Raw genomic sequence first — 113,199 nt, forward strand, 5'->3', positions numbered from 1 at the left:
AAGGCCAACGGGTCTACCGAACGGTTTTACCAATTTGCGGGTTCGGATAGTCGAACAAAAGCATTCGCAGGCGGTTAGGAACGGTGCTGGGAGTTCAGGGTCCCCAGTCAGCTTCCTCCACTCGATCGCCTCTTGTCCTCCAGACTTGTGCGGTTCCGTCCGCGCGCGGACCATGGGCTCGATACGTCGATCCTGTGCGTCCTCAAGCGCTTGAAACCATGGATTGCGTGCGCAGCCGAAACTTCGCGCCCGCTCTTGCCCTGCCGGCTCGTGCCGCACACAAGGGAAGAATGCAGACGGCCATTCCGACTCAGCCATGATCCCCTCCTCGCTCGTCCGGCGCGTCGACCTCGTCACCCTCCAGCTCTTCGTAACGGTTTGCGAGGAGGAACATCTCACGCGGGCGGCGGAGCGCGCCGGGATCGCGCCGTCCGCCCTGTCCAAACGCCTTGCTGAACTCGAGGCGACGCTCGGCACCGAGCTGTTCCTGCGCCATGCCCGCGGGATGACCCCCACGGCGTCCGGCGACACGCTGCTGCATCATGCGCGCTCGATCCTGCGCTCGGTCGACAAAATGGGCGCGGAGCTGGCCGATCATGCCCAAGGGCTGCTCGGGCACGTACGGATCCTCGCCAATATTTCATCGATCGTCGAATTCCTGCCCGACGACCTGTCGGACTTCTACCGGGCCAACGGGCGCGTGCGCATCGAACTGGAGGAGCGGACGAGCTACGCCGTGGTCAAGGGGATCGAGGAGGGCGTCGGCGACATCGGGCTTTGCGTTTCCAGCGTCGACAGCCGCGATCTGACGGCCGCTTCCTACCGCCGGGACCGACTGGTGCTCGCCGTGCGGCGCGATCATCCGTTGGCCGGTCACGAGCGCCTCGGCTTCCTCGATACGCTGGACTACGAGCATATCGGACTGCATCAGGACAGCGCCATCTATCGCCGGTCGGCGGTGGAGGCCGCGCACGCTGCGCGCGACGTGAAGCTGCGCATCCACGTGCCGGGCTTCGACGCCGTGCTGCGCATGGTCGAAAGCGGGCTCGGCGTCGGCCTGATCCCGGACCGGGCCTTCGCGGTCGTCGCAAGAGGCATGGACCTCGTCGCGATCCCGTTGACGGATCGATGGGCGCATCGCGAGTTGAAGCTCGTATCGCGCGACCCCGCCGCCCTGCCACAGGCGACTCGCCTCCTGCGCGAGCATCTCCTTCGCCCCGAAGGTTCGCCGACGACGAACGAAGGTTGACCGGAGACGACTGGACCCCTGGCCACGCCTCGCCCTTCAATCGCCGCCGACGACGATTGCACGGCGGGAGGCGGGCATGGACACCTGGAATGAAGCGGCGACGGCAGCCAGGCCCGCCGAGGGCCCGCTCGCGGGCTTGCGCATCCTCGAGCTCGGACACTTCGTGGCGGCCCCGTTTGCCACGCGCCTCCTCGCCGATCTCGGCGCCGACGTCGTGAAGATCGAGCCGCCCGGCGGCGATCCGGTGCGGCAATGGGGCGAGCAGGCCAACGGCCAGTCGCCCTGGTGGTCCATGCATGCGCGCAACAAGCGCTGCATCGCGCTGGATCTCAAGCATCCCGGCGCGCGCGCCGTGGTTCTGCGGCTGGCGAGCGGTGCCGACGCTCTGGTCGAGAACTTCCGGCCGGGCCAGCTCGACAAGCTCGGACTATCGGAAGCTGCGCTGCGCGAAGCGCGCCCCGGCCTCGTGATCTCGCGCATCTCGGGCTTCGGGCAGGACGGGCCCTATCGCGACCGCGCCTCCTTCGGCGTGATCGGCGAGGCGATGGGGGGGCTGCGCTACCTCACCAATCATCCGCCGGAGGACACCGACCTGCCGCCCTCGCGCGTCGGCATCTCAATCGGCGACTCGATCGCGGGGCTCTATGCCGCGTTCGGCGTGATGGCGGCGCTCTGGCAGCGCGATCGCACCGGTGGCACCTCGGGACCGTTCACGCTCGACGTCGCGCTGACCGAGGCCATGCTGTCGATGATGGAGGGCACCCTGCCCGAATACGGCGTGTTCGGCACCATCCGAGAGCCACAGGGCTCGCGCATCAAGACGGCCGCGCCGACCAACGCCTATCCGACGCGTGACGGCAAGTGGCTCCTGATCGCAGCGAACTCCGACCCGCTGTTCCGCCGTCTCGCGCGCGTGATCGGGCGTCCGGAACTTGCCGACGATCCGGACTTCTCCGCCAATCCCGGCCGGCTGCGCAATGTGGCGAAGCTCGACGCCATCATCGCGGACTGGTCGCGCGGCTTCGATGCGGCGGAGGCCGACCGCATTCTGACGGAAGCCGACATCCCCTCGACCCTCTGCTTCAACGCCGCCGATATCGCTGCCGATCCGCAGTATCGCGCGCGCGGCATGGTGCAGGAGCTCGACGATCCGCAGATCGGCCGCGTGCTCCACGCCGGCATCGTGCCACACGTGCCGGAAGCGCCGGGCTCGATCCGCTGGACCGGTCCTGCGATCGGCGCCCATACCGACGAGATCCTCGGCGAAGCGGGCTTCGCCGAGGCCGAGATCCGGTCGCTGCGCGAGGAAGGTGTCGTGCGATGAGCCCCCTCGATCGCCGTACCGATGTCGAGATCGTCGAGGTCGCCCCGCGCGACGGCTTCCAGCCGATCGGGCCGTTCATCGAGACCGCCACCAAGATCGACTTCGTGCGCCGCCTCCATGCGGCGGGCCTGCGGCGGATCGAGATCGGCTCCTTCGTCAGCGCGTCGGCGGTGCCGCAGATGGCCGACACGCCTGCGGTGCTGGATGGGGTGCGCGGCGAGGCCACCCTGCTGCCGCAGCTCCTGGTTCCGACGGAACGGCGAGGCGCCGACGCGCTGGCAACCGGTGCGCCGATGGTGGCTTACGTCCTGTCGGTGTCGGAGGCGCACAACCGCAACAACGTACGCCGCACGCCGGCCGAATCGGCCGCCGACTACGAGCGCTTCGCGTCGAGCGTGCCGGCGGGGACGCCCTTGCGCCTCAGCCTCGCCACCACGTTCGACTGCCCGTTCGACGGCCGCATCGAGCCGACGGATGTGATGGCCCTGTTGGAGCGCCTCGTTCCCACGCGCCCCGACGCCGAGATCTGCCTCTGCGACACGACGGGCCGGGCCGTGCCCGATCAGGTGCGCCGCGTGTTCGGCGAGGCGATGGCCCGGTTTCCGGACGTGCGGCATTGGGCGATGCACGGACATGACACCTACGGGCTCGGCCTCGCCAACGTCTTCGCCGCCTACGAGGAGGGCGTGCGGGTGTTCGACGCGGCGGCGGGCGGTCTCGGCGGCTGCCCCTTCGCGCCGGGCGCGACCGGCAACACGGCGAGCGAGGACGTCGCCTGGATGTTCGAGCGGATGGGCGTCTCCACCGGCATCGACATCGAAGCGTTGCGGACGGTCGCGGAAGACGCCGCGCGCCTGCCGGGCGCGCAGGCCGGCGGCCGGGTCCGGGACGCCCTTCGTTCGCGGCCGGAACTCTGCGGGCTTTGAGCGTTCGCGAATGGGAAACACCCGTTGCGGCCTAACGCATGTTACGCAGCCCCGGGCATCATCTAGTCTTGTGGACCAACGACGTCGGGGAGGACGCCGATGACAACGAACGAAGCGCCTGGCGCTGGACGGGGGCGGATGCCGTCTTCGCGCCGAGGCAGACCGTCATGCTGACCGCGGTGCAGCCGGCACAGGCCGCGCCGGCGCAGGTCGCGACCGCAGCCGCGCAGGCGATCGGCCTGTCGGGTGTCGAGATCGCCTTCCGCCTCGCCAATGGCGGCCGCTTCGAAGCCGTGGCCCCGACCGACCTCGTGGTGCGCGAAGGCGAGTTCGTCGCCGTGGTCGGTCCGACGGGCTGCGGCAAGTCCACGCTTCTGAACGCGGCGGCCGGCCTTCTCAAGCCCTCGGCCGGCAGCGTGCGCATCTTCGGCGATGAGCTGTCCGGCCTCAACGACAAGGCCGGATACCTCTTCCAGCAGGACTCGCTGATGCCGTGGAAGACGGTGCTCGACAACGTGTCGATCCCCTTGACCATCGCCGGCACGCCCAGACGCGAGGCCGAGGAGCGGGCGCGCGAATGGCTGGCGCGCGTCGGCCTCTCGGCCTTCGGCGACCGCTACCCGCACATGCTTTCGGGCGGCCAGCGCAAGCGCGTCGGCCTGGCGCAGGTGCTGATCCGAAACCCACGCATCCTCCTGATGGACGAGCCCTTCGGGCCGCTGGATGCGCAGACGCGCGTCATCATGGGCGGCCTCCTGCTCGACCTGTGGTCGGCGCAGCGCAAGGCGGTGATGTTCGTCACCCACGATCTCGAAGAGGCGATCGCCCTGTCCGACCGGGTGGTGATCATGTCGGCCGGTCCGCGCGCGCGCATCATCGGCGACTACGTCATTCCGATCGCGCGCCCGCGCGAGATCGCCGACGTACGGCTCGACCCGCTCTTCCACGACATCCATCGCGAGATCTGGAACGCCCTCAAGGAAGAGGTCGTGAAGGGCTATCGCCAGACCAACGGGCTGCCCGCATGACGAGGCCGGTTCTCATCCTTCTCCAGGTTTCCGTCGCGGTCGTCGTGCTGGTGGTCTGGCACCTGTTCACGGCGACGAGCCTGTTCGGCAATCCGGCGAACGCGAAGTTCTTCTTCGCCACCCCGATCGACGTCGGCGGGCGGATCGTCGAGTGGTTCGTCTCCGGTTCGATCTGGTACCACCTCGGCATCACGCTGGCCGAATCCATGCTGGCCTTCGCGATCGGCTCGCTCGGCGGCGTCGCGATCGGCTTCTGGTTCGCCCGCAAGCCCCTGCTCGCGATGGTCTTCGACCCCTACGTCAAGGCGGCCAACGCCCTGCCCCGCGTGGTGCTGGCGCCGATCTTCGCCTTGTGGCTGGGGCTCGGCATCTGGTCCAAGGTGGCGCTCGGCGTCACGCTCGTCTTCTTCATCGTCTTCTTCAACGTCTACCAGGGCGTGAAGGAGGTGAACCAGACGGTCCTGTCCAACGCGCGCATGCTCGGCATGACGGAGCGCCAGCTCCTGCGCCACGTCTACCTGCCCTCCGCGCTCAGCTGGATGTTCTCCTCGCTGCACACGGCCGTCGGCTTTGCGGTCGTCGGCGCGGTGGTCGGCGAGTATCTCGGTTCCTCGGCGGGGCTCGGCTACCTCATCCAGCAGGCGGAAGGCGTCTTCGACGTCACCGGCGTCTTTGCCGGCATGTTCGTCCTCATGGCCTTCGTGCTGGTGATCGACGCCGTGGTCACGCTGGTCGAGGATCGCCTTCTGGTCTGGCGCCCGCAGGCGCAGGTCGCGACCGCCTAACCGACAATCCATCGAACCGGCCTTGGGAGGGGCCTTATCCATGAAACGCAGAGACTTCCTCATGGCCGGCGGCAGCCTCGCCGCCCTCGCCGCCCTGTCCGCCCGCCTGCCCGCTTTCGCGCAAGACACGGGGGCCGCGATCGAGAAGCCGTCGCTGACGCTCGGCGTTGGCGGCAAGCCGCTCCTCTACTACCTGCCGCTGACCATCGCCGAGCGGCAGGGCTTCTTCGAAGAGGAGGGCCTTACCGTCGCGATCAACGACTTCGGCGGCGGAGCGAAGTCGCTCCAGGCGCTGGTCGGCGGGTCGGTCGACGTCGTGACGGGCGCCTACGAGCACACGCTGCGCATGCAGCATCGCGGCCAGGACATCCGCGCCGTCGCCGATCTCGGGCGCTTCCCCGGCATCACCATCGCGGTGCGCTCGGCCCTGAAGGACGAGATCAAGACGATCGCGGATCTCAAGGGCCGCACCATGGGCGTCACGGCGCCCGGCTCTTCGACGGCGCTGATGCTGCAATATGCGCTGGTGAAGGCGGGCCTGAAGCCGGACGACGTGTCGCTCGTCGGCATCGGCGGCGGCACCAGCGCCGTGGCGGCCGTGAAGCGCGGCGAGATCGCCGGCCTCTCGCACCTCGACCCCGTGACCTCGCGGCTCGAAGTGGACGGCGACATCGTGCCCCTCATCGACACCCGTACCGAAGAGGGCACGCGCGAACTCTTCGGCGGCACCAATCCGGCCGCCACCGTCTACCTGCGCCACGACTTCGTGGAAGCCAATCCGGTGACGACGCAGCGGATCGTCAACGCCTTCCTCAAGTCGCTCGCCTGGCTTCAGACCGCGACGCCCGATCAGGTCGCGGACTCCGTGCCGGAGGACTACCTCTTCGGCGACCGCGAGTTCTACAAGACGGCCTTCGAGAAGGCGCGGCCGATGTACTCGCCGGACGGCGTCATCACCGAGGATGGCTTCCAGTCGATGCTCTCGATGTTGAAGACGCTGGAACCGGACGAGTTCGGCAGCGCCGACCTTACCTTCGCGCAGACCTTCGATCCGCGCTTCGTAACGGCGGCCAAGGGCTGACGCCCGAACGCTCCCTGGTTCCGCCAGGGAGCGTTCGCCCTTCTCATACCATAGGTCCGCCACGCCCGGCCCGGATCGTGAATGTCCGCTTCCAGATGAAGGCCAACCCTGCGGGAGCAGCTGGAAGGGTCGTTTTCGGAAGGGTAGCTTTCCGGTCGTTGCGCCCGAACGCGGACCGCCGGCTTACGTCCGAGGCTGTTTCGAAACCCTGATCTGAATCTGGCTAGCGGCCTCACCTGGGGAGGTCGGCAAGGGTCGGTTCATCGAAGGGGAAGACCGGCGCCAGTCCTGGCTTCTTCCCGCTTCGCTGGACGACTAAGTGGCCGAGGACAATCCGGTGCGGGTCGTCGAGGCTTTCATCGAAGAGCTCGATTGGGGTGCCTTGGGCTTCATCCGTTCGGAGCCTGCCTCGACGGGGCGTCCGGCCTACGATCCGGCGACGCTCTTGAAGCTCTACCTCCTCGGGTATCTGAACCGCGTTCCGTCCAGCCGCCGACCGGAGCGCGAGGCGCAGCGCAACGTCGAGGTCATGTGGCTGGTGGTCGCCTGGCGCCCGACCACAAGACGATCGCCCTGTTCCGGCGCGACAACGAGCTCGCAATCCAGGCGGCGTGCCGGCAGTTCGTGGTGCTGTGCCGTCAGCTCGGTCTTTTTGCCGGAGCGGTGACGGCCATCGACGGCTCGAAGTTCAAGGCGGTGAACAACCGCGATCGCAACTTCACCGTGGTCAAGGTCGGCAAGCGGATCGAGGAGAATGAGCCTGGCGACCCTGGCCTACAACAGGAAGCGGATGATCCGCCTGTTCGGCACCGCCAGGCTCGTCGAGGCCATCCGGGCGTGAACCAAGCACGCCGCGTCGTGCTTCACCCGCATACGGTCATTCCTTCCGGTGCCGAATCCCGGTGTTGAAACAGCCTCGATCCTTCTGCGTCGTGCCCGGACTGTCGGAGCATTCCCGAAAGACGACATTCAAACGCTCGGTCGCGGCAGCCTGGCGAGCATCATCCAGGCGACCGCGATCCCGAGACCGGACAGCATGGTCGCGGCCGCGAAGAGATTGGCGTAGCCGAAGCGATCGGCGACGAAGCCGGCCAGCGACGAGCCGGCCATGTAGATCACGAGTTCGGCGCAGGTCAGGAGCGTGAAGTCGGTGCCCGGCTGGTCGCGCGAGGCAAGGCCCATGAAGACGGAGTAGAGCGCGACGAGTTCCATGTAGCGCAGGAAGGTCTGGAACGCCGAGGCCGCCATGGCGACCTCCACGCCCGGCCAAAGCGCGAAGGCGTTGAGTGAGAAGGCCAGGAAGCAGAGGGTGCGCAGCGCCCCCAGACCGATCAGCGTCGCGGTCAGGCCGAGGCGCCGGATCGCGAGCGCGGCCGCGAGTGCGCCGAGCAGCCCCGACGTCGCGGCTGCCGCGCCCGACAGGTAGCCGATCCAGGCGACCGGCAAGCCTGCATCCACGAGGTAGGCCCCCTCCATGCCACGCACGAGCCCCTCACTCGCCCGGTAAGTCAGGGCGAAGCCCAGAAGGACCCATGCGTCCGGACGCCGGAAGAACGCGAGAAGCGAGGAACGGGACCCGACCGAATGAGGATCCGTCTCCTCCTCGCCCATCCACGGTGTGACCAGAAGCGGCAGGAGCGACAGCGCGGCAACCGTCAGGAGCGTTGCGCGCCAACCGAGGTGTCCGAAGAGAACCAAGGCCAGCGTCCCACCGAGGATCACGCCGAGCGCCACCGCACCGGCCTGGATCGCGTTGCCGATAGGACGCGTGCGCGCCGTCAGCATGCGCGCCGCGTAGCCGTCGGTCGCGATGTCCTGTGTCGAGGACAGGAGCGTGATCGCGGTCGCGATCGTGAAGATCGTCCCGACGTCGCTCGGGGACACGAATGCCATCGCCGCGATGCCGGCGCTGACCAGTGCTTGGGTCGGGACGATCCAGCCGCACCGGTGCCCGAGGGCTGCCACGAGCGGAATGCGGTCGACGAGCGGCGCCCAGGCGAACTTCAGGATCAGCGGGATCATCAGGAGCGAGAAGAGGCCGATCGCCGTTCGCGACGCGCCGCCCTCGCGCATCACCGGCGGCAGGGCGACCAGGAGAAGGTAGGTTGGCACGCCCTGCGCCAGATAGAGCCCGCCGAGGACGGCATAGAGCCGGCCCTCCGGGGCGACTCGTGCCACCCCGTCGATGTGTGCGGCCATCAGAAGGCCTTCGACATGGAGACCGAGAAGGTGCGGCCTCGGCCGCGATAGTCGAAAATCGCCTCGCTCGCGAGCGCGCCGTAGAGGTTGGCAGCGCGCTGACCCCAGACGGTCGTGTAGTCCTTATCGAAGAGGTTCAGCACGCCGAAGTCGACGGTGAGGTCCTGCTCGGCGAAGCGATAGGAGCCGGACAGGTCGAACAGCGTGAAACCCTCGATCTCGCCGCCGAAGTCGTCGGAAAGGTCGAACGTGTGCTGCCCGTCGAGCCGCACGCTCAACGTCTCGTTGGCCCAGCCGAGATGGCCGCCGAGTTTGGACACGCTGCTGGTACCGATCGTGTCGCGCAGCCAGTCGCCGTTCCGATCGACTTCGGTGCGAACGAGATGGATATTGGCGCCCGTATCGAAGCCGTAGGGAAGCTGGACGCCGCCCGCCGCTTCGAAGCCGTAGACACGCTTGTCCTGGTCGCGCACGTCGATCGTCAGGGTCTGGCGATTGATGTCCACTATCTTGTCGGACAGGGAGTAGTAGCCAGCGAGTTGAAGGTTCCACAGACCGTCGTCGAAGCGGTAGCCGCCCTCGAACGAGTTCGTCTTCACCTCCTGAAGCGCGGACGAGGCGACGTCGACACCGTTCAGGAGGACGTAGCGGCTGCCACGCAGCGCGTAGGTGCCGATGCCGTAGTACTTGCCGGGATCGGGGAGCTCGAACCCCTGCGAGAAATTGGCGTAGATCTGGCTGGCATCGGTCAGGGCGTAGGTCGCGCCCGCGTTGAAGAGCGTCGCGCCGTAATCGATCGAGCCGCCGGGGATGGCATCGGCCGTGCGGCCGAGTCCAAGCAGGATCTGCGTCTGCTGGGCAGCGCCCACGAAGTCCGACACGTCCGTGTGGACATACTGGTAGCGTACCCCCCCGGACAGGGTCAGTCCGTCGGTCGCCTCGAACTTGGCGTCCGCGAAGCTCGCCAGCGTCGAGACCTTGATGTCAGGGTAGAGCCCCGTCACCCCCAGCGTCTGGAAGCGTAGAGCCCCGCTCTGGGCTGCGATCCGGTTGTCGAAGATCGACTGCGTCGCGGAGAAGTCGTCGACGTCGCCGTCGACACCGTAGGTGATCGAGAGCCGGTCGAGAGGCTTGGCGACCAGCGCGGCCTTGAAACCGTAGTAGTCCGTGTCCTGCTGGCTGGCGCCGAAGTAGAGCGAGCGTCCCGCCGTTCCCGGGAAGGGATGAAAGCCGATCTCCTCGTTGCGGAAGAAGGCCTGGAGCAGGAGTTGTTGGCCGAACACGTCCTCGTCGGAATAGCTGGCGTTGAGAAGCGAGCGCTTCGTCCGAGGGTCGACGTCGGACTGGTAGCCTTCGCGCGTCTCGAACAGGGACGGGTTGCGTAAGGCCGACAGGTTGGGGCCGAAGTAGAGCCCGATCGGGCTGTCCTGCCGGCTGTCGTAGAACTGCCCCGTCACCTCGAGGCGACGTCCGGAATCGATCTGGTAGCCAAGTGATCCCATGAGATCGATGCTGGAATTGTAGGCGTAGGAGGTCTGGGTGATGTCGGGAATAAGGAGCATGCCCGACCCGTCGTAATAGGCACCGTCGTCGCGCCCCGCCAGCGAGATCCGCGCATCCCACGTCTCGTCCTTCCAGGTGAGGGCCGCCCCGCCCTTGAGGTCGCGGTCGCGGCCCGACTGGAAGCCGGTCTCGATACCGCCCATCACCTCGCCGTGCAGGCCTGCCTCGGCGTTCTCGGCCGTCTTGGTGATGATGTTGATGATGCCGCCGGTAGCGTTGCCGCCGTAGATGGCGGTTGCGCCCGACAGGACCTCGACGCGCTCGATGTTGAAGGGGTCGATCGAATCGAACTGGCGCGACAGGCCGCGTGCGGAGTTGAGCGAGATGCCATCGATCAGGACGAGGGCCGTGCGGCCCCGCAGGTTCTGGCCGAAGGCGGTGCGGGCGCCGCGGCTCGCCGCATCGAAGCTCGGGATGCGCTGGCCGAGGATCGTCTGGAGCGACTGCCCGGCCCGCGCCTGGGCTTGTATTGCCTCGCCCTCGACGACATAGATGGTGCGGGCTGTCTCGGAAATCTGCTGGGGGGAGCGGGAGGCCGTCACCACCACCGTGTCGAGCGTGACACCATCGGACGGCGCACCGGCACCGATGGGAAGAGCGGCGTCCTGCGCGCCACCCTCGACCGCCGCAGCGCCTTCCCGCCGCACGGTGACCGTTCCGTCGGCCGCGAAGACCGTCTCCAGATCGGTCCCCGCAAGGAGCCTGTTCATGGCGTCAACCGGCGTGAACGAGCCGCGCAGCGCTGGGCTGCGCCGTCCCTCGGTCAGATCGGAAGGAAAAATGATGCGAAGACCCGATCGCTCGGCGGCTTGCGTCAGGGCCCGCCCGAGCGGCTGTGCGGGGAGATCGTAGGAGACGGACGCGTCCTGGGCATGCGTCGCCGCTATGCCCAGGACGATCGCGCCGATCGAGGCGCCCGACAGCAAGAGCATGGCATGCCAAGCTCCACGGATTGATTCCCTGCGTTCGACCACGCTCGATACCCCTCGTCAGATATGTCCCCGCGAGCGCGATCCCCATCGCCGCCCGCCTGTATGGAAGACGACGGGGGACGCGCGATCTTGCAGCCGCAGCGGAGATTTTTTGCGATCAGCGGATGAGGGTGACGAAGGGCAGGCGGTGGACGCGGACCGGCAGCGTCGCCTCGATGGCGGACAGGACGCTCTCCGGGTCGTCGAGGCGGAAGCTGCCGGTGACGGCCAGGGCTTCGAGCCGGGGATCGAGGACGAGGATGGGCTCCGATCGATAGCGGCCGAGTTCCGCCACGACATCGCCCAAGGGCCGGGCGTCGAACCGGAGCCGCCCCCGGCGCCAAGCCGTCTCGGCATCGACGTCGAGAGGCGCGACCGGCGCGTTGGAAGCACCGATCCGTGCGCCCTGCCCGGCGGCGAGTTCGAAGGAGCCCGACCGGTCTCCCCCCACCCGCACGCGCCCTTCCAACACGCTGATCGTATCGACCTCGGAGCCGAGGTTCACGTCGAACACCGTGCCGATCGCCTGGATGCGGCCGCGGGCCGTTTCCACCACGAACGGGCGAGCGACATCCTTCGCCACCATGAAAGTAGCCTGACCCGCGTCCAGATGAATGAGCCGAAGGGGACCGGAGAAGGACGGACGCATGCGGGTGGCGGCGTTCATGTCGACCGTGGAGCCATCCTCGAGCATGAGTGTCCGGCGCTCCGCGATCGCGGTCGCGATCCCGCTCCCGCCTGTGCGACGGAGGTCGTAGACGCTTCCCGCCAGGACGAGCAGGCCGGCGCCGGCGCCCAGAACTGCCCGTCTTGAACGCCGCTTCCGGCCGCTCCGCTCGGCGTCGCCCGCAAGACCCAGCAGGCCCCACAAGCGCTCCGCTTCCCGCGCCGCGCTTTCGTGATCCGGGCTGCGCAGGCGCCAGACGGCGAAGGCATCGTGATCGGCGAGACCGGCCTCCCCAGACCGAAGCCTGACGATCCAGGCGATCGCTTCGTCGCTCAGCTCGTGTTGCGCGTCTCGGTGGTCTTGCAAGTTCGCTGCACCTTCGCTCGTCATCCGTTCGTCTTCGCTCCACACGCAAGACAGTTCGAGGCTGTCCCTCCCCTATGACGGCCTGACGCGAGCGAACTTGCAGTTCGCCCGGCTCAGCGGTCGCGGGGAAGATGGTCGCGGCAATGGCGCAGCGCCTGCACCAGATACTTGGCCACCATGCTGGACGACACGCCGAGCCGATCAGCGATCTCGGCATGGGTGAGTTGGTCGCAACGCGCCATCAGGAGGGCCTGGCGCGGCTTTGGCGGGAGTAGCGCCAAGGCGCGAACCAGGGCCCGCAACTCGTCGCGGTCGATCGCATGCGCCTCGGGTGACGGTGCCGGGTCGGCGAAGGTCGCAAGAACGGCTTCGGACAGAGGCACCGCCGCGCGCCGGCCTTCGCGACGAATGAGGTCGATCGCGATGTTTCCGGCGATCCGCAGGAGATAGGCGTGCCGATCGAGAATCGCGGGCGTCGTCTCCGATGGGCTGGCGATACGCAGCCATGTCTCCTGAACGGCCTCCTCCGCGATGTCGACCGAGCCGGTCCGACATCGAAGGATCGAGAGCAGCGAGCGCCACTCCCTTAGGTAGATGCCGGCAAGATCATCGGCCTTCGAAGAGGCAGCCACCACGTTCCGACAGCCCTTCCGGATACCTCGGGTCCGGTCGTGCCTACCGCAAAACATGACAATAGTCGTCATATTTTTACGGTGACGAGCCACCTCCGGTTCTCGGTCTCCGGATCCTTCGGCCGCTTCACCTGGTCGACCTTCAGACCGCCGAACTCCTTGCGCCACCGACAGTCGGCGACCTCCGTCACGCCGATCGAGCGAACCGCGTCCGCAACGGACTTCCCTGGCGACACCAGACCGTCAACCTGCCGCAGCGTCGCGGCAATCTGTCCGGGCCTGGGTCGTCTTGCCGTGCCCGTCCTCCCACAGGCTCCAAAAGCCATACTTCAGGGCGGAGCATTTCGATGGGGGTGGATCATTTGGCTTGCATGGCACACGCCATTCAACTTGCTTCACACGTCAGGCGAGAATGTAGAAGAGGAATCCTTCAACGTCAGCAAGACCGACGCCAGACGAAACAGCACCCAATCGGGATAAACCGAACATTTCTGATGATTTTCCGGGTCTGTCGCCCGATATCAACGAGTGTCGGCAATTTCGTAAGGCTCCCGTTATCCCTGCTACTGCACTGTGCCCGGATTGAAACCTGGCCGGATCCGATGCACGCTCGTCTGTTCTTTCTCACCCTTTTGCTGACAGTCCTTTCCCATGCGAATGTGGGATGGGCGCGTGAGTGGCGTGTCGAGCGCGTCAGCGGGACTGCCTGGACGATCGAAAGCGTCGAGAAACGCAACGTCCTGACGGAGGGCATGATGGTGCCGGAAGGACTGACGATCGCCACCGCCAAATCCGGGCGCGTTCGTCTGTCGAGCGAGAACAACGTCATGACGCTCGGGCCGGGAAGTGTCGCCGTCGTTCAGCCGAGCGGACGGTCCCGTTCCAAGACCGAAGTGCTCCAGCGCGTCGGGAGTATCACTTTCGACATTGAGAAGCGATCCGCGCCGCACTTCACCGTGCAGAGGCCGTTCATGGCGGCGGTGGTGAAGGGCACGGCCTTCACCATCAGCGTCTCGAAGACGGACACGAAGATCGACGTCGACCGGGGGCTCGTTCAGGTGAGCGACCTGAGGACGGGCGAGACGGCAGGGATCGGCGCAGGCCAGCGCGCCAGCGTGTCGGCCAATGCGTCGGGCCTCAGCACGGCGGGGATCAATGCGCCGCAGGTGGCGCCGGGCAAGCCGTCCGCCCCGAGTGTCGCGCCCGTCGGACAGACGCTGAGCGCCGCCCGCGAGGCGCACGCGGCGGAGGCGGCGCGCTCTGCGGCCGCATCTGTCGGCGGCCCCGCTGGGGCGGCGCCCTCGCGCTCGCCCGACGCATCGGACTTCGGCGGATTCGGTGGCGACAACTCCGACGGGCGTGACCGTTCGGGGGTCGGCAGCAGCGTCTCGGAAACCGCGGCGACCGGACAGGGCACGCAGGATCGAACGGAGAAACGCAACGATCGGGGTGATGGCCTCGGTGAACCGGGCGGCGGCGCTGTCGAGAACCACGACACGACGGGAAGTGATGCGACCGGCGGTCGTCGCGGCAACGGCAGCCCGAGCGGAACGGACGGCGGTGGGAGCGTCGTCGGTAACGTCGGAAACACGATCGGCGGCATCGGGAACACCGGCGGCAAGGCGGGTCCCGGCAGCGCCGACAGCGGCGGGAATGTCGTCGACACCATCGGAAACACGATCGGCGGTATTGGGAACACACTTGGCGGCATTGGAAACACCATCGGCGGTGTCAGCCCGAACGGCACCAATGGTGGTGGGGGCGTCGTCGGCAACATTGGAAACACCATCGGCAGCATCGGGAACACCATCGGCGGCATCGGCAACACGATCGGCAATGCGAGCCCCAGCGGCACCGATGGCGGTGGCGGTGTCGTCGGCCACGTAGGAAACACCATCGGCAGCATCGGGAACACCATCGGCGGCATCGGCAACACGATCAGCAATGCGAGCCCCAGCGGCACCGATGGCGGTGGCGGTGTCGTCGGCAACGTGGGAAACACCATCGGCAGCATCGGGAACACCATCGGCGGCATCGGCAACAGCATCGGAAATGGCAGCTCAGGCGGCGGCTTCGGGGGCCTTGGCGGCTTCGGTAACAGCATGAATGGCATGGGCGGGTCCGGCGAGTAGCTGGGCGGCTGCGTCCTGACCAAGCCCACGGGGAGCCCGTCCACGATGTCGAGTTCGAAGACGCTTGGCCGCCCGCCCGGCCTCTCGCCCTTGTCGATCCGGTCTCTCGTCCCGCTTCTGGTTGCGGCGGCCTGCCTCCTCGGAGCCTCGCTGTCCGGCGTTCCGCGGTTTCTGGACACGAGACTTTCGGATGCCCGCTTCGTCGTCGGCCAGCGTCCAGCGTCGGGCGGGATCGTGCTGGTCGACATCGATGCGGCGAGCATGGCCGAGGTCGGCGTCTGGCCCTGGCCGCGCCGGCTTCATGCCGATCTCCTGAGGGCGGCGGCTGACGCCGGTGCGAGCCGCGTCGCCTTCGACATCGACTTCTCCACGCGCTCGGGCGCCCTGGATGACGAGGCCCTGGCGGAGGCCCTCGGCAGCGCCGGGCCGGAAACGTTCCTCGCCGCCTTCGTCCAGTACGATCCGGCTTCGGGGGCGAGGCTGGCGTCCATGCCGATCGAGCCGCTGCTCTCGGCGTCCTGGCCCGCCGCGATCAACGTTCCGGTCGATGCCGACGGACGCGTGCGGCGCTTTCCCATGTCGATCGACATGGATGGCGAGGAGGTCGCCTCCATGCCTGCCCTCCTGGCGGGCCGACAGACCACGCAAGGACTGTTCGGGATCGACCACGGCATCTCGGCCGCCTCGATCCCGCGCGTGTCCTACGCCGATCTCCTGCGCGGTCGCATCCCAAAAGGCGGACTTGCCGGCAAGACACTGATCGTCGGCGCGACGGCGATCGAACTCCATGACCTGTTCCCCGTTCCCGGCGCCGGCATCGTCTCCGGATCGACGGTGATCGCGCTGGCCACGGAAACCCTGTTGCAAGACAGGGAGTTGGCAGCCTGGCACCCGCCGCTTGCCCTGGTGCTTCTCGTCCTGGGAGCCGGCTCGTGGCTTGCGGCGCGCACCCGCCTTCGCCGGAGCCTCGTCGTCCTCGCCGTGGCCGCGGTCGCGGTCGAAGGCGGGGCTACGTGGCTCTATGTCGAGCGCGCCGTGATGCCGCAGACGGCCTGGCTGCAACTTTCGATCGGCGCGATCGCGCTTTGGAGCCTTGCGCGGGAATTCGACCTCCGGCAGTTGCGGCTCCGGGTTTCGCGCGTGGAGACCCGCAACACGGCGCGGCTCCTGGAGCGCGTCGTCGACGACGGTTTCGACGCCATCGTTATCGTCGATGCGCAAGGCCGGATCATGCGGATCAACGAGGTCGCGCGCACCCTCCTCGACCTGCCGCGGGGCGAGCGTCCCGGTGCGCTGGCCGATCTGCCCGCCGCGCTCGTGCACGCGGTCGAAGAGGCGATGGCCGAGACGGACGGGCCCCCCTGTGGTCGGCCGCCCGAGCAAAGGATCGTCCGGCTGCCGCGCGAGGACGACGTGCGCATCCTCGAATACACGGTCTCGCCGTTCTGGCTGGAAGACAGGCGGCGGCGCGGCGATGCCCGGCCCCTGCGCTACGCCAGCCTCGTGCTGCACGACGTGACGGACCGCGAAGGGGCGCAGGAGCGCCTTCGCTTCGCGGCCTTCCACGACAGCCTGACGGGCCTTCCCAATCGACGCGCTCTGGAGACGCTCCTCGACGAGTTGGGTGCGGATCCGCCTCCGGTGGCCCTCCTCGCCTTCGACCTCGATCGCTTCAAGGGCGTCAACGATGCGCTGGGACACGCGACGGGGGATGCCGTGCTCGTGGAAACGGCACGCCGCGCCGAGGGCCTTCTGACCGAAGAGGCGATCCTGTTCCGCATCGGCGGCGACGAGTTCCTCGTGCTCCTGCGATCACGAGACGCGGAGATGGCCCGCACGCTCGCCGAAGGCATCGTGGGCGCGGTCTCGCGCCCCTATGACGTCAACGGACACCGCGTCTCCATCGGAACCTGCGTCGGCATCGCCTTCGCACATGAAGGGTGCAGCGATCCCTCGGTGCTGCGCCGGCGAGCCGATGTCGCCCTTTATCAGGCAAAGCGGACGGCGGCCGGGCCGGTGGTCGAATTCGATCCGACGATGGAGAAGGCGCGGCTCGAACGGCTCGCGCTCGAACGCGATCTCGCCGACGCAATCGAGACCGGCGGGTTCGAGACCGGCGGGTTCGAGCTAGCCTACCAGCCCCAGGCCCGCCTTCGCGACGATGCCTGGACCGGGGCGGAAGCGCTCGTGCGCTGGCGTCATCCCGAACGGGGGCTGGTCTCGCCGGCCGACTTCATTCCGGTCGCGGAGGAAACGGGGCTGATCCACGCACTGGGCGCCTGGGTGCTCCACCGGGCCTGCGAGGATGCGCGGCTCTGGCCGGACGCGATCAAGGTCGCCGTGAACGTCTCGCCGCTCCAATTCCTGGCCGGCGACATCGTCGGGGCGGTGCGCTCTGCCTTGGCGTCGTCCGGGCTCGACCCCCGGCGCCTGGAACTCGAGATCACGGAGTCCGCCTTCGTTGGCGAGAACCATCGTCTGTCCGGCATTTTCGCCGAGCTTCTCGGCCTCGGCGTCAGCTTCGCGCTCGACGACTTCGGGACCGGCTATTCCTCGCTCGGCTACCTCCATCGCTTTCCCATCGCGAAGATCAAGATCGACCGGAGCTTCGTGACCGACATCCCGGACAACCGGCACTCGATGGCCGTGCTCCGCTCGGTCGTGGTCCTGGCGGACGGGCTGGGAATCCGCACGATCGCGGAAGGGGTCGAAACCGCCTCGCAGGCGGACGTCCTGGAAGAACTCGGCTGCGGCGAGGTTCAGGGCTATCTCTACTCCAGGCCCCTCGGCATCGTTCGGGCGACCGAACTGTTCGAAAGGGGGCCGGCAAGGGCGGGAAGCGTTGACGGGAACGACGGGCAAGGCATCCGTGCCGCCGGTTGAACGGCGCTCTCCCCGTTCGACATTTCCGATACAGGAAGGGCAGCAAACGATCCATCACGGGCATAGAGCGTGGCATTAGACACTTCCGCATAGCGGACGTTCGGGCGAACGATGATCAACCCCGCGCCCACACTCGCCGTCTTGCCGCCGGCAACCGTTAAGGTATTTGAGGCGACCCCTACTGCGAACCGTGGATTCCGCAATGACCTCGACATCGGCAGGATCGGATCCGTGGCGGGTCGGCCTCCTGTTCTCGCGCTCAGGATACCTCCGGTTCACGCAAAGCGAGCACTTCTTCGGTGCGGCGCTGGCGATCAAGGAGATCAACGAGCGCGGTGGTGTCCTCGGCCGTCCCGTCGAGGTCATTGCCTACGACCCGCAGTCTGATCCGCATCTCTACCGCGAGTTCGCCGAGCGGCTTCTCGTCGAGGACGGGATCTCCGTGATCTTCGGCTGCTCCTCGTCGGCCGAGCGGAAAGCGGTCCTTTCCTCCATCGAGCGGCGCAACGGGCTCCTCTGGTACCCCTCCTTCTACGAGGGTTTCGAGTACTCGCCGAACGTCATCTACACGGGGGCGTGCCCGAACCAGAACAGCTTCCCGCTGGCCAACTTCATCGTGGCGAAGCTCGCCAGGCGCGTGTTCCTCATGGGGTCGGACTACATCTATCCTCGCGAGACCAACCGGATCATGCGCGACCTGATCGAGACGCAGGGCGGGACCGTCGTCGGTGAGGTCTACGGGCCACCGACGGGCGATCCGGCATGGATTCGACGCACGGTCGACGAGATTGCCCGCTTGGCGGATAACGGACCACTGACGGTGTTCTCAACCCTCGTCGGAACGCCCTCGCACGACTTCTACCGGCTCGTCCACGCGGAGGGGCTGACGGCCCGAGGCGTAGCCATGACGAGCCTGACACTCGCCGAGGGAGAGGTTCGGGCGATCGGCGCCGATGTCTGCGCCGGGCACATCACGTCGGCGACCTACTTCGCAAGCCTCCCCGGACAGGCAAGCGATCGGTTCAGGCGCAGCTTCGAGGCCGAATACGGCGATCGGGCAACGCCCAGCCAGTGGAGCGCGTCGTCCTATGCGCAGGTGCTCCTCTTCGCCGCCGCACTCGAACGCTGTGGGACGCTCGACACGCAGCGCTTGGCGGATGCGGCACAGGGTCTCGGCGTCGACGCTCCCGAGGGGCCAGTCCGGATCGATTCCGACAACAACCATGCCTGGTTGACGCCCCGCATTGCCGCGGCTTGCCGAGACGGCAGCTTCGAGATCCTCTGGCAGGGCCGCGAGCCCGTGAAGCCGGACCCCTATCTCTCCTCGACCAGCTTCCGCGCCAAGTGGATCGACGCGGTGGAAGAGGCATGAAGCCCGCGGTCCAGCGCCTGATGGACGGGCTTCGCGGCTCGCGTGTCCTGGTCATCCACCCCCGCGACCGCGAGGGCGACATGCTGCTCGACCAACTGCGCCGGTTCGGCTGCGAGGTCGTGGGGCTCTGGCCCACGCCAAGCGTCCTGCCAACGAACTTCGACACAGTGTTCCTCCTGATCGAGGCGGATCAGTCTGTCACGGTCCCCGACGAGCGCCCGACGCTCATCGCCATCGTCGACTACGAGAACCCGACCATCCTGCGAAAGGCCCTCGACGTCTCGGCCGAGGGCGTCGTGAACAAGCCGCTGCGGGCCTTCGGCATCCTGTCGGCGCTGGTGCTGGCACGGGCGCAGCACGGCTACGTCGCGCGTCTCAATGCCAAGGTTACCAAGCTCGAGGAGACGCTGAAAGCCCGCCGGGACATCGACAAGGCGGTCAAGATCCTGATGGGGCTGAAGAAGCTCGAGGAGCCGGAGTGCTACGAGCTCCTCCGTCAGCAGGCGACGCAGCGTCGGCTTCCGATGGCGGATGTCGCGAGGGGGATCATCCAGGCGCAGGAAGCCCTCGGCGGCTTCGGTCTCCTCGGCTCCGAATGACTGCATCATCATGAGGCATCGCCGCCGCTTATTTATGCATCCAGCGCACTTGACCCATGCGCAAAAAGCATCTCTAATGTTCTCAAGCTGAGATCAGCTTTCAACGGCCGGGCGGCCGTTCCCACATTCAGGCTATGTAGCCCTCGTCTTGCGCTTCACTGCGCTGGCGGGGGTTTTTGCTTTTGGCGCAAAGGAAACTCGCGTCCATGACCTCGCACGCCCCTATGCCGGACGGCGGATCGACGATCCGTGTCGCCTGTATTCAAATGGAACCCAAGGTCGCCGAGAACGCGGCCAACCTCGCCCTGGCCATCGGGCTCGCTGGACAGGCAGCCGATCGCGGTGCACGCCTCGTCGTCCTGCCCGAACTCTGCACGTCCGGCTATGTCTTCCGCACCAAGGCCGAGGCGCGGGCGGGCGCCGAGGCGCTGACCGACGGCCCGTCGCTTCGCGCCTTCGAGACTTTCTGCCGCGAGCGAGACCTGTTCGTCGCCTTCGGCTTTGCCGAACGCGACGGTGAGGCGCTCTACAACAGTGCGGCGCTGGTCGGCCCCGGCGGGCTCGTCGGCTCCTACCGCAAGGCGCATCTCTGGGGCGAGGAGAACCTGTTCTTCGAACCCGGCGACCGCGGGTTCCCGGTCTTCCAGACTGCCATCGGCCGTATCGGCATGGCGATCTGCTACGACGTCTGGTTCCCCGAGACCTTCCGCCTGATGGCGCTCCAGGGCGCCGAGATCGTCTGCGTCCCCACGAACTGGGTGCCGATGCCCGACCAGCCGGCGGGGCAGCTCGCCATGGCCAACATGCTGACGATGGCCGGGGCGCACACGAACTCCGTCTTCGTCGCCTGCGCCGACCGCATCGGGACCGAGCGCGGACAGCCCTTCGAGGGGCAGAGCCTCATTGTCGGCTGCAACGGCTGGCCCGTCGCCGGCCCGGCCAGCCGCGACCGCGAGGAGATCGTGATCGCCGACCTCGACCTCCTCGACGCACGGCGCAAGCGCGCCTGGAACGCCTTCAATCAGCCGCTCCGGGACCGGCGCACCGACGTCTACTCCGAACTCCTCGGCGCCGACATCCGGCGCAGTTGGTACTGACCCCCAAGAGAAGGAAACACCGATGACCCCTTCCATGCGCATGTTCGCCGCGGCTCTCGCAGCCTCGACCTGTCTCCTCGGTTCAGCCCATGCGGCCGAGACGATCAAGATCGGCGTTCCCGTCGGCCTGTCGGGCGCCAACAGCACCGTCGCTCCTTCTGTCGTCCAGGCGAGCGAACTCGCCGTCGACGAGATTAACGCCAAGGGCGGCGTGCTTGGCAAGAAGCTCGAGCTCGTCGTGGTCGATGACGCCTCGGGCGCCGCGGGCGCTCAGAAGGCTTTCGACGCTTTGGTCTTCCAGAACGAGGTGAACGCGGTCGTCGCGATGGAGACGAGCGCGGCCCGCAACGCGGCGCTGCCGATCGTCCAGCGGGGCAAGGTGCCGTACATCTACACCTCGTTCTACGAGGGCGCGTCCTGCAACCCGTACCTCTTCGCCAACGGTTGGGTGCCGCAGCAGCAGGTCCCGCCCATCGTCAACTTCTTCATGGACGAGAAGAAGGCGAAGAAGTTCTTCCTGATCGGGTCGGACTACGCGTTCGGACGCGGCATGCTCGCCTTCGCCAGGAAGGCGATCGAGGAGAAGGGCGGCACCGTGGTCGGCGAGGAGTACCTGCCGATCGACGGAACGGACTGGACCCCGGTCCTCTCCAAGCTCAAGGCGTCCGGAGCCGAGGCCCTCGTGACCTCGACGTCCGGCGGCGCGCCGAACGTCACGCTGACCAAGCAGCTCCGCTCCAGCGGCATCGACCTGCCCTACGGCAACCTCGCGGTCGACGAGGGAACGGCCCGCAGCATGGGGGCCGACGCGGCGGGCATCTACCTCTCCGCGTCCTACGTGACGGGCATCGATTCGCCTGCCAACAAGGCCTACCTCGAGGCGATGAAGGCGAAGTTCGGCGACAACCTCGTCACCCCGAACGACCTGTCGACGCCGCAGTACGAGGGCATCCTCGCTTACGCCGCCGCCGTCGAGAAGGCCGGCACGACCGATGCCCGTCCCGTCCTCGAGGCGTTGAAGACGGTCTCGGTCGACGGACCCCGCGGCACGATCACGATGTCGAAGCAGCATCACGCGCCGCTCACGATGTACCTCGCGCAGGTCCAGGCCGACGGCTCGGTCAAGGTGATCCAGTCGTTCGCTGACGTCGATCCGGGCGACCAATGCCCGAAGCTCAATTGACCCGTCGCTGAGCCGGGGCGGCGTGCGGATGCGCCGCCGCCCTTCCCTTTCCCCAACGAAAGACGCGCGCATGACGCTGCTCCTCGACGTCGTGACGACGGCGGCCATCCTCTTCTGTCTGTCTGCCGGGCTCCTCGTGGTCTTCGGTGTCCTGAAGATCATCAACTTCGCGCACGGCGCGTTCATCACCGTCGGCGCCTTCGCCGCCCTTCTCGGCACCTGGATCGGCCTTCCCTTCGTAGCGGCCGTCGCCTTGGCTTTCGCGGTCGGCGCTCTTCTCGGCGGTGTCGTCGAACGGGTCCTCGTACGGCCCCTCTACCACCGGCCGCTGGACGCCATCCTCGTCACTTGGGGCCTCGGCATCGTGCTGGCCCAGCTCATCATCATGGGATTCGGGCGTGGCATCCAGTTCGTCGATGCGCCGCTCCCCGGGACGGTGGACGTCCTCGGCACGTCCTACTCGACCTATCGGCTGGCGATGGTGGGCGCGGCCATCGGCATCGGCGTCGCCTTCACGGCACTTCTCAACGGAACGCGCCTCGGCCTGTCGACCCGCGCCGTCATCATGAACGAGACGCTGGCCCAAGCGCTCGGCATCAACTCGGCCCGAGTCCGCTTCGTCACCTTCGGCCTCGGTTGCGGGCTCGCCGCCATGGCGGGCGCCCTCATCACCCCGCTCGCCAGCGTCGATCCCAACATGGGCATCGCCTACCTCACCGGTGCCTTCATGCTCGTCATGGTGTCCGGCGGCTCGCTTCCGACGCTCGCCGTCGCCTGCCTCGTCCTCGGAAGCGCGCAGGTGTTGGCCTCCAGCTTCATCACCCCCGTGGTCGGCGCCCTCGCGATCCCGATCCTCGCCGCGCTTGCGCTCAGACTCCGCCCGGAGGGCTTCGCCCGTGCCTGACATCGCCCTTTCGCCCTCGTCGACCCCCCGCAGTCTTCCCGGCGGCCGAGCAATCCCTGCGCTTTTCCTCGCACTGGCCCTGGCCTTCGTCGTCTTCGGACCTGCCGTCCTCGACCTCTACGCCATCAATCTTCTGACGCGTGCGTTTTTCGTCGCGATCGTCGCCATCACCGTCTCGATCCTTTGGGGAGCGACCGGGTTCCTCACGTTCGGACAGTCGGCCTTCTTCGGTATCGGCGCCTACGCGCTGGCGATGACCTTCACGGAGTTCGATTTCGGTCCATGGCAGGCCGCGCTCGGCTTCGCCCTTGCGATCCTGGCCGCAGGCGCCGTCGCCGCGTTCGTCGGCTGGATCTCGTTCTACCCGGGCTCTACCCCTCTCTACGCCACGGTGATCTCGCTCGTCCTGCCGATCGTCCTGGTCCAGGTTCTCTACTCCGGCGGGGAACTCACCGGGTCCTCCAGCGGGCTTGTCGGCTTCTTCACCTTCGATCTCGACCTCGACGTCTGGTTCCGAATTGGCGGCATCGCCCTCCTCCTCGTGACCGTCCTCGCGCAGGTCATGTTGTCCAGTGACGCGGGCCGGCTCCTTCTCGCCGTCCGCGACAACGAGGCCCGTTGCGCCTATCTCGGCATCGACACGCCGAAGCTGCGCATCCTCCTCCTCGTCCTATGTGCGATGGTCGCCGCGGCGGCCGGCTTCGGCTACGCAGGCTTCGGCGGTGTCGCCGCTCCGGAGAACGCAAGCTTCGTTTTCGGCACGCAGCTCGTCGTCGCCGTCGCCCTGGGCGGACGCGGCTCTCCGATCGCCGCCGCCATCGGCGCCGTCGCGATCGAGATCGCAACCGCCTACCTCTCCGGCATCCTGCCCTTCGTCTGGGAACTCCTCGTCGGAGCCGCATTCATCCTGACCATCCTGCTCCTTCCTGAGGGCCTGTTCGGCAGCATCCTCAAGCGGGTCTCGCCGCCGACGAAGGGTGCGCGCCTTGCCGAAACTGCGAGGGCTGTGGCTCCCGCGACGAGGAGTAGCGATGCGGCTGTCGTATGCCGCAACGTCTCGAAGAGCTTCGGATCCTTGCAGGTCCTGCGCGACGTCAACCTAGCGACGGCTCCCGGGGAGCTTGTCAGCCTCGTCGGCCCGAACGGTGCGGGCAAGTCGACCCTGATGAAGTGCCTTGCCGACGGGCGTGAGCGCAGCGGGGGCGACATCGCGGTCTTCGGACACGACATCGACAAGCTGCCACCGGACCGCCTTGTCCGCTTCGGCCTCGGCCGCAAGTTCCAGATGGCGTCGGTGTTCGAGAGCTTGACCGTCGCGGAGTGCCTCCGGGTCGCACGGGCCCGCTTCGAAAGCCCCTCGACGATTCGGCGCGCTACCGACTTGGCCTTGCCCGCGTCCGCCATTCGCATCGTCGAGATGTCGGGATTGGCGGATCGGCTGGACGTCGTCGCACGCGACCTCAGCCATGGCCTCAAGCAGGCCCTGGAGCTTGCGATGGTCATGGCGCTCGAGCCGAAAGTGGTGCTTCTCGACGAACCGACGGCCGGGCTGACGCGCATCGAGCGCCGGCAGATCGGTGCTATCCTTCAGGACCTCTGCCGCCAGGACGGGATCTGCATACTCCTCGTCGAGCACGACCTCGACTTCGTGAAGGACATCTCGTCCCGCATCGTCGTCCTGCACCAGGGACGGATCGTGCTCGACGGCTCGACGGACGATGTCTTGTCGTCGCCGCTGATCGAGGAAATCTACGCAGGGGCCCATGCGCCCGCAGCCGCGGAGGCACGCTCGTGAGCGAGACACTCAGCATCCGCAACCTGACGAGCGGCTACGGCGGGGCCATAGTGCTCGACGACGTCTCGCTCGGGGTCGGCACAGGCCGCATCAGTGCCCTGATCGGACGGAACGGCGTCGGCAAGTCGACGCTCCTGAAGACGGTCATGGGGTTCCTGCCCGCACGTCGCGGCTCGGTCACCGTGGGCGGCGAGGAAGTGACCCGGGTCGCTCCGAACCGCCGCGCCGAGCAGGGCATCGCCTACGCGCCCCAGGAGAAGGCGCTCTTCCAGGACCTGTCCGTCAGGGACAATCTTCGCCTCGGGATCCGGAGCGATGCGGAGTTCGATCGCCGCTTCGTCGCGGCCGAGGAGGCTTTCCCGTTCCTCGCCAGCCGCTTTCACCAACGGGCCGGCTCGCTGTCAGGCGGCGAGCAGAAGATGCTGATCGTCGCACGCGGCATCATGGCAGAGCCGCGTCTCTTTATGCTCGACGAGGTGACGGAGGGCCTCCAGCCGTCGGTGATCGAGCGACTCGGCACCGTCCTGCGCTCATTGCGCGACCGCACGGGCGTCTCGATCCTTCTGGTGGAGCAACATCTCCCGTTCGTCATGAGTGTCGCCGACGACTTCGCCGTCATGAAGGGCGGACAGGTCGCGGCTTCGGGTCCGATGGGCCCCGAGGCGCAGGGCGCGATCGAGGAGGCCATGCGGTTCTGATGTCCTCCCGCAACGAACCACGACGGGTGCATGTCCTGACCACTGGGGGGACGATCGCCTCCAAGAGGCGCGATGTCGACGGAGACGTCGTTGCTGCTGCGAGCGGCGCTGACCTCCTTGCATCGGTCGGCGGCGCGATCGCCGGCATCGACGTGACCGTCGAGGACTTCTGCCAAGTGGGCAGCTACGCCATGGACCTGCCGCTGGTGCTGTCGCTCTCCCGACGTATTCGTCAACACCTGTCGCGATCCGACTGCGACGGCGTCGTCGTCACGCACGGCACCGACACGATGGAGGAGAGTGCCTATCTCTGCGACCTGACGGTGCCCGGCGACAAGCCGGTCGTCTTCACCGGAGCCCAGCGCAACGCCGACATGCCGAACACCGACGGACCGGAGAACCTGCGCGACGCGATCTCCCTCGCAGCGACCCCTGCCGCGGGCGGCATGGGAACCCTCCTATGCTTCGACGGAACCTTCCATGCCGCCCGCGACGTCACCAAGACGCACACGACCAGGCTCGACGCCTTCGGTTCTCGCGGGCACGGACCACTGGGCACGATCGCGTTCGGACAGGTCGACGTCCGTCGCCGCTGCCGGCGATCCGAGACCTTAGATCCGACGCGCCTCGACGGTGGGGTTCAGTTGCTGAAGCTCTCTTTGGGAGCCGACCCCAGGATGATCGTTGCGCTAAGGGAGTTGGGGGCCACTGCCATCGTGATCGAGGCGTTCGGTCTCGGGAACGCACCGCCGGCGCTCCTCCGACCGATCGAGGAATGCGTGGACTCGGGCGTTCCCATTATCATCTCCAGTCGATGCGCCGAGGGTCCTACGCGCCCCCTCTATGGGAACGGAGGCGGTCGGGATCTCGAGCGGAGCGGTGCAATCTTTGCTTCAGACCTCGCGGGGACGAAGGCGCGGCTCCTCGCATCCGTGCTTCTTGGCTCGGGTCATGCCGGGCACGAATTCGAGCAGGCGTTCGTGCGGTGCGTGACGTTTGCCGCGGAATGAACCGTCTTCAGGCCTGCCGCCAATGCAGGCTACCACAGCGCTTTGCTCAACTGATCAGGATCCGGGTAAAGATCGGCAGGTATCCTCGGCTCGGCGCCGTAAAGCAGACGGTCGGGAAACCACCCGTCCGACCCATCAACGCTGACGTACGATTGCCCCGATGGCGTTGACGACGATGCGCGAGACGGTGAGCGCCGATAGCCCGTCGACGTCGGCGGCCGGCAGCAACTCGACCACGTCCATCCCGACGATCCGCCCCCGTCGCACCACGCCCGCAACGAGGTCGATGGTCTGCGTGTAGGTGAGACCGCCCGGCGTTCGAGCCGCCACCCCCGGCATGACGGACGGGTCAAGGCCGTCGCAGTCCAGCGTCACGACACCCGTGCGCCCTCGGGCAGATGGCGCAGCGCGGCCTCAACCTCGACCTGTCCCGCACTACCGACGCTGCGGATGCCGACCTGAGCGATGCCGGCGACATGCCGCATTTCGCTCGCCCAACGCATGGGACTGGAGTAACCGTCTCGCTCGCCCTCAACCTCATCGCGCCAGTCGATATGCGCGTCGATCTGTAGGATCCAGATGGTCCGTGCTCGGCGAAGGCAGCGAGAAAGGGGATCGGCACGGAGTCGTCGCCCCCGATCAGGATCGGCACGGCCCCTTGGGCCAGAACCTCGCGGGTCTTCCACTCGATCCGCTCACGGTTGCCCGCGCCGTCGCCCATCACGGTCTCGACATTTCCTGCATCAACGCAGCAGACCGGGCCGCCATCGAAGAGGGGACCGTCGAGGTCGAAGTCCCAGCGCTCAACCAGCGCTGCGTCCTCCTGACTGGTGGCGCGGATGGCATCCGCTGCGAGCGCGTGACCACTACTGTCCCGGCAGAGCTCCATCAACGCCATGATCTTCGTGCGCGGCGCGCGGGAGGATTTCGACGACTGGCGCGCGGCCGGAAATCCGGGATGGGGCTTCGACGACGTCCTGCCCTTCTTCCGCAAGCTGGAGACGCACGAGAGCGGGGACGGTCCCTGGCACGGCGACCAAGGGCCGATCCATGTAACGCCGATGCGCCCCGGCATCCACGCGGTCTCGAAAGCCTTTCTCGAGGGATGCCGCGAACTGCAACTGCCTGAAAACCCGGACTTCAACGGCGAGCGGATCGAGGGGGCCGGCGTCTACGACGTGAACACGCGCGCCGGCCTGCGCTCGTCCTCCTCGCGCGAGTATCTCCATCCCGCGCGCCGCCGGCCCAACCTGAGGATCCTGCACCATACCCAGGTGGACCACCTCCTCTGGCGGGACGGACGCATCGATGGCGTCACGGCGCGACGCGGCGGGGAAGCGGTGATGTTCCGTGCGCGCAGCGAGGTGATCCTATGCGGGGGCGCCTTCGCGAGCCCGAAGCTCCTGCAACTCTCCGGCATCGGCGACGGCGCCCATCTTGGCGCGATCGGCGTAGAGGCCCGGCGGCATCTGCCGGCCGTCGGTCGCAACCTCCAGGACCATGTCTGCGCCAGCTTCTACTATCGTTCGCGCGTGCCGACGCTGAACGCCGCCTTCGGCCACCCGATCGGACTGGCGCGGCTGGCGCTGCAATGGCTCCTCACGCGCCGGGGGCCCTTTGCCATGAACGTCAATCAGGCCGGCGGCTTCTTCCGTGGACGACCGGACCGGGAACGGGCGAACCTGCAACTCTATTTCAATCCGCTCTCCTACCGCATCCCCGACGATCCGAAGGCGGGGCTCGCCCCAGAGCCCTATCCAGGCTTCCTCCTCTGCTTCAATCCCGGCCGCGCACCGACAATGATGGTAGCCGAGAAAGGCGCGGCGATGATTGTCGAGGATCAAGGGCTGTGACGCTGGGACGTCGGCGTCCGAAAGTGGACGAACCGCTTTGGAGGCGCAACGAGTGGAAAGCTGCCGTTGCGCAGATGAACGGGGATCGCCGACCCGGAGCTTGAGCGAGGTGGTTGAATGCTGCTGTCGAACCCATTCTCCCGCCTCGATCGTGCTTCTACCTACTCGTAGAACATGCAGATCCGTCGCCCGTCGATCTCGTGCACGCCGATCTCCATCTCGTAGATGTCGCGCAGGATGTCCGGTCGGATGATGGCGGCGGGGGGGCCCTGCCGGCGGATCGCACCGTGGCGCATGGCGACGATGTGGTCGGCGTACCAGGAGGCGAAGTTGATGTCGTGGAGGACGACCACGACCGTCTTGCGGAAGTCCTTGGCCGCCTCGCGCCAGAGCCGCATCATCGCGGCGGCGTGCTTCATGTCGAGATTGTTCAGCGGCTCGTCGAGAAAGACGTAGTCGGTGTCCTGGCACAGCACCATGGCGACGAAGGCTCGCTGGCGCTGGCCGCCGGAGAGTTCGTCGAGGAACCGGTGCGAAAGGTCGGTGAGGTTCAGGTAGTCGAGCGCGCGCGCGACATGGGCGGCGTCGTCCGTCGTCGGCCGGCCGCGCGAATGGGGATAGCGCCCGAAGGTCACGAGGTCGCGCACCGTGAGCCTCGCCGCCATATGGTTATCCTGCCGCAGGACCGCGAGCCGCCTGGCAAGGGCGTCGCTCGGCGTCGTCGCGACATCGAGCCCGTCCACGGTGACGGTTCCGGCATCCATGCCGACGAACCGTGCCATCATCGAAAGAAGGGTCGACTTCCCGGCGCCGTTCGGGCCGATGATGGCCGTGATGCCGTGCGCGGGAAGTTCGAGGGTGACGTCGTCGACGACGAGCGTCTCGCCGTAACGCTTGGACACGCCGGAGGCGACGATCAACGGGCGGCTCCCCGAACGATGAGAATGAGGAAGACGAACCCGCCCAGGAACTCGACGATGATCGAAAGGGCGGTGTCGAAGGCGAACACGCGCTCCAGCACGGCCTGTCCGCCGACCAGCGCGACGATGCCGAGAAGCACGGCCGCCGGCAGGACGTGGCGGTGCAGGCTGTCTCCCAGAAGAGCCCGTGCGAGGCTCACGACGAGAAGACCGAAGAAGGTGATCGGACCGACCAGCGCGGTGGAGACCGCGACGAGCACGGCGATGCCCGTCAGGATGGTCATCACCGCGCGGGGATAGTCGACGCCGAGGCTGATCGCCTGCGACCGGCCGAGCGTTAGGACGTCGAACGTATGGGCGATCCGCCAGAGCACGGCGGACACGAGACCGGCCAGCGCGAACGAGACGCCGAGCAGCGTGGTCTCGACGCTCTGGAAGCTGGCGAACAGCGCGTCCTGCAGGACTTGAAACGCGTTCGGATCGAGAATGCGCTGCATGAACGTCGAGATCGAGCGGAAAAAGATGCCGAACACGATCCCGACGAGGATCAGACGATGCAGGCTCCGTTCCTCGCCGAGGAACAGCCACCGGAACAGCACCCAGGCGAACCCGGTCATCAGGACGACCTCGGCCAGGAAGCGCATGTGCGGGTCCGCAAGTGCCAGCGTCTGCGTTCCCAGAAAGAACACGATCGACGTCTGCACCAGAACGAAGATCGCGTCGAAGCCCATGATCGACGGCGTCAGGATGCGGTTGTTGCTGACCGTCTGGAACAGGACGGTGGACACCGCGATCGTATAGGCCACGAGAACGAGGGCGAGGAGACGTTGTCCGCGGAAGGTCAGGACGAAGCTCCAGGGGCCCCGCGCGCCGAGCGTCAGGAACGCCGCAACGGACAGGAGGGCGAGCCCACTGAGAACGGCGATCACGATCGCCGGCCGGCTCCAGCGTCCCGCCGGGGCGGTCCGAAGCGCTGCGATCCGCGTCACGGGCGCCGACCCTGGCTGCGCAGAAGCAACCCCAGAAAGATCGCCGCCCCGATCGTGCCCACCACGACGCCGATCGGAACCTCGTAGGGGTAGCGGATCAGTCGGCCGACGATGTCGCAGGCGAGAACGAAGAGCGCGCCGAGGCTGGCGACCCAGGGAACCGTGATGCGCATGTTGTCGCCGACCATCAGCGAGACGAGATTGGGCACGATCAATCCGAGGAACGGTATCGAGCCGACCGAGACCAGCGTCACCGAGGCGATCACGGAAACGAGCACGAGACCGAGCGTCATCACGGCCGCGTAATTCAGCCCGAGATTGGTGGTGAAGTCGTCCCCCATGCCGGCCACGGTAAAGCGGTCGGCGGCGATATAGGCCAGGATCGTCGCGCCGAGGCCGAACCAGAGAAGTTCGTAACGGCCGCGCAGGACGCCCGAGAAGTCGCCGATCGTCCACGCGAGAACCGAGGGCAGAAGATTGAAGCGATAGGCGATGAAGGTGGTGACGGCCCCGATCATGCCGCCCAGCATGATCCCCACGAGCGGCACCAGCATCGCATCGCGCAAGGGAACGAAGCGTAGGATGCGCAGGAACAGCGCCGTGCCGGCCATCGCGAACAGCGCCGCCACGATCATCTTGGCCATCAGTGGCCAGCCGGGTGCCAGAAGGGTGACAGTGAGAAAGCCGAGCGAGGCCGCCTCCGTGGTTCCGGCCGTCGACGGCTCGACGAACCGGTTGCGCACGATGATCTGCATGAGGAGACCGGCGATGGCGAGCGCCGAGCCGGCGAGAAGGATCGCCGCCGTGCGCGGAATGCGGCTGACGAGGAGGACCTGCATCACGCGGTCGTCCTCGCCCGTTCCGAAGAGCCGGTCCGGCGATACGTCGCTGATGCCGATGAAAAGGCTCAGCACCGCGAGCCCCGTCACCAGCGCGAGCGTCGCGCCAAGCAGGACGGGATGCGCGCCCGGGTCGCGGGGCGTTGGCGTGCCGATCGCCGTCATGGGTCGCCCGCTCGTCAGGACGCGCGTCCGTAGCCCGCGATCACCTGGTCGAGCAGCAGCATCAGTCCGGTATAGCCGTGCATCGTCACATAGGCCGCAGCGGGATCGAGATAGATGATCCGGTCGCGCTGCCAGAAGTTCGTGCGGTGGATCAGTTCGTTGTCGAGCGTCGCGCGGGCCGCGCCTTCGCGTCCGATCGCTGCGTCGCGATCGATCACGAAGAGCCAGTCCGGATTGGTCTCGACCAGATACTCGAAGGACGCCCCGTCGCCGCCGTCGCGGCGATCGTCCACCGTTTCGGCGACCGGCGGGATGCCGACCGCGTCGTGAAGCCAGGCGACGCGCGACCGGGTGCCGTAGATGCCGAGCCGCCCGGCGTTGGTGATGACGACCAGCGCGCTCCCCTTGCCCGCGGCCGCCGCCCGGGCTTCCATGATCTTGCGGTCAAGCGAGGCTGCAAGGTCCGCGGCGCGCTCTTCGACGCCGAAGATCTCGCCGTACTTGGCTAGGTTCGCCTTCACGCCGCCGACGATGTCGGCATTGTCCACCGACATGTCGATCGTGGGAAGGAGGGGGCTGAGTGTCGGGTAGGCGCGGCGCGAGCGCCCGGCGACGATCACGAGATCTGGCCCTGCCGCCGCGATACCCTCGACGTCCGGCTCCTGCAGGGAGCCGTAGCGCGGCAGGTCGTCCGGCACGAGGGCGGAAAGGTAAGGCGGCTCGGCGGAGGCCGGCGCCCCCGCCACCGCGACCCCGAGCGCGTGAAGGTTGTCGAACGCCGCCCAATCGGCGACCACCACCGTCTGCGGAACGGCTTCAAGCGTCGTCTCGCCCTGCGCGTGCGTCACGCTGAAAGGCTCGGCGTGCGCCGCGGGCACGAAGGCGGGAAGCGTTAGTGCGGCGGCGAGAAGCGCCCGGCGAAGATGGATCTGCAGCATGGTGCGGCTCCGAGGGGAGAGAGGCCTGATGGTTCAGAAGCTGGCGTTGAGGCTCGCCCAGAAGCGGCGTCCCTCGACCACGGTGTTGTAGGCGTCCGGCAGAACCTCCTTGTCGAAGAGGTTGTAGATCGTGCCGTTGACCGTGAAGTTCTCGTTGATCTGGTAGGAGGCGCCGATGTCGGCGGTGAAGTAGCCTGGATACTTGCGGGCGACGATCGTGCCTGCGTTGTTGCGCACGGGCGATCCGTTGGTGCCGATGCGAAGGCCCGCGTTGATCTGGTCGCCCTCGTAGAAGCCGGCCGCGAAGGCGGTCAGCCCCTCCACAGGCGTGATCCAGTCGACGCGAACGTTGGCGCTGTGCTCGGGCGTGCGCGTCAAGGCCAGACCGTCGTACTCGCCGCCCTTCTGCTCCGAGTCGGTGTAGGTGTAGCTGGCGAGAACGGAGATCGTGTCGGTGGCGTTGAAACCGAGCGTCAGTTCGGCGCCCTTGATCACGGCCGCATCGATGTTGAAGACACGGAACAGCGTATAGTTCGGGTCGAGATCCCAGCGCGCGAAGGAGCCATCCGGATTGTAGACGCGGTCGTTGTCGATCTTGTCCTGGAAGTCGGTGTAGAACAGCGTCACGCCGGCCGTGAACCCGCCGAGGTCGTCGAACAGGACCGCCGCCTCGTAATTGATCGAGGTCTCCGGCGACAGGTCCTCGTTGGAGACGATCACGCCGCAGGGGCTCCGGTTGCCGCGACGGGCCTCCGGCCCGTAGAAGCACCCCCCGCCGCCCGTGGTGTAGGCGTAGTCCGGCGCGATCGACCGGATGTCGGGCGCTCGGAAGCCGGTGGAAACGCCGCCCTTGAAGGTCCATTGCTCGAGCGGCCGCCAGACACCGTAGAGGCGCGGCGAGTAGTTCTCCTCGTAGATCTCGTGATAGTCCATGCGCACGCCGCCGGTCAGGGCGAACGTGTCGGTGATCTGCCACTCGTCCTCGACGAAGAACGCGTACTGGTAGAGCCCGAACTCCTCGTCGAGGTTCGTGCGTCGGCCTGGATTCTGATCCGTGAGTTCGTTGTCGATGAACTGCGTGCCGGTCGTCAGGCGATGACCGCCGAACGCCTCGAAGGGGGTCACGGCCTTGAGGTCGGCGACCGTGTTCACGATCTCCGGCGAACGAACGTTCTCTACGAAGTTGCGCGTGATCGCATCCTCGTTGCTGGTGGTGCGCTCGCCCCATTCGCGCTGGATCGAACCGGTCACCTGTCCCCATCGGAACGTGCCGTCGTAGTTCGCGCGCAGATGATCACGATCATTGGCGCCGATGCGGCCGAGCGTACCGTCGGCGAGCGTGCGTCCCGCCGTTGCCTGCTGCTCGAGACGCGTCATACCGCCTTCGAGGAAGAAGCGGTGGTCGACGCTCGGCGACCATGTGAGGCGCCCGGTGAGGTCGCCCTCCTCGCGTGCCGTGTCGCCGGCGATCAACCGGTCCTCGCCTCGCTTGTAGCCCCGGCCCCAGACCTGAAGGCCGAGAATGTCCTCCATCAGCGGCGTCGCGGCATAGAGCTGCGCCTGCCCCGAGTTGCCGTGCCGCCCGCTGCCCTGGCCGGTGGCCTCGAGCGTCACCGACCCGGTCGGCTCGGTCGCCACGGCCCGCGTGATGATGTTGATCACGCCGCCCACGGCGTCGGACCCGTAAAGGGTAGAAGCGGGTCCGCGCACCACTTCGATGCGCTCGATGGCGTTCAGCGGGGGAATGAAGCTCTGCTCGAAGCCTGCCGATCCATTCGGACGCGCATCCCGGGTCCCTTGTCGCACCCCGTCGACGAGGATCAGGGTGTACTGGCCGGGCAGGCCGCGGATCGAGATGTCGCGCTCGTTGGCGACGCCGGTGACGGACACGCCCTGCACGTTGCGCAGAGCGTCGGTCAGATCCCGGAACTGACCGCGATCGAGATCCTGGCGGGTGACGACGGAGATCGATGCCGGCGCGTCCGCGACCGTCTGCTCGAAGCCCGCGGCGGTCACCACCACCGTGTCGAGGGCGATGGTGAGCCCGTCGGACGCGACACCGTCGTCCTGCGCCTCGATCGGCGCCTCCGGGCGGCCGGGTTCGTCGATTACCGTCTGCGCCGGACTTTGCAGGGTGGTCAGGGCCAGCGCCGATGCGCCGAACAGTCCCGTTAAAATACGGCCTTCGCCAACCCCTAGACCCCGCATCGTCCTGTCCCCACTCCGTTGCCGCTGTACCCGGCGGCGATGAGAGGAGTTACGAAAACATGATTGACTGAGTCAACTAAAACAATAAGTGAGCCAAAACATTAGAACCGCTCGAAAAACGGGTGACGACCTGCGGCCTCGCTCGTAAGGTCCCGCGCCTCGAAGGTTGGGAGCGCGAGCATTTGAAACACGGAGCTGGAGGAGCGAGCCGGACGCCGGACGCGGCGTCGAGCCGCGACGTGGACGGCGAGGAGATTGCCGACCTCCTGTCCGAGATCGGACGGGCCTTCAAGGCACGGCTGCGCAGCCTGCCGGATAGTCCCGCCAAGGACTTGAGCCTCCCGCAGCGAGACGTCCTGAAGATGATCGGACGCCGGCCCGGCGTGACGCCCGCACAGATCGGCGAGCGCATGGGGCGAGACCGCGCGCAGATCACCCGTCTCGTCTCGGAACTTCAAGAGATGGGTCTCATCGAGCGGACGCGATCGACGCAGGACCGCCGATCGGTCGTTCTGAACCTCTCGCCGGACGGCACCGCCCTCTTCGCGCGCATGCTGAAGCGCCGGGCCGGCCTGTCGCAGATCATGCTGTCCGACCTGACCGACACCGAGACGCAGACTTTAAAGTCGCTGCTCCAACGCCTGCGCGGCACGCTGAAAGGCCCATCCATCTCTTAGAGCCCGTCCGAAAAGTTCGCCGGGTCGGGTCGGCGGTGCTTCCCGCCACCCCTTTCGTTGCCGATCCTCCGCCGGGGACTTTCCGGACGGGCTCTCGATCCATTCGCGCGTTTCCGCGGGGAAGATGCTTCCCTCGTAGGCTTTGCCCGCCATACGCAACCGACCCTTCTCGAACGCCTCGAGGTAGCCTCCGGGAAGCCCGGCTGCGACGCGGGCATGTTGATCGAAGAACAGGCTCGGGACGCAGGGCACCGAGCCTGTCGATCACGCGTTCGGAATGTCGACCCACCGTCCGATGCGCGAAGACTCCATGCAGGCGTCGACGATCTGGCAGATGTGATGGCCCGCCTCGAAGGTCGGCCACATCGGCGTGTTCGTCGCGACGGAGCGGACCACTTCGGCGACCTCGATGATCTTCGTCTCGTTGTAGCCGACCCCAGCCCTCGCAGCCGGCCTCGACCCAGCGGTCGTAGTCGCCGGGATTGCCCCTTGTGTAGATCTGAGCGTTGATCGACGAGCCGCCGCCGATGATCTTCGCCTGGGTGTACCAGAGCACCCGGTCCCTCATGTGCTTCTGCGGCACCGTCGACCAGCCCCACGAGCCGATGCCCTTGGTCATCTTGGCGAAGCCCGCCGGCATGTGGATGAACGGGTGGCGGTCGCGCCCCCCGCTTCGAGGAGTAACACGGAGACGCTCGGATCCTCGCTGAGGCGGTTGGCGAGGACGCAACCGGCGGGGCCTCCGCCGACGATGATGTAGTCGGTCATGGACGGGTATCCGATGTGAGATGCGGGAGGCGGCATGACCTCGCACGGCGTCCCGCGTCGGGCCGGAAGCCGTCGACGGTAGCCGGACGGGTGCTCATGCCGCGAGTTCCCTGGATGCGATGTGGTCGCCGACCCGGAGGGCCTGAGCGGCGATGGTCAGCGCGGGGTTGACGGCCGCGGAGGTCGGAAGGAACGATGCGTCGACGACGAAGAGGTTCGGGTGGTCGAACGCCCGGCAGTTGGTGTCGAGCGGCGCGGTCGCGAGATCGTCCGCGGCATGACGGGAACGAGCGCATGACCACGCCCAGCCTCGAGGAGCTCGCACGGGAGCTTGAGGAGCTCCGCTTCGACCGCTTCGACCTGAACGTCGCCTGGAGGCTGGGATGCCTCGTGCGCGAAATGGCCGACGCCGACGCCCTCCCCGTCAGGATCGAGCTGAGCGTGGGCGGAAACGTGGTGTTCGCGACCGCCCTCCCTGGCACGACCCCCGACAACGCGGAATGGATCCGCCGCAAGCGGAACGCCGTCATGCGCTTCCATCGGTCCTCGCTCGCGCTGCGCCTGGAATGCGAGGCGAAGGGTACCACGCTGGGCGCACGTTTCGGACTCGACGACCGGGAATTCGTGGCCAGTGGCGGCGGCGTGCCGATCGCCACGGAGGCGAGCGGCGTCATCGGGGCGGCCGTCGTGAGCGGCCTCCCGGACGTGCAGGACCACCGGCTCATGGTGCGCGCCATGCGGACGTTGCTTGCGGAGCGCCGTGGTCAAGCACCCGTCTGACATACCCGTCCGTTCGATGATTTTCGGCCGATCGCGAAATGCGTCGCCACATCGATCGCGAGCGAGGTTCGGCCAAACGAGCGGAGTCCTCCCAAGCGGTAGCAAGCTCTCCGGTACGTTTGGTCCTGGCCGGGCCCAGCTTTCCGGGCTTCCCGTGCCGGGCACCTGAGCCTTGTCGAACCGAAGGTTATGTCGGCGATCTAAGCTTGCCGCACCGCCGTGATCGGGGGCCATGTCGAGGGCCGTGACAACTGCGGCTATCTGCGGGTCGCCTACAACTTCTGCCGCAACCGGCACTGTGCGCGCTGCCAGGGAGGCGGCGTCTCTTGACTGGCTGGCCGAACGTGAAGCGGACCTCCTGCCGGTCGGATATTTCCACGTCGTCTTCACGCTGGCCGCCGAGATCGCCGCCGTGGCGTTCCAGACCAAGGCGGCCGTCTACGACCTCCTGTTCCGCGCCTCCACGCAGACGATGACGACGATCGCGGCCGACCTCGAACACCTCGGCGCCCGCATCGGTCTCACGGCCGTGCTCCACGCCTGGGGCCCGGCCATGACCCACCATCCGCATGTCCAAATGATCGTGCCCGGCGGCGGCTTGCGCCGGATGGAACGCGATGGATCTCGTCGCGCCCCGCCCTCCTCCTGCCCGTGCGGGTGCTCGGGGGCCCTGTTCCGCCGTCTCTTCCTTGCAGGGCTTGTCGCCGGGCACGCCGGCGGCCAAGCTCGCCTTCCACGGCACACCCGCGCAACTCGCCGATCCAGGCGCCTTCGCCCCCCATCTCGTCCTGGTGCATCACCGCCTTCGACGGCCGCGCCATCACCAAGCCGTTGTCCGTTCCGTCATCGCCGAACTGGTCGCGGCAACCGTCGGAGAGACGGGGAGCGACTGGCCCCGAACGATCCTTCGGGGCTGGAGCAGAAGGGCGACAAGCGCCGTCCAGCCGGTCTGGTGCGAGGCCCCCAATCCCTGTCCGGTGTCCCCATCGAAGAACTCGTTGAAGGTCACGCGGTCGGCGTCCTCCGGGTCGATCGTCGCAGGATCGGTGCCCGATTTGCCATCGGCCCTGAAAGGACGCCGGCCGTTCCCATCCTTGAGGAACAGGCCGCAGAGGCGACGGGAGATCGCGTCCGAGATGTCCGCCAGCCCCATCGTCCGCCCGGAGCCGGTCGGGCATTCGATCTTGTATGCCTCCCCGTAGAAGCGCTCGAACTCGAGCAGCGCCTCGATGATCATAACGTTGAGAGGCATCCAGACCGGGCCACGCCAGTTGGAGTTGCCGCCGAAGATCCCGGCCTGCGAGGTTCCGGGTTCGTAATGCACCTCGAAATGCGATCCAGCGAGATCGAGCCTGAACGGCTGCCGGGCATGCGCCTTCGACAGCGAACGCAGGCCGTGCGGTGAGAGGAACTCGTTCTCGTCCAGCATCCGTCTCAACAGCGCCGTCATGCGCTGGCGGCGCAGGAGCGACAGAAGAAGGCGCTGGTCCTTGCCGGGCTCGGAGAAGCGGGAGACCTGGCCCGTCAGGTCCGGGCGGTTCCGGAGCATCCAGCTCAGCCGAGCGGCGAAGAACGGATGGCGCTCCGCGATATCGGCATCGAGCACTTCCACCGCGCAGAGAGGGATGAGTCCGACGAGCGAGCGCACGCGAAGGGTGGTCTCGCTGCCGTCCGGCAGGATCAGCGCATCGTAGAAGAACCCGTCCGCCTCGTCCCAGAGGCCGCGGCCCGGATCCGCGTCCTTTTCGGCCTCGCTGCCGCCGACATGGGTCATGGCGGAGGCGATCGTCAGGAAGTGCTCGAAGAACTTGGTCGCCACGTCCTCGTACACGGGGTTCTCGCGTGCCAGTTCCAAGGCCATGCGCATGAGGTTCAAGGCATACATCGCCATCCAGGCCGTGCCGTCGGACTGCTCGATATAGCCGCCGCCCGGGATCGGCGCGGAACGGTCGAAGACGCCGATATTGTCGAGGCCGAGGAAGCCGCCCTGGAACAGGTTGCGCCCTTCGGTGTCCTTCCGGTTCACCCACCAGGTGAAGTTGATCATGAGCTTGTGGAAGATGCGCTCCAGGAAGTCGCGATCCGCAACGCCCGTCAGCGCCTCGTCCATGCGGTAGACGCGAAGCGCCGCGAAGGCGTGGATCGGCGGATTGGCGTCTCCAAACGCCCATTCGTAGGCCGGCAACTGCCCGCTCGGGTGCATGTACCATTCGCGCGTCAGCAGGAGGATCTGCGCCTTAGCGAGGTCGGGATCGACGATGGCGGCCGAGATCGCGTGGAAGGCTAGATCCCAGGAGGCGTACCAGGGGTACTCCCACTTGTCGGGCATCAGGATCACGTCCGAGTTGGCCAGATGCGTCCAGTCGGCGTTGCGGCCTCGCCGCCGCTCCGGCGGCGGCGGCGGAGAGGCGGGATCGCCGTCGAGCCAGCGCTTCACGTCGTAGCGGTAGACCTGCTTCGACCAGAGGAGGCTGCCGAGCGCCTGGCGCTGAACGAGACGCGCGTCGGGATCGGCGATGTCGCTCTGAAGCGCGGCATAGAATTCATCGGCCTCGGCCTGGCGCTGGGCGTAGATGGCATCGAAGGCCGGGGCCTCGAGCGGGGGCGCCGCGTCCGGCGACAGGCGGTAGCGCAGGGTCACGCGTTCGCCGGACGCCAGCACATGGTCGGACAAGGCCGCGCATTTCGTGCCGTGGTCGGGCAGCGGCGCGTTCCGCTTGCCGGTCACGTGATCGTTGATTGCGTCCTTGAAGGCGCCGTCCGGACCCACGCCATCGAGCCGGCGCATGTTGGTCTCGTTCTCGCAGAACAGCATGCGGACGGGGTGGAGAGCGCGAAAGCGCATCGGCGGCGCCGACGGATGCCGGGTTTCGACGCTGCCGTCCGCCGCGAGCGTCAGCGACGGCTTCTCGCCGGCTGTGCCCCAGCTCCAGATGTTGCGCGCCACGAGCTGCGGCAGGATTTGAAGCGTGGCTGCGTCCGGGCCGCGATTGACGACCGAGACGCGCATCAGAAGGTCGCCCGGACCCGCCTTGGCATAGGCGATTTCGACGTCGAAGTAGCGTTGCGCGTCAAGAATTCCGGTGTCGGCGAGCTCGTACTCCGGCAGGTCCGTTCCCCGTCGCCGCCCGTTCTCCGCGACGAGGTCGTTGTAGGGAAAGGGTCCCTGCGGGTAGCGGTAGATCATCGTCTGGAAGGAATGGGTCGGGGTGCCGTCGAGATACCACCAGACCTCCTTCACGTCCTCGCCGTGGTTGCCCTCCTCGTTGGTGAGGCCGAACATCCGCTCCTTGACGATCGGGTCGGCACCGTTCCAGAGGGCGAGCGAGAGGCACCAGTACTGATGGCGGTCGCAGAAGCCGGCGATGCCGTCCTCGCCCCATCGGTAGGCGCGAGAGCGCGCGTGATCGTGCGGCAGGTAACCCCAGGCGTCCCCGTCCGCGCTGTAGTCCTCACGCACCGTGCCCCATTGGCGCTCGCTGAGATAGGGCCCCCAGTGCCGCCAGCCGCCGGCCTCGGCGTCGCGCAGGCGCTTGCCTTCCGCGGTGTCGAAGATCGAGGCGGGCGCCCTCATGCGGTGCGCTCCAGCGGCGACGACGCCCCGACGCGAGCGTCGGGGTCGCTCCGGAGCGAGGTCCAGCGGCGCCCGGCGCGCGCGGGAAGCCCATCCGACCTCGCAATCCCCGCCGAGCCGGCCGGATAGATTTCCACGACCGGCGCAAGAGGCATTCCCGGTCCCGGGGCCTTCCTACGGAACTTCGTGCGGATCCCCTTTTTGCCGTCGACCTGCTGGATCAGCCGGTTCACGGCCGGGGCCGAGGCGTTGGCCTCCTGAAACAGCGGATGGGACGCCGGCTTGAAGGCGATGGCGACGTGCGGTCGATGCGCCGTCATGCGCTCGCCGGAGCGCGGAGAGAAGGGAACGCTCGACCAGCGCGGCGTATCGACGTGGAGCTTGAGCGCGGCGCAGGTCTCCCCGCGGCTGTCGGGCGCGACGTTCGGCTCGGACCTGTGGCCGGCCGCGCCGAAGATCGCCATCGTGCAGACGGGCGCGACGCGACGCGCGTCGGGTCGTTCCGTCATCAAGCTGGCTCAGGGGACGGCGCCGTCGCTTCGGTCGTGGACGTGATCCGCTGCGCGATCCGGTCCGCGACGCGCAGCGCGTTGGCGATGATGGTGAGGGTCGGGTTCACCGCGCCGATGGAGGGAAAGAAGCTCGCATCGGTCACGTAGAGATTGTCGATCTCGTGCGCGCGACAGTCGCGATCAAGCACGGATGTCGAGGGATCTTCGCCGAAGCGCAGCGTACCGGCCTGGTGCGCGGTGCCACCAATCGGCGTGTCCTTGCCCAGATACAGCGAGCGATCCATCAGATGCGGGTGAATGCCGGCCCGGTCGCAGATCGTGCGCAGCATCTCGCGAAGGTGACGGTGGCCATCCATGTTGCTCTGGGTAAGGTCGAGGTGGACCTTTCCGCCGCGATAGAAGATGCGGTTCTCCGGCTTCGGAAGATCCTCCGAGGTCAGCCAGAAGTCGATCGAATGGCGCGCGATCCAGTCGAAGGGCTTTTCCGGCAGCCATTGCAGGAACGGCGGCAGCCCCTCGACCTCGATCTGCGTCCCGTCCGACTTGCCGACCATCTGGATGTGGCCGAGCGGAAATTCGAACGGGTTCAGCGGCGACTTGTCGTGGGCGTGGTAGAAGTCGTTGAGGCCGAGCGTCTTCTGGAACTCGGTCGGGTTCGGCTCGCGCGAGATGGCGAGGACCGTCGCGTTGTTGTGGCGCATGTAGTTGCGCCCGACCTGGCCCGATCGGTTGGCGAGCCCGTCCGGATGCGCTGCGCTCGCGGATCGCAGGAGCAGAAGCGCCGAGGAGAGGGCGCCGCAGGCGATCACGACGACATCGCCTCGAAGGAGATGCGTCCTGCCTTCGATCGCGGTCTCGATCGCCGTGACCGTCCGGCCGGACGCATCGGTGACGAAACGCTGGACGGTGGCGTTCTTGAGGAGCGTCAGGTTCGGATGGGCCTTCAGCGCGGGGTCGACGCAGATCACCTGTGCATCCGCCTTGCCGTTGGTGAGGCTCGGATACCCGTCGAAGGGGTCGCAGCGCAGGAGCGCGGAACCGGGCGTCGCCGCCCCCGTCTCGTCCTGGTCGAGAAGAGCGCCCATCGGCAGATGGAACGGGTGAAGTCCCTCGCGTGCCCAGTCGTCGGCCAGCTTTTGGATGCGCGGCTCGTGCCGGATCGCCGGATGCTTGTAGGGCTTCGTGTAAGGGGGCTCGGTCGGGTCCTCGCCGCGCGCGCCGCGAACCTCGAACAGTTCCTCCGCGGCCTGGTAGTAGGGTTCGAACTCGTCGTACCCCACCGGCCATGCCGGGGCGATGCCATCCGGATGACGCACGGCTCCGAAATCCTCGGCCCGCAGCCGCAGGAGGACCGCGCCGTAGACCTTCGAGTTCCCGCCGACGAAGTAGTGGAGGCCGGGCTTGAAGGTCTCGCCATTCGAGGAGGTCCAGGTCTCGTCTACCTGATACCGCGCCTTTGCGAAGACCTCTTGCGTGTCCCAGTTCTGGCGCTCGCGCTTCAGATAGTCGCCGCGCTCGACAAGGAGGATGCGCTTGCCAGTCTGGGCGAGCTTCCAGGCCATCGTCGCCCCACCCGGACCGGAACCGACGATGACGACGTCGTAGCTGTCTTCGATCACGGAGCGCGCTTTCGGGTTGGGGACCGGCAACGACTATAGGCCGAACGCGGCTTGGCCCTCCATGATTCTTTGTTAATATTTCCCGTCGAATGGACGGCGCCATGCTGGCTGAAAGTCCCGCCGCGCATCGGGATTCTCGACCGGTTTTCCGACCGGATGTGGCCCAAGGAGACGGCGCCCGGCGAGCTTGAGGCTTCCTCTGGAGATCGCGCGCAGCCCGACTTGGATCGGTGACCCTCAATCGGGCGGCATGAACCGGAGGCGGACAGTCGGTTTTCTGCGTTGCCTGACCGAAGGCCGACGGCCCGCATTCCACCCGACCGAGCCGATCGGCGGCGAGAAGGCGGACGCCTATGAGCCGTCGGACTGGTCTCGACCCTTCACGACCGTTGGCACCTCGCAGGCCGCGTCTTGATGGCAGACATGATTCTCGTGATGAACGCGCGATCGCCTCGGAAAGGAAGCGTGGCAGGCTCCTACGGCATGCCGGCCGAGATACGCATCCGGGGTAGGCGTCATCTTGTGCGGATGGTGCGACTAGGGCCATATCCTCCGTCATGGGACAGGTTCTCAACAACGCCATCAGACGGGAAGCACATCGCCAGCCCTGCGGCGCGTGCGCGCAGTGCGACGTGCGCACCATGGCGGTCTGCGCAGCTCTGGACGACGACGAGGTCGGGGCGCTGGAGCGCATCATGACCTCCCGGCGGCTGGACCCGAACGAGACCCTCGTCGAGGAGGGCGCGCCGAGGGTGCGCGTCTTCACGCTGACCTCCGGCATGCTGCGGCTCTCCGTCGCCCTGCCCGACGGGCGTCGCCAGATCACCGGCTTCCTGATGCCAGGCGACTATCTCGGCCTTGCCGACGACGAGGTCCATTCCGCCAGCGCCGACGCCGTCGAGCCCTCGACACTGTGCGCCTTTCCGATCCGGCAGATGGACGCCTTGACCGGGCGCTACCCCAAGCTCCAGGACCGGCTGCATCGCTTCACGCGCGCAGCGCTGCGGCAGGCGCGCGAACACCAGCTCATTCTCGGCCGCCTCGCGCCGGTCGAGAAGCTGGCGAGCTTCCTCGTGCTACTCTCTGCGCGGGCGGTCGAGCACCGGCTCGCCCCGAGCCCCGTCCGCCTGCCGATGGGACGCGGCGACATCGCCGACTATCTCGGCCTGACGGTCGAGACGGTGAGCCGATCCTTCACCAAGCTGCGGAACCAGGGCCTCATCGCCATGCCGGATCCGCACGCGATCGAGATCATCGACGCCCGCGCCCTGAAGGCCGTGGCGGGACTGCCCGATCACGGGTCCTGAACCAGTCCGCCGTTCACCAGCCGGAACGTTCGATGGAAGGCGCCCGCCGGAAACTCCGCATGGGTCGCGAGGACCACCGTGCGGCCGGCGCAGGTTTGCGCGATCTCGCCGAGAAAGGCCGCCTCCGTCTCGCGGTCCAGGCCGCTCGTCGGCTCGTCCAGGACGAGGATCTCGGCCGAGGATAAGAGGATCCGTGCCAGGCAAAGGCGCCGCGCCTCGCCGGCCGAAAGCGTGCGGCCGGCTTCGCCCAGCGGGGTGTCGAGCCCGAGCGGCATCGAACGCACGAGCGGCGCCAGCCGCACCCGCTCCAGCGTGGTCCAGAGGTCGTCGTCCGAAGCCTCGGGGCGGCCGAGGAGAAGGTTGCCGCGCACCGTGTCGAGGAAGACCGGCGTGGACTGCTCGAGGAAGGCGACACGCGAGCGCAGGGCGGCCAGGTCGCACCGGCGCACGTCGACGCCCGCCACGAGAACGCGTCCGCCCTGCGGGTCCGACAGCCGCATGAAGAGGTGGAGGAGGGCGGACTTGCCCGAGCCGCTCGGACCCCGGATCGCGACGTGCTCGCCGGTCCCGACCGTCAGGCAGACATCGCGCAGGACCGGCCGGGCGGGATCGAAGCCGAAGGTCACCCGTTCGCAGACGAGCGATCCGCCCTCCGGCAGGCAGGATGGCACGGCCGGCTCCATGATCGCGGGCGGGCGGGCGGCGAGATCGCGCAGGCGCCGGGCCGCCCCTTGCGCTTCTCCGAGGCGAGCGGTGCCCCGGAGGATGAGCGCGCTCCCTTCGAAGCTGCCGAGTACGGCAAGGACCAGCCCGACGAGCAGCGGACCGCCGATCGCGCCCCTTTCCACCGCCGCAATGCCGACGATGAGCACGCCGAGGACCGTCGCTCCGGCGCAAAGCTGGACGGCGGCCGACCCGATGGCCGCCCGTCGGCTCTGCCGCCTGCGCAAGGCACCGAGGCGGCCGGCGTGGGCGGCGAAGTCGCTGGCCGCCTCTTCGACGCGGCCGAATGAAACGAGGTCAGCATGGCCGTCCATGTCGTCGAGCGCGGTGGCGCGCAGCTCGGCGGAAGCCACGCGGATCGCCGCGCCGCCGCGCCGCCCGGCAAGCGCCAGCCCAAGCGGTGCGAGGACGCCCGCCCCGAGCCAACCGGCAGCAAAGATCGGCGCAGCCTCTGGCAGGAGGTGGAGGGCCGCCACGAAGAGCATGGCGCCGACCGCGAGGTTCGCGAGGAGCGGCCCCACCGCGAGGAGGAACACGGTGTCGAGCGCGTCGACGTCGGCGGTGAGCCGCGAGACGAGATCGCCGCGCCGCACGGCGGGGTCCGCGGGCGAGATGCGCGGCAGCATCCGGTGGAAGGTCCAGGCCCGGATCGTGCCGAGGGTGCGCAGGGTCGCGTCGTGGCCGGCGAGCTTCTCGCCGTACCGTGCACCGATCCGCAGGAAGGATAGGCCCCGCACCGCCGCCGAGGGGCCGAAGAGGTTGAAGGCGGCGCCGAGCGTCGTCAGGCTGGCGGCGGTGAGGAACCAGCCGGAGACCCCGAGAAGCAGGATGCCGGCGCCGATCCCGACGATGGACAGGATGAGCGCGAGGACGAAGCCGCGGGCGTGGGGCGCGAAGAGCGGGCGAAAGACCAGAAGCGCGCTCATGCGGCCGCCTCCAGGTCGATGCGCGGTTTGGGCACCCGAACGAGGCGCCCGCCCTGGAAGCGCAGCGACGCGCCGAGCGCCCCGGCGACGCGGGCCGAATGGGTGGCGACGAGGAGCGTCCGTCCCTTGCCGAACTCGAGGAGGCCGCCCAGGACCTCGGCTTCCGTAAGCGGATCGAGATGGGCCGTCGGCTCGTCGAGGAGGATCAGCGAGGGGTCGCGCAGGTAGAGCCGGGCCAGCGCCACGCGATGGCGCTCGCCGCCCGACAGCCCGAGCCCGTTCTCGCCGACGGGCGTGTCGAGGCCGAGCGGCAGCCCTCGCGCGAAGCCGTCGACGCAGGCCCGGGCCGCAGCCGCCTCGACCTCGGCGTCGGTCGCTCCTGCTTGACCAAAGCGTATGTTGTCGCGGATCGTGCCGGCGAAGAGATGCGGGCGCTGGGGCAGGAAGGCGAGGCGCTCGCGCAAGGTCGCCTCACCGATCTCCGGCAACGGGACCCCGCCGAGGAGGACGGTGCCCTCGCCGGCCCGAAGTCCCGCCAGCCGTTCCAGGAGCGTGGACTTGCCGATGCCGCTCGGGCCTTCCAGCGCGACATGGACGCCGGCTGCGACGGACAGGTCGATCCCCCGAAGAATTTTCCGCGTACCGTCCGGGGTCGCAACGACCAGCCCGCCGGCGGCAAGACCAAGCGGGCCTTCGGGAAGCTGCGCCGTCGAAGCCGCCGCGACTGTCTCCGACCTGACGTCGGGCAGCGTGCCGAGCAGCTTGGAGAGTTCGGCCACCGCCGCCTTGGCGCCCGCGCGGTCGTGGTAATGGGCCGCCATGGTGCGCAGCGGCTGATACACGTCGGGGGCCATCAGGAGGCAGAACAAGCCGGCCTGGAGGGTCAAGCCATGGGCGTTGAGACCGACGAGGCCGAGATAGGTGAGCCCGACATAGAGCGCGACGCCCGCGACGCCGAGCGCGGCGAAGAATTCCAGCACGGCCGACGAGAGAAAGGCGATGCGCAGGACGCGCAGCGTGCGACGGCGCAGCTCGTCCGTCGCACGCTCGGTGCTGGCGGCTTCCGCCTCGCCACGCCCGAGAAGGGCCAGCGTCGTCAGCCCCCGCAGGCGGTCGGCGAAGTGGCCGGACAGCCGCGCGAGGGCGTCGGCCTGCGCTTCCGCCGCGCCTTTCGCGCCCCAGCCGGCCAGCACCATGAAGAGCGGGATCAACGGTGCGGTGAGAAGGAAGAGCAGTCCGACGACCCAGTCGACCGGCATGACCGCGGCGGCGAAGGCGAGCGGCAGCACGGCGGCGCCGACCGTTGCGGGGAGGAAGCGCAGGAAGTAGCCGTCGAGCGCCTCGACGTGGTCGACCAGCGCGGTGCCGAGCGCGCCGGACGGGCGCCCGGCCGTCCAGTCCGGACGCTCCGCGAGAAGCGCGAGGAACAGGACGCGGCGCAACTCGAGCTTGATCCGCTCGACACCCGCCGCCGCGCCCATCTCTCCGGCGAGACCGACAAGGACGCGAAGTGCAAGAACCGCGCTGAGGATGAGGAAATCGGCTCGGAGGTCCATGACCGGCGTGCCCTCGCCGATCGCCCCGCCGAGAATACGCGACAGGAAGAACACCTGCGCGACGAGCGCCACGCCCGATAGGAGAGGCGCCGCCAGCCCAAGCACCAAGGGCCAGCCACCGAGCCGCCGAAGCTCCGACATCCAACGCGCCTGCGCCCGCTCTCCGGTTGAGTCCATCGCCATTGCCACCCGTCATCGTGACCGATGAGCACGGCTTAGAGGGGGCGCTCGGGGAGTGCCTTGATCCAAATCAAGGCGCCCAGCGAGGCACGGCCCTAGAGGATTCGGGACGGCCGGCGGGGTGTCGGCTTCAATTCCTGGGTGAACCCTCATGATCGACATGACGGTCGTCGAGCTGTCGCGGCTCCAGTTCGCGGCGACGGCGATGTACCACTTCCTCTTCGTGCCGCTGACGCTCGGCCTGTCCTTCATGATGGCCATCATGGAGAGCGTCTACGTGATGACGGGCCGCGAGGTCTGGCGGCGCATGACGCTTTACTGGGGCACGCTCTTCGGCATCAACTTCGCCATGGGCGTCGCCACCGGCATCGTCATGGAGTTCCAGTTCGGCATGAACTGGAGCTACTACTCCCACTATGTCGGCGACGTGTTCGGCGCGCCGCTGGCGATCGAGGGCCTGATGGCCTTCTTCCTCGAGGCTACCTTCATCGGCCTCTTCTTCTTCGGCTGGGACCGCCTGTCGAAGGTCGGCCATCTCGTCGTCACCTGGCTGGTCGCGCTCGGCGCCAACTTCTCGGCGCTGTGGATCCTGATCGCCAACGGCTGGATGCAGAACCCGGTCGGCGCGACCTTCAACCCCGACACGATGCGCATGGAGATCACCGACTTCATGGCGGTGGTCTTCAACCCGGTGGCGCAGGCGAAGTTCGTCCATACGGTCTCGGCCGGCTACGTGACGGGCGCAATGTTCGTGCTCTCGATCAGCGCCTGGTTCCTCCTTCGGGGAAGGCACGTCGACCTCGCCAAGCGCTCGATCGCCGTCGCGGCGTCCTTCGGCCTCGCCTCGTCCCTGTCGGTCGTGGTGCTCGGCGACGAGAGCGGCTACGCGGCCACCGAGCACCAGAAGATGAAGATCGCGGCGATGGAGGCCATGTGGCACACCGAGCCCGCGCCCGCCGGCTTTAACCTCTTCGCGGTGCCGGGCGACAAGGAGAACTCCTTCGAGGTTCAGATCCCCTACGCGCTCGGCCTGATGGCGACGCGCTCGCTGTCCGGCGAGATCCCCGGAATCCTCGACCTCATCGAGAGTGCCGGCCAGCGCATCAGGAACGGCATCGTGGCCTACGAGGCGCTCCAGCGCATACGCGCCGACGGCGCGGACACGGCCGCACGCGAAACCTTCTCGGCCGGTTGGCGCGACCTCGGCTACGCCCTCCTCCTCAAGCGCTACCGCGACGACGTGGAGAACGCGACGCAGGAAGAGATCACGCAGGCCGCCTTCGACACGGTGCCGGGCGTCGCGCCGCTCTTCTGGAGCTTCCGCCTGATGGTCGCCTGCGGGCTCTATCTCATCGTCTTCTTCGCAGTGGCCTTCGTCCTCGCCTCGCGTCACCGCATCGGCAAGAACCGCACGCTCCTCTGGATCGCACTTCTGTCGCTGCCGACGCCCTGGATCGCGATCGAAGCGGGCTGGTTCATCGCCGAATACGGGCGCCAGCCCTGGGCGGTGGAAGGCGTGCTGCCGACCTTCTACGCGGCATCCGGTCTCAGCCTCACCGACCTTGCGATCAGCCTCGCCTTCTTCCTGACGGTCTATACGACGCTCGCCGTGGTGATGGTGTTCCTGATGCTGAAGGTGATCAAGGCCGGCCCTTCGAAGACCAACGCGCTCCTCGACGGCATCGGCGGCTCGCGGACGATCCCCGAAGGCGCGGCCGCCGCGCCCGAGACGCGCTGACCTCTTTCCCCAAGGCAACAACGGACATGACCCACATTCCCCTCGACTACGAGACGATGCGTCTCGTCTGGTGGGCGCTGCTCGGCATCCTCCTGATCGGCTTCGCGATCATGGACGGCTACGACCTCGGCGTCGGCACGCTCCTGCCCTTCGTGGCCCGGACCGACGAGGAGCGGCGCATCCTCATCAACCTCGTCGGCCCGACCTGGGAAGGAAACCAGGTCTGGCTGATCCTCGGCGGCGGGGCGATCTTCGCCGCCTGGCCGGCACTCTACGCCGCGAGCTTCTCCGGCTTCTACCTTGCGATGATCGCAATCTTGGCTGCGCTGATCCTGCGCCCCGTCGGGTTCAAGTTCCGGGGCAAGGTCAAGGATCCGCGCTGGCGCGAGACCTGGGACTGGGCGCTCTTCGTCGGCGGCTTCGTGCCGGCGCTGATCGCTGGGGTCGCTGTCGGCAACGTCCTTCTGGGCGTGCCCTTCGGCCTCGACGCGACGCTGCGCCCATCCTACTCGGGGAATTTCTTCGGCCTCCTCTCGCCCTTCGCGCTTCTGGCAGGCCTCGTGAGCGTCGGCATGTGCGTGGCGCAGGGTGCGGGGGTGATCGCGGCGCGATGCGATGGTCCGGTGGCGGCACGAGCCCGGCGCTACGGCGCTACGGCGGCGCTGCTGACGGCTGCGCTCTTCGCGCTCGGCGGCCTTTGGGTCGCCTTCGGTCTCGAAGGCTACGTCGTCACCTCCGTCCAGGACGTGGCCGCCCCGTCCAACCCGCTGGCGAAGACCGTGGCGCGCGAGGCGGGTGCCTGGGTCGCCAACTACGGCCGGCACCCCTGGATGCTGATCGCCCCGGCGCTTGGCCTTTCGGGAAGCCTTGCCGGCTTCGTCGGCCTTCGGCTCGGGCTGAAGGTGCCGACGATCCTCGCGACCAGCGCGGCCATCTTCGGCATCATCTCGACGGCGGGCCTGTCGCTGTTCCCGTTCCTCCTGCCGTCGTCCTCGGCGCCGGACGCCAGCCTCACCGTCTGGGACGCCTCGTCCAGCCACCTGACGCTCTTCGTCATGCTGATCGCGACCGCGGTCTTCCTGCCCCTGATCCTTCTCTACACGACCTGGGTCTACCGCGTGATGCGCGGACCGGTGACCGGCGCCTCCATCGGCCGCAACCCCAACGCTTACTAAGGAGATCCGCTCGTGTGGTACTTCAGTTGGATCCTCGGCGTCGGCCTCGCCTGCGCCTTCGCCATCCTCAACGCGATGTGGTTCGAGATACGTGAGGACCGGCGGCTGTCGGCGCTGGCCGGCGACCCCGCAGGGCGCCCCGGCGCGGGAGATCCCGCCCGATGACCCTTGCCCGGCATCTCGCGGCGGCCCGCGTGCCCCGCTACACCTCCTACCCGACGGCAGCGGACTTCACTTCCGCCGTCGGGCCCGAGCAGGCGGCGCGCTGGCTCGGGGAGATCGAAAGCGACGAGCCGATCTCTGTCTATCTGCACGTCCCCTACTGCCGGGACATCTGCCACTACTGCGGCTGCCATGCGAAGGCAGCGCGCCGGGAAAGCGTTGTGGACGCCTTCCGGACAGCGCTCCTGGCCGAGATCGCGCTCGTGGCGCGCCATGCCAAGGCTCCCGTCCGCATCGGCAGGATCGCTTGGGGCGGCGGCACGCCGTCGATCCTCGGTCTCGGTGGCCTGGCCTCGATCCTCTCGCGGCTTCGCGAGTCCTTCGACATGCGTCTCCTCGCCGAGCATGCGATCGAGCTCGACCCGCGAACCGTCGATCCCGGCCTCGCCGTGGGCCTCGCGGCGCTCGGAGTGACGCGCGCGAGCCTCGGCGTGCAGGACCTCGATCCCCAGGTGCAGGAGGCGATCGGACGCTTCCAGCCGCAACCCCAAGTCCGGCGGGCAGTCGATGCCCTGCGCGCGGCCGGGATCGGGCGACTGAACTTCGACCTCGTCTACGGCCTGCCGCATCAGACGGAGGCGAGCCTGCGGCGCACACTGGACGCGGTGGTCGACCTCGCACCCTCTCGCATCGCCTTCTACGGCTACGCCCACCTGCCGGCGCGCCGGGCCAACCAGCGCCTCATCGACGAAGAGGCCCTGCCCGGCCCGCAGGCCCGTCTCCGCCAAGCAGCGCTGATCGGCGACACCCTTGAGACCGCGGGGTTCGAGCGGATCGGCATCGACCACTTCGCGAGGCCCGACGACCCGCTTGCCGTCGCCGCGCGGCAGGGACGCCTCCGTCGCAACTTCCAGGGATACACGGACGATCCCCACGACGTCCTCATCGGTTTCGGCCCGTCCGCCATCTCGAAGCTGCCCGGGGGCTTCGCGCAGAATGCGAGCGATATCGGGCATTGGCGTGCCGAGGTGACCGCCGGCAAGCTCGCGACGCGTCGAGGTCATGGCTTCACGGGTGACGATCGGATCCGGGCACGCCTCATCGAGAGCCTTATGTGCATCTTTTTGACGGAGCTGGGGGAAGCGGATCTTCGCATTGCCGACGAATTGGCTTTGCTCAGGCCCTTCGTAATGGAGGGTCTGATCGAACTGGAGCGCGGGCAGTTGCGCCTAACGGAGAACGGCCGTCCCTTCGTGCGTCTTGTCGCTGCGGCGTTCGATCGCTTTCGTACGGAAGCGGACCAAACCTTCAGCGAAGCGGTCTGATCGAGCGCGGGCGACAATCAACGACCAAGGACACGAAAGAGGCGATCCAGCCTCTCCTAGTTGAAGTTACGTCCGCTTCAGGCCTGCGATCCCTGAGGTTGGATCCCCTACCTCGATGTTTGGTCCCGGAGTTTGATGGTGTGGATCACAGGTGAACCGGGAGGGCTCTTCCGTCCAGGCTTTGCAGATGGCCTCGTACGGAGTGAGGCCGCGTAGGGCCGGCGCCGCCAGCCCTCGGTTCAAGGTCCGTTCGACGCCCGCACGGCGTCCAGGAATGCCGTAAGCGCGGCGCTCGGGTGGGTGGGGGCTGGCATGCGAGAGCCGTCTGGCGGCGCCTGTGGCGCGCGGCCCTCCGCCATGCCCTTTCGTCTCTCGCCGAAACAGAGCCCATGACGCCGAGGTTTCAGGCGAAGGAGGGCTCGAGCGCCGCTGCGGCCGCTGCGAGCTTGGCCAGATAGTCCGCGTGGTTGCGAAGGGCGTCGGCCTTGGGCGCGACGAGGCAGAGCGTGGCCGCCGCCGTGCCGTCCGGCCGGGTGACGGGCACCGCGAAGCAGTGCGTGTAGCTGTCCACGATGGAATCGAAGGTGAAATGCCCGTCCGCGACGGCCTTGCGGGCCTGCCTTGCGAACTCCTGGGGCGGGAGCCACTCGCCGGAAGGAAGCTGGAAATCCTCGGCGGGCACGAAGGCGCGGATGTCGTCCTCGTCGAGATGGCCGAGCAGCAGGCGGCCGGAGGCGGTCCAGGGAATGGGGGTGCGCTCGCCGACGCTGGACGAGATGCGAAAGGGCCGCGAGCCCTCGCGCATCATGGCGACCGTGTACTTGTTGCCGTCGAGCAGACAGAACTGCGCCGTCTCCTGCGTCTCGGTCGCGAGCCGGTCGAGGACCGCCGAGACGCGGCTCGGCAGATCGGAATGGTGGCCGTAGGCCTGGCCGTAAAGGAACAGGCGCCGGCCGAGGAAGACGCGCCCCTCGCCGTCGGCCGCCTCGAGGACGTCGAGCTTCACGAGGGCGGCGACGATCTCATAGATGGTCGATCGCGGCGCGCCCATCGCGGCCGCGATCTCATTGGGGCGAAGCGGACGGCCCGCCTCGCGCAATGCGTCGAGGATGTCGAAGGCCCGGTCGAGCCCACGGGCCCGCCGGTTGACGGTCTCCTCCACGCGCAAATCCATCCCCGTGTCTCCGATGCCCGATCCGGCGGTTATTTCCGCTTGAAGGCCACGCAGTCAATCTCGACCTTGCAGTCGACCATCATGGAGGACTGCACGCAGGCGCGGGCCGGCGGGGTTGCGCCGAAATACTCGGCATAGACGCCGTTGAAGCTCCAGAAGTCTCTGGGGTCGTCGAGCCAGACGCCGACGCGCACGACGTCCTCCAGGCCGTAGCCGGCCTCGGTGAGAATGGCGATGACGTTCTCCATGGTCTTCTTCGTCTGCTGGACGATGCCGCCCGGCACGATCTCGCCGTTCTCCATGGCCACCTGGCCGGAGACGTAGAGCCAGCCGTCGGCCTCGACCGCGCGGGCGAAGGGCAGCGGCTTGCCGCCGGCGCCGGTCTCGCCGGCACCATAGCGCTTGAGGGTCATGCGTCTTGTCCTGTTCTGTCAGTTGAAGCGGGAGGATTGGAGAAAGGCGGCGAGGCGCTCGGTCTTCGGGGCGGCGAACATCTCCCGCGGATTGCCCTCCTCGCCGATGCGGCCGCCGTTCATGAAGATGACGCGGCTCGAGACTTCGTAGGCGAAGCGCATCTCGTGGGTGACGAGAAGCATGGTCATGCCGTCCTCGGCGAGCGAGCGCACGACCTGCAGCACCTCCGCGACGAGCTCGGGATCGAGCGCGGAGGTCACCTCGTCGAAGAGCATCAGGCGCGGACTCATGGCGATGGCGCGGGCGATCGCCACGCGCTGCTGCTGGCCACCGGAAAGCTTGGACGGATAGTGGTCCTTGCGTGACAGAAGGCCGACGCGGTCGAGCCAGGTCTCGCCGAGCGCCCTCGCCTCCTCGCGGCCCATCCGGCGAACGAGGGTCAGGCCGAGCGTGACGTTTTCGAGCGCCGTCATGTGCGGAAACAGGTTGAACTGCTGGAAGGCCATGCCGGTCAGCGCGCGCTGACGGGCGATCTCCTTCTCGCTCTTGCGCCGGCGCTGGCCGCCCGACGAGGTGAAGCCGATCTCCTCGCCGTCGATCCGGATCGAGCCCCCCTCGAACTCCTCCAGCATGTTGACGCAGCGCAGCATCGTGGTCTTGCCGGAGCCGGACGAGCCGATGATCGAGATCACCTCGCCCGCCTTGACGTCGCAGTCGACGCCCTTCAGCACCTCGACCGGACCGTAGCTCTTGCGCAGGTCCCGGATTTCCAGAAGGTTCGCGGTCATGGAAGCGCCTTTCACGCGAGGCTCACGCGGCGCTCGACGGCGCGGCCGAGACGCTCGATGGCGAAGTTGACGAGGAAGTAGAGAAGGCCGGCGAGCAGGTAGAATTCGAGGCTGTGGAAGGCGCGGCTGATGACCTCCTGCGTACGCAGCAGAAGCTCGGCGACGCCGATCACCGACAGAAGCGTCGAGGCCTTCACCATCTCGGCCGCCGTGTTGACGAGCGGCGGCAGGGCGAGCCGCAGCGCCTGGGGGCCGAGGACATGGCGGAAGGTCTGACCGAAGGTGAGGCCGATGGCCTTGGCGGCCTCCGTCTGCCCCTTGTGCAGGGTCTGCAGAGCGCCCCGCGTGATCTCGCCGACATGCGAGGCGCAGAACAGCGTCAACGCAAGGACGCCGGCCTGGAAGGCGGAAAGGTCGAGCCCGACCGTGCCGAGGATGTAGAAGCTCGCGAGCACGAGGACGAGCACCGGCGTGCCGCGGATCACGTCGGTATAGACACGGGCCAGGCCCCGCACGACGCGGTTGCCGTAGGTCAGCGCCAGGCCGAGCAAGGTGCCCAGCACCGTACCGCCGAGAATGGCGAGAAGGGAGATCGCGACCGTGGTGCCGAGACCGTAGAGAAGCGGCCAGCGGGCGAGCCAGACGATTTCGGGGAAGGACAGGGGAGCGTTCATGGGCCCTACCTCGAAACGGCGAGCCGCGTCTCGACGCGGCGCAGGAGGGCGGCGAGGATCGAGCATGTCGCGATGTAGAGACCGCTCGCCACGATCCAGGTCTCGATCACGCGGAAGGTCTCGACATTGATCTTGCGCGCCTCGAATGTGAGTTCGGGCACGGCGATGGCGGCAGCGAGCGAGGTGTCCTTGAAGAGGCCGATGAAGGTCGAGCCCAAGGCCGGGAGGACGGCGCGGAACATGACGGGCAGGACGATGCGGCGGCGGATCTGCCCGTCCGTCAGCCCGATGGCGAGGCCCGCCTCGCGAAGGCCCTTCGGCACCCCGAGGAGACCGCCCCGGAATACCTCGGCGAGATAGGCCGCCGAGTAGAGGGCCAGTGCCAGCACGAACGAATTTCCCTTCGAGAGCCGCAACCCGAGCTGAGGCAGCGCGAAGAAGGAGAAGAGCACGATCACGAGGAGCGGCAGGTTGCGGAACAGCGTGACATAGGCGCCGGCCGGCAGGGACAGGAGCCGCGAGCGGCTGATCCGCCCGAAGGCGAGCACCAGCCCGAGCGCGCAGCCGATGCCGATCGCGACGACGGCCAGCACGAGGCTGAGACCGAGCCCCCAGAGGAGATCGTCGAAGTTCCGCCAGACGGCGTCGAAGTTGAGGGTGTATCCCATCGGGACCGCTCGCTTGGGCGCGGGGGATCGGGGCGATCCGGGCGCCATGGCCCGGATCGCCGGCACAGGTCGTTACTTGAACTCGACGGGGAAGCCGATCGCCGGGGGCGGAAGGTCCTTGCCGAACCACTTCTTGAACGAGGCGGCGTAGGTGTCGAACTCGACGCCCGTCATCGCCTCGTGGAGGGCGGTGTTGACGAAGTTCAGCCAGTCCTGGTCGCCCTTGGCGACGGCGCAGGCATAGGTCTGCGGGCTCCAGCCGTAGCCGGCGTCCTTGTACTGGCCGGGGTTCTGCGTGACGTACCAGGCGATGGACGACTGGTCGGTCGCGGCGGCGTCCGCGCGGCCCGACTGCAGCGCCTGATAGAGAAGATCCTGCGCTTCGTACTGGTCGACGCTCGCCTCGGGCAGCGCCTTGTGGACGAGTTCCTCGGCATAGACGTTCTGCAGGACCGCGATGGTCACGGACGAGCCCGCCGCCTTCAGCGCATCGTAGTCGGCATACTGGCCGCCCTCCTTCAGCATCAGGCCGACGCCCTCGCGATAGTAGGGGATGGTGAAGTTGACCTGCTGGGCGCGCTCGCCGGTCACGGTCATGAACTGGCAGGTCATATCGACCTTGCCGGTGGTGATGTTGGGGATGCGCGCATCCGACGACTGGTTGACGAACTCGACCTTCTCGGCGTCGCCGAAGAGCGCCTTCGCCACGATCTTGGCCATGTCGACGTCGAAGCCCTGCAGCGTGTCCGACGCGTCCTTGAAATGCCAGGGGGCGTTGGTCGAACCGGTGCCGACGACGAGCTTGCCGCGGGCCAGAACGTCGTCGAGTTTCGCCGCCTGGGCCCCGGCGGGAACAAGGGCGACGGACGCGGTCGCCATGAGCCCCAGCAGTACTGCCTTCACATCCATTGCCATGCTCTCCATCCGTATGTCCGTTATAATAGACATTTGACCGCAACAGCGGATTGCCTTATCAGTGGACATGCCTTGATCTTTGTCAACCGGCTTGTGGGAGCGAATGGTGGGACATGAACCGGAGACCCCGGCGGTGGTGGTCGATCTCGCCGTTGCGCTGCGCAACATCGCCCGGGCGCAGGATCACCTGAGAGCGCAGAACCTGGCCGTGCGCCCCCATATCAAGACCCACAAGCTGGCGAAGCTGGCGGAGGCGCAGATCGCCGCCGGCGCCGTCGGCATCACTTGCCAGAAGATCGGGGAGATCGAGGCGCTGCTCGACGAGGCACCGTCCATCGCCGATGTCCTCCTCACCTATCCGATCCTCGGGACAGCGAAACTCGCGCGGCTGAAGGCGCTGGCAAAGCGCGTCCGCCTGTCCACCGTGGCCGACAGTCCCGAGGTGGTGGTCGGCCTGTCGTCGGCCTTCGCGAAGGAGGCGCAGCCCCTGCACGTTCTGGTCGAATGCGACACGGGCGGACGCCGCTGCGGCGTCCAGTCACCCGAGGACGCAGCGGCTCTCGCCCGGCAGATCGCGGAAGCGCCGGGCCTCGTCTTCGGCGGGCTGATGACCTATCCCGCCGCCGGCGGCCAGGCGGCGGCAACCGCATTCCTCACGGCGGCGAAGGCAGCCATAGAGGGGCAAGGGCTGGAGGTGCCCGTCGTCTCCTCGGGTGGAACGCCCGATCTCTGGCAGACGCGGGCCGACGGCGTGGTGACCGAATACCGGCCGGGCACCTATGTCTACAACGACCGCTCGCTGCTCGCACGCGGCGCCGCCTCGCAGGCCGATTGCGGCCTGCGCGTCGTGGCGACCGTCGTCTCCAAACCGACGCCGGAGCGCGCCGTGATCGACGCGGGAACCAAGGTCCTGACCTCGGATCTCCTCGGCCTCGTCGGTCATGGCTTGGTCTGCGGGCTGCCGGACGTGACGATCGACCAGCTTTCGGAGGAACACGGGCGACTGACCAGCGCCAGCCCGATCCCGCTTTCGGTCGGCGACCGCGTCGAGATCATCCCCAACCATGCCTGTGTCGTCACCAACATGGTGGACGCCGTCCATGTCCGCATGCCGGATGGAACAATCGAGCTCTGGCCGGTCACAGCACGTGGACGCGTGACCTGAAGGTCGCGACGAGCCGTCCGAAGCCATTCGGGAATGCTCCGGCCGGATGCCGTGAATCGCCGGGTCACCGCCGGAGCGTCTTTCGATGCTCGGTGGGCGGAAGGCGCGGGGCGAAGGGAAGGAGGCGAGAGCCGTCGATGCGTCCATGGCGGACCGCCGTCCGGACCGCCGTCATGTGATTCGGACGGGCGACGCCATGCTTAAACCGTTCTGATCGTCCCGCCATCGATGACGAATTCGGCACCGTGGATGGCTGCGGCTCGGTCGGAGGCGAGGTAGGCGATGAGGTCGGCCACCTCTTCGGGTTCGGCTCCACGCCCGATCGAAATGCCGCCCAGGGCATCGAGCACCGATCGACGCGCGTCCTCGATCGTGCCGCCGTTGGCGGCTCGAAGCATCTCAAGGAAGTCCCCGGTGGCTTCCGTCATGATCCAGCCGGGCGAGACGGAATTGACGCGCACGCCCTTGGGGCCGACTTCCTTCGAGATCGACTTGCTGTAGGTCCGCAACGCGGCCTTTGCGGCGGCATAGCCTGTCGTCGACTCCGGCAGCGGCAGGACGGACTGGATCGAGGTGACGTGCACCACGGCACCCTTGCCTTGCTCCAGCATCTGCGGGATCAGAAGCCGATCGAGCCGGACGCTCGCCAGGAGGTTGAGGTTCAGTTCGGCAAGCCAGTGGTCGTCCGTCAGTGCCGCAAAACCGCCTGCCGGCGATGCCGAACCGCCGATGACATGGGCCAGGATGTCGATGCCGCCCAGCCGCTCGACGGCTGCCTTGCCCAGTGCTTCGCTGCCCGCCGCAGTGGTCAGGTCGGCCTGGACGTATTCGACGCCCTCCATCGGGTCCTTGATCGTGCGGGCGGCCGTGACGACGCGGGCCCCGCCGGCAAGGAAGCGTACGACGGTTGCGCGGCCCAGACCTTTGGTGCCGCCGCTGACCAACACCCGCTTGCCGGCGAACTCGCCTGGATCCGCCTTCATGCCGACACCGTGGTTTCGAGGGTCTTGATGGCGTCGTCCGCCATCGTGAACCGATAGGTGAAGCGAAGCGGGCTGCCCGGAAAGTCGCCCTCGGTCGGACCTTCGAGCACGATGCGGCCGTCGTCGTCTCGGACAGCGTCGGGGTAGAAAATCGCTTTCTCCCCAACGGCTTCGTCGAGCAGCTTGCGAATTGCACCCACACCCTCATGGCGCTTGCCGTTGTCGATGAGGACGGCGTCGCGCAGGAAGTGCTTCATCATGCCATCGACGTCGAGACGCTTGTTGGCCTCGATGTAGTCGGCGATCGTCTTGGGCAGGTTCGGTGACATCGGTCGTCTCCCGTGTTGGTGATAGGCTCAACTTAGCGTTGGACTTTCCACCCGATAATCGAGACAATCCGGGATATCGTGTCATGGAATCCGAGATAATGACGCGCCATTCGCTGATCGAGCTCGAGGCGGTGCTCGCCATCGTGCGGTGCGGGTCGTTTCGAGCCGCGGCGCTTGAACTCGGCATGTCGGCCACGGCCATCAGCAACGCGGTGGGCAAGCTCGAACGGGAACTCGACGTGCGGCTGTTCAATCGAACCACACGCAGCGTCTCGCTGACTTACGCGGGGCGGATCTTCGTCGCGCAGATCAAGCCGGCATTGGAAGGCATCCAGAAGGCGATGAACACGGCGCGCTCCCAGCAGGAGACGCCGTCCGGCACACTGCGGATCAATGCGTTCGCCACCGCAGCGCGCGAGATCATGGCACCGCTGGTCCTCGCCTATCTCCAGCGCTATCCGCAGGTCCATATCGACATCGTCACCGAGGGACGGCTCATCGACGTCGTGGCGGCCGGCTTCGATCTGGCGGTGCGCAGCGCGGATCTCGTGCCCGGCGACGCGATCGCGATACCGCTGGCGCAGTCGCGGCGCATGGCGGTTGCCGCAACGCCCGCCTTCTTCGACAACAGGCCGATCCCGGAAAGACCGCAGGACCTGCTCGCCTACCCTTGCGTCCGCGGGCGACTTCCCGATGGCACGCTGCTGCGGTGGCGCTTCGCGAAGGGCGGCGTAGAACTGCATCTGGACGTTGACGGACCGATCACGCTCGACGAAGCATCCCTGGCGCGGATCGCGGTCATGAACGGCCTCGGGATCGGCTATTTCATGGAGGCCGACGTCCGCGACGACATCGCCACCGGTCGGCTCATCCGCATTCTCGAGGACTGGACGCCGCCCCTCGCACCGCTCTGCCTCTACTACTACAACCGCCGCAATTCGTCCGCCGCCTTCCAGGCCTTCATCGCACTCGCACGCGACTTTGCCGCCGGACGGCTCACACAGCCCTGACGCTGCGTCGCGTCGTCAGCAAGGGCAACTGCATACGGCTTGGCTCACGGATGCCACCTGATGATGGGAGCGGAAAGGCCATTCGCTGCTGCTGCCCTTCCACGGGCCGGACCGACAGCGATCAACCCCTTCCACTCGTCGGTCGGTTTTCCTGTCTTCCCGAAGCCGGATACCCCTGACGGGTCTGCATCGGTTCGACGGAAACGCCCATTTCCCTGAAAGCGAGATCGCTGTTCCTCAGACAGCCACCCCTGCCGCCGGCCGCGCTCCGGCGCCGACGCCGAGGTGGCGTTCGAGAATGGCGGGGTCGGCGAGGAACCCCGCGCCCGTGCCCCGCTCCACCACCTGACCGCGATCGAGGACGATCGCCTGGTCGGCGAGCTTCAGGATCTTCTTCGCCTTCTGCTCCACGATGACGGCCGACAGGCCCTCCCCCTTCACGATGCGCGAAAGGGCTCGCAGAAGCTCCTCCGCGACGACGGGGGCGAGCCCTTCCAGCGGCTCGTCGAGGAGCAGGAGCTTCGGGTTGAGGACGAGGGCGCGGGCGACGGCCAGCATCTGCTGCTCGCCGCCCGACAGCTGGTTGCCGAGATTGGCGCGGCGCTCGCGAAGGCGCGGGAACATGGCGAAGGCCCGCTCGACATCCCACGGTCCGGGCCGTGCGACGGCGGTGAGGTTCTCCTCCACCGTGAGGGAGCGGAAGATGTTGCGCTCCTGCGGCACCCAGCCGATGCCGAGCGCGGCGCGCGCTTCGGGCGAGCGGCGCGTCACGTCCTCGCCGCGAAAGCGCAAATGGCCGCCCTGGTGCGTGGTGACGCCGACGATCGAGTTGATCAGCGTCGTCTTGCCCGTGCCGTTGCGGCCGAGAAGCGCCAGCGTCTCGCCTTCCTTCAGGACGAAGGATACGCCGCCGAGCACCCGCGCCTCGCCGTAGCCGGCCTCCAGCCGCTCGACGGTCAAGAGCTCAGTCATCCCCGTCCTCCCCGAGATAGGCCGTTCGCACGCGCGGATCGGCTGCGATCTCCGCCACCGTCCCTTCCGTCAGGAGGGCGCCCGAGACGAGAACCGAGATGCGGTCGGCGAAGGCGAAGACGAGGTCCATGTCGTGCTCGATCAGGAGGATCGTCACGTCCGCCGGCAGCGCCTTCACGATGCCGAGGATCTCGTGCCGCTCCTCCTCCGGTACGCCCGCCGCCGGCTCGTCGAGCAGGAGCACGCGCGGCTTCAAGGCGACGGCGGTCGCGATCTCCAGAAGGCGCTGCTTGCCGTAGGCGAGGTCGCCCGTCCGCTCGTTGCAGACGTCGGCGAGAAGGAACCGCCCGATGATCTCGCTGGCCTCGCGCACGGTGGCCCGGTGCGAGGCGAGCGGCGCCCACCAGCGCCCGCCGCCGCGCTCGCGTTCCGAGATCGCGAGGCAGATCGTCTCCAGCGGCGTCAGGTCGGCAAAGAGCTGGTTGATCTGGAACGTGCGCGCCAGACCCCGGCGCACCCGCCCGTCCTGCTTGAGATGGGTGATGTCCTCCCCCTCCAGCCGGATCGTGCCGGAACTGACCGACAGAACGCCCGTCAGGAGGTTGATCAGCGTCGTCTTGCCCGCGCCGTTCGGCCCGATCAGCGCATGCCGCGCACCCTTTGCGAGCGACAGCGAAACCCTGTTCGTCGCCACGAGGCCGCCGAAGCGCTTCTCGATGGCGCTCGTCTCGAGTACCGCGCTCATGCCGCCCTCCCCTTGAGGCGATGGCGCAGGGCCGAGAGGAGCCGGCGCGGCGCCCCGGTCAGCCGCTCGCGGCCGACGAGGACGATGGCGACGAGGATGAAGCCGATCCAGAACTGCCAGTATTGCGCCGTGATGCCCGACAACCATTCCTGCAGCACGCGGAAGATCACCGCGCCGATGATGCCGCCGTAGAGATAGCCCACCCCGCCGAGGACGAGGACGAGCAGCGCGTCGGCCGATCGGTGCAGCGCGAGGACGTCGAGCGAGACGAACTGCGTGGTCTGGGCGAGAAGCGCGCCCGCGACGCCCGCATAGGCGGCAGCGATCGTGTAGACCGCGACGAGCCGGCGCTTGGGCGCCATGCCGAGGGCCGCCGCGCGCAACGGGTTGTTGCGGATCGCCTTGAGCGACAGGCCGAAGGGCGAATGGACGATCCGCCGGGCCAGGACGAAGAGGCCGAAGAGCACGGCGAGGCTGTAGCCGTAAGCGACCTGCCCCCAGAGGTCGAACTCGAAGAGCCCGAGGATCGGCAGCATGGTGATGCCGAGGAGCCCGTCCGCCCCGCCGGTCAGCCCCGCGAAGCGGTTGGCCGCCTCGAACAGCATGAGCGCGAGGCCGAGCGTGATCATCAGGCGCGTGAGGTCGGAGCCGCGCAGCACCAAGAAGCTCGTGACGAAGCCGAGGAGCCCCGACGCCGCGCCCGCGACGAGAAGCCCCGTGACGGGCTCGCCGTAGATGTCGCGGGCGAACAGGCCGGCGGCATAGGCGCCGAAGCCGAAGAAGGCGGCGTGGCCGAGCGACACGATGCCGGCATATCCGAGGATGAGGTCGAGCGAGAGCGCGAAGAGCGCCAGGATCGCGATCTCGTTCAGAAGGAGGAGATGGTCGGGCAGGAGGAAGAGGCTGGCGAGCGCGGCCAGCCAGAAGCCGAACTCCGTCAGCCGCCAGCGGGAGCGTCGGCGCAGCGCCTCGGCGCCGGGCGTGCCCGCTTCCGCTGCCCCGATCGGTCCTGCGGGCGCGGCCAGATGGTCCACCGAGGCGCTCATCGGCCGGCCTCCCGGGTCAGAAGCCCGTGCGGGCGCAGGAGGAGGATGGCGACCGTCACGGCATAGATCGTGAAGGCGCCGAACTCGGGCATGTAATATTTGCCGGCGACGTCGGCGATGCCGAGGATCAGGGCGGCGAGGAACGGGCCGGTGATCGAACTCGTGCCGCCGACCGTCACCACGACGAGGAAGTAGATCATGAACTTCAGCGGGAAGGTGGGGTCGAGGCCGAGGATCTCGCCGCCCATCGCGCCGCCGAGCCCGGCTATCCCCGAGCCGACCGCGAAGGTCGTGGAGAAGACGAGCCCGACGGGAATGCCGAGACCGCGCGCCACGCGCCCGTCGTCCACTGCCGCGCGCAGGCGGCTGCCGAAGCGGGTGCGGGTGAGCGCGAGCTGGAGCGCCACGGTCAGCGCGGCGCAGACGAGGATGATGAAGAGACGATAGACGCCGATCTCGGCGCCGAAGACATCGAAGCGCCCGCGCAGGGCGTCCGGCAGGAGGATGATCTGCTGGCGCGAGCCCATGAAGAAGTCGACCGCCGCGATCGACATGAAGACGAGGCCGATCGAGAAGAGCACCTGGTCGAGATGGCTGGCCTCGTAGAGCCGCCGATAGAGCGTGCGCTCCAGGACCGCGCCGATCAGCGCGACACAGACGAAGGCGATCGGCAGGCAGAGAAGGAAGGGCACGCCGAACCGCCCCATCAGGACGACGGTGATGTAGCCGCCCGCCATGGCGAAGGCGCCATGGGCGAGGTTGACGAAGTTCATCAGCCCGAGCGTCACCGCGAGGCCGCAGGCCAGGATGAAGAGCAGCATGCCGTAGGCGATGCCGTCGAAGAGAATGGTCAGCATGGCGCCTCCGCTGCCGGCTCCGTGGAGGGGTCCGGGCGGGCGGACGCGCCGCCCGGACCGGACGGGGTCAGTTGGTCGCGGCCTTCACCGGGTCCTTCACCGCCTCCACCTCGTCGAACTCGACGTTCCAGAGCTGGCCGTCCTGTTCCTTTACCTCGCGGAAGTAGACGTTCTGGACGATGTCGCGCGTCTCGGGATCGATCGAGACCGGGCCGCGCACGCTGGTCCACTGGAGGCCCTTCATCGCCTCGACCATCTCCGCGCCGTCGGTCTCTCCGTCGGTCTTCTTCAGCGCCTCGTAGATGAGGTGCATCCCGTCATAGCCGCCGACGCCCATGAAATTCGGCCGCATCCCGTTGTTGGCGGCCTCGAAGGCCTTCACGAATTCCTTATTCTCGGGGGAATCGTGGGCGGCCGAATAATGGTGCGTGGTGATGGTGCCGAGCGCCGCCTTGCCCATGCCGTTGAGGAGGTCGTCGTCGGTCACGTCGCCGGTCGCGATCAGGCGGATGCCGGCCTCGGCCAGGCCCCGGTCGTCGAACTGCTTCATCAGCGCCGAGCCGACGCCGGACGGCACGAATGAGAAGACGGCATCGGGTTTCGCGTCGCGCACGCGCTGGAGGAAGGGCGCGAAGTCGGGGTTGGCCAGCGGCACGCGGATGGATTCCACGATCTCGCCGCCCGCTTTGGCGAAGGTCTCGGTGAAGGCCTTCTCGGCGTCGAGGCCGGGCGCATAGTCGGCGACCAGCGTCACCACCTTCTTCAGGTCGTTCTTAGCGGCCCAGTCGGCCAGCGGCACCGTCACCTGCGGCAGGGTGAAGGAGGAGCGCACGATGAAGGGCGACTTCTCCGTGATGATCGAGGTGCCCGCCGCCATGACGATCATCGGCACCTTGCCTTGCGTGGCGATCGGCGCGGAGGCCATGGCGAGCGGCGTGTGGCCGAAGCCGGCGATGACGTTGACGCGCTCGCGCGTCACGAGCTCCTGCGCGATGCGGCGCGTCTGCTCGGCGGTCGCCGCGTCGTCGCGCACGATCAGCTCGATCTTCTTGCCGCCCGCCTCGTCGCCATGGGTCGCCATGTAGAGCCGGGCTCCGGCCTCCACCTGCCGCCCGGTCGTGGCGAAGGGTCCCGTCAGGGGCACGATGAGGCCCACCTTCACGCTCTCCTGCGCGACCGCGCTTGGCACGCCCGGCAGGGCGAGCAGGGTGGACAGTGCAAGGGCCTTCAGGATCTGTCGACGCTTCATCTTCGGTTCTCCTCCCGTCGCGGCGCCTTCCGCCGCTTGTGTGTCGTCTTGAGGTCCCGGGCGGAGGCTCCCTCCCCCGCCGAGGACCCGCTTGCGGTTCAGGCCGGCACGCTCGGCCGGATCAGCGAGGCTCCCCGGATCATCTCGAAGGCCGGGCGGCTTTCGAGCGCGAGGCGCAGGTTTCGGATGGCGAGCTTGGCGTGTTCGCGCATCAGGCTTTCGGCCCGCGCGCCCTCGCGCGCCTCGATCGCCTCCACCACGGCGCGGTGCTGCTCCTGCGCGATGGTGAGGATCACGCGCGCCTCGGCGAGCTGCGACTGGGCCATGACGAAGGCGGAGGGCGAGGCGAAGGGGATCGCCGTCGCCCGCTCCATCTGCCGCATCAGGAGGCCGGAATCCGCGAGCCCGTGCAGGAGCGCGTGAAAGCGCGCGTTGAGCGGCACGTAGTCCGAGAAGCCGTCGCCCGGCAGCCGGCCTTCGGCGATCAGGGCGTCGATCTCGCCAAGGCACTTGCGGATCGGGCGAAGCTGCGCGGGCGAGACGCCGCGTTCGGCGGCAAGCCGCGCGCCCATGCCTTCCAGGAGACCCCGGATCTCGATCGCCTCGAAGATCTCCTTCTCCGTGAAGGCGCGCACGGCATAGCCGCCGGACGGGATCGCCTCCAGAAGTCCCTCCTCCTCCAGCCGGATCAGCGCCGCGCGGATCGGCGTGCGCGAGAGGCCGATCCGGTCCACCATGGAAAGCTCGGAAATGCGCTCGCCGGGCGGCAGCTCGCCTTCCAGGATCCACTCGCGGATCGCCAGAAGCGCGCGCACCGTCTGCGACATCGAGCGATCGGTGAACGTCTCGGGCGCCTTCATTCGAAGCGGTCCGGCGTGTCGAGCACGATGTCGCCCTTCACCACGCGCGAGACGCAGGTGCAGAGCTTGGCGTTGCCGGCCTTCTCCTCGTCTGAGAAGAAGACGTCGCGATGATCGACGATGCCCTCGACGGAAACGATGTCGAGGGCGCAGATGCCGCATTCGCCGCGCCGGCAGTCGTGGATCATCTCGACGCCCGCCGATTCCAGCGCCTCCAGCATGGTGCGGTTCGGCGGCACCTCGATCACCCGGCCGAGGCGCGGGATGCGGATGCGGAAGGCCTCCGAGGCATAGGCGCCGCTGTTGCCGAAGGTCTCGAAGCGCAGCGCCTCGCGCGGGCGCCCGCTCGCCTCCCAGGCCCGGCGTGCGGCTTCCAGCATGCCGATCGGCCCGCAGACATAGGCCTCGCCCCCCGGCGCGAGAGCGTCGAAGGCCGCAGCGAAATCGATCCGCTGACCTTCCGCGTCGAGGACGAGCTCCAGTCGGTCGCCGATCGCGTCCCGCAACTCGTCCGCCAGCGCCGCGTCTTCCTTTGAGCGCGCCGCATAGAGGAGCCGGAAATCCGCGCCGCGCGATGCCAGCGCCAGCGCCATGGAATGGATCGGCGTGATGCCGATGCCGCCCGCGAGGAGCAGGTAGGACGGCCGCCCGCGCGACAGCGGAAAGTGGTTGTGCGGGCCGCTGACGAGGAGCGGGTCGCCGGGTGCGAGCGACCACATATGCGCCGAGCCGCCCCGGCTGGTGGGCAAAAGTTTGACCGCGATGCGCCAGACACCGTCCTCGCAGGGGCCGACCACCGAATAGGAGCGCCGGTCGGGCCGCCCGGCGATCTCCAGCGCGAAGCGCAGATGGCTGCCGGGCGTCGGCACCTGGAAGGCGCCCGCCGGCGGCTCGATCTCGATGAGGCGGATGTCGGGCGAAAGATTCCGAACCCCGCGCACCCGCGCCCGCACCCAGTCGTCGATCTCGGCCATCGTCCGCGCCTCCCCCTACTCGGCGGCCTCGGCGGCGACGGACCCGCGGGGCCGCTCGGCCTCCACCATCCGGTCGATCAGCCGGTGCGCCCAGAGGGAGCCCATGTCGATGTTGAGATTATAGAAGGGCATGCGCGGATTGTTCTCGATCGCCGCCTGCTGCGCCTCGAGCACGAAGACGTCCTGATCGTAGAGGCCGGTGCGCTCGGGATTAGCGTGGGCGATGTTGATGCGCTGCGTCAGCGCCTCGTCCTCCGGGGCGAAGCTGCGCACGAAGTTCCAGAAGTAGTGGCAGGAGCCGTCCGTCTCCGGCGTGATGGCGGCGAGGAAGAAGCCGTTGACGCCTTGCGACCGGTCGCCCTCCGGCGCGCCGGTGCCGATGGGCGCGACGCCCACGTCGCCCGCCACGATCGAAGGCGCCTCGAAGTTGATGATCTGCCAGCGGTCGACGAGGCCGGGCTTGCCGAGGTTTCGCGCCCAGAAGGGCGGCGGCTCTATACCCTTCATCCAGCGCGTGACCACCGCCTTGCGGTCGGTATGGGTCACGTCGAAGGGCGTCTGCGTCACATGCTCGTCGCCGATCGAGCCGGCATGCACATAGGTCTCGTGGGTGAGGTCGAGGAGGTTGTCGATGATGAGGCGGTAATTCGCCTTCAAGCCGTAATAGGTGCCGCCCTCGCCAACCCAGTCGGTGCCGTCGTTCCAATGGAAGTCCGGCATCAGGTCGGGGTCGGCGAGCGCCGGGTCGCCGGGCCAGACCCAGAGGAGGCGGTGGCGCTCGACCACCGGATAGCTCTTCACGCGGGCCGAGGGGTTGATCGTGCGCTGCGCCGGCATGTGGGTGCAGCGCCCCGAGCCGTCGAAGGCGAGGCCATGGTAGCCGCAGATCACCGTGTCGCCTTCGAGGCGGCCGAGCGAGAGCGGCAGGAGGCGGTGCCAGCAGGCGTCCTCCAGCGCCGACACGGTGCCGTCGCTCTTGCGGTAGAGCACCATGTCGCGATTGCAGATCTTGCGGGAGGACAGCGTGCGGCCGATCTCGTGAGACCAGGCGGCCGCATACCATGCGTTCACGGGGAACGCCGCGTTCATTCCCATCATCACCTCCCAGTCGATGGAATGCGATCTGTATACATTCTCTACATCAACGTGGCAAGAACCATTCTAAATCTTACCTTTCGGCCGAGCCTTCGGGATTTGTCGAGGGCGCGAATCCTTCCGTTGTATACAGGATGAGAGATTAATCCCCCTTCCCTTACAGTTGGGAGGCGGCGTCCGGCGCACCGTTGCCCTTCGCAACGGGGCCTCCGAGCGCCCCCGCGAACCATCGCGTCACACGCTCGATCAGGGCAGGCTGGTACCAACGTAGGCCGCCATGCGCCGCCCCGTCGACGAGGACGTAGTCGACAGGGTTGCCCCGCGCGCGCAGGGCCTCGAAGAGCTGCCGGCTCTGCACGGGCGAGACCAGCTCGTCGGCGCTCCCGTGCATCAGCAGCATGGGCGGCTTCGGCCCGTCGAGATGGCCCATGGCGCTGGCGGCCAGGGCCTTGGCGGGATCGTGCCCGATGGGGGCGCCGGGGCTGTCCGCGAAGGCCGGACCGTTGACGAGAAGCGCCTCGGTGACGGCCGGCGACGCATGAACCGCCTGGGCGTCCGGCGCGAAGCCCGCGCCGATATTGCGCAGGTCCGAGATGCCGTAGAGCGAGACGGCGGCCTGGATGTCGGAGGGCTGGTCGAGGAAGTCGCCCCTGTCGTGGCCCGTCTCGCCGCCCGTGGTGGCGAGGAGCTGGGCCAGCCAGCCGCCGGCCGAATCGCCCAAGGCGCCGATCCGCCGGGGGTCGATGCCGTAGTCCGCCGCATGGGCCCTGAGATAGCGGACCGCCGCCTTCGCGTCTTCCAGCGGCGCGGGAAAGACGTTCGGCACCACGCGATATTCGGCCGCCGCGACGACGAAGCCCGCCGCGGCGAGGCTCGAGCGCATCTCGTGGAACTTCTCGTAGTCGGTCGTCGTGAAGCCGCCGCCCGGAAAATAGACGATGGCGGGCTTCAGGTCGGGCGTGCGCGGCACCAGCATGGTCATGCGCATCGCACGATTGGCGCGCGTCGTGCGCACCTGCGAATAGACGATGCCACCGATCTGGTCGATCTGCGGCCGGTCTCCCGCAACGCGGATCACCTCCGCGCCCTCGGCATAGCCGGGCAGAGAGGTTTCGGCGGGTGCCGAGGACTGCGGGTTCGAACGGTTCACGATGGGATCGCCTTCATTTCATCTGCCTGCCTCGCCAACGCTTCGACGTCTCGGGAGGTCCTGGTCGAGCGGCAGGCCGACATAGTTTTCCGCGAACCCCGCCTGCGCGGCACGCGAGCCCCGGAGATAATCGAGTTCCGCGACCTGCATCCGCCGGTCGAAGCCGCTGGCCTCCGGAAAGCGGTGCATCAGGCCGGTGAACCACCAGGAGAAGCGCTCCGCCTTCCAGACACGGGCGAGCGCGCGGGCCGAATAGCCGTCGATCCCCGCCATCGAGGCGCGGGCGTAGAACCCGTCCAGCGCCTCGCTCAGCATCAGCGCGTCGGATACGGCGAGGTTCATCCCCTTGGCCCCCGTCGGCGGCACGATGTGGGCGGCGTCGCCGAGAAGGAACAGCCGGCCGTGGCGCATCGGCTCGGCGACGAAGGAGCGGAGCGGCGCGATGCTCTTCTCGAAGGAGGGGCCGCGCACCAGCCGCTCGCCGACGTCCGGCCCCAGCCGAAGCGCCAGCTCGTCGAAGAAGCGCTCGTCCGGCCAGTCCTCCAGCCGCTCGTCGATCGGGCACTGGAGGTAGTAGCGGCTGCGCGTCGGCGAGCGCATGGAAGCCAGCGCGAAGCCGTTGGCGTGGCTGGCATAGATCAGTTCCTCGTCCACCGGCGGCACGTCGGCGAGGATGCCGAGCCAGCCGAACGGGTAGACGCGCTCGAAGGTCCGCAGGACACCGGGCGGCAGCGCCCCGCGGCAGACCCCGTGGAACCCGTCGCAGCCCGCCACGAAATCGCAGGCGATACGCCCCTCGCCCGCCGCCGTGCGATAGGTGACGGCGGGGCGCTCGGTCTCGATCCCGTGGAGTTCCACGCCCTCCGCCTCGAAGACGATCGGCATGGCGTGCCGCTCGGCCGCCTCGAAGAGGTCGTGCATCACCTCCTGCTGCCCGTAGACCGTGACCTCGGCCCCGCCCGTCAGTTCGGCGAGGTCGATGCGGAAATGGGCGCCGTCCACCGAAAGCCGGGTGCCGCCGTGGGGCAGGCCCTCGCGGCGCAGCCGCGCGTCGAGCCCGAGGCGGGACAGGGCGTCCACCGTCCCCTGCTCCAGCACGCCGGCGCGCACGCGCCCTTCGACATAGGCGCGGGTGCGGCGTTCCACGACCACGCTCTCGATGCCCTCGGCGCGCAGGAGATGGGCCAGAAACAGGCCGGCCGGCCCGGCGCCGACGATGGCGACCTGAGTGCGCAAGATGTCTCCTCCCGTTCCCCCCGGTCTCTCAATCGGGTCGGGGACGATCCTGCCGCGCCCCGGGTCGGAGCGGGATGGAGGAATGTGCAATTCTGCGGTACTTTTCTTCGGTCATCGGCGGAGGAGCCTATGCCGACCACCGTCGTCCCCCGCTTCTTCCTCTATGGCGAGCCGCCGCGCGCGCCGGAAGACCGGTTCCTCCACATGGAGGAGATCGACGACCGCGCCCGACCGGCCGCCTGGCGCATCCTGCCGCATGCCCATGCCGATCTGCACCAGGCCCTCGTGGTGCGCAATGGCGGCGGCGTAGTCGAGGCCGAAGGCGAGACGCTCGCCTTCGCCGCCCCCGCCGCCCTCCTCGTGCCCGCCGGCACGGTCCACGGGTTCCGGTTCGAGGCGAGTACGGCAGGCAAGGTCCTCACCCTGTCGGACCCCCTGTACCGGCTGATCGTGCGCAGCGACCCGGCGCTCGGACCCCTATTCGAGGCCGTGCGCCGCCTGTCCGCGATCGACGGCGCGGCGCTGGGGGAGCGTCTCGACGCGCTCGCCGGGGAACTTGCGGGCGGCGCCACGGCGCGGCGCGGCGCGCTGGTCGCCCATGCCACGCTGGTCCTCGTCGCGCTGGCTCGCGCGCTGGAGGGCGAGCCCGCCCCCCTCCAGGCCCAGCCCGGCCAGCATGCCGAGATCGTCGCGCGCTTCCGCGAGGCGGTCGAGGAGAGCTTCCACACCCAGGTCGAACTCGACGCCTATTGCCGCCGCCTCGGCATCACGATGGGCCGGCTGCGCCTCGCCTGCCGCGCGGTGGCCGACACGACGCCCGGCCGGATCGTCGCCGACCGGGTGATTCTGGAGGCCCGGCGCGCACTCGTCTATTCCGATCGCCCCGTCTCCGACATCGCCTACGGGCTCGGCTTCGCCGACCCCGCCTATTTCGCCCGCGCCTTCGCCAGAGCCGTCGGTCAGTCGCCTACGGGTTTCCGGCGACGCTCACGGGAAGCGGAAGCTCGATCCGCTGCCCCGCCCCCTGTTCAAGTCGCGTCGGGATAAGTGGCTGCGCGTTCGCGCGCCGACGCACGGTCGCGGACCTGCGCCTCTGGGAACCTCGACGACGAGAACACGCAAGCCGGGCGGGGAGGCGCTCGTCCGGCTGGCTGCGGACGAGCCGATGGTCACGCTGCCGAAGCGCAGCACCATCGTGGCTCCGCTGGAGATCGAGCGGTTTCCGAAGCATGTCGAGGCCTTGAATGTCGCCCCTGCGGACGATCCGGCCCGCGGCCGCTTGAGACGACAGCCGCGAACCGCGTCAGAAGCTCGGCGGCGTGCAGGCGCTGACGACCTCGCACGGGTTCGGCCCGACGCATCGGAAGCGGTGCGGCCGGCGGCTCTCGAAGTAGTAGGCGTCGCCGGGGCCGAGAATGCGACGTTCGTCGTCGACCGTCACCTCGAGCCGGCCCGACAGGACCACCCCACCCTCCTCGCCCTCGTGGACGAGCGGCACCTTGCCCGTGTCGGCGCCGGGCTGGTAGCACTCCTTCAGGATCTGGAGAGCGCGCCCGAACATCGTCTCCCCGACCTGCCGGTACGAGATCGCGCCCTTGCCGATCTCGACCAGTTCCTCCGCCTGGTAGAAGACCTGACGCGGCCGCTCCGGCTCGTAGGCGAAGAACTCCGCGAGCCCGATCGGAATGCCGTCGAGAATGCGCTTCAGCGCGCCGACGGACGGGTTCGTCGCGTTCGCCTCGATCAGCGAGATCGTCGAGTTGGTGACGCCCGCCTTCCTCGCGAGCTGGCGCTGCGACAGGCCGTGCGCCAAGCGCAGATGCCGCAATCGTCCGCCCACGTCCATGTCCGCCGTTTCGGCCATCTCACGTGTTTCCCTCGTTCGATAATCGCAACATATCGATCACCGTGACCATACAGATCAATAGGTTGCGGAGAGGAAGAAAAGGACTTGTTCGCGCGCGCGATCGAGCGCCTTCTCCAGGCATCGCTCTGGAGATCCGAGATGAACGTCCGCGCCAACCCGAACGCCCCCGTGCTCGACAGCTACTGGATGCCCTTCACCGCCAACCGCCAGTTCAAGAAGGCGCCCCGCCTCTTCGTCGGCGCGCAGGGCATGCACTACACGACCGACGACGGCCGCACCGTCCTGGACGGGACCGCGGGCCTCTGGTGCGTGAACGCCGGCCACGGTCGCCGCCAGATCGCGGAAGCCGTCGAGCACCAGCTCAAGACGCTGGACTACGCGCCCTCCTTCCAGATGGGCCACACGATCGCCTTCGACTTCGCCGAGCGCCTCGCAAAGATCGCTCCGGGCCCTGAAGGCGCCAAGCTCGACCGCGTGTTCTTCACGGGATCGGGGTCCGAGTCCGTCGACACGGCCCTCAAGATCGCGATCGCCTACCAGCGCGCCATCGGCCAGGGCACGCGGCAGCGCCTGATCGGGCGCGAGCGCGGCTACCATGGCGTCGGCTTCGGCGGCATCTCGGTCGGCGGCCTCGTCAACAACCGCCGCGTCTTCCCGCAGCTTCCCGGCACCGACCACCTGCGCCACACGTTCGATCCCGTCCGCAACGGCTACGTGAAGGGCCAGCCCGAGCACGGGGCCGAGCTTGCCGACGACCTGGAGCGCCTCGTCGCCCTCCACGGCGCGGAGACGATCGCCGCCTGCATCGTGGAGCCCGTCGCGGGCTCCACCGGCGTCCTGCCGCCGCCGAAGGGCTACCTCGAGCGGCTGCGCGCGATCTGCGACCGCCACGGCATCCTCCTCATCTTCGACGAGGTCATCACCGGCTTCGGGCGCCTCGGCGCGCCCTTCGCGACCGATTTCTTCGGCGTCGTCCCCGACCTCGTCACCACCGCCAAGGGCCTGACCAACGGCGCGCTGCCGATGGGCGCCGTGTTCGCTGGCCGGAAGGTGCACGACGCGCTGATGCAGGGGCCGGAGGGCGCGATCGAGCTGTTCCACGGCTACACCTATTCCGGCCATCCGGCGGCCTGCGCCGCCGGGATCGCGACGCTCGACATCTACGAGAGCGAGGGCCTGTTCGCCCGGCCGGCGGAGATCCAGGCGGAGTGGGACGAGGCGATCCACTCGCTGAAGGGTCTGCCCCACGTCACCGACATCCGCACGATCGGGCTGATTGCCGGCATCGAGCTCGCCTCGCGCGACGGCGCGGTCGGCGCGCGGGCCTACGACGTCTTCGTCGACTGCTTCGAGAAGGGCCTCCTCATCCGCGTGACGGGCGACATCATCGCGCTGTCCCCGCCGCTCGTCATCGAGCGGGGGCAGATCGGCGAGATCGTCGAGACCCTCGGCAAGGCTATCGCCGCCGCAGCCTGACGCCCGCCGGAGCCAGAACCAGCCGGGTCCCGATCGGGACCCGGCGTCGCGACACATCCCGATGCGCAGGCGATCTCAGGACGCGCGGAACAGGCGTCGCCGCCGGCTCAGTGCAGCGCCGTCGGCCGCGTGATGGTTCTGTCAGCGAGAGACGAGACGCACGCCGACAAGTGCGAGCCCGACACCCCGTCAGGCCTGAACGCCCATTTCTTCGTTGAGAAGCAACCAACCGAACAGGGCGGCGAAGGGCGGCACGAGCATCGAAAAGACCGCCGAGGCCGTGGAGGCCGTGACAGCCGTGACGGCCGAAATCAGCCGAGAGCTTCAGCGTCATCTCTCCCCGTTCCGGCTCGTCGGGCCAACGGCTGGCCGTCTGCTTCTGGACGGCGAACACGCCCGACCGACGACACCCTTCCCGACTGTCAGGCGAGGATCTCCGCAGTCCATGGCGATATGGAGCCCCCTTGCTCCGGCGCCCCGACCATCAGGTTGGGTGATCACGAGCCTGCGCACGAGGACGTGCTTGTCCGCCTCTGCTGCAATGCGGTAGAAACAGGCATGCGCCCTGCGGTTCGGATCTTGCTTCTCCTGCTTACCGTACTCGGCCTCGCTCTGCCGGCCGCGAGCGGGTCAGACGCGCGCAGCGTCGCGGAGGCCGGCTCGAAGCCTTGTCCCAGCAAGCTCGTCCTCAAGGCCTGCCTCCCCGACACGCGCGACGAGGGGATCGCTCCGCGCGGCGCCACGGCCATCGACGGCTCCTGCCTCGGCAAGGCCATCGGCGCGCATTCGTTTCTCATGAGCGCTCCAGCGGCTTGCGGCTCGGTGACCTTCGACCTCGCTGCGGCGTCCTGGTCGGAGTGGTCTTCGCCGCCCCCCGAACCTCCGCCCAGATCCTGACGGTACGACGCCTCGCGCGTCCGCTCACCGTTCGAACATCAGCAACGCCCTCACTTTCGGCAATCCGCGTCCGAAACCATGCGGCAAGCGCGGCGACGCGCCGGAACGGGCACCTGTCAGGATCATTCCATGTCCAACGTCACCAATCGCAACACACTCGTCTTTCCGGCCCTAGGCGGTCTCTATGCCCGCCTCGACACCGTGGCCGAGACTCTTCTGCGCGTCGTCTGCGGACTCGCGCTCGTCACCCACGGCTTCCCGAAGATCATGAACCCCTTCGGAGCGGTCGGGATGGTGGAGGGCCTCGGCTTCTATCCCGGCGTCGTCTGGTCGCCGCTGCTTGCGGCAACCGAGTTCTTCGGCGGCCTCCTTCTGGCGGTCGGCTTCCTCACGCGCCCCGCGGCGGTGGCGGCGACCATCGTTCTCCTGGTCACCGTCTGGTTTCACTGGGTGACGCAGGGTCAGGGCTATTCCGGCGCCGAGAAGTCGATCCTCTGGACGGCGATCACGCTCTTCTTCGCGATCCGCGGCGGGAACGCCCACTCCGTGGACGCCCGGATCGGCCGGAGCCTTTGACACCAGCCTCGCCGCCAACGGGAAGCCGGGTGGCGGCGATGGCCCTTCCTGCAACGCAACGAGGGGCGGCGCTGCGAAGCGCGCCGCCCCTCATCCATCGTTCATGCTGCGCGGGCGGCGGTCCAAGTCCGTGTATCCAGAGCCTGCAGTTGCCCGCGCCCAGAACGGATGCCGGCGGATCCGAGGATCAAGGCGCTTGCGGGCGGGCAACGGGCACATCGACGGACTGCTTCTTCGTGGGTCGCCGAGCTGCGATCAGCCGTTCAAGGTCTCGCGAAGCCTGTTCTTTCGGATCTTGCCGGTGCTGGTCCTCGGCAGTTCCTCGACGATCTGAAAGTGCTTCGGCACCTTGTAGCGGGCCAGCCGCCCCTCGCAGTGGACGCGCAACTCCCACTCGGCGTCCTCGCATCCTGGCTTCAGGATGACGAAGGCGTGGCCGACCTCGCCCCAGCGCGTATCCGGCACGCCGATCACCGCCGCAAGGCTCACCGCCGGGTGGTCGGCCAGCACGCTCTCGATTTCGACCGGGTAGACGTTCTCGCCGCCGGAAATGAACATGTCCTTCCGACGGTCGACGATCGATACGAACCCATCTGCGTCGCGTACCGCGATGTCTCCGGTGCGCAGCCATCCGTCGGGCGTGAAGGCGCTCTCGCGCTCGGCCGGGCGATTCCAGTAGCCGGGCGTGACATGGGGGCCCTTGACGATGATCTCGCCCGCCGTCCCGTCCGGAACATCCCGGTCCAGGGCATCGATGATGCGGATGGCCGTCGCCGGTCCCGCCTGGCCGACGGCACCGGCATGGGCCGCGATCAATGCAGGGTCGAGCGGCATCCCGAGGATCGTGCCGGCTTCGGTCATGCCGTAGCCGTCCACCATGGCGACCCCGCGCTCCAGCCACCAGCGGATGTTGGCGGGAGGATTGGGTCCGCCCCCCGTGAACAGTGCTTCGAGCGACCAGTCGTCCGGCCGGAAGCCCTCCGCATCGCGCAGAGCCGCCGCCATCTGCGGCACGCAGAAGTAATGGGTGATTCCGAGCGCCCGGTCGGCCAGGCGGCCATTGGTGACGGCCGGGTCGAAACCGGCCGAGACCAAGACCGTCCCCCCTTGCACGAGCGGCGGCCAGATGGATGTCACCAGACCGATCACATGGAACATCGGCGATTCGGCGAGGAACACCGATTTCGACGTCACCTGACCGAGGACGCCGAAATTGACCCCGGTGAAGAACAGCGTCTGGGGCGTCAGGATCACGCCCTTCGGCACCCCCGATGTCCCGGACGTGTAGAGGATCACGCAGGGCCTGCCCGCGTCGCCCGGAAGCCCGCGCGGACCGGCCGTGGCGGCTTCGCAGAGCGCGGCAAAGGCCGCGACGTCGAGAAGCTGCGTGCCTGCCCGCGGGGAGAAACCGGCCGTACCGTCCGTCAGGACGACCGTCGGCGTGCAATCGGCCAGGATCGCATCGAGTTCGGCCAGGGCAAGGCGCCAGTTCAACGGCGTGAAGATGGCACCCGAGCGGAGGCAGGCCTGCTGGGCGATCACCAGATCGGCGGAGTTGCGCGCGACCGCGGCCAAACGGCCGCCCGGACCGATGCCGAGCGCGCCGAGCGCGGCTCTCGCCTGCTCGATAGCCCGGTCGAGGGCGCTGTAGGTCCACCGTCGCCCGGAGGCCAGATCGACGAGGGCGAGTTTGTCCGGGCGCGCCTGCGCGTGCAGGCCAACCGGATCCGGAGCCAACCAGTCGTGCATGAATTTGGTCCTTCCTCCCAGTCGAACCGTCGTCAGCCGTGCGTCTTGGTCTTGTCGTAGGCGCCAAGGCCGGGCTTGTAGGTCTTCTCGTCGATGAACTGACGAATGCCTTCCTTGCGTCCCTCGTTGTCGAAGGAGTTCGCGGCTTCCTGGGCGCGCACGAGGTAGTCCTCGGCCTCGTCATAGGCCATGACGCCGACCCGCCGCACGGCGTCCTTGGTCGCCTTGAGGGCGACGGGGTTCTTGGACAGGAGCGCCTTGGCGACCTCCTCGACCCGCCCCTTCAGAGCAGCGAGGGGCAGGCTTTCGTTGACCAGCCCCCAGGCGGCGGCCTTCTGCCCGTCGATCGGCTCGCCCAGCATGGCGTGATACATCGCCTGCCGGAAAGACATGAGCTCGACCGCCACCTTGGTCGCTCCGCCGCCGGGCAGGATACCCCAGTTGATCTCTGACAGCCCGAACTTCGCCTCGTCTGCGGCAAAGGCCAGATCGCAGGCGAAGAGCGGACCATAGCCGCCGCCGAAGCACCAGCCGTTGACCATGGCGATGGTCGGCTTTTGATACCAGCGGAGCCGACGCCACCAGCCGTAGCTCTCGCGCTGGCTTTGCCGCACGCCGGCAAGCCCCTTGGCTTCGGTCTCGCGGAAATATTCCTTCAGATCCATGCCGGCCGTGAAGGCGCTGCCTTCGCCGGTGAGGACGAGGACCCCCACATCGTCGCGGAACTCCAGCTCGTCCAGAACGTCCATCATGCGCCGGTTGAGCGCCGGGCTCATGGCGTTGCGCTTCTCGGGGCGATTGAACCGCACCCAGGCGATGCCGTCCGTGATCTCGGCGACGACGATATCGGTCTTCGTTTCCAACGCACTCATGGTGGTCGTGTCCTTTCGAAGGGAAAAATCATGAAGGCAAGCCGCTCGGCGGCCGGTCTCGACAGGCCGGTCGGCCGCTGCTGCAGGCGGGATCGGAACGTCAGATCGGGAAGTGGCCGGGTTCGGTCTCGACCGTGATCCAGCGCAGCTCGGTGAATTCCGCGATGCCGGCCCTGCCGCCGAAGCGGCCGTAGCCCGACGCCCCGACGCCGCCGAACGGCATCTGCGCCTCGTCGTGCACCGTCGCGCCATTCACATGGCAGATGCCCGAGCGAATCTGGCGGGCGACCCGAAGACCCTGTGCGGCGTCGCGCGTGAAGACGGAGGCGGACAGTCCGTACTCGGTATCGTTGGCGATCCGGACGGCATCCGCCTCGTCGCGAGCCCGGATTACCGCCACGACCGGGCCGAAGCTTTCCTCGCGATACAGCCGCATGGCGGACGTCACGCCGCTCACGACGTGGGCGGGCACGAGAACGCCGTCCGCGGCGCCGGCCGCCATCACTTCGGCGCCCTTGGCTCGGGCGTCCTCGACGAGGCTTTCGAGCTTCTCCCTGGTCTTGAGATCCACCACGGCGCCGAGAGGCGAGACCCCGACCCGCGGGTCGCCGGCCGTGAGCGTCCGGACCTTGACGGCAAACCGTTCGAGAAAGGCGTCCGCAACGGCGTCGACGACGATGATCCGCTCCGTCGACATGCAGATCTGACCCTGGTTGAAGAAGGCGCCGAAGGCCGCAGCCTTCACGGCCTCGTCCAGGTCGGCATTGTCCAGAACCAGAAGGGGCGCCTTGCCGCCCAGTTCGAGCACACAGGGCTTGAGGTTCTCGGCGGCGCGAACCGCCACGATGCGCCCGACGGCCGTGGAGCCCGTGAAGTTGACGCGGCGCACCGCCGGATGATCGATCAGAGCGCCGACGACGTCGGCCGCATCCTCTGGCGCATTGGTGACGAGCTGGACGACGCCCTCCGGCAGTCCGGCCTCGCTCAAAGCCTCGACGATCAGGCCGTGCGTGCGCGGGCAGAGTTCGCTGGCCTTCAGAACCACGGCATTGCCGCAGGCGAGCGGGGTGGCCAGCGCCCTGACACCCAGGATGACCGGTGCGTTCCAGGGCGCGATCCCGAGGACGACGCCCGCCGGTTCGCGCACCGCCATCGCCAGACAACCCGGCTTGTCGGACGGGATGACTTCACCGCAGACCTGCGTCGTCAGGGCGGCGGCCTCGCGCAGCATCGAGGCGGCCAGCATGACGTTGAAGCGCGCCCAGGCCTGCGTCGCACCGATCTCGGCCATCATCGCGTCGGTGAAGGCATCGGCCTTCGCGGCGAGGGCATCCGCAGCCTTCAGAAGCGCCGCGCGGCGCGCGTTGGGCCCGAGCGCCGCCCATGACGGCATGGCCCGCGCCGCGGCATCAACGGCTGCCCGCGCCTCTTCCGGCGTCTGGGCGGGCGCCTCGCTCGCGACGTCGCCGCTGATCGGATCGATCCGGCGGAACAGGTGTCCGGTGGTCGTCATCTGGTCTCCTCCCCAGACGCTCCAGGGCCGCAGGGCTCCTGGAACATTGCTATTCGAAATAGCTATTGACTGCTATATCCCATAACGGTATTCCAGTCGCAAGAGGCTGCTGAAACTTTCGGGGAGGAACGGACGTGGTGGCGAGGGCGCGCAGGATCGAGGTGGCGAGGACGCCCGTTCTGGACGATCTCCTCGGCTATCATCTGCGCCGGGCCTCGCTTCTCGATTTGGCCTGTTTCGCACAGGCCCTGGGCGACGAGATCAAGCCCGTCGGCTTCACAGTCCTTTGCCTGATCAGGGAAACACCGGGCATCACGGCCGCGGAAATCGGACGCCAGGCGCGTCTGCAGCGCGCCAATCTCGCGCCGATGCTGGCCGAATTCGATACCAAGGGATGGATCGAGCGTCGGCCGGACGCCGAAGACCAGCGGATCCAGCACCTGCACTTGAGTCCGGCCGGCGAGGACGCGGTGTCGGGCTGGCGCGCCAGGGTCGAGGCGCAGGAGGAGCTGACGTTCGCCGCGCTGACGCCGAAGGAGCGCGAGGTGTTGCGCCAGCTCTTGTCGCGCATCTGGAAGGACGGCTGAACGCTTCCAGGAAGCCAATCCAGCCTCGGCATACGGCCGCCTTGACCGGCAGGGCGGCCCGAACGGGATCGCGGTCCGCTGAACGGGGCGGGCTCGGGGACGCGCAAAGCCGTCCTGCGAGCGGGGCCAGTCACGGGCCAAGCGAGTGTACAGCCGCCGAGTGGGCGGTCTCTGGGAGGAGAAGATCATGACCATAGCCACGCACTCGGGTGCGGGTCAGGGAACGCGCGCGCTGACGGTCGTGTTTCTCGCCGCGATCATCGAAGGCTTCGACCTTCAAGCGGCAGGCGTCGCCGCGCCGAAGCTTGCGCCCGCCTTCGGGCTCGCCCCCGGACAGATGGGGCTGTTCTTCTCGTCCGCGACGTTCGGTCTGGTGGTGGGGGCGCTCGCCGGCGGCTTCATCGCCGATCGCTGGGGGCGGCGCACGGGCCTCGTCCTGTCCATGATCGTCTTCGGACTCTTCTCGATCGGGACGGCCTTCTCCGACACGTTCGAGCATCTCGTCATCATGCGGTTTCTCACCGGCATCGGCCTGGGCGGAGCGCTGCCGAACCTCATCGCCATCGCGGCCGAGTCCGTATCGCCGGAACGGCGCGGACGTGCCGTCGCGATCATGTATGCCGGCGTACCGCTCGGCGGGGCCCTTGCCAGCCTCGTCGCCCTGTTCGGGCTTCACGACGACTGGCGGTCGATCTTCCTCATCGGCGGCATCCTGCCATTGCTCCTGGCGATACCGCTTCAGGTCTGGATGGCGCCGTTCCGCGTGACCCGCGACGCCGAAGTTCCCATGCGTCGTCGCGACGTGCTGCTGTCGTCCGGAACTCTGGTGCAGACGCTGCTGCTCTGGACGGCCTTCTTCTTCGGGCTCGTGGTCGTCTACCTGCTGCTCAACTGGCTGCCGCAGATCCTGGTGTCGCTGGGCTTCGCCCGCGAATCCGCCTCCATGGTCCAGATCGTGTTCAACATCGGCGGCTCGGCGGGTGCGATCCTGGGCGGACGGCTCCTCGACGGCAAGCGGCCGGCCCTGTCCGCGGCGCTCTGCTTCGTGGGCCTGATGCTGGCGATCTCGCTTCTTGCTATCGTGCCGGCCGGCAATATCGTCGCGGCCCTGGCTGCCGGAGCCTTTGTCGGGGCGACGGTGATCGGCGTGCAGGCATTGCTCTACGGCACCGCTCCGCAATGCTACCCGCGCGAGGTTCGCGGCGTCGGGGTCGGCCTTGCGGTTTCGGTCGGGCGGTTCGGCTCGATCTCCGGCCCCCTCGTCGCCGGATGGCTCCTGGCCAGCGGCATGGGTCCGCAGCAGCTTCTCTACGCGCTGCTACCGATCGCGGCCATCTGCGGCACGACGACCGTCATCCTCATCCTCCGCCGCAACGCTGCGCGTAGCGCGTAAGCGATCGAGCAGGTCGAGACGCGTCTCCCTCCGCAGCGCCGCAGCTGCGGAGGTTTTTCATCGACTGGCAATGCGTCGGATTTGGCGTCTCCACACGGGCGGCAGGCACGGACCAATGGCGCAAACCGGGCCGATCCGCACGCGCGGCCCCACCCCCGGTGCTTCGTCCAAGCGACCCATGCATGGATTCAAGGGCTCGGAATCATCTGCCGCTGGTCGGACTGACCGGAAAGTCATCGACCTGACTTTCCGTCCCCAGAGCCTGTTATGGCCCGCGTAGAAGACGCGTCCGAGCGGGGGGCGATCGGCGGCACGAGCACGAGACAGGTCGGCCGAGGCTCAAGCGGCCTGCCCGCCGCTTTCAAGAAAATCGCCCTGAAGAATCGCGCATGGATCCTGCGGATTGACAGGGGCCGGCATCGCAAGGGCGCGCCGAGGCTTGGAAAGCGTGCGGATGTCCTTGAGATGCCGGCCGAACGGGCGAGCGACCTTGAACGAGGCCGGAAACGGCCCCTTGCGGCTCGAAAGCTGAGAACCTTGTCAAGGAAACCGGCCTTCGATGGACCAATCAAGGCCGCATGGGCCGGTCGCGAGACCTGTCCGCGGGGACGCCTACCGGGCCGGCGACCCGCCGGGCGGACGCCCAAGAGCCTTCAGCGCATGGTCGAGGCGCTCGTCGGGTGGAGCGATCTCGGTCACCAGATCGCGCAGGTGGGCCTTGTTGGGCAGGGGCTGCAGCACCATCTCGCGCGGCTCGAGCCGTGCCGTGCAGGCATAGGTGACCTTGCCGTCAACGACGATCATGCACTCCTTGCAGGTGTTGGCGCTGATGCAGGAGTGCCGGACGCTCAGCGTCGGGTCGAGCACTTGGCGTACGAACCGCAGCCCGTCGAGAACCGACTGGCCGGGCGTATAGGGCACCGCATAGCGGCTGGAGGAAGCGTCCGCTCCCTGCCCGCGATGGACGACAAGGTATGCGGTGGCGCTCATTGAACGGGTTCCGGTGCGGCTTGGGCGCCCACAACGCGTGCGCGACCGAGAATCAAGGCGTCGAGCGATTTGTCGTCGCCCGAGAACGCGATCGTCTGATGCAGCGCCCAATCGTCATCCGTCTGCGGATGGTCGTCGCGCTGGTGCGCGCCTCGGCTCTCGCAACGGGCGAGGGCCGCGCGGGCGACGGCCTCGGCGGCGAGCAGCATCGCGCGCAGATCGAACCAGTCCAGCCGGGCCTGGGCATAGGGCCCTGGCTCGCCGGGCGGTCCGTCGCCGAGCGCATCCTTGAGGTTGCCGATCGCCTCCAGCGCCCGCGCAAGGCCTGCGCCGGTGCGGAACGGACCGACATACGTCGTCATGACGGTCTGGAGGGCGGCGATCGCGCCGGTGGCCTTGTCCTCGCGCCCCGACGTAGCATTGATCAGCGCCAGGGCCTCGACGCGCCCGATCGACGGCCGTGCGGCAGCGGTCGCGGCTCGCCGCGCCGCCGCTTCGCCGGCCCGGCGACCGAAGACCAAAGCCTCCGTGATGGCGTTGCCGGAGAGTCGGTTGGCACCGTTGGCTCCGGCCACGATCTCGCCCGCCGCGAAAAGGTTCGGCACACGCGTCTCCAGATCGGAATCCACCCGGACCCCGCCCATGTGGTAATGAGCGATCGGGGCGACCTCGACCGACGTGGTCGTGAGGTCGATCCCGTTGTCGGCGAGCCGATCGATGACCGGGCCGAAGGCGGCGCGGAGAGCGTCGGCACCGACATGCCGGAACGACAGGAAGGCACCGCCCGACGGAGAGCCCCGCCCCGCCTTGACCTCGCTCAGGATCGCATGGGTCGCCTGGTCGCGCGGCGCGTTGTAGCGCCCCTGCTCTTCGTGGCCGTAGTCGCGCATGAACTCGCGGCCTTCCGCGTTCAGCAGCCGCCCGCCGAGCTTGTAGCGGAAGGGATCCCACATGATCGGGTCCATGCCGACAAGCCGGGGTGCCAGGTGCCCGATCGGAAAGAACTGGACGAATTCCATGTCCATCAGTTCGGCACCGGCCCGCAGCGCGAGGGCATGGCCGTCTCCGCCCATGTTGGCGGAGGCGGAATTGCGCTGGTAGAGCCGGGTCAACCCGCCCGTGGCGAGCACCACCGCCGCCGCCTCGATCACGACCGGACGTCCGTCGGCGAGCGAAAAGCCAACCGCCCCCACCACCGCCCCGTCATGCAGCGCGAGGTCGACGATGCAGAGGTCGCCGATCCGCGTCACCCCGGCTTGGCGGATCACCTGCGCCCGTAGGGTCTTGGCAACGGCTGGCCCCGTCGAGAGAAAATCCACGTAGACGCAGCGGGGGCGGTCGTGCCCTGGCGCCTGCGCCTGCCGAATGGTGCCGTCGGGCCGCCGGGCCCAGCCGACGCGCCACCCGTCCAGGCGCCGGATTTCGTCCGGGCCCTGCTCGCAGACGAGACGCGCAAGGTCGGCGTCGCACAGGCCGCGTCCCGCTGCCAGCGTGTCGGCGAGATGATGCTCCCAATGATCGGGCTCCTCCTCGCCGAGGGCGGCCGCGACGGTCATCTGTGCCATGATGGTGGCGCCGCTGCGCCCGATCAGGCTCCGGTCCGCCAGCACGACACTCGCACCCCCGGAGGCGGCAGAGAGAGCGGCGGACAGACCAGCCGCTCCGGAGCCAACCACAAGCACATCGGTCGTCAGGGTGGCCGTGTCCAAAGGCATAGGGTTTCCTTCATCCAACCACTGAACGGGCGTGGAAGCGCCGGTACGGCCAGATTGGCTGACGCAGGAACCGGCCTCTGCGACATCGGTCCTGCGCAAGGGTCGCGCGCGCTGCTCAGTCTTCCTCTCCGCGCTTTTGTGTCAAGCCGAAAGACCTGAGCCGCCTTCGTCCTGCGAGCCCGTGCGCCCTCCATCGGTACGGTAGGCGCATACCATTCCCCGAAGCGACCGAAAGTTGACGAAGAGTATTCGTACTCGGATGCGCGAGACGATTTTACGAAGCTCGATGGTCGCAACGGGATCCGGACCGTCCCGTTCGGCCGCCGCAAGGCGATCTGCTTCTCGGATCACGGGATTCCACCAGCGCAACGATCGCCTCCCTCACCTCGGATCCGGACGAAGACGTCCCGGCGGCCCTTCGGAAGAGTGAGCGCGCGAGGGCTGGAACCGACAGGCCGGCACCCATCGATTTGCGGCACGCGGCCCGTCCCCTCCGGGGCCGGTCAGCCACCGCATCGGAGCGCGGCCTCGTGGGATGGACCGCTCAAAGCGCGATGACGCTCGGCGACCGGTTGCGGGATTCGTTGCGGGCTAATGGCACCAGGGCGTGCGGCTTCAAGCGATCGTCCCGCAATCCGCCCGTCCGTCACGACGAGCGTCGCCGCATCGGACGCGGCCGCATCGCGATCATGTTCGGGCGTTCGAAGCGCTGGAACCGGGTCGCCGCATGTCAGGACGCACGCGCAACCACCTTCTCCCCGCCCGCCACGCGGTCAGCCGCCGTCCCGTTCCGGCCTCGGGATAGAAGCCCCGAACCGGAAATCGACGGCTGCGCCTGCGAAAGCCGCTCGGGCCTGCCGATCAGGTATCCCTGAACAGCGTCGCACCCGATCTCACGCAGGAGCCGGAGTTGCTCGGGCGTCTCGACACCCTCGGCCAAGGTCGTCACGCCGAGCGTCCGCGCGATATGGGTGATCCCGTCCAGAACCGCCATGGCGTGCCGGTCGGTCGCGGCCTTGGCGACGAAGGAGCGGTCCACCTTGATGCGGTCGAGGGGAAAATCGCGCAGATGGGCGAAGGAGGAGTAGCCTGTGCCGAAGTCGTCCATGGCGACCGTCACCCCGAGGCGGCGCACGGCCGACAGCATTTCCGCCATCTGAGCGCCGTCCTCGACAATCGCCGTCTCGGTCAGTTCGATTTCCAGCCGCCTGGCGGGCAGTCCGCTCCGGGCCAGCGCCTGGGTCAGATGCGACAGGAGAAGCGGCGACCGAAACTGGACCGGCGAGACGTTCACCGCAACATAGACATCGGCGTCCAGTTCGGCGATCTGGCGGCAGGCCTCCTGCAGGACCCATGCGCCGATCGCCACGATCTGTCCGGTCTCCTCGGCCAAGGGAATGAACCGGGACGGCGCGACGGGACCGAGCTTGGGATGATCCCAGCGGATCAACGCCTCGTACCCGATGATGCGGTCGTCGGAAAAGGCCACCACGGGCTGGTAGGCCAGATGCATTTCGCCCCGTTCGATGGCCGTGCGCATGTCGGCTTCGAGCTGCACCCGCTCCGACACCGCCTCCAGCATGCCGGGCGTATAGCAGCTGGCTCGGCCTCGCCCCTGCCGCTTCGACTCGTAGAGGGCGATGTCGGCGAACTGCAGGAGTTCCACCGCGTCGCGCGCGTCGTCCGTGCAGCAGAGGCCGATGCTGCAACCGATCGACAACGCGATCCCGTTGATCTGAAACGGAGCCGCGATCGCCGCGATCACTTGCGTCGCAATCGCCATGGCCGCGTCGTGATCGTCGTAGACGAGAAGCGCCATCTCGTCTCCGCCCAGACGTGCGACGAAGCCGTCGGCGCCCGCGATCCGGGTCAGGCGTTCGGCGACCTGGACGAGCAGCCGGTCTCCCACGGCGTGGCCGTAGGTATCGTTGACGGGCTTGAAGCGGTCGAGATCGAGGAGGAGCAGCTTGAACCGCTGTTTGGGAAAGAAGTCGCGCTCCATCCGCTCGTTCAGCGCCCGCCGGTTGGCGAGCTTCGTCAGGGGATCGCAGAAGGCGAGTTCGGCGATCCGGCGCTGGGCGATCCGATCACCCGTGACGTCGTCGAACGTGATGACGGTGCCGCCTTCGGCGACGGGGCGGATCTCCACCTGCATGATGCGGCCGTCGTCCAGCGGGTAGTCGATCGACGTGTATCGGTCGACAGCGTGCCAGCTATCGAGACGCGCCCGCGCCATGACGCGGCGCTCCGGATCCCAGCCGTGCCGGTCTCCCACGAGATCGACGATCTCGTCGGCCGTCATTCCGATGAGGTCGGTGCCGTCCTCGAACCCGTAGATCTCCAGATAGCGGCGGTTGTAGAGCCGGACCCGATCGCCCTCGTCGAGATAGAGCAGTCCGTTCGACATGTTGTCGAGCGCGGTCTTGAGCACCGTGGAATGCGCCCGCTCCTGGGCATCGAACCGCTGGGCCGTCAGGATCGTCAGGAAGGCCCCCAGGAACAGGATGGCCGCGCCGGCGGCGGTGAAGACACTGAGCGCGAGATGCCCGCCCCCCAGTCCGCCGGGCAGGCCGACCGGCTCCAGACTTGTCCCGGCGATCGCAATGAAGTGGGTGCCCCCGACCGCCACCGTAAACAGGGCGCAGACCGCGCGCGTACCCGCCAGACGCGACGGCAGACCGCAGGCGAGAGCCAGACAGCCGCCGCCGACCCCGGTTGCGACCGCACTCGCCAACGGAGAATAGGTCTGCAGACATCCTTCGATGGCCGCCATGCCGGCATAGTGCATGGCTCCGATGCCCATGCCCGCAACCGCGCCGAGCCCCGCGCGCCAATGCCACGACGACAGAAGCCGCACCAGGGCTAGCGGCCCCCCGACCAAAAGGACCGCCACCAGCGCCGACAGCGCCGTGGTTCCGCTCCCGTAGCCCAGCATCAGATCGGACCGGTAGCCGAGCATGGCGATGAAATGGGTGGTCCAGACGCCAAGGCCCGCCACGACCGAGACCCCCGCCATCCAGCGCCATCGGGCGCCGGGCTTCGCATCGTGGACGTTGCGCATCAGCCGAGCCACGAGCCAGCCGGCCACCAGGCAGATGACGATGGAGGTGACGACGAAGCCGAGCGAATGGTCGTAGGCGAGGCGAGAAAGAATCAGCGACATGGCTCGAGCCTATGCCGGCGTCCCTCATCATCGGATGAAGGAAGACAGTGTACGGATGGTTCAGGTTCTTCGCCGGCACCGGCCGGGATCCACGCGCCCTCGCCCGTCACGAACGATAGCCGCTCCGCCATGCCTTTCGCGGGGCCACGGTCGCCCGCGGCCCCGACGTCTCGATAGGGGATCCTCCAAGCATCCGGACGCCGATGTTTCTGCAAACGGCCGGGTCGGATGGTCCCGGGTCGGCGAAAAGCCGCCAGCCATCAGGAAAGACGGCGCGCGGCCCCTTCCGCCAGCGATCCGAGGATCAGGGCGCAGGACGTCGCACCGGCATCGAGGACGCCGCGCGAACGCTCGCCGAGCCGGCTGGCCCGGCCGATCCTGGCCACGAGGTCGATCGTCGAATCGCGCCCCTTGTCGGCCGCTTCCACAAGGGCGTCGAGCGCCTCGGCGAACGAACGCCCTCCACCGGTCGCCGCGTCGAAGGCCTCCACCGCCGGGACGAACGTGTCGAGCAGCGTCTTGTCGCCGACCTTGGCCGAGCCGATCGACTGGACACCCTCCAGTCCCTTGTGGAGCATGGTCGAGAACAGGGCGGCGTCGATCCGCTCCACGCCCTCGATGGCTTCGGCGAACTCGGTGAACATCATGCCGTAGAGCGGCCCCATCGAGCCGCCGATCTCGCCCATCAGGACGTCGCCGAGAAGCGCCAACGCCTCTGCCAGCGTCGTGTCGCGCCCGGCCAGCCGCTCGGCCGCCAAGCCGAAGCCCTTAGCCATGTTCACGCCGTGGTCACCGTCGCCGATCTTGCCGTCGATCTCGGAGAGATAGGCGCGGTTCTCGACGATGCGGGCCGCCATCGCCTCGACGATGGCGCCGCCGCCGGCATTGGGAAAAGTCTGCATCGGACGGATCTCCCTCAGGCCTGATGGAAGCCGGGCGCATGCGCCTCGGCGTCGAGGAGGCGCTTCAGCTCGTCGTCGAGCGCCAGCACCGTCAAGGTCGCGCCCACCATCTCCAGCGAGGTGAAGTAGTTGCCGACATAGGTGCGATGGATCGACAGGCCGCGACCGACGATCTCCGCCTCGATCGTGTCGTTCAGGATGTAGAGTTCGTTCAGCGGCGTCGCGCCGAGTCCCGAAACGAGGACGGCCACCTCGGTGCCGGAAGGCAGCGCATGGTCGTCGAGCACGATCCTGGCCATGTCCCGCGCGACTTCGGCGGCCGTCTTCAGAGGCTCGACGCGGATGCCCGGCTCGCCGTGATGGCCGATGCCGACCTCCATCGTGCCCGCCTCGATCTGGAAGTTCGGGTGGCCGACGGCCGGCAGCGTGCAGGGGCCGAGGCCGACGCCGATGGAGCGGCAGTTGTCGATCGCCTTCTGGGCGGTCGCGCGCACTTCCTCGAGGCTTGCGCCCTCGTTCGCCTTGGCGCCGCCGATCTTCCACATGAAGATCTCGCCCGCCACGCCCCGGCGCTTCTCGCGCTCCTCCGGCGGGGCCGAGCAGACGTCGTCGTTGGCCACCACGACGGCGACCTCGATGCCGTCCTTCTGGCTGAGTTTCTGCGCCATCTTCACGTTCATGTTGTCGCCGGCATAGTTGCCGTAGAGGCAGACGACGCCCGCGCCGCCGCTCGCTTCCTTGATCGCGTCGTGGAAGCTCTTTGCGGTCGGCGAGGAGAAGAGCTCGCCGACGGCCACCGCATCGACGAGCCCCTTACCGGTGTAGCCGATGAAGGCGGGCTCGTGGCCCGAGCCGCCGCCGGTGACGACGCCGACGCGCCCCTGGCGCGGGGCCGCCGTCGAGACCACCACGCGCCGGTTCGTCTCCGACAGGCGCACGAGGTCGCGATGGGCCTTCACGAAGCCGCGGACGGTGTCGTCCACCACATTGTCGGGATCGTTGATGAAACGCTGCATGGGGTGGTCCGTCCTGAAAAGGAGAAACTGGAAAGGGGCGCGTCAGAGAATGGTGTAGCCGCCGTCGACCACGAGGTCGGCGCCGTTCACCATGGCCGCCGCATCGGAGGCGAGGAAGACGGCGGCGGCCGCGATCTCGTCCGGGTAGGCGAAACGGCCGGTCGGGATGCGCCGCTTGGCGGCCTCGCCCTTCTCTCCGGCCCAGGCGGCCTTGCCGAGCTCGGTGAGGACGACCGTCGGAGAGATCGTGTTGGCCGTGATGCCGTGGCGGCCCCATTCTGCAGCGAGCGTCTTGGTGAGGCCGATCACGCCGAACTTCGAGGCGCAGTAGGCGATGTGCTCCTCGATCGCGACCGTTCCGGCCTGCGAGGCGAGGTTGACGATGCGGCCGCCCCGGCCTTTCGCGATCATGCGCTTGCCGGCGGCCTGGCTGACCAGGAAGGTACCCTTGAGATTGATGTCGATGGTGCGGTCCCACTGATCGAGCGAAAGGGTCTCGGCCGGGGCAAGCGCCACGATGCCCGCGCTGTTCACCACGATGTCGATTCCACCGAAGGCCGCCTCGGCGGCGCCGACGGCTTCCGCGACGGAGGCGGGGTCGGCGACGTCGCAACGGAAGGCGCGCGCGTCGGCAAGCTCGGCGGCCGTCGCTTCCGCCGCCTGCAGATTGTTGTCGAGGAGCGCGACGCGCGCGCCCTTCTTGGCGAGAGCGCGGGCGATGGCCTGCCCGATCCCGGAGCCGCCGCCCGTGACGAGCGCGACCTTGGTCGCCAACGAGAAGTCGAGGTCGATGGAAGGGGCGTCGCTCAAGGGATCGGCTCCGGACAGGGGATAAGGGGAGGTGGCGGCCGGTCGGTCCGGCCGCCGCGGTTCAAACGCCTACTGGCGCGACTTCAGGAGTTCGTCCGCGTTCTCGGTCGTCACCGGGGTCCAGGGCACGAGATAGGTCTTGGCCTTGCCATCTTCCCACTTCATCGACGGATACTGGTTCCAGATCGCCGACTGCGGCTCGTAGTCCGCCTTCACCGCCTTGATGGCGACGTCGAGCGCGCCTTGCGCCTGCGCGTTGGCATCCTGCAGGATCGAGGCCATCTCGCCGGCCTTCACCGCGTTGATCGCGTCGGTCACGCCGTCGATGCCGGCGATGGCGAAGTCGTTGACGTCGAGGCCGGCGGCCTTGATCGCCTCGATCGCGCCGAGCGCCATCTCGTCGTTCTGGCCGATGACGCCCTGGATCTGGCCGGGGTTGGAGGTCAGCCAGTTCTCCATCAGGGTCTGGGCCTCGGCGCGCGACCAGTTGGCGGTCTGCTGCTGCAGCACCTTCACGTCGGGGCAGGCGGCGAGCGCCTTCTCGTTGCCCTCGAGACGCTGGATCTGGCCGCTCTGGCCGATCGGGCCCTCGATGATCACGACGTTGCCCTTGCAGCCCATCTTGTCGAGCACGGCCTTGGCCTCGAGCTCGCCCGCCTCGACGTCGTTGGAGCCGACATAGGAGGTGAGGAGGTCGGAGTTGACGCGGGCGTTGGAGCCGACGACGGGGATGCCGGCATCCACGGCGGCCTGCACCGGGGCGGCGCCCGCCTCGATGTCCATGGGCACGAAGATGATCGCGTCGTACTGCTGCGTGATCATCGTGTTGAACTGTTCCTGCTGGACCAGCGCGTCGTAGCGACCGTCGAACACGGTCACCTCGACCTCGCCGTTCTGGACGGCCGGGTGCTTCTGAAGGGCGGCGGTCCAGATCTGCATGAACTCGGCGTTGAGGCCGTAGACGGTCGCGCCGATCTTCAGCTTCTCCTGCGCGAGCACCGGGCCGGTGAGCGCGGTGGCCAGGCCGAGGGCGAGCAATAGGGTCTTCATGGTGGTCTCCTCCCGAGTGGAACTGGTGGTCGAGCGCGCCTGAATGGCGGCGCTCCGTTCGGCCCGGCGGTTCTCGCCGGGCGGAATGGTCGAGCGGTCAGCCGGCGTGGCTGCGCTTCTGGTCCAGCATCACCGCGCCCACGATCAGGGCGCCTTTCAGGATCTGCTGGTAGTAGGACTGGATGCCCATGAGATCGAGACCGTTGTTCATCACGCCGATGATGAGCGCGCCGATCAGGGTGCCGGTGACGCGCCCGACGCCGCCCGACAGGGACGTGCCGCCGATCACCACCGCCGCGATGGCGTCGAGCTCGTAGGCGACGCCCGCCTGGGGCAGGGCCGAGCCGGTGCGGGCCGACAGGATCATGCCGGCCAGCCCCGCCAGCCCGCCCGAGATGACGTAGACCAGGAAGCGGATGCGCGCGACGTTGATGCCGGAGGTCTTGGCGGCATGCGGGTTGCCGCCGACGGCGTAGATGTAGCGGCCGAAGCGCGTCGAGGAGAGCAGCCACCAGGAGACGGCGAAGACGAGACCAAGGATCACGACGGGCATCGGAATGCCGAAGACGTTGCCCGTGCCGATCCAGCGGAACTCCGGGATGAGGCCCGGGACGGGACGCCCGCCGCCGTAGATCAGCGTCATGCCGCGAGCGGCCGACAGCATGCCGAGGGTCGCGACGAAGGCGGGCACGTTGAAGCGCGAGACGATGAAGCCGACGATGGCGCCGGAGAGGACGCCGACGCCGATGCCGATCGCCAGGGCCAGCACCATCGGATACGGGCCGCCCGCGACGCTGGCATTGGCCGTCGTCGTCACGAAACTGGCGCTGACGATGCCGGCCAGCGCCACCACCGAGCCGACCGACAGGTCGATGCCGCGCGTCAGGATGACGAAGGTCATGCCGATGGCGAGGATGCCGTTGATCGACGTCTGCAGGAGGACGTTGGAGATGTTGCCGGCGGTGAGGAAGTAGGGACTGGAAAGGGCCAGGACGCCGACCAGGATGAGGAAGGCGATGAAGATGCCGTATTCCTGGATCAGGAGCCGCCGGCGCTCGGCATTGGCGCCGGGATCGGCGGCTTTGGCGTTGATGTCGGTCACGGGCGGTCTCTCCCAGATGGACGGCGCGAGCGCTGGCTCAAGCGGACGGGTTCAGGTCGACAGGTGGACGAGCGACTGGGCGCTCGCCTCGCCCCGCGCGAGGATGCCGGCCGGGCGCCCGCCCCGCATGACCATCACGCGGTCGGACAGGCCCAGCACCTCGTCGATCTCGGAGGAGATCATCGCCACGGTGCCGCCGGCGGCTGCGAACTCGCAGATGATGCGATAGATCTCGCGCTTGGCGCCGACATCGACGCCGCGCGTCGGCTCGTCGAGAAGCAGGACCCGGGGCTTCCTCAGGAACCACTTCCCCAGCACCACCTTCTGCTGGTTGCCGCCCGACAGGCCGGACACCGGCATCGTGTCGCGCGCCGCCTTGATGCGGAAGCGGTCGATCATCTCCCGCGCCGCCGAGGCTTCCTCGCGCGAGCGCATGGCGAAGGCGGGACTCATCTCGGGCAGGCTGGCCAGCGCGATGTTTCCGCGCACCGAATCGTGGAGGTTGAGGCCGGTCTGCTTGCGGTCCTCGGTGACGAGGGCGATCCCTTCCGCCATGGCATCCGCCGGCTTGCGGACCTCGACGGGCGCGCCGTCGATCGCCACGCGCCCTTTCGCCTTCGGGTCGAGCCCGAACAGGGCCTCGAAGATTTCCGTGCGCCCCGAGCCCATCAGGCCGTAGATGCCGAAGATCTCGCCCTTGCGCACGTCGAAGGAGATGTCCTCGATCCTGCCGGGGCTCTTCAGCCCTTCGACCGACAGGCCGACGGTCTCGGAGGGCATGTTGGTCTTGATGTATTCCTCGCCGAGCTCGCGCCCGACGATCATGCCGATGAGCCCCGGCCGGTCGATCTCGGCGAGGCGGCCGCTCGACACGTAGGCGCCGTCGCGGAACACCGTGTAGCTGTCGGCGATCTGGAAGATCTCGGACAGGCGGTGCGAAACGTAGACGATGCCGCGGCCTTGGCGCTTCAGGCGTTCGATCGCGGCGAAGAGGTGCTGCGCCTCGCGTTCGCCGATGGCCGACGTGGGCTCGTCCATGAAGATGACTTCGGCGTCGTGGCTGAGGGCCTTGGCGATCTCGACGAGCTGCATCTGGGCGACCGAGAGCCTGGCCATCGCCTGGCGCGCGTCGATCGCGAAGCCGAGCTCGTCGAGGAGCGCCTGCGCGCGTGCGTTCATGGTGCGGAAATCGATGCCGCCGAAGCGGCCGGCGGGCTCGCGGCCGAGATAGATGTTCTCCGCCACGCTCATGTGCGGAACCGGGCTCAGTTCCTGCTCGATGATGGCGATGCCGGCCTTCAGGGCATCGGCAGGGCTGGAAAACTCGACCGGCTGGCCGTTGCGGCGGATCGTGCCGCCGTCGCGCTTCTGGATGCCCATGACGATGGTCAGGAAGGTGGACTTGCCGGCGCCGTTGCCGCCGCACAGAGCGTGAACCGAGCCGGCCTCGAGCGTGAAGCGGCCGTCGCGCAGCGCGGCGACGCCGCCGAAGGACTTGCGCAGCCCTTCCACCTCCAGAAGCGGGATCGTCATCAAGCCTCCTCCCGAGGTCCTCCCGAACCCCTGCCCACCGCAGCTTCGGCGGTGAATTCTGACAATATTCAATTTGATTCCGACATTTGTCAACAGGCCATCGGAATTCGATGCTTGGATGCCTCGCCGTCTGGCCGTTCCGCTTGCCGAAACCGAAGCGCACTCCGACAATGCGAATCATGAGCACCATCGCACCGGATCAGTTCGTCGAAATCCTCCGCACCGTGTCGTCCCGGATCGACGAGGCGCGCGAGATGCTTGGAGAACTCGACGGAGCGATCGGCGACGCCGACCATGGCAGGACCATGTCCCAGGGCTTTGCGTCCGTGGTACGCGACACGCAGGACGCCGCCTCGAAGGGATCGGGCGTGCAGGAGATTCTGGGCATCGCAGCCCGGACGTTTCTCAACGCGGTCGGTGCGACCGCCGGCCCTCTCTACGCCGGCGCCTTCGAGGAAGCGGGACGTCGAATGGCCGGCCGTCACGCGCTGGAGGACGCCGACCTGATCGCGATCCTTGCCGGAATGACGGAGGGCATCGCCCGTCGAGGCAAGGCGGCGCTCGGCGACAAGACCATGCTGGATGCGTTCGAGCCCGCCATGCGCGCGGCAGTGGCGGCGACGGAGGCCGGCGCCTCGCCTCGGGACGCCCTGCGGGCCGCATCGCTCGCAGCGGCCCAGGGCCGCGAGACGACGCGCGCCATGATCGCCGCGAAGGGCCGCGCCGCGCGCCTCGGCGCGCGAAGTCTCGGCTTCGTGGATCCGGGCGCGGCCTCGGCCGCCATCGTCGTGGAAGCGATGCGCGAAGGCTACGAGGCGCTGCTCGCACGCAGGGCGGGCGAGCGCTGATGGCTCGATCCGCGGGCGAGGGGCCCATCCCGCTGCGCTTCGGCGACGACGCCCTGCTCTGGGCCGCGTGGCTCTACCACGAAGAAGGCATGACCCAAGGCGACATCGCGGGCGAGATGGGCATCTCCCGGGCCTCGGTGAACGCCTATCTCGCGGAAGCGCGCGCGCGGGGTCTCGTGACGATCGAGATCGAGCCGCAGCAGTTCCGCGCGCTGAGCGTTGCGGACGCCTTGCGCGAACGCTTCGGGCTCGAGGATTGCCTTGTGGTCCCGACGCAGGGCGGCGAACGCTCGCTGGCGGCCCGCCTCGGCTCGGCCGGAGCCAAGGCGCTGGCGCAGGTTGCCCGATCGGGCGACACGCTCGCGGTGACGTGGGGGCGCACCATTCTCGCGCTGGCCGAGGCGCTCCGCCTGCCCGGCCTCAGCGATGTCCGCGTGGTGCAGGCCACCGGCAGCACCACGGCGAAGATTCCCTGGACGCCGGAAGCCTGCGCGCAGCGCCTCGCCGAGGCACTGGGCGCCCGCTGCATCCCGCTCGCCGCGCCGGCCATCGTGTCGAGCGCCGCCATGCGCGACATGCTGGTCGCCGAGGCCGTGCTCACCGAGCAGATGGCGGTGCTCGGCGAGGCGAACCGTATCCTCTTCGGCATCTCCTCGCTGCGTCCCGAGAGCACGATCCATACGAGCGGCTTCCTGGACGATGCCGCGCTCCACGACCACTACCGCCATGCCGTCGGCAGCATCGCCGGTCGGTTCCTGTCGGCCGATGGCGAACCCGTGCCGGGGCCGCTGGACGGCCGGACGGTGGGCATCGATCTGGCGGCGCTGCGCACCGTTCCCCAGCGCATCGCGGTGGCCGGAGGCTCCGACAAGGTCGCGGCGGTTCTGGGAGCGCTGCGCGGGGGCTTCGCGAGCATCCTCGTCACCGATGCCGTGACCGGCTGGGGCATCCTCACGGCGGACGGCTGGAGGGAGCGTCCGCGGCGCGCGGCGGAACCGCCCTCCCCTCCCGCCTCCGGCCAGCGGACGCACGTCAAGAAGATGTTGAACGATCCGCGCGCCGCGGTGGACGAGGCCCTGGAAGGCGCCGTCGCCGCCCACGGGCATCTGATCGGCTTCGTTCCGGGCTTTTCCCGATCCGTGCGGGCGGTAAGAGGCCCGCGACCGGGGAAGGTGGGCGTCGTGATCGGCGGAGGCGCGGGACACGAGCCGGCCTTCTGGGGCTATGTGGGGCCCGGACTGGCCGACGCGACGGCGGTCGGGAACATCTTCTCGGCACCGCCGCCCGCCCCGATCCTGGCCGCCGCCCGTGCGGCCGACGGCGGCGCCGGCGTTCTTTTCGTCTACGGCAACTTCTCGGGCGACGTGATGAACTTCGACATGGCCGCTGACGAGGCGATGGCCGCCGGCATCCCCGTTCGCTCCGTCGTGACGGTCGACGACGTCGCCTCGGCGCCGGCGGATGCGATCGGGTCCCGGCGCGGCGTCGCCGGCAACGTCTTCGCCTTCAAGATCGCCGGCGCCGCGGCCGACCGCATGATGTCGCTGGAAGCGTGCGAGGCCATTACGCGGCGCGCCTGCTCCCAGACGTTCAGCATGGGCATCGCGCTCGAACCCAGCTCGATGCCGGAAACGCGCCGGCCGAGCTTCGTGCTGGGACAGGACGACATGGAGATCGGCGTCGGCGTCCATGGCGAACCCGGGATCTCTCGCGAGACGCTCGCCAGCGCGGACACGGTGGTGGACATCATCCTCGACCGCCTGTTCGCCGAGATGCACCTGTCCGAGGGGGACCGGGTCGCCGTCCTCGTCAACTCGCTTGGCGGCACGCCGGCAATGGAACTCTACATCGTCCAGCGCCGGGTCAGCCAGCGCCTCCGCGCTCGTCAGGTGCGGATCGTCGAAACGCTCGTGGGTCCCTACTACACCTCGCTCGACATGGCTGGCGTGTCGCTGTCGCTTCTTCGTCTCGATGACGAGTTGCAGACCCTCCTGCGTCATCCCTGCCGGAGCGTCGCCCTCAGCGTTCCCTGAAACCGGGACGGCCGACGGGCGCAAGATCCAGGGCATGGAGGCGCCGGCGGCCACGCCTTGCCCGGCTTCGATGACGGGCTGCGAAACGGCGACGGCTCGCCGGCGACGCCCGATGCGCAGCCGCCCTATCTCCATCGCGAGTTCTCGCGGCACTGCGCGGACGAGCATGGAGACACGACGATGAAGACGATGGCATTGCGCGCACCGGGCGGACTGGACCGTATCGTGATCGAGGACCGCCCCGATCCTGGTCAGCCCGGCCCCGGCGAGATCCGCGTTGCCCTGCACGGCGCTTCGCTGAACTACCACGACCTCGCCGTCGCCACGGGGCAGATGAAGACCGCAGACGGACGCGTCCTCCTGGCGGACGGCGCGGGCATCGTGGAAAGCGTCGGCGAGGGCGTCGGCGAATTCGCGCCGGGGGACATGGTCGTCTCCTGCTTCTTTCCGGATTGGCAGGACGGCTTGCCGACCAAGGGCGATTTCAGCCGCACGCCCGGCGACGGCATCGACGGTTTCGCCTGCGAGACCGCGATCCTCCCGGCCACCGCCTTCACTCGCGCTCCCCGAGGCTACGACGCGGTGGAGGCCGCCGCCATCACGACCGCCGGACTGACGGCCTGGCGCGCCCTCGTCGGCGACGGCCGATTGAAGGCGGGCGATACGGTCCTCCTCCTGGGTACGGGCGGCGTCTCCATCTGGGCGCTCCAGATCGCGCGGATGGTCGGCGCGCGCGTCGCCATCACCTCGTCCTCGGACGAGAAGCTGGAGCGCGCCCGCGCCTTGGGAGCCGAGTTCACGCTCAACTATCGTGCCGAGCCGGAATGGGGCCGCCGCGTTCGGGACTGGACCGGGGGCGAGGGCGTCGATCACGTGGTCGAGGTCGGAGGACCCGGAACCCTCGCGCAGTCCATCGAGGCCGTACGGATCGGCGGCCACATCGCGCTGATCGGCGTTCTCACGGGATTCTCGGGAGAGGTCCCGACCGGCGCCTTCATGAGCAAGCAGGCGCGGCTGCAAGGGCTGATCGTCGGGAGCCGGCGCCAGCAACAGGATTTCGTCCGCGCGCTGGAAGCGAACGCCGTCCGGCCGGTCATCGATCGCCGGTTTCCGCTGGAGGACCTCTCGGACGCCTTCCGGCACGAACAAGGCGCGAGCCATTTCGGCAAGATCGGGATCGAATGGTAGGAGGCTGACCAGCGAAGCGACCCTATCGGCGCCCGGTGCTGCTGGCAGACCCCGACGCGAGACCGGGGTCTGCGCTCCCGCGCGGCAGGACAGGATCGGAGCCCGTGACGACAGGCCGGTCGGGAACCTCGAGGTCACGGGAAGCGGGGCCTCGGGCTTCCCGCTGCGGGCCTCTCCAAGCCGTCGGCGCCAACGGGGACGTCGCCGGCGAGCCGTCGATACGTGACGGCCTGCCCGCGGAACCGTTCGGGAGCGAACCTTTGGCGGCCGGGCGGACCGGCGCCGATGGTCAGTACATGGGCATGCCGCCGGTGATCGGAATCACCGCGCCGGACATGTAACTGCCCTCCCGCGAGGCCAGCAGCACGTAAGCGGCGGCGAGTTCGCCCGGCTGCCCGGCCCGGCCGAGCGGCGTGTTGTGCCCAAGCGTCTCCAGCGTCTCCGAATCCTTGGCGATCGGCTGTATCGGGGTCCAGACCGGGCCGGGCGCGACCGCGTTGACGCGGATGCCCTTGGGGGCAAGGAGGTTCGAGAGACCGATCGTGAGGCTGGAGATCGCCCCCTTGGTGGCGGCGTAGACGATCATGCTTTCGGTTGCGACTTTCGCCTGCACGCTCGTCGTGTTCACGATGGCCGCGCCCGGTTTCATGTGCGGCACCGCCGCCTTGGACAGGCGGATCATCGCGAAGACGTTGGCCTGGAAGGCGGCCTCCATCTCGTCGTCGTCGATGTCGGCGAGATCCTCGTTGGTGGTCTGGGCCGCCGCGTTGTTGACGAGGATGTCGATCCCTCCGAACTCGGCGACCGTCCGATCGACGAGGGACGCGCAAACATCCCGCTCGCGGATGTCGCCCGGCAGGAGAAGGCAGCGGCGGCCTGCCTTCTCCACGAAGGCCCTCGTTTCCTCGGCGTCGGTCTGTTCCTCGGCGAGATAGGAGATCGCGACGTCGGCGCCTTCGCGGGCATAGGCGATGGCGACCGCCTTGCCGATGCCGGAGTCCCCGCCCGTGATCAGGGCGACTTTGCCTTCGAGCAGCCCCTTGCCGACGTAGCTTTCCTCGCCGTGGTCCGGCTTGAAGCGCATCCGGGTCTCGAAGCCCGGCTGCGGCTGCGGCTGTTCGCCGGGAAAGCGCGTCGGTTGGCTGGTGCGGGGATCATCGGTCATGCGGGAGCGTCCCATCTGAAAGGTTACCGGCGAAACGGTCCATGCCTCGCGATCGATCCGCCGCCGGAGGCAACGCGTCGTCTGACGAAGCCGATCCCGACGGGTGATGGCGACTGAACTCGTCTTGGCTGATCGGCATCGCTTTCCCAGTCCGGTCGCAAGGGTCCTCAAGCATCCTGGCCGCTCTGCTGCCCGAAGACCTCGGCTCGGTTTCCCGTGTCGAGGTGAGGACTTGCCAGAGGGCGTACCGGCGGGTACTGCCGGCCGGCAGCAAAGAAAGGTTTCCTTATGACATTCCTGGGTTCGGTGTCCGCGTTCGTGGGAAGGACGTTCGCGGTCTGGGTCATCGTGTTCGCCGCCCTCGGCTTCTTCCTGCCCGGCGCGTTCAGCCCCGTCGCGCCCTATATCGTCACGTTGCTGGGAATCATCATGTTCGGCATGGGGCTCACCCTGTCGCTCGACGACTTCCGCGAGGTCGCCCGCCGTCCCTTCGACGTCGGTGTCGGGGTGCTCGGCCAGTTCCTGATCATGCCGCTCGTGGCGGTTGCCCTGACCCGCATCGTCCCGATGACGCCGGAGGTCGCGGCGGGCGTGATTCTGGTCGGCTGCTGTCCGGGGGGCACGTCGAGCAACGTGATGACCTATCTGGGCAAGGGCGACGTCGCTCTCAGCGTGGCCTGCACCAGCGTCACGACGCTCCTGGCCCCGCTGGTGACGCCGTTCCTGGTCTGGCTCTTCGCCAGCCAGTTCCTGCCGGTCGATGCCATGAGCATGTTCGTCAGCATCGTGAAGGTCATCCTGATGCCGCTGGCCCTCGGCTTCGCGCTGCAGAAGCTTGCCCCTTCGCTGGTGCGCGTCGCCGAACCGGCGCTGCCGCTCGTCAGCGTCGCCGGCATCGTCCTGATCGTCGCGGCGGTCGTGGCCGTCAATCAGGCGGCCATCGCGACCTCCGGCCTCCTGATCTTCGCGGTGGTCATCCTGCACAACGGCATCGGATACACGCTGGGCTTCCTCGCGGCCTGGGCCTGCGGTCTGTCCCTGGCCCAACGCAAGGCCATCAGCATGGAGGTCGGCATGCAGAACAGCGGTCTGGGCGCGGCCCTGGCAAGTGCCCATTTCTCGCCGCTGGCTGCCGTCCCGAGCGCGATCTTCAGCGTCTGGCACAATATTTCCGGCGCGCTCCTCGCCAACCTCTTTGCGCGCATGCCCAACCGCGCCATCGAGGACCGAAGCGCCGCCCCCGCCGAATGAGCCTGTCGCACAGAAGCGGATGTCCGGAGGGGCAACGGCGGGGATGAGGCGGCAGCGAGCGAAGGCGTGAAGTCCGAACGGCCGGGCGTAGACCCGGCCGTCCACGACGGGCCTTCAGGCCGCCATCGGTGCGTGGCGTCGATGCCCTTTCACGTCGTAGCGATCCAGCATCATGACCTTGTCCCAGACGCGCACGAAGTCGCGTACGAAACGTGCTTCGCCATCCACCCCCGCGTAGACGTCGGCGATCGAGCGAAGCTGCGCGTTGGAGCCGAAAACGAGGTCGTTGCGCGAGGCCGTGAAGCGACGCTCCCCTGTCTCTCGGTCGACCAGTTCGAACGTCATGGCCCTGTCGTCGAGCTTGCGCCAAACGAGGTCGGTGCTCAGGAGATTGCGCAGGAAGTCGGTCGAGAGAACGCCCACCCGATCGGTGAAGACGCCTTGGTCCGAACCGTCGTGATTGGCGCCGAGCGCACGCAACCCGGCGGTCAGCACCGTCCATTCGGGAGCCGTCAGCTTCATGAGGTTGGCCTTGTCGAGGAACATCTCCTCGGGCGAGACACCCGTGCCGATCGTTCCGAAACCCTCGTCCACGTAGTTGCGGAAGCCGTCCACCACGGGCTTCAGCCAGTTGAACATCTCGATGTCGGTGAGTTCCTGCGTGGTGTCGACGCGGCCGGGCGTGAAGGGGACGCGCAACGCGCTGCCCGCCTCATGCGCCGCCCGCTCCACCGCCACGCATCCGCCGAGGACGATGAGGTCGGCGAGCGACACCCGCTTGCCGCCGCCCCGCCCCTCGTTGAACCTCGCCATGACACCGCGCAGCGCCTCCACGACGGGACCGGTTCGGCGGTTGACCGCCCAGCTCCGCTGCGGCTCCAGCGCCAGGCGTCCGCCGTTGGCACCGCCGCGCTTGTCGCTGTCGCGATAGGTGGAGGCGGCCGAGAAGGCGGTGAAGGCGAGGTCGGAGACCGAAAGGCCGGTGTCCGCGATCCGCCGCTTCAGCTCCTCGACCTCGGCGTCGCCGATCAGATCGTGGTCGCGATCGGGCAGCGGGTCCTGCCAGAGCAGCCCGTCCTCGATCGTCGCCTCCGGGCCCAGATAACGGTGCCTGGGGCCCATGTCGCGATGGGTCAGCTTGTACCAGGCCTTGGAGAAGGCCTGCGTGAAGGCATCGAAGTCGGCGAGGAACTTCTCGCAGACCTTGCGGTACTCGGGGTCCACCTTCAGCGCGATGTCGGTGGTCATCATCATAAGGGGATTCATCTGCCCCTCGACATGGGCGTCCGGCGTCTTGGGCGCGCCGGGATCGACGGGCGTCCACTGGATCGAGCCGGCGGGGCTCTTCGTCTGCTTCCACTCGTACCTGAACAGGTTCTCGAGGTAGCTGTTGTCCCAACGCGTCGGGTCGGGAGTCCAGGAGCCCTCGATGCCGTTGGTCATGGTGTCCTTGCCATGGCCCGTTCCGCGCGGATTGTGCCAGCCCAACCCCATGGCCTCCATCGGCGCCATTTCCGGCGGGGGGCCGATCTCCCGCGAAGGCGTCATGCCATGGCTCTTGCCGAAGGCATGGCCGCCCGCGATCAGCGCCACGGTCTCCTCGTCGTTCATCGCCATGCGCGTGAAGGTGACGCGGATGTCGCGCGCCGAGCCCATCGGATCGCCGTCGCCGTTGGAGCCTTCCGGGTTCACGTAGATCAGCGCCTGGTGCGAGGCGGCCAGAGGGTTCTCGAGATCGTAGTCGGGATCGCCGTTGCGGCCGCGCCAGCGCTTGTCGCGCGCCGTCATCTTCTCGTAGTCCTCGGCCTTCTCCATGTCGAGGACTTCCGGTCCCCAATAGGTCGCGTCGTCGGCCTCCCACGCATCGAGACGACCGCCGGCGAAGCCGTAGGTGTCGAGACCCATGATCTCCAGCGCGCAGTTGCCGGTCAGCACCATCAGGTCGGCCCAGGACAGGGCGTTGCCGTACTTGTGCTTGATCGGCTGGAGCAGGCGGCGCGACTTGTCGGTGTTGCCGTTGTCCCACCAGGAGGAGATGGGAGCGAAGCGCTGCATCCCGGTGCCCGCTCCCCCGCGCCCGTCGGCGATGCGGTAGGTTCCGGCCGAGTGCCAGGCCATGCGGATCATCTGGGGGCCGTAGTTGCCGTAGTCCGAGGGCCACCATGCGACCGAGGTGGTCAGGAAGGCCTTGATGTCGCGCTTCAGCTCGGCCAAGTCGATCCTGCCGAACTCGGCCGCGTAGTCGAAGTCGGGGCCAAGCGGATCGGCGGCCAGTCCGTTCTGGTGAAGAACCTCGACGCGCAGGCGGTGCGGATACCAGTTCTCAAGCGTCGGTCGGCTGCCCTGGGCACCGCCGATCCGGTCGCCGCCGAACGGGCACTTGCCCTTCATCGGATAGCTCTCGGTGTTGGTCTTGTCGTTCGGCAGATGGTCCATGGTGGCGTCCGCTCCGTCAGCAGGCGTCGCGCTCGAACGGTATGGAGGCGGCGGACGCCATCCGTCGCGACCGCTCCCCATCGCGTTCGAGGCGACTTCTATAGGCGGCAAATGACATGGCGCAGCCTGGCCCGTCTGCAACGTGTCGATCCTGTCTGAGACGTTTTGCCGTAGCTGTCGGAGAGGCACGTCCTCGCCCTTCGCCGGCACACGCGCTGCCGGCCTTCAGCAAGGCGGGAACCGGCCGAGGCATCGAAGCCAGGCGTCGGCGTTGATTGAGTCCCCTATCCGGGTGATGCGTCCACCGCAGCGTTCGCACCGGTTCTTTCCGGCGACAGCACGCCGCATCGGCGGACCGGCCGTGCCGACGACGTCGATGCCGCGGCGGTCATGGCGGACCTCTACCGGACCATCATGCCCGCGGACCCCGATGCGCGCTTCACGATCGGACGGATCGAGACGCGGCCCGGGTCCGTCAACGCGATACCCGAACGCGTGCGCTTCACCGTCGATTTGCGCCATCCCGACGCCGCGGTCCTGGATGCGCTGGCCCAGCGGATCCGGAGCGTCTGCGAGGAGGCCTCGGCGCAGGCCGGCTGCACCTGGTCGATGCAACGCCTCGTCGACATGCCGCCGACCGCCTTTCCCGTGGCCATGGTCGAACGGGTGGAGGCCAGCGCGCGGCGTGCAGGGCTCGCCTCGCGCCGCATCGTATCGGGCGCCTTCCACGACGCGCTCCATCTCGCCCGGTGCGCCCCGACCGCGATGATCTTCTGCCCCTGCCGCGAGGGAATCAGCCACAACGAGGCGGAGCATGTCGAGCCCCGCTTCGTCCTCGCAGGGGCGCAAGTCCTTCTGGAAGCCGCCCTGTCCCTGATCGAGATCGTGACGCCGGTCGGCCCGACGCCGGCATAGGCCCGGCATAGGCGTTCTCGTAGACCTCGCGCCCTTGCCTCCCTTCACAGACCTGTTCCACGTGAAACGGAAACGCGCGGGAAGCCGCCGCATGGGGTTCCTTCTCCGATCCATCGACGCGACGGTCTCCGCATTCTCCCAGCGGTTCAGGGGCGCTTCAGACACGGCCTTCCGTCCGCGACGGACATCCCGGCGTGCCTCAGCCGTCCCGCGGCTGAAGGAAATCCTGTCGAAAGGGCGTGAACGTATCGACGAGGCGCCCTGCTTCGAGGGCCTTCACGCCATGCCGCAGGCCGGACGGCACGATGAAGCAGTCGCCCGCCCGCAACGTCTCGGTGCGACCGTCGATCGTCACCTCGAAGGCGCCTTCGGCGACGTAGCTCGACTGGACATGCGGGTGCTCGTGCAGCCAGCCGACGCCGCCCGCCTCGAAGCGGAACTCCACCATCATCAGTTCGGGCGTCCAGCAGACGATGCGTCGCAGATTGCCGTCCGGCGTCGGCTCCCAGGTGCCGTCGCCGGCACGCGCGAAGATGTCGGAGGTTTGGGCTTCGGTCATCTCGGTCACCTCGCGAGCCAGCCGCCGTCGACCGGGAGGATGGCGCCATGGATGTATCGGGAGGCTCCGGCCAGCAGGAACACCGCCGCAGCGCCGATGTCGTCCGGCGCGCCCCAGCGGCCGGCGGGAATGCGCTCCAGAATGGCGCGCGAACGGTCGGGATCGGCCCGAAGCGCCTCGGTATTGTTGGTTTCGATGTAGCCGGGCGCGACGGCATTGACGTTGATGCCGCGCGACGCCCACTCGTTGGCGAGGATCTTGGTGATGCCCGCCACGCCGTGCTTGGCCGCCGTATAGGAGGGCACGCGGATGCCGCCCTGGAACGACAGGAGCGAGGCGATGTTGACGACCTGCCCGGGCAGGCCCTCGGCGAGGCGCCGCCGCGCGAAGGCCTGCGAGAGGAAGAACACCGACTTCAGATTCACGTCCATCACGCAATCCCAGTCGGCTTCGGTGAAGTCGACCGAATCCGCGCGGCGGATGATGCCGGCATTGTTGACGAGCCCGTCGAGCGGTGCCTGCTCCATCACGGTTTCCAAGGCCGCGACACCGGAGGCCACGTCGGACAGATCGACGACGCAGCTCGCGAACGAGCCGCCGACCTCCGCTACCTGTTCGGCGGTCTCGTCCATCGCCGAGCGGCCGATGCCGACCACCGCGCCGCCCGCGCGCGCAACGGCAAGGGCGATCCCTTGGCCGATCCCGGTGTTGGCGCCGGTCACCGCGACGCGCCTGCCGACGAGGCTGAACGGATCGCCGCTCATCAGCGCAGGTCCTGCAGCGGCGCGGGGTCCATGTCGGTGTAGTCGACATTGTCGCCGGCCATTGCCCAGACGAAGGAATAGGCCGCCGTTCCGCAGCCCGAATGGATCGACCAAGGCGGCGAGACCACGGCCTCCTCGTTGGCCATCACGATATGGCGGGTCTCGCTCGGCTCGCCCATGAGGTGGAAGACGCGGGCGGTGTCCGCGATGTCGAAGTAGAGATAGGCCTCCATGCGCCGGTCGTGCACATGGGCCGGCATGGTGTTCCAGACCGACCCGTCCGCGAGCTTGGTCATGCCCACGACGATCTGGCAGGTCTCGATCGTCGTCGTGTACTGGAAGATCGAGCGTTCGTTGGAGGTCTCGCGCGCACCGAGGTCGATACGCTTTGCGGCCTCGTGCGGGATGTGCCGGGTGGGTAGCGCCTTGTGGGCGGGCGCCGAGAGGAGATAGAGGCGGGCGGGATCCGCGGCGTCGGCCGAGCGGAACGTGACCTCCTGCCCCAGGCCGACATAGAGCATGTCGCGGGCCTTGAGCCGGTGCGTCTCGCCGCCAACGCCGATTTCCGCCCCGCCGCCGCCGACATGGACGACGACGAGTTCGCGCCGCTCCAGGAAGCGTGCCGTGCCGTTCGGGCGGATCGTCTCGAGCGCCAGCGGCTCGCCTCCGGGGACGGCGCCCCCGACGATCATGCGGTCGTAGTGGGTGTAGGTCAGTCGGATGCGGCCGGGCTGGAAAAGCTCCTGGATCAGGAAGTGGTGGCGGAGTTCCTCCGTTCCCATGGCCGCGGCGGCTTCGGGGTGAACGGCGAAGCGGGTCTCGTGATCGATCGTCATGACGGTCCTGATGCTGTGTCGGGAACGAGGTGGGCCGCGGCTGCGGCCGCGTAGGATTCCTGCTGGTAGGTCAGGCGGCGTCGGTAGCGTTGCTGGGCCGCGAAGAGGTGGCGGCGCATGGCGTCGCGTGCGCCTTGCGGGTCGCGCGTCGAAATGGCCTGGAGAATGGCGAGGTGCTCGCGCTGGAGGCCCATCAGATATTCGGGGGAAAGGACTTCCACCGAATACCAGGGCGACGTCCGGTCGCAAGGGATGGTCCGGTCGCCGAGCGCGTCGAGAATGTCGAGATAGAACGGATTGTTGGTCGCGGCCGCGATCTCGCGGTGAAAGGCGAAGTCGGCCTTGCCGGTCTGCTCGCCGCGCTGGATCAGCCGGTCGAATTCGAAGAAGGCTTCCTGGATGCGGGCGACCTGCGAGGCGTTGGAGCGCTCGGCCGCCAGCCCCGCGCTTTCGATCTCGAGGCCCATGCGCACTTCGAGGACGTTGATCGCCTGGCTGATGCGGTCGCCGACGTCGGCGGCGATGGAGGCGATCTTGTGCTGCGGGTTCATCCGCACGAAGACGCCGGCTCCGTGCCGGGCCTCCACCAGCCCGTCGGCCGACAAGATCGCGACCGCCTCTCGCACCACTGTCCGGCTGACGCCGAAGATCTCGGACATGCGCGTCTCGGTCGGCAGCTTCTCGCCGACCGAGAAGTCGCCGGCGATGATCTGAGCGCGCAGGGCCTGGACGACGCTGTCCGACAGCTTCGCCCTGCGCTCGACCCGCACCGTTCCGAAAACTTCGCTCATCCCAGCAATCCCCTATCGAAACACGGCCGGCAGCCAGAGCGACAGGGCGGGGATGTAGGTCACGAGCAGGAGAACCACGACGCCCGCCCCGTAGAACGGCCAGACGGAGCGCATCGCCTCCCATACCGATATCTTGCCGACGGCGCACGCCACGAACTGCACCCCGCCGACCGGCGGCGTGTTGAGGCCAATCCCGTAGTTGAGGATCATGATCACCCCGAAATGCACGGGATCGATCCCGTAGGCGGTGGCGATCGGCAGGAAGATCGGGGTCGTGATGATGATCGTCGGCCCCATGTCCATGAAGGTGCCCAGCAGCAGCATCAGGACGTTGAGGAGGAGGAGGATCATGATCGGGTTGTCGGACAGGCTCTGCATCCAGTCGACCAGGGTGGCCGGCACCCGCAGGAACGCCATCAGCCAGGAGAAGGCCGCCGCCGTGCCGATGATCAGGAGCACCATGGCGGTGGTCCGCACGGCGCCCATCGTGGCGTGGACGAAGTCGGCCCAAGTGAGCTGGCGATAGACGAAGACGGTGACGAGGAGGGCGTAGAGGACCGCGATGCAGGAGCTTTCGGTCGCCGTGAAGATGCCCGACCGCACGCCGCCGAAGATGATGGCGATGAGGAGGAGGCCGGGGATCGCCGCGGCCAGGAGATGGCCGATGACGAGGAAGCCCCCGAACGGCTCCGTCGGATAGCCGCGCTTGCGCGCGACGATATAGGCCGTCGTCATCAGGGACAGGGCCAGGAGCAGGCCCGGGATGATGCCGGCGGTGAAGAGGTCGGCAATGGAAATGCGGCCGCCCGCCGAGATCGAGTAGATGATCATGTTGTGGGACGGCGGCAGGAGGAGCGCGATCAGAGCCGCCATCGAGGTGACGTTGACGGCATAGTCGGCCCCGTAGCCGCGCGCCTTCATCTGCGGGATCATGATGCCGCCGACCGCGGCCGCTTCGGCCACCGCCGAGCCCGAGATGCCGCCGAAGAGGGTCGAGGTCAGGATGTTCACCTGGCCGAGGCCCCCGCGCACGTGGCCGATCACGCTGGCGGCGAAGGCGACGATGCGGCCGGCGATGCCGCCGCGCACCATGAGGTCGCCGGCATAGATGAAGAAGGGGATGGCGAGCATCGAGAACACGCTCATTCCCGAATTCAGCCGCTGGAACACCACGAGCGGCGGCAGGCCCATGTAGGCGACGGTGGCAAGGCTCGAGATGCCGAGGCAGAAGGCGATCGGCGTGCCGATCAGCATGAGGAGCGTGAAGACGCCGAAAAGGATCGTCAGTTCCATCGGCTCAACCCTTGCGCTGGAGGTCGGCCGCGTCGCGGCGCACGTCGGCGATATTGTCGAGTTCGACCGCGATCTCGGACGGGGCCACGTCGTCGAGGGTGGCGTCGATCGGGGCACCGGACAGGCGCAGGATGATGCGTTCCAGCGCGAAGAGGGAGACGAGCGCGCCGCCGCCCACGATCGGGTAGTAGTCCCAGGCTCCTGAAATGCCCAGCGCGGGCAGCGTCGTGTTGACCGTCAGCGAGACGAGGCTGGAGCCGTACCAGACCATGCCGATCCCGAAGATCAGGATCGCGATGTCTGAGATCATCCGCAGCCACTTCTTGGCCCCGGAAGGGACGACGTAGAGCAGCACGTCGAAGCCGAGATGGTTGTTCTCGCGCACGCCCACCGCCGCGCCGAGAAAGATGAACCAGCTCATCAGCATCACCGCGCCGGGCTCGGTCCAGCTCGGAGAATCGTTGAGGACGTAGCGGCAGAAGACCTGCCAGCCGACGATCACCGTCATCAGTACCAGCCCGAACCCCGCAAGATACAGCGCGGCGAGATTGAAGCGGGTGAGGATCGGAACGCCAAGGTTTGGCTGTGCGGACATCGGACCATCCGTTGCGGGCGGGGCAGCCATGTGCCGTCGCGGCTCGAGGACGAGCGCTCAGGCGATCGGTGACTGAAGTGCAGGAAACGGGTCCCGGCGCGCGGCGCCGGAACCCTGGCCTTGCGGCCTTACTGCGTGGCGCGCACGTCCTCGACGAGCTTGCGCAGGACGTCGTCCTTCACGTGCTTGTCGTAGACCGGCTTCATCGCATCGATGAAGCCCTGCTTCTCGACCTCGTTGATCTCCGCGCCCGCTTCTTGCGCCTTCTTGCGCGAGCTCTCGGTCATGGTCGTCCAGAGTTCGCGCTGGCGCCCGACGCTGTCCTTGGCGGCTTGGCGGAAAATGGCCTGGTCCTCGGGCGTCAGGCCATCGAAGGCCGCCTTGTTCATCACGAAGACTTCGGGAAGGATCGTGTGCTGGTCGAGCGAATAGTACTTCGCGACCTCGACGTGACGGGCGGTGTCGTAGCTCGGAAAGTTGTTCTCGGCACCGTCGATGACGCCGGTCTCGATCGAGGAATAGACCTCGCCGTAGGGCATGGGCGTCGCGTTCGCGCCGAGCGCGGACGTCATGTCGACGAAGATGTCGGACTGGATGACACGGAACTTCAGGCCGGCCATGTCGGCGACGGTGCGGATCGGCTTCTTGGAGTTGTAGAAGGAGCGCGAGCCCGCGTCGTAGAAGGCGAGCGCCACGAGGCCGGCGGGCTCGAAGGCGGCCTTGATCTGGTCGCCGATCGGTCCGTCCATCACCTTGTGCATGTGCTCCTCGTCGCGGAACACGTATGGCAAGGCCGGGACGATCGTCTCCTTCACGGTGCCGTTGAAGGGCGCCATCGACACGCGGTTCAGCTGGATCACCCCGGAGCGGACCTGCTCGATCGTGTCCTTCTCCTCGCCGAGCTGGGCGGAGTGGTAGACCTCGACCTCGTAGCGCCCCCCGGTGCGCTCCTTGACCAGCTCGCCGAAATACTTGACGCCTTCGACGGTCGGATAGCCGTCCGGATGGGTGTCGGACGAGCGGAGCACGGTCTGTGCGCCGGCCGCGCCGACGCCGAGGATGGATGCGAGCGCGACGCCCGCCAGAAGCCTCATCATGCGCATTCGGTTTTCCTCCGGTGGTTCCGGGCTTTTCGCCCTGTTTTGAAATTCAGAGACGGTAGGCCTTCTTGGCGAGGCCGTAGGCGAGGTCGCTCGCGAGTTCGTACGCTTCGTCCTCGCGCAGGCGGTGCTCGGTCACGAGGCGCGCCAGGAAGCTGCAGTCCACCCGGCGCGCGACGTCGTGGCGGGCAGGGATCGAAGGGAAGGCGCGCGTGTCGTCGTTGAAGCCGACCGTGTTGTAGAAGCCGGCCGTCTCCGTCGTCGCCTCTCGGAAGCGCCGCATGCCTTCCGGACTGTCGTGGAACCACCAGGCAGGTCCGAGTTTCAGCGCAGGATAGACGCCGGCCAGCGGTGCCAGCTCGCGCGCATAGCTCGTCTCGTCCAGGGTGAAGAGGATGACGCTCGCCTTCGGATCGGTGCCGACGGCGTCGAGCAGCGGCTGGAGCGCGCGCACGTAGTCGGTGCGGGTCGGGATGTCGAAGCCCTTGTCGCGTCCGAACCTGGCGAACATCGAAGCCGAATGGTTGCGCAAGGAGCCGGGATGGATCTGCATGACCAGTCCATCGTCGACGCCCATGCGCGCCATCTCGGTCAGCATCTGGGCACGGAACAGGGCACGCTCCCCGGCGTCAGCCGCACCGGTCCGAACGCGATCGAACAGCCGCGCGGCATCCGCCTGTCCGAGATTGGCGGTCTCTGCCGTCGGATGGCCATGGTCGGTCGCCGTGGCACCGAGCGCCTTGAAGGTTGCGCGCCGCTGGCGATGGGCGTCGAGATAGCCTTTCCAGTTGCCGGTGTCCTCGCCGGTCATGGCGCCGAGACGGTCGAGATGGCCGAGGAAGCCCTCGAAGTCCGGATCCACTACCGCGTCAGGCCGGTAGGTCGGCACGACGCGCCCACCCCAGCAGCTTTCGCGGATCGCCTCGTGTACGGCGAGGTCGTCGAGAGCGCCGTCCGTGGTGGCGATGACCTCGATGTTGAAGCGCTCATAAAGGGCGCGGGGACGGAAGGCATCCGTCCGGAGGCACCCGGCGATCGCGTCGTAATGACTGTCGGCGGTCTCGGCGGTCAGCGGCTCCGACAGGCCGAACAAGGTCTCGAGCGTGTAGTCGAGCCAGGCGCGGGTGGGCGTTCCGCGAAAGAGGTAATACGACTTGGCGAAGCGACGCCAGATCGTTCGGCCATCGGTCTCCACGGGTGCGCCGTCCAGCGTCGGCACCCCGAAGTCTTCCAGGCGCTCTCCCTGGCTGAAGAGCATGCGGAAGATGTAGTGGTCGGGAACGATCAGGAGTTGCGCCGGATCGGGGAACAGCCGATCCTCGGCGTACCAGCGGGGATCCGTGTGCCCGTGCGGGCTGACGATCGGCAGGCCCCTTACGCTCTCGTACAGCGCGCGTGCCAGCGGACGCACGCTGGAGTCGGCCGGAAACAGAAAGTTCGGATCGACGAGTGCCATGCGCTTGCTTGCCCCTCCCAAGGCAGTCGAACGGTATCGTTGCGTTGGAGATCATGTCAACATACAAATCGACAATTGATGTGATGACTTTTGTCGGGGGGAATTTCATGACGCGCGTTGCCATCATCGGTCTGGGCATGGCGGTGAAGCCGCACGTTGCGGCCCTCCACGCCCTGCGGCATCGCGCGGAGGTCGCCGCCTGCTACAGCCCCTCCCCCGAACGCCGGGCCGCCTTCGCCGGCACGCACGGCCTGCCCATCGCCGACGACCTCGACGCGATCCTTGCCGACCCGTCGATCGAGGCGGTCCTTGTGCTGACCCCACCTTCGACGCATCTCGACCTCGTGCGACGCGCAGCGGCAGCCGGCAAGCACGTCCTTCTGGAAAAGCCGCTGGAGATCGACGCGGGCCGCGCGCGGTCGTTGGTCGAAGCCGCCGAAGGGGCAGGCGTACGGCTCGGCATCGTGCTGCAGAACCGTTTTCGTCCATCGCTGGAAGGCGCGCGCGGCCTCCTGCGCGAGGGGACCCTCGGCGAGCTCGTCAGCGTATCGGCACGGCTCAGCAACTATCGCCCGCAAAGCTACTACGACGAGCCGGGGCGCGGGACGCGGGCGCGCGACGGCGGCGGCGTGCTGCTCACGCAAGGCATCCACACGCTCGATGCGATGATCGCGCTGACCGGCCTGCCGGAGGAGGTCGCGGGCTTCGCCGCCACCAGCCGCGCCCACCGGATGGAGACGGAGGACGTCGCCCATGCGGCGCTGCGCTTCGCGAACGGGGCGCTCGGCGCGGTCAGCGCGACGACGGCCGCCTTTCCCGGCTTTCCGGACGCGATCGACCTCTTCGGCACCCTGGGCTCGCTGCGCCTCGATTCCACCGGGGCGGACGTCGCCTTGCTGAACGGGCGGCAGTGGCGGATCGACGACGGAAGCGCGGGCAACGGCGCGGGCGCCGATCCCATGGCCTTTTCCAGCGCCAACCACGAGCGCCTCATCGCCGATTTTCTCGACAGCGTCTCGGAAGGCCGCGAGCCGCGCGTCAGCGGGCGCGAGGCGCTGAAGGTCCATGCCCTGATCGACGCGATCCTCGCCTCGTCCGAGGCTTCGGGCGCCCCCCGGCGGGTGGGCGGTTGACGGGCGACCGCTCAGGTGCCGGGACCGAAAAGCGCCGGATGGGCGGCCGCGATGATCGGGAGCGAGCGCAGGATCTCGCGAAGATGGGTGCGCATGACCGCCTCGGCCTCCGCCTCGCCCGCCGCCGCGACGGCATCGACGATGGCCTCGTGCTGCGAGACGAGAAGCCGGAGATGCACCTCTTCGGCGCTCAAGTAGCGAACGCGGTCCATCTGCGCCTTGACGTCCTCCACCACACGCCAGGCGAAGGGGACGCCCGCGACCTGGGCCAGCGTGCGGTGGAACAGTTCGTCGAGCTTCATGAAGGCGTGGACGTCGGTCTCGGCGACGCGCTTCTGGCGGGCGATCTGTTGGCGCAGGCCCTCCACGGCCTCCTGGGTCGCCTTGGCGGCCGCGTTGCGCGCGACGTCGGCCTCGATCGCCTCGCGCACGAAGCGCGCCTCCATGACGCGCGCGACCGAAATCGGCGAGATGTACGTGCCCCGCTGCGGGCGGATCTGAACGAGGCCAGCCTCGCCGAGCTTGATGAAGGCCTCGCGCACGGGCTGGCGCGAGACCGAATAGGCGCGAGCGATCTCGGTCTCGGAGATCGGCTCGCCGGGCTTCAGCTCCGCCCGCACGATGCGCTCCCGCAGCAGGCCATAGAGCTGAGGCGCGATGGCACCTGCAGCGTTCAACGCGCCGCCTCCGCCACCCGCCGGTCCGCTTCGCTCTTCGGCCATCCGCAACCTTCCGAAAGAACTCCAGCCGTACTCCCATACTTCCATACTAGTCAACGCTGAGCTAGAAGGGGTCGCGAGGGCGGTGACGTCCCGCCCAATTCCGACGAGGAATATTCTGATGCGGCAGACCTGGCGCTGGTTCGGACCACGCGATCTCACCTCGATCGACGACATGCGCCAAGCCGGCGTCGAGGGCGTCGTCAGCGCCCTTCATCATGTGCCGACGGGCGACGTCTGGACGCCAGAGGAAATTCGCCTGCGACAGGAGGAGATCGGGCGCACGAAGGACGGCTCGCCATCCGGGCTGAAATGGGAAGTGGTCGAGAGCCTGCCCGTATCGGAGGACATCAAGAAGCAGAAGGGCGCCTGGCGCGAGCATGTCGCGGCCTACAAGGAGAGCCTCGGGAATCTTCGCGAGGCAGGCCTGGAGACCATCTGCTACAACTTCATGCCCGTCCTCGACTGGACGCGCACGGACCTCGTCTTCCGTGTGCCGCACGGCGGCACGGCCATGCGCTTCGACCTCATCGACTTCGCCGCCTTCGACATCCACATCCTCCGACGCGACGGCGCGGCGGAGAGCTTCGCGCCGGAGGTCGTCGAAAGAGCCGCCCGGCGCTTTGCCGACATGAGCGAGACGCGCCGGCGCCAACTTGCCGCGAACGTCACGGCGGGCCTGCCGGGCTCGACCGAAAGCCTGTCGATCGAGGACGTGAAACGCCATCTCGCCGAATACGACCGGATCGATGCCGACGGCCTGCGCGCCAACTTCATCGCCTTTCTGGAGGAGGTCGCCCCGGTCGCGGAAAAGCTCGGCATGCGGCTGTGCTGCCACCCCGACGACCCGCCCTTCCCGCTCCTCGGCCTGCCGCGCATCATGTCGGATGCCGGGCACTACCGCAGGATCCTCGACGCGGTGGATGTCCCCGCCAACGGCATGACGCTCTGCTCGGGCTCGCTCGGTGCCCGACCCGACAACGACCTGCCGGCCATCATGGCCGAGTTCGGCCCGCGCGTTCACTTCATCCACCTGCGCAACGTCACCTTGGAGGAGCCGGGTGTACCGGCCTCCTTCCACGAGGCCGAGCACCTGGGCGGCGGAACGGACATGGTGGCGCTGATCGCCGCGATCGTCGCGGAGGAAAGGCGACGCAAGGCCGAAGGACGGAGCGACCACCAGATCCCCATGCGCCCCGACCAC

Annotated in this window: 96 protein-coding genes and 7 pseudogenes (1 of these 103 only partly in view); 42 read left to right on the forward strand and 61 right to left on the reverse strand. The window is 68.0% G+C overall.

Annotated elements, in window-relative coordinates:
• Window positions 1–316: 316 nt before the first annotated feature.
• The 7 genes and pseudogenes from O5O54_RS13500 to O5O54_RS13530 form a co-directional block, all read left to right on the forward strand.
• Window positions 317–1,249: a LysR family transcriptional regulator gene (locus tag O5O54_RS13500; RefSeq protein WP_279482332.1), complete on the forward strand. Its 933-nt coding sequence runs from the start codon at window positions 317–319 to the stop codon at window positions 1,247–1,249.
• A gap of 76 nt (window positions 1,250–1,325) precedes the next feature.
• Complete coding sequence (locus tag O5O54_RS13505) at window positions 1,326–2,573, forward strand: CoA transferase (protein WP_279482333.1); 1,248 nt, start codon at window positions 1,326–1,328, stop codon at window positions 2,571–2,573.
• A complete protein-coding gene (locus tag O5O54_RS13510; RefSeq protein WP_279482334.1) occupies window positions 2,570–3,499 on the forward strand; it encodes a hydroxymethylglutaryl-CoA lyase in 930 nt (309 codons plus the stop codon). The genes O5O54_RS13505 and O5O54_RS13510 overlap by 4 nt, the downstream gene beginning before the upstream one ends.
• 167 nt (window positions 3,500–3,666) lie before the next feature.
• Entirely contained in the window at window positions 3,667–4,527 is an 861-nt protein-coding gene (locus O5O54_RS13515) for an ABC transporter ATP-binding protein (RefSeq protein ID WP_279482335.1), read from the forward strand.
• Entirely contained in the window at window positions 4,524–5,312 is a 789-nt protein-coding gene (locus O5O54_RS13520; RefSeq protein WP_279482336.1) for an ABC transporter permease, read from the forward strand. The genes O5O54_RS13515 and O5O54_RS13520 overlap by 4 nt, the downstream gene beginning before the upstream one ends.
• Window positions 5,313–5,352: 40 nt before the next feature.
• A complete protein-coding gene (locus tag O5O54_RS13525) occupies window positions 5,353–6,393 on the forward strand; it encodes an ABC transporter substrate-binding protein (RefSeq protein WP_279482337.1) in 1,041 nt (346 codons plus the stop codon).
• Between the two features lie 217 nt (window positions 6,394–6,610).
• A pseudogene (locus O5O54_RS13530) lies at window positions 6,611–7,152 on the forward strand (transposase); the annotation flags it as partial.
• Between the two features lie 210 nt (window positions 7,153–7,362).
• Here O5O54_RS13530 and O5O54_RS13535 read toward each other — a convergent pair.
• From O5O54_RS13535 to O5O54_RS13555, 5 genes and pseudogenes are all read right to left on the reverse strand, one after another.
• A complete protein-coding gene (locus O5O54_RS13535; RefSeq protein WP_279482338.1) occupies window positions 7,363–8,592 on the reverse strand; it encodes a RhtX/FptX family siderophore transporter in 1,230 nt (409 codons plus the stop codon).
• Window positions 8,592–11,087 carry a TonB-dependent receptor gene (locus O5O54_RS13540; protein WP_279482339.1) on the reverse strand — a complete coding sequence of 832 codons (2,496 nt, stop codon included), beginning with the start codon at window positions 11,085–11,087 and terminating at the stop codon, window positions 8,592–8,594. Before O5O54_RS13540 ends, O5O54_RS13535 begins: the two co-directional genes overlap by 1 nt.
• Before the next feature lie 157 nt (window positions 11,088–11,244).
• On the reverse strand, window positions 11,245–12,159 hold the full coding sequence (locus O5O54_RS13545; RefSeq protein WP_279482340.1) for a FecR domain-containing protein: 915 nt from the start codon (window positions 12,157–12,159) through the stop codon (window positions 11,245–11,247).
• 113 nt (window positions 12,160–12,272) lie between these two features.
• Window positions 12,273–12,791, reverse strand: a complete 519-nt coding sequence (locus O5O54_RS13550; protein WP_279482341.1) for an RNA polymerase sigma factor — start codon at window positions 12,789–12,791, stop codon at window positions 12,273–12,275.
• 92 nt (window positions 12,792–12,883) lie between these two features.
• Window positions 12,884–13,117 (reverse strand): annotated as a pseudogene (locus O5O54_RS13555) (transposase); the annotation flags it as partial.
• Between the two features lie 276 nt (window positions 13,118–13,393).
• Here O5O54_RS13555 and O5O54_RS13560 point away from each other — a divergent pair.
• The 10 genes from O5O54_RS13560 (at window position 13,394) to O5O54_RS13605 (ending at window position 26,464) form a co-directional block, all read left to right on the forward strand.
• Window positions 13,394–14,923, forward strand: a complete 1,530-nt coding sequence (locus tag O5O54_RS13560; protein WP_279482342.1) for a FecR domain-containing protein — start codon at window positions 13,394–13,396, stop codon at window positions 14,921–14,923.
• Between the two features lie 45 nt (window positions 14,924–14,968).
• Window positions 14,969–17,806, forward strand: coding sequence for an EAL domain-containing protein (locus O5O54_RS13565; RefSeq protein WP_279482343.1), 2,838 nt, complete (start codon window positions 14,969–14,971; stop codon window positions 17,804–17,806).
• Between the two features lie 202 nt (window positions 17,807–18,008).
• Entirely contained in the window at window positions 18,009–19,178 is a 1,170-nt protein-coding gene (locus tag O5O54_RS13570; RefSeq protein ID WP_279482344.1) for a transporter substrate-binding domain-containing protein, read from the forward strand.
• A complete protein-coding gene (locus O5O54_RS13575) occupies window positions 19,175–19,777 on the forward strand; it encodes an ANTAR domain-containing response regulator (RefSeq protein ID WP_279482345.1) in 603 nt (200 codons plus the stop codon). Before O5O54_RS13570 ends, O5O54_RS13575 begins: the two co-directional genes overlap by 4 nt.
• Window positions 19,778–20,043: 266 nt before the next feature.
• On the forward strand, window positions 20,044–20,874 hold the full coding sequence (locus tag O5O54_RS13580; RefSeq protein ID WP_279482504.1) for a nitrilase family protein: 831 nt from the start codon (window positions 20,044–20,046) through the stop codon (window positions 20,872–20,874).
• Between the two features lie 34 nt (window positions 20,875–20,908).
• On the forward strand, window positions 20,909–22,057 hold the full coding sequence (locus tag O5O54_RS13585; protein WP_407061710.1) for a substrate-binding protein: 1,149 nt from the start codon (window positions 20,909–20,911) through the stop codon (window positions 22,055–22,057).
• 70 nt (window positions 22,058–22,127) lie between these two features.
• Complete coding sequence (locus O5O54_RS13590; protein ID WP_279482346.1) at window positions 22,128–22,961, forward strand: branched-chain amino acid ABC transporter permease; 834 nt, start codon at window positions 22,128–22,130, stop codon at window positions 22,959–22,961.
• Window positions 22,954–24,756: a branched-chain amino acid ABC transporter ATP-binding protein/permease gene (locus O5O54_RS13595; RefSeq protein ID WP_279482347.1), complete on the forward strand. Its 1,803-nt coding sequence runs from the start codon at window positions 22,954–22,956 to the stop codon at window positions 24,754–24,756. The genes O5O54_RS13590 and O5O54_RS13595 overlap by 8 nt, the downstream gene beginning before the upstream one ends.
• Complete coding sequence (locus O5O54_RS13600; RefSeq protein ID WP_279482348.1) at window positions 24,753–25,454, forward strand: ABC transporter ATP-binding protein; 702 nt, start codon at window positions 24,753–24,755, stop codon at window positions 25,452–25,454. The genes O5O54_RS13595 and O5O54_RS13600 overlap by 4 nt, the downstream gene beginning before the upstream one ends.
• Window positions 25,454–26,464: an asparaginase gene (locus tag O5O54_RS13605; RefSeq protein WP_279482349.1), complete on the forward strand. Its 1,011-nt coding sequence runs from the start codon at window positions 25,454–25,456 to the stop codon at window positions 26,462–26,464. The genes O5O54_RS13600 and O5O54_RS13605 overlap by 1 nt, the downstream gene beginning before the upstream one ends.
• A 135-nt stretch (window positions 26,465–26,599) precedes the next feature.
• Here the strand turns inward: O5O54_RS13605 and O5O54_RS13610 are convergent.
• Window positions 26,600–27,362, reverse strand: a pseudogene (locus tag O5O54_RS13610) (arginase family protein).
• Here O5O54_RS13610 and O5O54_RS13615 point away from each other — a divergent pair.
• Window positions 27,361–28,317, forward strand: coding sequence for a GMC family oxidoreductase (locus tag O5O54_RS13615; protein WP_407061705.1), 957 nt, complete (start codon window positions 27,361–27,363; stop codon window positions 28,315–28,317). The pseudogene O5O54_RS13610 and the gene O5O54_RS13615 sit on opposite strands and share 2 nt — an antisense overlap.
• 161 nt (window positions 28,318–28,478) lie before the next feature.
• On the opposite strand, the gene O5O54_RS13620 is transcribed toward O5O54_RS13615, so the two are convergent.
• Genes O5O54_RS13620 through O5O54_RS13640 form a run of 5 tightly spaced genes read right to left on the reverse strand, consistent with a single transcriptional unit; the run spans window position 28,479 to window position 34,376 of the window.
• Window positions 28,479–29,237 carry an ABC transporter ATP-binding protein gene (locus O5O54_RS13620; RefSeq protein ID WP_279482350.1) on the reverse strand — a complete coding sequence of 253 codons (759 nt, stop codon included), beginning with the start codon at window positions 29,235–29,237 and terminating at the stop codon, window positions 28,479–28,481.
• Window positions 29,234–30,217: an iron chelate uptake ABC transporter family permease subunit gene (locus O5O54_RS13625; RefSeq protein WP_279482507.1), complete on the reverse strand. Its 984-nt coding sequence runs from the start codon at window positions 30,215–30,217 to the stop codon at window positions 29,234–29,236. Before O5O54_RS13625 ends, O5O54_RS13620 begins: the two co-directional genes overlap by 4 nt.
• A 5-nt stretch (window positions 30,218–30,222) precedes the next feature.
• Window positions 30,223–31,230 (reverse strand): ABC transporter permease, encoded by a 1,008-nt coding sequence (locus tag O5O54_RS13630; protein ID WP_279482351.1) that lies wholly within the window; start codon window positions 31,228–31,230, stop codon window positions 30,223–30,225.
• Window positions 31,231–31,244: 14 nt separating this feature from the next.
• Window positions 31,245–32,168: a siderophore ABC transporter substrate-binding protein gene (locus O5O54_RS13635; protein WP_279482352.1), complete on the reverse strand. Its 924-nt coding sequence runs from the start codon at window positions 32,166–32,168 to the stop codon at window positions 31,245–31,247.
• Between the two features lie 33 nt (window positions 32,169–32,201).
• Window positions 32,202–34,376 carry a TonB-dependent receptor domain-containing protein gene (locus O5O54_RS13640; RefSeq protein ID WP_279482353.1) on the reverse strand — a complete coding sequence of 725 codons (2,175 nt, stop codon included), beginning with the start codon at window positions 34,374–34,376 and terminating at the stop codon, window positions 32,202–32,204.
• A 182-nt stretch (window positions 34,377–34,558) separates the two neighbouring features.
• Between O5O54_RS13640 and O5O54_RS13645 the strand changes: the two genes are divergently transcribed.
• The gene (locus O5O54_RS13645; protein ID WP_279482354.1) at window positions 34,559–35,053 is read left to right on the forward strand and encodes a MarR family transcriptional regulator; all 495 of its coding nucleotides are present in this window, start codon (window positions 34,559–34,561) and stop codon (window positions 35,051–35,053) included.
• A 264-nt stretch (window positions 35,054–35,317) separates the two neighbouring features.
• Here the strand turns inward: O5O54_RS13645 and O5O54_RS13650 are convergent.
• From O5O54_RS13650 to O5O54_RS13660, 3 pseudogenes are all read right to left on the reverse strand, one after another.
• Window positions 35,318–35,491, reverse strand: a pseudogene (locus O5O54_RS13650) (gfo/Idh/MocA family oxidoreductase); the annotation flags it as partial.
• A pseudogene (locus tag O5O54_RS13655) lies at window positions 35,490–35,821 on the reverse strand (GMC family oxidoreductase N-terminal domain-containing protein); the annotation flags it as partial. The pseudogenes O5O54_RS13650 and O5O54_RS13655, both read right to left, overlap by 2 nt.
• A 94-nt stretch (window positions 35,822–35,915) precedes the next feature.
• A pseudogene (locus O5O54_RS13660) lies at window positions 35,916–36,092 on the reverse strand (GMC oxidoreductase); the annotation flags it as partial.
• 23 nt (window positions 36,093–36,115) lie between these two features.
• On the opposite strand from O5O54_RS13660, the gene O5O54_RS13665 reads away from it, so the two are divergent.
• The 3 genes and pseudogenes from O5O54_RS13665 to O5O54_RS22450 form a co-directional block, all read left to right on the forward strand.
• On the forward strand, window positions 36,116–36,601 hold the full coding sequence (locus O5O54_RS13665; protein WP_279482355.1) for a heme-degrading domain-containing protein: 486 nt from the start codon (window positions 36,116–36,118) through the stop codon (window positions 36,599–36,601).
• Window positions 36,602–36,820: 219 nt separating this feature from the next.
• Window positions 36,821–36,931 (forward strand): transposase zinc-binding domain-containing protein, encoded by a 111-nt coding sequence (locus O5O54_RS22445; protein ID WP_407061706.1) that lies wholly within the window; start codon window positions 36,821–36,823, stop codon window positions 36,929–36,931.
• A gap of 247 nt (window positions 36,932–37,178) precedes the next feature.
• A pseudogene (locus O5O54_RS22450) lies at window positions 37,179–37,289 on the forward strand (hypothetical protein); the annotation flags it as partial.
• A gap of 132 nt (window positions 37,290–37,421) precedes the next feature.
• On the opposite strand, the gene O5O54_RS13675 reads toward O5O54_RS22450, so the two are convergent.
• Genes O5O54_RS13675 through O5O54_RS13685 form a run of 3 tightly spaced genes read right to left on the reverse strand, consistent with a single transcriptional unit; the run spans window position 37,422 to window position 42,306 of the window.
• Entirely contained in the window at window positions 37,422–40,175 is a 2,754-nt protein-coding gene (locus O5O54_RS13675) for an MGH1-like glycoside hydrolase domain-containing protein (RefSeq protein WP_279482356.1), read from the reverse strand.
• Window positions 40,172–40,684 (reverse strand): hypothetical protein, encoded by a 513-nt coding sequence (locus tag O5O54_RS13680; protein WP_279482357.1) that lies wholly within the window; start codon window positions 40,682–40,684, stop codon window positions 40,172–40,174. Before O5O54_RS13680 ends, O5O54_RS13675 begins: the two co-directional genes overlap by 4 nt.
• Entirely contained in the window at window positions 40,684–42,306 is a 1,623-nt protein-coding gene (locus O5O54_RS13685; RefSeq protein ID WP_279482358.1) for a GMC family oxidoreductase, read from the reverse strand. Before O5O54_RS13685 ends, O5O54_RS13680 begins: the two co-directional genes overlap by 1 nt.
• 557 nt (window positions 42,307–42,863) lie before the next feature.
• Here O5O54_RS13685 and O5O54_RS13690 point away from each other — a divergent pair.
• Entirely contained in the window at window positions 42,864–43,613 is a 750-nt protein-coding gene (locus O5O54_RS13690; RefSeq protein ID WP_279482359.1) for a Crp/Fnr family transcriptional regulator, read from the forward strand.
• Here O5O54_RS13690 and cydC read toward each other — a convergent pair.
• Both cydC and cydD read right to left on the reverse strand, forming a co-directional pair.
• Window positions 43,601–45,262 carry a thiol reductant ABC exporter subunit CydC gene (gene cydC / locus O5O54_RS13695; RefSeq protein ID WP_279482360.1) on the reverse strand — a complete coding sequence of 554 codons (1,662 nt, stop codon included), beginning with the start codon at window positions 45,260–45,262 and terminating at the stop codon, window positions 43,601–43,603. The genes O5O54_RS13690 and cydC overlap by 13 nt on opposite strands.
• Complete coding sequence (gene cydD / locus O5O54_RS13700; protein WP_279482361.1) at window positions 45,259–46,959, reverse strand: thiol reductant ABC exporter subunit CydD; 1,701 nt, start codon at window positions 46,957–46,959, stop codon at window positions 45,259–45,261. The genes cydC and cydD overlap by 4 nt, the downstream gene beginning before the upstream one ends.
• A 193-nt stretch (window positions 46,960–47,152) precedes the next feature.
• Here cydD and O5O54_RS13705 point away from each other — a divergent pair, with 193 nt between their 5' ends.
• From O5O54_RS13705 to hemN, 4 genes are read left to right on the forward strand one after another with little or no spacing between them, the layout of a single operon-like run.
• Window positions 47,153–48,736, forward strand: coding sequence for a cytochrome ubiquinol oxidase subunit I (locus tag O5O54_RS13705; RefSeq protein WP_279482508.1), 1,584 nt, complete (start codon window positions 47,153–47,155; stop codon window positions 48,734–48,736).
• A 26-nt stretch (window positions 48,737–48,762) separates the two neighbouring features.
• On the forward strand, window positions 48,763–49,911 hold the full coding sequence (cydB, locus tag O5O54_RS13710; RefSeq protein WP_279482362.1) for a cytochrome d ubiquinol oxidase subunit II: 1,149 nt from the start codon (window positions 48,763–48,765) through the stop codon (window positions 49,909–49,911).
• 12 nt (window positions 49,912–49,923) lie between these two features.
• Window positions 49,924–50,076 carry a cytochrome bd-I oxidase subunit CydX gene (gene cydX / locus O5O54_RS13715; RefSeq protein WP_279482363.1) on the forward strand — a complete coding sequence of 51 codons (153 nt, stop codon included), beginning with the start codon at window positions 49,924–49,926 and terminating at the stop codon, window positions 50,074–50,076.
• On the forward strand, window positions 50,073–51,398 hold the full coding sequence (gene hemN / locus O5O54_RS13720) for an oxygen-independent coproporphyrinogen III oxidase (protein ID WP_279482364.1): 1,326 nt from the start codon (window positions 50,073–50,075) through the stop codon (window positions 51,396–51,398). The genes cydX and hemN overlap by 4 nt, the downstream gene beginning before the upstream one ends.
• A gap of 403 nt (window positions 51,399–51,801) precedes the next feature.
• Here hemN and O5O54_RS13725 read toward each other — a convergent pair whose 3' ends face one another.
• The 6 genes from O5O54_RS13725 to O5O54_RS13750 all read right to left on the reverse strand — a co-directional run bounded on the left by O5O54_RS13725 (window position 51,802) and on the right by O5O54_RS13750 (window position 56,025).
• Window positions 51,802–52,572 (reverse strand): IclR family transcriptional regulator, encoded by a 771-nt coding sequence (locus O5O54_RS13725; protein WP_279482365.1) that lies wholly within the window; start codon window positions 52,570–52,572, stop codon window positions 51,802–51,804.
• Between the two features lie 29 nt (window positions 52,573–52,601).
• Window positions 52,602–52,985, reverse strand: a complete 384-nt coding sequence (locus O5O54_RS13730) for a RidA family protein (RefSeq protein ID WP_055887409.1) — start codon at window positions 52,983–52,985, stop codon at window positions 52,602–52,604.
• An 18-nt stretch (window positions 52,986–53,003) separates the two neighbouring features.
• A complete protein-coding gene (locus O5O54_RS13735; RefSeq protein WP_279482366.1) occupies window positions 53,004–53,774 on the reverse strand; it encodes an amino acid ABC transporter ATP-binding protein in 771 nt (256 codons plus the stop codon).
• Between the two features lie 11 nt (window positions 53,775–53,785).
• Window positions 53,786–54,448, reverse strand: coding sequence for an amino acid ABC transporter permease (locus O5O54_RS13740; protein WP_279482367.1), 663 nt, complete (start codon window positions 54,446–54,448; stop codon window positions 53,786–53,788).
• Window positions 54,449–54,453: 5 nt separating this feature from the next.
• Window positions 54,454–55,116 (reverse strand): amino acid ABC transporter permease, encoded by a 663-nt coding sequence (locus O5O54_RS13745; RefSeq protein WP_279482368.1) that lies wholly within the window; start codon window positions 55,114–55,116, stop codon window positions 54,454–54,456.
• 72 nt (window positions 55,117–55,188) lie between these two features.
• Window positions 55,189–56,025 (reverse strand): transporter substrate-binding domain-containing protein, encoded by an 837-nt coding sequence (locus tag O5O54_RS13750; protein WP_407061711.1) that lies wholly within the window; start codon window positions 56,023–56,025, stop codon window positions 55,189–55,191.
• 109 nt (window positions 56,026–56,134) lie between these two features.
• On the opposite strand from O5O54_RS13750, the gene O5O54_RS13755 reads away from it, so the two are divergent.
• Complete coding sequence (locus O5O54_RS13755; protein WP_279482370.1) at window positions 56,135–57,196, forward strand: alanine racemase; 1,062 nt, start codon at window positions 56,135–56,137, stop codon at window positions 57,194–57,196.
• A gap of 200 nt (window positions 57,197–57,396) precedes the next feature.
• Here O5O54_RS13755 and O5O54_RS13760 read toward each other — a convergent pair whose 3' ends face one another.
• Window positions 57,397–58,179: an SDR family oxidoreductase gene (locus tag O5O54_RS13760; RefSeq protein WP_279482371.1), complete on the reverse strand. Its 783-nt coding sequence runs from the start codon at window positions 58,177–58,179 to the stop codon at window positions 57,397–57,399.
• A complete protein-coding gene (locus tag O5O54_RS13765) occupies window positions 58,176–58,508 on the reverse strand; it encodes a nuclear transport factor 2 family protein (RefSeq protein ID WP_279482372.1) in 333 nt (110 codons plus the stop codon). The genes O5O54_RS13760 and O5O54_RS13765 overlap by 4 nt, the downstream gene beginning before the upstream one ends.
• 98 nt (window positions 58,509–58,606) lie before the next feature.
• Between O5O54_RS13765 and O5O54_RS13770 the strand changes: the two genes are divergently transcribed.
• Complete coding sequence (locus O5O54_RS13770) at window positions 58,607–59,518, forward strand: LysR family transcriptional regulator (protein WP_279482509.1); 912 nt, start codon at window positions 58,607–58,609, stop codon at window positions 59,516–59,518.
• A 237-nt stretch (window positions 59,519–59,755) separates the two neighbouring features.
• On the opposite strand, the gene O5O54_RS13775 is transcribed toward O5O54_RS13770, so the two are convergent.
• From O5O54_RS13775 to pobA, 10 genes are all read right to left on the reverse strand, one after another.
• A complete protein-coding gene (locus O5O54_RS13775; protein ID WP_279482373.1) occupies window positions 59,756–60,490 on the reverse strand; it encodes an ABC transporter ATP-binding protein in 735 nt (244 codons plus the stop codon).
• Window positions 60,483–61,235, reverse strand: a complete 753-nt coding sequence (locus O5O54_RS13780) for an ABC transporter ATP-binding protein (protein ID WP_279482374.1) — start codon at window positions 61,233–61,235, stop codon at window positions 60,483–60,485. Before O5O54_RS13780 ends, O5O54_RS13775 begins: the two co-directional genes overlap by 8 nt.
• Window positions 61,232–62,281, reverse strand: coding sequence for a branched-chain amino acid ABC transporter permease (locus O5O54_RS13785; protein ID WP_279482375.1), 1,050 nt, complete (start codon window positions 62,279–62,281; stop codon window positions 61,232–61,234). Before O5O54_RS13785 ends, O5O54_RS13780 begins: the two co-directional genes overlap by 4 nt.
• On the reverse strand, window positions 62,278–63,138 hold the full coding sequence (locus tag O5O54_RS13790; protein ID WP_279482376.1) for a branched-chain amino acid ABC transporter permease: 861 nt from the start codon (window positions 63,136–63,138) through the stop codon (window positions 62,278–62,280). The genes O5O54_RS13785 and O5O54_RS13790 overlap by 4 nt, the downstream gene beginning before the upstream one ends.
• 67 nt (window positions 63,139–63,205) lie before the next feature.
• The gene (locus O5O54_RS13795; RefSeq protein WP_279482377.1) at window positions 63,206–64,387 is read right to left on the reverse strand and encodes an ABC transporter substrate-binding protein; all 1,182 of its coding nucleotides are present in this window, start codon (window positions 64,385–64,387) and stop codon (window positions 63,206–63,208) included.
• A 98-nt stretch (window positions 64,388–64,485) separates the two neighbouring features.
• Window positions 64,486–65,247, reverse strand: a complete 762-nt coding sequence (locus O5O54_RS13800) for a GntR family transcriptional regulator (protein ID WP_279482378.1) — start codon at window positions 65,245–65,247, stop codon at window positions 64,486–64,488.
• A complete protein-coding gene (locus tag O5O54_RS13805) occupies window positions 65,244–66,221 on the reverse strand; it encodes a PDR/VanB family oxidoreductase (RefSeq protein WP_279482379.1) in 978 nt (325 codons plus the stop codon). The genes O5O54_RS13800 and O5O54_RS13805 overlap by 4 nt, the downstream gene beginning before the upstream one ends.
• A 15-nt stretch (window positions 66,222–66,236) precedes the next feature.
• Window positions 66,237–67,310 carry an aromatic ring-hydroxylating dioxygenase subunit alpha gene (locus O5O54_RS13810; RefSeq protein WP_279482380.1) on the reverse strand — a complete coding sequence of 358 codons (1,074 nt, stop codon included), beginning with the start codon at window positions 67,308–67,310 and terminating at the stop codon, window positions 66,237–66,239.
• Between the two features lie 163 nt (window positions 67,311–67,473).
• Window positions 67,474–68,466: an alpha/beta hydrolase gene (locus tag O5O54_RS13815; RefSeq protein WP_279482381.1), complete on the reverse strand. Its 993-nt coding sequence runs from the start codon at window positions 68,464–68,466 to the stop codon at window positions 67,474–67,476.
• A gap of 18 nt (window positions 68,467–68,484) precedes the next feature.
• The gene (gene pobA / locus O5O54_RS13820) at window positions 68,485–69,702 is read right to left on the reverse strand and encodes a 4-hydroxybenzoate 3-monooxygenase (protein WP_279482382.1); all 1,218 of its coding nucleotides are present in this window, start codon (window positions 69,700–69,702) and stop codon (window positions 68,485–68,487) included.
• Window positions 69,703–69,831: 129 nt separating this feature from the next.
• On the opposite strand from pobA, the gene O5O54_RS13825 reads away from it, so the two are divergent.
• Window positions 69,832–70,749, forward strand: a complete 918-nt coding sequence (locus O5O54_RS13825) for a helix-turn-helix domain-containing protein (RefSeq protein WP_279482383.1) — start codon at window positions 69,832–69,834, stop codon at window positions 70,747–70,749.
• Between the two features lie 256 nt (window positions 70,750–71,005).
• Here the strand turns inward: O5O54_RS13825 and O5O54_RS13830 are convergent, their stop codons facing one another.
• Window positions 71,006–71,566: a cupin domain-containing protein gene (locus tag O5O54_RS13830; RefSeq protein WP_279482384.1), complete on the reverse strand. Its 561-nt coding sequence runs from the start codon at window positions 71,564–71,566 to the stop codon at window positions 71,006–71,008.
• 141 nt (window positions 71,567–71,707) lie between these two features.
• Here O5O54_RS13830 and O5O54_RS13835 point away from each other — a divergent pair, with 141 nt between their 5' ends.
• The 3 genes from O5O54_RS13835 to O5O54_RS13845 all read left to right on the forward strand — a co-directional run bounded on the left by O5O54_RS13835 (window position 71,708) and on the right by O5O54_RS13845 (window position 74,518).
• Entirely contained in the window at window positions 71,708–73,045 is a 1,338-nt protein-coding gene (locus O5O54_RS13835) for an aspartate aminotransferase family protein (RefSeq protein ID WP_279482510.1), read from the forward strand.
• A 579-nt stretch (window positions 73,046–73,624) separates the two neighbouring features.
• Window positions 73,625–73,942 (forward strand): hypothetical protein, encoded by a 318-nt coding sequence (locus O5O54_RS13840; RefSeq protein WP_279482385.1) that lies wholly within the window; start codon window positions 73,625–73,627, stop codon window positions 73,940–73,942.
• Between the two features lie 129 nt (window positions 73,943–74,071).
• A complete protein-coding gene (locus O5O54_RS13845) occupies window positions 74,072–74,518 on the forward strand; it encodes a DoxX family protein (RefSeq protein ID WP_279482386.1) in 447 nt (148 codons plus the stop codon).
• A gap of 255 nt (window positions 74,519–74,773) precedes the next feature.
• Here O5O54_RS13845 and O5O54_RS13850 read toward each other — a convergent pair whose 3' ends face one another.
• The 3 genes from O5O54_RS13850 to O5O54_RS13860 all read right to left on the reverse strand — a co-directional run bounded on the left by O5O54_RS13850 (window position 74,774) and on the right by O5O54_RS13860 (window position 78,652).
• Entirely contained in the window at window positions 74,774–76,267 is a 1,494-nt protein-coding gene (locus O5O54_RS13850) for an AMP-binding protein (protein WP_279482387.1), read from the reverse strand.
• Window positions 76,268–76,299: 32 nt separating this feature from the next.
• Window positions 76,300–77,139 (reverse strand): p-hydroxycinnamoyl CoA hydratase/lyase, encoded by an 840-nt coding sequence (locus O5O54_RS13855; protein ID WP_279482388.1) that lies wholly within the window; start codon window positions 77,137–77,139, stop codon window positions 76,300–76,302.
• Window positions 77,140–77,239: 100 nt separating this feature from the next.
• The gene (locus tag O5O54_RS13860) at window positions 77,240–78,652 is read right to left on the reverse strand and encodes an aldehyde dehydrogenase (RefSeq protein WP_279482389.1); all 1,413 of its coding nucleotides are present in this window, start codon (window positions 78,650–78,652) and stop codon (window positions 77,240–77,242) included.
• Between the two features lie 134 nt (window positions 78,653–78,786).
• On the opposite strand from O5O54_RS13860, the gene O5O54_RS13865 reads away from it, so the two are divergent.
• Both O5O54_RS13865 and mhpT read left to right on the forward strand, forming a co-directional pair.
• Window positions 78,787–79,239, forward strand: a complete 453-nt coding sequence (locus O5O54_RS13865) for a MarR family winged helix-turn-helix transcriptional regulator (RefSeq protein ID WP_279482390.1) — start codon at window positions 78,787–78,789, stop codon at window positions 79,237–79,239.
• Window positions 79,240–79,426: 187 nt separating this feature from the next.
• Complete coding sequence (gene mhpT, locus O5O54_RS13870; protein ID WP_279482391.1) at window positions 79,427–80,632, forward strand: 3-(3-hydroxy-phenyl)propionate transporter MhpT; 1,206 nt, start codon at window positions 79,427–79,429, stop codon at window positions 80,630–80,632.
• 612 nt (window positions 80,633–81,244) lie between these two features.
• Here the strand turns inward: mhpT and O5O54_RS13875 are convergent.
• The 9 genes from O5O54_RS13875 to O5O54_RS13915 all read right to left on the reverse strand — a co-directional run bounded on the left by O5O54_RS13875 (window position 81,245) and on the right by O5O54_RS13915 (window position 92,913).
• Complete coding sequence (locus tag O5O54_RS13875; RefSeq protein ID WP_279482392.1) at window positions 81,245–81,622, reverse strand: 2Fe-2S iron-sulfur cluster-binding protein; 378 nt, start codon at window positions 81,620–81,622, stop codon at window positions 81,245–81,247.
• Window positions 81,619–83,337, reverse strand: a complete 1,719-nt coding sequence (locus O5O54_RS13880; RefSeq protein ID WP_279482393.1) for an FAD-binding protein — start codon at window positions 83,335–83,337, stop codon at window positions 81,619–81,621. The genes O5O54_RS13875 and O5O54_RS13880 overlap by 4 nt, the downstream gene beginning before the upstream one ends.
• A gap of 730 nt (window positions 83,338–84,067) precedes the next feature.
• Window positions 84,068–86,500, reverse strand: a complete 2,433-nt coding sequence (locus O5O54_RS13885) for an EAL domain-containing protein (RefSeq protein WP_279482394.1) — start codon at window positions 86,498–86,500, stop codon at window positions 84,068–84,070.
• 260 nt (window positions 86,501–86,760) lie between these two features.
• Window positions 86,761–87,402 (reverse strand): dihydroxyacetone kinase subunit DhaL, encoded by a 642-nt coding sequence (gene dhaL / locus O5O54_RS13890; RefSeq protein ID WP_279482395.1) that lies wholly within the window; start codon window positions 87,400–87,402, stop codon window positions 86,761–86,763.
• 14 nt (window positions 87,403–87,416) lie between these two features.
• Window positions 87,417–88,418: a dihydroxyacetone kinase subunit DhaK gene (locus tag O5O54_RS13895; RefSeq protein ID WP_279482396.1), complete on the reverse strand. Its 1,002-nt coding sequence runs from the start codon at window positions 88,416–88,418 to the stop codon at window positions 87,417–87,419.
• Window positions 88,419–88,460: 42 nt separating this feature from the next.
• A complete protein-coding gene (locus O5O54_RS13900) occupies window positions 88,461–89,228 on the reverse strand; it encodes a GolD/DthD family dehydrogenase (RefSeq protein WP_279482397.1) in 768 nt (255 codons plus the stop codon).
• A 69-nt stretch (window positions 89,229–89,297) separates the two neighbouring features.
• Complete coding sequence (locus tag O5O54_RS13905; RefSeq protein WP_279482398.1) at window positions 89,298–90,278, reverse strand: substrate-binding domain-containing protein; 981 nt, start codon at window positions 90,276–90,278, stop codon at window positions 89,298–89,300.
• 97 nt (window positions 90,279–90,375) lie between these two features.
• The gene (locus O5O54_RS13910) at window positions 90,376–91,380 is read right to left on the reverse strand and encodes an ABC transporter permease subunit (protein WP_279482399.1); all 1,005 of its coding nucleotides are present in this window, start codon (window positions 91,378–91,380) and stop codon (window positions 90,376–90,378) included.
• A 51-nt stretch (window positions 91,381–91,431) separates the two neighbouring features.
• The gene (locus tag O5O54_RS13915) at window positions 91,432–92,913 is read right to left on the reverse strand and encodes a sugar ABC transporter ATP-binding protein (RefSeq protein ID WP_279482400.1); all 1,482 of its coding nucleotides are present in this window, start codon (window positions 92,911–92,913) and stop codon (window positions 91,432–91,434) included.
• A 179-nt stretch (window positions 92,914–93,092) separates the two neighbouring features.
• Between O5O54_RS13915 and dhaL (O5O54_RS13920) the strand changes: the two genes are divergently transcribed.
• From dhaL (O5O54_RS13920) to O5O54_RS13930, 3 genes are all read left to right on the forward strand, one after another.
• Window positions 93,093–93,761: a dihydroxyacetone kinase subunit DhaL gene (dhaL, locus tag O5O54_RS13920; RefSeq protein ID WP_279482401.1), complete on the forward strand. Its 669-nt coding sequence runs from the start codon at window positions 93,093–93,095 to the stop codon at window positions 93,759–93,761.
• Complete coding sequence (locus tag O5O54_RS13925) at window positions 93,761–95,794, forward strand: bifunctional sugar-binding transcriptional regulator/dihydroxyacetone kinase subunit DhaK (RefSeq protein WP_279482402.1); 2,034 nt, start codon at window positions 93,761–93,763, stop codon at window positions 95,792–95,794. The genes dhaL (O5O54_RS13920) and O5O54_RS13925 overlap by 1 nt, the downstream gene beginning before the upstream one ends.
• A gap of 180 nt (window positions 95,795–95,974) precedes the next feature.
• The gene (locus O5O54_RS13930; protein ID WP_279482511.1) at window positions 95,975–96,982 is read left to right on the forward strand and encodes an NAD(P)-dependent alcohol dehydrogenase; all 1,008 of its coding nucleotides are present in this window, start codon (window positions 95,975–95,977) and stop codon (window positions 96,980–96,982) included.
• 289 nt (window positions 96,983–97,271) lie between these two features.
• On the opposite strand, the gene O5O54_RS13935 is transcribed toward O5O54_RS13930, so the two are convergent.
• Entirely contained in the window at window positions 97,272–98,147 is an 876-nt protein-coding gene (locus tag O5O54_RS13935) for an SDR family oxidoreductase (RefSeq protein ID WP_279482403.1), read from the reverse strand.
• A gap of 288 nt (window positions 98,148–98,435) precedes the next feature.
• Between O5O54_RS13935 and O5O54_RS13940 the strand changes: the two genes are divergently transcribed.
• Window positions 98,436–99,398: a bile acid:sodium symporter family protein gene (locus tag O5O54_RS13940; protein ID WP_279482404.1), complete on the forward strand. Its 963-nt coding sequence runs from the start codon at window positions 98,436–98,438 to the stop codon at window positions 99,396–99,398.
• A gap of 114 nt (window positions 99,399–99,512) precedes the next feature.
• Here O5O54_RS13940 and katG read toward each other — a convergent pair whose 3' ends face one another.
• Window positions 99,513–101,834 (reverse strand): catalase/peroxidase HPI, encoded by a 2,322-nt coding sequence (katG, locus tag O5O54_RS13945; RefSeq protein WP_279482405.1) that lies wholly within the window; start codon window positions 101,832–101,834, stop codon window positions 99,513–99,515.
• 390 nt (window positions 101,835–102,224) lie between these two features.
• Here katG and O5O54_RS13950 point away from each other — a divergent pair, with 390 nt between their 5' ends.
• Window positions 102,225–102,749 carry a M20/M25/M40 family metallo-hydrolase gene (locus tag O5O54_RS13950; protein ID WP_347814887.1) on the forward strand — a complete coding sequence of 175 codons (525 nt, stop codon included), beginning with the start codon at window positions 102,225–102,227 and terminating at the stop codon, window positions 102,747–102,749.
• 199 nt (window positions 102,750–102,948) lie between these two features.
• Here O5O54_RS13950 and O5O54_RS13955 read toward each other — a convergent pair whose 3' ends face one another.
• The 8 genes from O5O54_RS13955 to uxaC form a co-directional block, all read right to left on the reverse strand.
• On the reverse strand, window positions 102,949–103,308 hold the full coding sequence (locus O5O54_RS13955) for a cupin domain-containing protein (protein ID WP_279482407.1): 360 nt from the start codon (window positions 103,306–103,308) through the stop codon (window positions 102,949–102,951).
• A 5-nt stretch (window positions 103,309–103,313) separates the two neighbouring features.
• Window positions 103,314–104,072, reverse strand: coding sequence for a 2-dehydro-3-deoxy-D-gluconate 5-dehydrogenase KduD (gene kduD, locus O5O54_RS13960; RefSeq protein ID WP_279482408.1), 759 nt, complete (start codon window positions 104,070–104,072; stop codon window positions 103,314–103,316).
• Entirely contained in the window at window positions 104,072–104,908 is an 837-nt protein-coding gene (gene kduI, locus O5O54_RS13965; RefSeq protein ID WP_279482409.1) for a 5-dehydro-4-deoxy-D-glucuronate isomerase, read from the reverse strand. Before kduI ends, kduD begins: the two co-directional genes overlap by 1 nt.
• Complete coding sequence (locus tag O5O54_RS13970; RefSeq protein ID WP_279482410.1) at window positions 104,905–105,699, reverse strand: FadR/GntR family transcriptional regulator; 795 nt, start codon at window positions 105,697–105,699, stop codon at window positions 104,905–104,907. The genes kduI and O5O54_RS13970 overlap by 4 nt, the downstream gene beginning before the upstream one ends.
• Window positions 105,700–105,711: 12 nt before the next feature.
• Window positions 105,712–106,992: a TRAP transporter large permease gene (locus O5O54_RS13975; protein ID WP_279482411.1), complete on the reverse strand. Its 1,281-nt coding sequence runs from the start codon at window positions 106,990–106,992 to the stop codon at window positions 105,712–105,714.
• Window positions 106,993–106,996: 4 nt separating this feature from the next.
• The gene (locus O5O54_RS13980) at window positions 106,997–107,587 is read right to left on the reverse strand and encodes a TRAP transporter small permease (RefSeq protein ID WP_279482412.1); all 591 of its coding nucleotides are present in this window, start codon (window positions 107,585–107,587) and stop codon (window positions 106,997–106,999) included.
• A 128-nt stretch (window positions 107,588–107,715) separates the two neighbouring features.
• Window positions 107,716–108,690, reverse strand: a complete 975-nt coding sequence (locus O5O54_RS13985; protein WP_279482413.1) for a TRAP transporter substrate-binding protein — start codon at window positions 108,688–108,690, stop codon at window positions 107,716–107,718.
• A gap of 46 nt (window positions 108,691–108,736) precedes the next feature.
• Window positions 108,737–110,143: a glucuronate isomerase gene (gene uxaC / locus O5O54_RS13990; protein WP_279482414.1), complete on the reverse strand. Its 1,407-nt coding sequence runs from the start codon at window positions 110,141–110,143 to the stop codon at window positions 108,737–108,739.
• A 107-nt stretch (window positions 110,144–110,250) separates the two neighbouring features.
• Here uxaC and O5O54_RS13995 point away from each other — a divergent pair, with 107 nt between their 5' ends.
• The gene (locus O5O54_RS13995) at window positions 110,251–111,276 is read left to right on the forward strand and encodes a Gfo/Idh/MocA family oxidoreductase (protein ID WP_279482415.1); all 1,026 of its coding nucleotides are present in this window, start codon (window positions 110,251–110,253) and stop codon (window positions 111,274–111,276) included.
• Between the two features lie 11 nt (window positions 111,277–111,287).
• On the opposite strand, the gene O5O54_RS14000 is transcribed toward O5O54_RS13995, so the two are convergent.
• The gene (locus O5O54_RS14000; RefSeq protein WP_407061707.1) at window positions 111,288–111,998 is read right to left on the reverse strand and encodes a GntR family transcriptional regulator; all 711 of its coding nucleotides are present in this window, start codon (window positions 111,996–111,998) and stop codon (window positions 111,288–111,290) included.
• Window positions 111,999–112,116: 118 nt separating this feature from the next.
• On the opposite strand from O5O54_RS14000, the gene uxuA reads away from it, so the two are divergent.
• A protein-coding gene (uxuA, locus tag O5O54_RS14005; protein WP_279482417.1) for a mannonate dehydratase crosses the window boundary here: on the forward strand, window positions 112,117–113,199 show its 5' portion. It continues 135 nt past the right edge of the window; only the first 1,083 of its 1,218 coding nucleotides appear in the window; the start codon lies at window positions 112,117–112,119; the stop codon falls past the right edge of the window.

Source organism: Aureimonas sp. SK2, assembly GCF_029813115.1.
Taxonomy (GTDB): Bacteria; Pseudomonadota; Alphaproteobacteria; order Rhizobiales; family Rhizobiaceae; genus Aureimonas.

Bases quoted from the DNA above. Each gene is read 5' to 3' on its own strand.
- cydC (WP_279482360.1), bottom strand. From the start codon at position 45,262: ATGAGCGCGCTTCTGGTCTTTCGCCCGCTCTTCGCGCCCCACGCCCGC.
- mhpT (WP_279482391.1), top strand. From the start codon at position 79,427: ATGACCATAGCCACGCACTCGGGTGCGGGTCAGGGAACGCGCGCGCTG.
- O5O54_RS13855 (WP_279482388.1), bottom strand. From the start codon at position 77,139: ATGAGTGCGTTGGAAACGAAGACCGATATCGTCGTCGCCGAGATCACG.
- O5O54_RS13975 (WP_279482411.1), bottom strand. From the start codon at position 106,992: ATGGAACTGACGATCCTTTTCGGCGTCTTCACGCTCCTCATGCTGATC.
- O5O54_RS13880 (WP_279482393.1), bottom strand. From the start codon at position 83,337: ATGCCTTTGGACACGGCCACCCTGACGACCGATGTGCTTGTGGTTGGC.
- O5O54_RS13905 (WP_279482398.1), bottom strand. From the start codon at position 90,278: ATGAAGACCCTATTGCTCGCCCTCGGCCTGGCCACCGCGCTCACCGGC.
- O5O54_RS13930 (WP_279482511.1), top strand. From the start codon at position 95,975: ATGAAGACGATGGCATTGCGCGCACCGGGCGGACTGGACCGTATCGTG.
- O5O54_RS13955 (WP_279482407.1), bottom strand. From the start codon at position 103,308: ATGACCGAAGCCCAAACCTCCGACATCTTCGCGCGTGCCGGCGACGGC.
- cydD (WP_279482361.1), bottom strand. From the start codon at position 46,959: ATGTCGGAGCTTCGGCGGCTCGGTGGCTGGCCCTTGGTGCTTGGGCTG.
- O5O54_RS13680 (WP_279482357.1), bottom strand. From the start codon at position 40,684: ATGACGGAACGACCCGACGCGCGTCGCGTCGCGCCCGTCTGCACGATG.
- O5O54_RS13675 (WP_279482356.1), bottom strand. From the start codon at position 40,175: ATGAGGGCGCCCGCCTCGATCTTCGACACCGCGGAAGGCAAGCGCCTG.
- O5O54_RS13525 (WP_279482337.1), top strand. From the start codon at position 5,353: ATGAAACGCAGAGACTTCCTCATGGCCGGCGGCAGCCTCGCCGCCCTC.
- O5O54_RS13510 (WP_279482334.1), top strand. From the start codon at position 2,570: ATGAGCCCCCTCGATCGCCGTACCGATGTCGAGATCGTCGAGGTCGCC.
- O5O54_RS13760 (WP_279482371.1), bottom strand. From the start codon at position 58,179: ATGAAGGCGGATCCAGGCGAGTTCGCCGGCAAGCGGGTGTTGGTCAGC.
- dhaL (WP_279482395.1), bottom strand. From the start codon at position 87,402: ATGCAGACTTTTCCCAATGCCGGCGGCGGCGCCATCGTCGAGGCGATG.
- O5O54_RS13745 (WP_279482368.1), bottom strand. From the start codon at position 55,116: ATGGGATACACCCTCAACTTCGACGCCGTCTGGCGGAACTTCGACGAT.
- O5O54_RS13635 (WP_279482352.1), bottom strand. From the start codon at position 32,168: ATGCTGCAGATCCATCTTCGCCGGGCGCTTCTCGCCGCCGCACTAACG.
- O5O54_RS13875 (WP_279482392.1), bottom strand. From the start codon at position 81,622: ATGAGCGCCACCGCATACCTTGTCGTCCATCGCGGGCAGGGAGCGGAC.
- O5O54_RS13630 (WP_279482351.1), bottom strand. From the start codon at position 31,230: ATGACGGCGATCGGCACGCCAACGCCCCGCGACCCGGGCGCGCATCCC.
- O5O54_RS13640 (WP_279482353.1), bottom strand. From the start codon at position 34,376: ATGCGGGGTCTAGGGGTTGGCGAAGGCCGTATTTTAACGGGACTGTTC.
- O5O54_RS13755 (WP_279482370.1), top strand. From the start codon at position 56,135: ATGGTGGGACATGAACCGGAGACCCCGGCGGTGGTGGTCGATCTCGCC.
- O5O54_RS13560 (WP_279482342.1), top strand. From the start codon at position 13,394: ATGCACGCTCGTCTGTTCTTTCTCACCCTTTTGCTGACAGTCCTTTCC.
- O5O54_RS13985 (WP_279482413.1), bottom strand. From the start codon at position 108,690: ATGCGCATGATGAGGCTTCTGGCGGGCGTCGCGCTCGCATCCATCCTC.
- O5O54_RS13995 (WP_279482415.1), top strand. From the start codon at position 110,251: ATGACGCGCGTTGCCATCATCGGTCTGGGCATGGCGGTGAAGCCGCAC.
- O5O54_RS13665 (WP_279482355.1), top strand. From the start codon at position 36,116: ATGACCACGCCCAGCCTCGAGGAGCTCGCACGGGAGCTTGAGGAGCTC.
- O5O54_RS13505 (WP_279482333.1), top strand. From the start codon at position 1,326: ATGGACACCTGGAATGAAGCGGCGACGGCAGCCAGGCCCGCCGAGGGC.
- O5O54_RS13750 (WP_407061711.1), bottom strand. From the start codon at position 56,025: ATGGATGTGAAGGCAGTACTGCTGGGGCTCATGGCGACCGCGTCCGTC.
- O5O54_RS13885 (WP_279482394.1), bottom strand. From the start codon at position 86,500: ATGTCGCTGATTCTTTCTCGCCTCGCCTACGACCATTCGCTCGGCTTC.
- O5O54_RS13615 (WP_407061705.1), top strand. From the start codon at position 27,361: ATGATCTTCGTGCGCGGCGCGCGGGAGGATTTCGACGACTGGCGCGCG.
- O5O54_RS13520 (WP_279482336.1), top strand. From the start codon at position 4,524: ATGACGAGGCCGGTTCTCATCCTTCTCCAGGTTTCCGTCGCGGTCGTC.
- katG (WP_279482405.1), bottom strand. From the start codon at position 101,834: ATGGACCATCTGCCGAACGACAAGACCAACACCGAGAGCTATCCGATG.
- O5O54_RS13935 (WP_279482403.1), bottom strand. From the start codon at position 98,147: ATGACCGATGATCCCCGCACCAGCCAACCGACGCGCTTTCCCGGCGAA.
- dhaL (WP_279482401.1), top strand. From the start codon at position 93,093: ATGAGCACCATCGCACCGGATCAGTTCGTCGAAATCCTCCGCACCGTG.
- cydB (WP_279482362.1), top strand. From the start codon at position 48,763: ATGACCCACATTCCCCTCGACTACGAGACGATGCGTCTCGTCTGGTGG.
- O5O54_RS13970 (WP_279482410.1), bottom strand. From the start codon at position 105,699: ATGAGCGAAGTTTTCGGAACGGTGCGGGTCGAGCGCAGGGCGAAGCTG.
- O5O54_RS13735 (WP_279482366.1), bottom strand. From the start codon at position 53,774: ATGACCGCGAACCTTCTGGAAATCCGGGACCTGCGCAAGAGCTACGGT.
- O5O54_RS13565 (WP_279482343.1), top strand. From the start codon at position 14,969: ATGTCGAGTTCGAAGACGCTTGGCCGCCCGCCCGGCCTCTCGCCCTTG.
- O5O54_RS13775 (WP_279482373.1), bottom strand. From the start codon at position 60,490: ATGACTGAGCTCTTGACCGTCGAGCGGCTGGAGGCCGGCTACGGCGAG.
- O5O54_RS13830 (WP_279482384.1), bottom strand. From the start codon at position 71,566: ATGGCCGAAACGGCGGACATGGACGTGGGCGGACGATTGCGGCATCTG.
- O5O54_RS13795 (WP_279482377.1), bottom strand. From the start codon at position 64,387: ATGAAGCGTCGACAGATCCTGAAGGCCCTTGCACTGTCCACCCTGCTC.
- O5O54_RS13810 (WP_279482380.1), bottom strand. From the start codon at position 67,310: ATGAACGCGGCGTTCCCCGTGAACGCATGGTATGCGGCCGCCTGGTCT.
- O5O54_RS13950 (WP_347814887.1), top strand. From the start codon at position 102,225: ATGGCGGACCTCTACCGGACCATCATGCCCGCGGACCCCGATGCGCGC.
- O5O54_RS13895 (WP_279482396.1), bottom strand. From the start codon at position 88,418: ATGCAGCGTTTCATCAACGATCCCGACAATGTGGTGGACGACACCGTC.
- O5O54_RS13915 (WP_279482400.1), bottom strand. From the start codon at position 92,913: ATGACGATCCCGCTTCTGGAGGTGGAAGGGCTGCGCAAGTCCTTCGGC.
- O5O54_RS13730 (WP_055887409.1), bottom strand. From the start codon at position 52,985: ATGACCCTCAAGCGCTATGGTGCCGGCGAGACCGGCGCCGGCGGCAAG.
- O5O54_RS13790 (WP_279482376.1), bottom strand. From the start codon at position 63,138: ATGCTGACCATTCTCTTCGACGGCATCGCCTACGGCATGCTGCTCTTC.
- kduD (WP_279482408.1), bottom strand. From the start codon at position 104,072: ATGAGCGGCGATCCGTTCAGCCTCGTCGGCAGGCGCGTCGCGGTGACC.
- O5O54_RS13580 (WP_279482504.1), top strand. From the start codon at position 20,044: ATGGAACCCAAGGTCGCCGAGAACGCGGCCAACCTCGCCCTGGCCATC.
- O5O54_RS13805 (WP_279482379.1), bottom strand. From the start codon at position 66,221: ATGGCCGAGATCGACGACTGGGTGCGGGCGCGGGTGCGCGGGGTTCGG.
- O5O54_RS13785 (WP_279482375.1), bottom strand. From the start codon at position 62,281: ATGAGCGCCTCGGTGGACCATCTGGCCGCGCCCGCAGGACCGATCGGG.
- O5O54_RS13585 (WP_407061710.1), top strand. From the start codon at position 20,909: ATGCGCATGTTCGCCGCGGCTCTCGCAGCCTCGACCTGTCTCCTCGGT.
- O5O54_RS13825 (WP_279482383.1), top strand. From the start codon at position 69,832: ATGCCGACCACCGTCGTCCCCCGCTTCTTCCTCTATGGCGAGCCGCCG.
- O5O54_RS13770 (WP_279482509.1), top strand. From the start codon at position 58,607: ATGACGCGCCATTCGCTGATCGAGCTCGAGGCGGTGCTCGCCATCGTG.
- O5O54_RS13800 (WP_279482378.1), bottom strand. From the start codon at position 65,247: ATGAAGGCGCCCGAGACGTTCACCGATCGCTCGATGTCGCAGACGGTG.
- hemN (WP_279482364.1), top strand. From the start codon at position 50,073: ATGACCCTTGCCCGGCATCTCGCGGCGGCCCGCGTGCCCCGCTACACC.
- O5O54_RS13860 (WP_279482389.1), bottom strand. From the start codon at position 78,652: ATGACGACCACCGGACACCTGTTCCGCCGGATCGATCCGATCAGCGGC.
- O5O54_RS13940 (WP_279482404.1), top strand. From the start codon at position 98,436: ATGACATTCCTGGGTTCGGTGTCCGCGTTCGTGGGAAGGACGTTCGCG.
- O5O54_RS13575 (WP_279482345.1), top strand. From the start codon at position 19,175: ATGAAGCCCGCGGTCCAGCGCCTGATGGACGGGCTTCGCGGCTCGCGT.
- O5O54_RS13850 (WP_279482387.1), bottom strand. From the start codon at position 76,267: ATGCACGACTGGTTGGCTCCGGATCCGGTTGGCCTGCACGCGCAGGCG.
- O5O54_RS13690 (WP_279482359.1), top strand. From the start codon at position 42,864: ATGGGACAGGTTCTCAACAACGCCATCAGACGGGAAGCACATCGCCAG.
- O5O54_RS13605 (WP_279482349.1), top strand. From the start codon at position 25,454: ATGTCCTCCCGCAACGAACCACGACGGGTGCATGTCCTGACCACTGGG.
- kduI (WP_279482409.1), bottom strand. From the start codon at position 104,908: ATGACGATCGATCACGAGACCCGCTTCGCCGTTCACCCCGAAGCCGCC.
- O5O54_RS13835 (WP_279482510.1), top strand. From the start codon at position 71,708: ATGAACGTCCGCGCCAACCCGAACGCCCCCGTGCTCGACAGCTACTGG.
- O5O54_RS13590 (WP_279482346.1), top strand. From the start codon at position 22,128: ATGACGCTGCTCCTCGACGTCGTGACGACGGCGGCCATCCTCTTCTGT.
- O5O54_RS13570 (WP_279482344.1), top strand. From the start codon at position 18,009: ATGACCTCGACATCGGCAGGATCGGATCCGTGGCGGGTCGGCCTCCTG.
- O5O54_RS13845 (WP_279482386.1), top strand. From the start codon at position 74,072: ATGTCCAACGTCACCAATCGCAACACACTCGTCTTTCCGGCCCTAGGC.
- O5O54_RS13925 (WP_279482402.1), top strand. From the start codon at position 93,761: ATGGCTCGATCCGCGGGCGAGGGGCCCATCCCGCTGCGCTTCGGCGAC.
- O5O54_RS13725 (WP_279482365.1), bottom strand. From the start codon at position 52,572: ATGGATTTGCGCGTGGAGGAGACCGTCAACCGGCGGGCCCGTGGGCTC.
- O5O54_RS13740 (WP_279482367.1), bottom strand. From the start codon at position 54,448: ATGAACGCTCCCCTGTCCTTCCCCGAAATCGTCTGGCTCGCCCGCTGG.
- O5O54_RS13540 (WP_279482339.1), bottom strand. From the start codon at position 11,087: ATGCTCTTGCTGTCGGGCGCCTCGATCGGCGCGATCGTCCTGGGCATA.
- O5O54_RS13535 (WP_279482338.1), bottom strand. From the start codon at position 8,592: ATGGCCGCACACATCGACGGGGTGGCACGAGTCGCCCCGGAGGGCCGG.
- O5O54_RS13780 (WP_279482374.1), bottom strand. From the start codon at position 61,235: ATGAGCGCGGTACTCGAGACGAGCGCCATCGAGAAGCGCTTCGGCGGC.
- O5O54_RS14000 (WP_407061707.1), bottom strand. From the start codon at position 111,998: ATGGCCGAAGAGCGAAGCGGACCGGCGGGTGGCGGAGGCGGCGCGTTG.
- O5O54_RS13980 (WP_279482412.1), bottom strand. From the start codon at position 107,587: ATGTCCGCACAGCCAAACCTTGGCGTTCCGATCCTCACCCGCTTCAAT.
- O5O54_RS13765 (WP_279482372.1), bottom strand. From the start codon at position 58,508: ATGTCACCGAACCTGCCCAAGACGATCGCCGACTACATCGAGGCCAAC.
- O5O54_RS13515 (WP_279482335.1), top strand. From the start codon at position 3,667: ATGCTGACCGCGGTGCAGCCGGCACAGGCCGCGCCGGCGCAGGTCGCG.
- O5O54_RS13500 (WP_279482332.1), top strand. From the start codon at position 317: ATGATCCCCTCCTCGCTCGTCCGGCGCGTCGACCTCGTCACCCTCCAG.
- uxaC (WP_279482414.1), bottom strand. From the start codon at position 110,143: ATGGCACTCGTCGATCCGAACTTTCTGTTTCCGGCCGACTCCAGCGTG.